The 114464-nt window shown below is 67.7% G+C and carries 107 protein-coding genes, 2 tRNA genes and 1 pseudogene (1 of these 110 only partly in view); 34 read left to right on the top strand and 76 right to left on the bottom strand.

Annotated features, from left to right (window positions below; all coding sequences use genetic code 11):
• The first annotated feature begins 405 nt into the window (after positions 1-405).
• Complete coding sequence (locus QN239_RS14700) at positions 406-864, top strand: nuclear transport factor 2 family protein (RefSeq protein ID WP_499011379.1); 459 nt, start codon at positions 406-408, stop codon at positions 862-864.
• A gap of 39 nt (positions 865-903) precedes the next feature.
• Complete coding sequence (locus tag QN239_RS14695; protein WP_499011378.1) at positions 904-2097, top strand: aminoglycoside phosphotransferase family protein; 1194 nt, start codon at positions 904-906, stop codon at positions 2095-2097.
• A 29-nt stretch (positions 2098-2126) separates the two neighbouring features.
• Here QN239_RS14695 and QN239_RS14690 read toward each other — a convergent pair whose 3' ends face one another.
• The 3 genes from QN239_RS14690 to QN239_RS14680 form a co-directional block, all read right to left on the bottom strand.
• Complete coding sequence (locus tag QN239_RS14690) at positions 2127-3134, bottom strand: MaoC family dehydratase (protein ID WP_499011376.1); 1008 nt, start codon at positions 3132-3134, stop codon at positions 2127-2129.
• Between the two features lie 82 nt (positions 3135-3216).
• Entirely contained in the window at positions 3217-4413 is a 1197-nt protein-coding gene (locus QN239_RS14685) for an acyl-CoA dehydrogenase family protein (RefSeq protein ID WP_499016792.1), read from the bottom strand.
• Positions 4414-4484: 71 nt separating this feature from the next.
• Positions 4485-5108, bottom strand: a complete 624-nt coding sequence (locus tag QN239_RS14680; protein WP_499011375.1) for a TetR/AcrR family transcriptional regulator — start codon at positions 5106-5108, stop codon at positions 4485-4487.
• Positions 5109-5311: 203 nt separating this feature from the next.
• Between QN239_RS14680 and QN239_RS14675 the strand changes: the two genes are divergently transcribed.
• Both QN239_RS14675 and QN239_RS14670 read left to right on the top strand, forming a co-directional pair.
• Positions 5312-5893, top strand: coding sequence for a hypothetical protein (locus tag QN239_RS14675; protein WP_499011372.1), 582 nt, complete (start codon positions 5312-5314; stop codon positions 5891-5893).
• Positions 5894-6000: 107 nt separating this feature from the next.
• A complete protein-coding gene (locus tag QN239_RS14670) occupies positions 6001-6990 on the top strand; it encodes an IS481 family transposase (RefSeq protein ID WP_499016788.1) in 990 nt (329 codons plus the stop codon).
• 66 nt (positions 6991-7056) lie between these two features.
• Here the strand turns inward: QN239_RS14670 and QN239_RS14665 are convergent, their stop codons facing one another.
• The 6 genes from QN239_RS14665 to QN239_RS14640 form a co-directional block, all read right to left on the bottom strand.
• A complete protein-coding gene (locus QN239_RS14665; protein ID WP_499011369.1) occupies positions 7057-7269 on the bottom strand; it encodes a CsbD family protein in 213 nt (70 codons plus the stop codon).
• A 104-nt stretch (positions 7270-7373) separates the two neighbouring features.
• A complete protein-coding gene (locus tag QN239_RS14660) occupies positions 7374-7928 on the bottom strand; it encodes a hypothetical protein (RefSeq protein ID WP_499011368.1) in 555 nt (184 codons plus the stop codon).
• Entirely contained in the window at positions 7925-8689 is a 765-nt protein-coding gene (locus QN239_RS14655; protein ID WP_499011365.1) for a hypothetical protein, read from the bottom strand. The genes QN239_RS14660 and QN239_RS14655 overlap by 4 nt, the downstream gene beginning before the upstream one ends.
• 2 nt (positions 8690-8691) lie before the next feature.
• Entirely contained in the window at positions 8692-8874 is a 183-nt protein-coding gene (locus QN239_RS14650) for a DUF2273 domain-containing protein (protein ID WP_499011364.1), read from the bottom strand.
• A complete protein-coding gene (locus tag QN239_RS14645) occupies positions 8874-9179 on the bottom strand; it encodes a hypothetical protein (RefSeq protein ID WP_499011362.1) in 306 nt (101 codons plus the stop codon). Before QN239_RS14645 ends, QN239_RS14650 begins: the two co-directional genes overlap by 1 nt.
• Positions 9176-9643 carry an Asp23/Gls24 family envelope stress response protein gene (locus QN239_RS14640; RefSeq protein WP_499011361.1) on the bottom strand — a complete coding sequence of 156 codons (468 nt, stop codon included), beginning with the start codon at positions 9641-9643 and terminating at the stop codon, positions 9176-9178. Before QN239_RS14640 ends, QN239_RS14645 begins: the two co-directional genes overlap by 4 nt.
• Positions 9644-9777: 134 nt before the next feature.
• Between QN239_RS14640 and QN239_RS14635 the strand changes: the two genes are divergently transcribed.
• Both QN239_RS14635 and QN239_RS14630 read left to right on the top strand, forming a co-directional pair.
• Positions 9778-10338: an RNA polymerase sigma factor gene (locus QN239_RS14635; protein ID WP_499011359.1), complete on the top strand. Its 561-nt coding sequence runs from the start codon at positions 9778-9780 to the stop codon at positions 10336-10338.
• Between the two features lie 89 nt (positions 10339-10427).
• Positions 10428-10940: a hypothetical protein gene (locus QN239_RS14630; protein WP_499011358.1), complete on the top strand. Its 513-nt coding sequence runs from the start codon at positions 10428-10430 to the stop codon at positions 10938-10940.
• Positions 10941-10949: 9 nt separating this feature from the next.
• On the opposite strand, the gene QN239_RS14625 is transcribed toward QN239_RS14630, so the two are convergent.
• Both QN239_RS14625 and QN239_RS14620 read right to left on the bottom strand, forming a co-directional pair.
• Positions 10950-11023 (bottom strand) — tRNA-Cys (locus QN239_RS14625).
• 60 nt (positions 11024-11083) lie between these two features.
• Positions 11084-11836, bottom strand: coding sequence for a DUF899 domain-containing protein (locus tag QN239_RS14620; protein WP_499011355.1), 753 nt, complete (start codon positions 11834-11836; stop codon positions 11084-11086).
• Positions 11837-11928: 92 nt separating this feature from the next.
• Between QN239_RS14620 and QN239_RS14615 the strand changes: the two genes are divergently transcribed.
• Entirely contained in the window at positions 11929-12663 is a 735-nt protein-coding gene (locus QN239_RS14615; RefSeq protein WP_499011353.1) for an MgtC/SapB family protein, read from the top strand.
• Here QN239_RS14615 and QN239_RS14610 read toward each other — a convergent pair.
• Together QN239_RS14610 and uvrB are read right to left on the bottom strand one after the other, a co-directional pair.
• A complete protein-coding gene (locus QN239_RS14610; protein WP_499011350.1) occupies positions 12639-14081 on the bottom strand; it encodes an MFS transporter in 1443 nt (480 codons plus the stop codon). The genes QN239_RS14615 and QN239_RS14610 overlap by 25 nt on opposite strands.
• A 45-nt stretch (positions 14082-14126) precedes the next feature.
• Positions 14127-16298, bottom strand: coding sequence for an excinuclease ABC subunit UvrB (gene uvrB, locus QN239_RS14605; RefSeq protein WP_499011348.1), 2172 nt, complete (start codon positions 16296-16298; stop codon positions 14127-14129).
• A gap of 80 nt (positions 16299-16378) precedes the next feature.
• Here uvrB and QN239_RS14600 point away from each other — a divergent pair, with 80 nt between their 5' ends.
• Complete coding sequence (locus QN239_RS14600) at positions 16379-16882, top strand: ribonuclease FAU-1 family protein (RefSeq protein ID WP_235683700.1); 504 nt, start codon at positions 16379-16381, stop codon at positions 16880-16882.
• Between the two features lie 11 nt (positions 16883-16893).
• Positions 16894-17439 carry a hypothetical protein gene (locus QN239_RS14595; RefSeq protein ID WP_499011345.1) on the top strand — a complete coding sequence of 182 codons (546 nt, stop codon included), beginning with the start codon at positions 16894-16896 and terminating at the stop codon, positions 17437-17439.
• Between the two features lie 7 nt (positions 17440-17446).
• Here QN239_RS14595 and coaE read toward each other — a convergent pair whose 3' ends face one another.
• The 3 genes from coaE to rpsA form a co-directional block, all read right to left on the bottom strand.
• Complete coding sequence (coaE, locus tag QN239_RS14590; RefSeq protein ID WP_499011343.1) at positions 17447-18610, bottom strand: dephospho-CoA kinase; 1164 nt, start codon at positions 18608-18610, stop codon at positions 17447-17449.
• A 30-nt stretch (positions 18611-18640) separates the two neighbouring features.
• The gene (aztD, locus tag QN239_RS14585; protein WP_499011341.1) at positions 18641-19873 is read right to left on the bottom strand and encodes a zinc metallochaperone AztD; all 1233 of its coding nucleotides are present in this window, start codon (positions 19871-19873) and stop codon (positions 18641-18643) included.
• 114 nt (positions 19874-19987) lie between these two features.
• Complete coding sequence (rpsA, locus tag QN239_RS14580; protein ID WP_090364112.1) at positions 19988-21430, bottom strand: 30S ribosomal protein S1; 1443 nt, start codon at positions 21428-21430, stop codon at positions 19988-19990.
• 151 nt (positions 21431-21581) lie between these two features.
• Here rpsA and QN239_RS14575 point away from each other — a divergent pair, with 151 nt between their 5' ends.
• The gene (locus QN239_RS14575) at positions 21582-22736 is read left to right on the top strand and encodes a PrsW family intramembrane metalloprotease (protein ID WP_499011339.1); all 1155 of its coding nucleotides are present in this window, start codon (positions 21582-21584) and stop codon (positions 22734-22736) included.
• Between the two features lie 40 nt (positions 22737-22776).
• Here QN239_RS14575 and polA read toward each other — a convergent pair whose 3' ends face one another.
• The gene (polA, locus tag QN239_RS14570) at positions 22777-25437 is read right to left on the bottom strand and encodes a DNA polymerase I (RefSeq protein ID WP_499016784.1); all 2661 of its coding nucleotides are present in this window, start codon (positions 25435-25437) and stop codon (positions 22777-22779) included.
• Positions 25438-25483: 46 nt separating this feature from the next.
• Positions 25484-26374, bottom strand: a pseudogene (locus tag QN239_RS14565) (LysR family transcriptional regulator).
• A gap of 71 nt (positions 26375-26445) precedes the next feature.
• On the opposite strand from QN239_RS14565, the gene QN239_RS14560 reads away from it, so the two are divergent.
• Positions 26446-27567, top strand: coding sequence for an FAD-dependent monooxygenase (locus tag QN239_RS14560; RefSeq protein ID WP_499011337.1), 1122 nt, complete (start codon positions 26446-26448; stop codon positions 27565-27567).
• Positions 27564-28235 (top strand): alpha/beta fold hydrolase, encoded by a 672-nt coding sequence (locus tag QN239_RS14555; RefSeq protein ID WP_499011334.1) that lies wholly within the window; start codon positions 27564-27566, stop codon positions 28233-28235. Before QN239_RS14560 ends, QN239_RS14555 begins: the two co-directional genes overlap by 4 nt.
• Before the next feature lie 6 nt (positions 28236-28241).
• Here QN239_RS14555 and QN239_RS14550 read toward each other — a convergent pair whose 3' ends face one another.
• Positions 28242-28628, bottom strand: a complete 387-nt coding sequence (locus QN239_RS14550) for a hypothetical protein (protein WP_499011332.1) — start codon at positions 28626-28628, stop codon at positions 28242-28244.
• Positions 28629-28810: 182 nt separating this feature from the next.
• Here QN239_RS14550 and QN239_RS14545 point away from each other — a divergent pair, with 182 nt between their 5' ends.
• Genes QN239_RS14545 through QN239_RS14535 form a run of 3 tightly spaced genes read left to right on the top strand, consistent with a single transcriptional unit; the run spans position 28811 to position 30669 of the window.
• Positions 28811-29248, top strand: a complete 438-nt coding sequence (locus QN239_RS14545; RefSeq protein ID WP_090364103.1) for a Zn-ribbon domain-containing OB-fold protein — start codon at positions 28811-28813, stop codon at positions 29246-29248.
• Entirely contained in the window at positions 29245-30444 is a 1200-nt protein-coding gene (locus tag QN239_RS14540; protein WP_499011328.1) for a lipid-transfer protein, read from the top strand. The genes QN239_RS14545 and QN239_RS14540 overlap by 4 nt, the downstream gene beginning before the upstream one ends.
• A gap of 3 nt (positions 30445-30447) precedes the next feature.
• Entirely contained in the window at positions 30448-30669 is a 222-nt protein-coding gene (locus tag QN239_RS14535) for a DUF167 domain-containing protein (RefSeq protein ID WP_090364100.1), read from the top strand.
• On the opposite strand, the gene QN239_RS14530 is transcribed toward QN239_RS14535, so the two are convergent.
• The 11 genes from QN239_RS14530 to QN239_RS14480 form a co-directional block, all read right to left on the bottom strand.
• Positions 30659-32254 carry an ATP-binding protein gene (locus QN239_RS14530; RefSeq protein WP_499011325.1) on the bottom strand — a complete coding sequence of 532 codons (1596 nt, stop codon included), beginning with the start codon at positions 32252-32254 and terminating at the stop codon, positions 30659-30661. The two genes, QN239_RS14535 and QN239_RS14530, sit on opposite strands and share 11 nt — an antisense overlap.
• Before the next feature lie 126 nt (positions 32255-32380).
• Positions 32381-33700: a sensor histidine kinase gene (locus QN239_RS14525; RefSeq protein WP_499011322.1), complete on the bottom strand. Its 1320-nt coding sequence runs from the start codon at positions 33698-33700 to the stop codon at positions 32381-32383.
• A complete protein-coding gene (locus tag QN239_RS14520; RefSeq protein WP_499011319.1) occupies positions 33682-34101 on the bottom strand; it encodes a response regulator in 420 nt (139 codons plus the stop codon). Before QN239_RS14520 ends, QN239_RS14525 begins: the two co-directional genes overlap by 19 nt.
• A 32-nt stretch (positions 34102-34133) precedes the next feature.
• Positions 34134-34808 carry a LuxR C-terminal-related transcriptional regulator gene (locus tag QN239_RS14515; protein ID WP_499011317.1) on the bottom strand — a complete coding sequence of 225 codons (675 nt, stop codon included), beginning with the start codon at positions 34806-34808 and terminating at the stop codon, positions 34134-34136.
• Between the two features lie 96 nt (positions 34809-34904).
• Positions 34905-35498: a hypothetical protein gene (locus QN239_RS14510; RefSeq protein ID WP_499011315.1), complete on the bottom strand. Its 594-nt coding sequence runs from the start codon at positions 35496-35498 to the stop codon at positions 34905-34907.
• Positions 35499-35638: 140 nt separating this feature from the next.
• Complete coding sequence (locus tag QN239_RS14505; protein WP_499011312.1) at positions 35639-36388, bottom strand: ABC transporter ATP-binding protein; 750 nt, start codon at positions 36386-36388, stop codon at positions 35639-35641.
• Positions 36375-37211 (bottom strand): ABC transporter ATP-binding protein, encoded by an 837-nt coding sequence (locus tag QN239_RS14500; RefSeq protein ID WP_090364091.1) that lies wholly within the window; start codon positions 37209-37211, stop codon positions 36375-36377. The genes QN239_RS14505 and QN239_RS14500 overlap by 14 nt, the downstream gene beginning before the upstream one ends.
• Positions 37208-38398, bottom strand: a complete 1191-nt coding sequence (locus QN239_RS14495) for a branched-chain amino acid ABC transporter permease (RefSeq protein WP_499011309.1) — start codon at positions 38396-38398, stop codon at positions 37208-37210. The genes QN239_RS14500 and QN239_RS14495 overlap by 4 nt, the downstream gene beginning before the upstream one ends.
• Positions 38395-39432 carry a branched-chain amino acid ABC transporter permease gene (locus QN239_RS14490; RefSeq protein WP_499011306.1) on the bottom strand — a complete coding sequence of 346 codons (1038 nt, stop codon included), beginning with the start codon at positions 39430-39432 and terminating at the stop codon, positions 38395-38397. Before QN239_RS14490 ends, QN239_RS14495 begins: the two co-directional genes overlap by 4 nt.
• Before the next feature lie 95 nt (positions 39433-39527).
• Positions 39528-40739 carry a branched-chain amino acid ABC transporter substrate-binding protein gene (locus QN239_RS14485; protein ID WP_090364086.1) on the bottom strand — a complete coding sequence of 404 codons (1212 nt, stop codon included), beginning with the start codon at positions 40737-40739 and terminating at the stop codon, positions 39528-39530.
• Between the two features lie 199 nt (positions 40740-40938).
• Positions 40939-41550, bottom strand: a complete 612-nt coding sequence (locus tag QN239_RS14480; protein WP_090364085.1) for a two-component system response regulator PdtaR — start codon at positions 41548-41550, stop codon at positions 40939-40941.
• 117 nt (positions 41551-41667) lie between these two features.
• Here QN239_RS14480 and QN239_RS14475 point away from each other — a divergent pair.
• Positions 41668-41744: transfer RNA gene (locus QN239_RS14475), tRNA-Leu, on the top strand.
• A 61-nt stretch (positions 41745-41805) separates the two neighbouring features.
• Here the strand turns inward: QN239_RS14475 and QN239_RS14470 are convergent.
• The 9 genes from QN239_RS14470 to QN239_RS14430 form a co-directional block, all read right to left on the bottom strand.
• Complete coding sequence (locus QN239_RS14470; protein WP_499011301.1) at positions 41806-43908, bottom strand: cellulase family glycosylhydrolase; 2103 nt, start codon at positions 43906-43908, stop codon at positions 41806-41808.
• 633 nt (positions 43909-44541) lie between these two features.
• Positions 44542-46524: a glycosyl hydrolase 53 family protein gene (locus QN239_RS14465; RefSeq protein ID WP_499011299.1), complete on the bottom strand. Its 1983-nt coding sequence runs from the start codon at positions 46522-46524 to the stop codon at positions 44542-44544.
• 981 nt (positions 46525-47505) lie between these two features.
• A complete protein-coding gene (locus QN239_RS14460; RefSeq protein ID WP_499011296.1) occupies positions 47506-47997 on the bottom strand; it encodes a Dps family protein in 492 nt (163 codons plus the stop codon).
• Between the two features lie 47 nt (positions 47998-48044).
• Complete coding sequence (locus QN239_RS14455) at positions 48045-49760, bottom strand: DUF2339 domain-containing protein (protein ID WP_499011294.1); 1716 nt, start codon at positions 49758-49760, stop codon at positions 48045-48047.
• Positions 49761-49804: 44 nt separating this feature from the next.
• Positions 49805-50497, bottom strand: a complete 693-nt coding sequence (locus QN239_RS14450) for a response regulator (RefSeq protein ID WP_499011291.1) — start codon at positions 50495-50497, stop codon at positions 49805-49807.
• Positions 50458-51588 (bottom strand): MacS family sensor histidine kinase, encoded by a 1131-nt coding sequence (gene macS, locus QN239_RS14445; protein ID WP_499011288.1) that lies wholly within the window; start codon positions 51586-51588, stop codon positions 50458-50460. Before macS ends, QN239_RS14450 begins: the two co-directional genes overlap by 40 nt.
• 14 nt (positions 51589-51602) lie before the next feature.
• A complete protein-coding gene (locus QN239_RS14440; protein WP_090353881.1) occupies positions 51603-52355 on the bottom strand; it encodes an amino acid ABC transporter ATP-binding protein in 753 nt (250 codons plus the stop codon).
• 29 nt (positions 52356-52384) lie between these two features.
• Entirely contained in the window at positions 52385-53269 is an 885-nt protein-coding gene (locus QN239_RS14435; protein ID WP_235632691.1) for an amino acid ABC transporter permease, read from the bottom strand.
• Positions 53270-53301: 32 nt separating this feature from the next.
• Positions 53302-54204 (bottom strand): ABC transporter substrate-binding protein, encoded by a 903-nt coding sequence (locus QN239_RS14430; RefSeq protein WP_499011286.1) that lies wholly within the window; start codon positions 54202-54204, stop codon positions 53302-53304.
• A 181-nt stretch (positions 54205-54385) separates the two neighbouring features.
• Here QN239_RS14430 and QN239_RS14425 point away from each other — a divergent pair, with 181 nt between their 5' ends.
• The 6 genes from QN239_RS14425 (at position 54386) to QN239_RS14400 (ending at position 61233) form a co-directional block, all read left to right on the top strand.
• A complete protein-coding gene (locus QN239_RS14425) occupies positions 54386-55009 on the top strand; it encodes an HdeD family acid-resistance protein (protein ID WP_499016782.1) in 624 nt (207 codons plus the stop codon).
• 104 nt (positions 55010-55113) lie between these two features.
• Entirely contained in the window at positions 55114-56562 is a 1449-nt protein-coding gene (locus tag QN239_RS14420) for a cytochrome ubiquinol oxidase subunit I (RefSeq protein ID WP_499011283.1), read from the top strand.
• Positions 56563-56572: 10 nt separating this feature from the next.
• On the top strand, positions 56573-57613 hold the full coding sequence (gene cydB / locus QN239_RS14415) for a cytochrome d ubiquinol oxidase subunit II (protein WP_187096038.1): 1041 nt from the start codon (positions 56573-56575) through the stop codon (positions 57611-57613).
• Positions 57614-57633: 20 nt separating this feature from the next.
• Positions 57634-59232: a thiol reductant ABC exporter subunit CydD gene (cydD, locus tag QN239_RS14410; RefSeq protein ID WP_499016781.1), complete on the top strand. Its 1599-nt coding sequence runs from the start codon at positions 57634-57636 to the stop codon at positions 59230-59232.
• Positions 59210-60727, top strand: coding sequence for an ATP-binding cassette domain-containing protein (locus tag QN239_RS14405; RefSeq protein ID WP_499011280.1), 1518 nt, complete (start codon positions 59210-59212; stop codon positions 60725-60727). The genes cydD and QN239_RS14405 overlap by 23 nt, the downstream gene beginning before the upstream one ends.
• A 14-nt stretch (positions 60728-60741) precedes the next feature.
• A complete protein-coding gene (locus QN239_RS14400; RefSeq protein ID WP_499011277.1) occupies positions 60742-61233 on the top strand; it encodes a DUF4190 domain-containing protein in 492 nt (163 codons plus the stop codon).
• On the opposite strand, the gene QN239_RS14395 is transcribed toward QN239_RS14400, so the two are convergent.
• From QN239_RS14395 to QN239_RS14370, 6 genes are all read right to left on the bottom strand, one after another.
• On the bottom strand, positions 61230-62093 hold the full coding sequence (locus tag QN239_RS14395) for an acyl-CoA thioesterase II (protein ID WP_499011275.1): 864 nt from the start codon (positions 62091-62093) through the stop codon (positions 61230-61232). The two genes, QN239_RS14400 and QN239_RS14395, sit on opposite strands and share 4 nt — an antisense overlap.
• 24 nt (positions 62094-62117) lie before the next feature.
• Positions 62118-63539: a pyruvate kinase gene (gene pyk, locus QN239_RS14390; RefSeq protein WP_499011272.1), complete on the bottom strand. Its 1422-nt coding sequence runs from the start codon at positions 63537-63539 to the stop codon at positions 62118-62120.
• 63 nt (positions 63540-63602) lie between these two features.
• Positions 63603-65117, bottom strand: coding sequence for a glutamate synthase subunit beta (locus QN239_RS14385; RefSeq protein ID WP_267293075.1), 1515 nt, complete (start codon positions 65115-65117; stop codon positions 63603-63605).
• Positions 65110-69666: a glutamate synthase large subunit gene (gltB, locus tag QN239_RS14380; RefSeq protein WP_499011269.1), complete on the bottom strand. Its 4557-nt coding sequence runs from the start codon at positions 69664-69666 to the stop codon at positions 65110-65112. Before gltB ends, QN239_RS14385 begins: the two co-directional genes overlap by 8 nt.
• Before the next feature lie 80 nt (positions 69667-69746).
• Entirely contained in the window at positions 69747-70142 is a 396-nt protein-coding gene (locus tag QN239_RS14375; protein WP_499011266.1) for a DUF2752 domain-containing protein, read from the bottom strand.
• Positions 70132-70524 carry an NINE protein gene (locus QN239_RS14370; RefSeq protein ID WP_090353859.1) on the bottom strand — a complete coding sequence of 131 codons (393 nt, stop codon included), beginning with the start codon at positions 70522-70524 and terminating at the stop codon, positions 70132-70134. Before QN239_RS14370 ends, QN239_RS14375 begins: the two co-directional genes overlap by 11 nt.
• Before the next feature lie 199 nt (positions 70525-70723).
• Between QN239_RS14370 and QN239_RS14365 the strand changes: the two genes are divergently transcribed.
• Positions 70724-72070, top strand: a complete 1347-nt coding sequence (locus tag QN239_RS14365; protein WP_499011263.1) for an HNH endonuclease signature motif containing protein — start codon at positions 70724-70726, stop codon at positions 72068-72070.
• 1 nt (position 72071) lies between these two features.
• Here the strand turns inward: QN239_RS14365 and QN239_RS14360 are convergent, their stop codons facing one another.
• Genes QN239_RS14360 through QN239_RS14345 form a run of 4 tightly spaced genes read right to left on the bottom strand, consistent with a single transcriptional unit; the run spans position 72072 to position 75502 of the window.
• A complete protein-coding gene (locus tag QN239_RS14360) occupies positions 72072-72464 on the bottom strand; it encodes a universal stress protein (RefSeq protein WP_499011260.1) in 393 nt (130 codons plus the stop codon).
• Positions 72461-74014 carry a tripartite tricarboxylate transporter permease gene (locus tag QN239_RS14355; protein ID WP_267293083.1) on the bottom strand — a complete coding sequence of 518 codons (1554 nt, stop codon included), beginning with the start codon at positions 74012-74014 and terminating at the stop codon, positions 72461-72463. The genes QN239_RS14360 and QN239_RS14355 overlap by 4 nt, the downstream gene beginning before the upstream one ends.
• Before the next feature lies 1 nt (position 74015).
• Positions 74016-74525 carry a tripartite tricarboxylate transporter TctB family protein gene (locus tag QN239_RS14350; RefSeq protein ID WP_090353853.1) on the bottom strand — a complete coding sequence of 170 codons (510 nt, stop codon included), beginning with the start codon at positions 74523-74525 and terminating at the stop codon, positions 74016-74018.
• Entirely contained in the window at positions 74522-75502 is a 981-nt protein-coding gene (locus QN239_RS14345) for a Bug family tripartite tricarboxylate transporter substrate binding protein (RefSeq protein ID WP_499011257.1), read from the bottom strand. Before QN239_RS14345 ends, QN239_RS14350 begins: the two co-directional genes overlap by 4 nt.
• A 110-nt stretch (positions 75503-75612) precedes the next feature.
• Between QN239_RS14345 and QN239_RS14340 the strand changes: the two genes are divergently transcribed.
• The 4 genes from QN239_RS14340 to QN239_RS14325 are packed head-to-tail and all read left to right on the top strand — an operon-like array spanning position 75613 to position 79810.
• Positions 75613-77196: a sensor histidine kinase gene (locus QN239_RS14340; protein ID WP_499016780.1), complete on the top strand. Its 1584-nt coding sequence runs from the start codon at positions 75613-75615 to the stop codon at positions 77194-77196.
• Positions 77189-77854, top strand: a complete 666-nt coding sequence (locus QN239_RS14335) for a response regulator (RefSeq protein WP_499011254.1) — start codon at positions 77189-77191, stop codon at positions 77852-77854. Before QN239_RS14340 ends, QN239_RS14335 begins: the two co-directional genes overlap by 8 nt.
• A 43-nt stretch (positions 77855-77897) precedes the next feature.
• A complete protein-coding gene (locus QN239_RS14330) occupies positions 77898-79076 on the top strand; it encodes a serine hydrolase domain-containing protein (protein WP_499016779.1) in 1179 nt (392 codons plus the stop codon).
• On the top strand, positions 79076-79810 hold the full coding sequence (locus tag QN239_RS14325; RefSeq protein WP_499011251.1) for a type 1 glutamine amidotransferase: 735 nt from the start codon (positions 79076-79078) through the stop codon (positions 79808-79810). The genes QN239_RS14330 and QN239_RS14325 overlap by 1 nt, the downstream gene beginning before the upstream one ends.
• Here QN239_RS14325 and QN239_RS14320 read toward each other — a convergent pair.
• Positions 79789-81138, bottom strand: a complete 1350-nt coding sequence (locus tag QN239_RS14320; protein WP_499016778.1) for a TIGR01777 family oxidoreductase — start codon at positions 81136-81138, stop codon at positions 79789-79791. The genes QN239_RS14325 and QN239_RS14320 overlap by 22 nt on opposite strands.
• Before the next feature lie 97 nt (positions 81139-81235).
• Here QN239_RS14320 and QN239_RS14315 point away from each other — a divergent pair, with 97 nt between their 5' ends.
• Positions 81236-81904, top strand: coding sequence for a phosphoribosyltransferase (locus tag QN239_RS14315; RefSeq protein WP_499011248.1), 669 nt, complete (start codon positions 81236-81238; stop codon positions 81902-81904).
• On the opposite strand, the gene QN239_RS14310 is transcribed toward QN239_RS14315, so the two are convergent.
• From QN239_RS14310 to QN239_RS14220, 19 genes are all read right to left on the bottom strand, one after another.
• Entirely contained in the window at positions 81901-82209 is a 309-nt protein-coding gene (locus QN239_RS14310; RefSeq protein WP_499011246.1) for a DUF308 domain-containing protein, read from the bottom strand. The two genes, QN239_RS14315 and QN239_RS14310, sit on opposite strands and share 4 nt — an antisense overlap.
• A gap of 28 nt (positions 82210-82237) precedes the next feature.
• Positions 82238-83053 (bottom strand): DivIVA-like cell division protein Wag31, encoded by an 816-nt coding sequence (gene wag31, locus QN239_RS14305; RefSeq protein ID WP_499011243.1) that lies wholly within the window; start codon positions 83051-83053, stop codon positions 82238-82240.
• A gap of 190 nt (positions 83054-83243) precedes the next feature.
• Positions 83244-83546: a YggT family protein gene (locus QN239_RS14300; protein ID WP_090353839.1), complete on the bottom strand. Its 303-nt coding sequence runs from the start codon at positions 83544-83546 to the stop codon at positions 83244-83246.
• 132 nt (positions 83547-83678) lie between these two features.
• The gene (locus tag QN239_RS14295) at positions 83679-84341 is read right to left on the bottom strand and encodes a cell division protein SepF (RefSeq protein ID WP_499011240.1); all 663 of its coding nucleotides are present in this window, start codon (positions 84339-84341) and stop codon (positions 83679-83681) included.
• Between the two features lie 64 nt (positions 84342-84405).
• Entirely contained in the window at positions 84406-85161 is a 756-nt protein-coding gene (locus tag QN239_RS14290; protein WP_267293094.1) for a YggS family pyridoxal phosphate-dependent enzyme, read from the bottom strand.
• Between the two features lie 13 nt (positions 85162-85174).
• Positions 85175-85876, bottom strand: a complete 702-nt coding sequence (gene pgeF, locus QN239_RS14285) for a peptidoglycan editing factor PgeF (RefSeq protein WP_499011238.1) — start codon at positions 85874-85876, stop codon at positions 85175-85177.
• Positions 85877-85881: 5 nt separating this feature from the next.
• Entirely contained in the window at positions 85882-87033 is a 1152-nt protein-coding gene (gene ftsZ, locus QN239_RS14280; RefSeq protein WP_090353833.1) for a cell division protein FtsZ, read from the bottom strand.
• 206 nt (positions 87034-87239) lie between these two features.
• The gene (locus tag QN239_RS14275; RefSeq protein WP_499011236.1) at positions 87240-88175 is read right to left on the bottom strand and encodes a cell division protein FtsQ/DivIB; all 936 of its coding nucleotides are present in this window, start codon (positions 88173-88175) and stop codon (positions 87240-87242) included.
• Positions 88175-89560: a UDP-N-acetylmuramate--L-alanine ligase gene (gene murC / locus QN239_RS14270; protein ID WP_499016777.1), complete on the bottom strand. Its 1386-nt coding sequence runs from the start codon at positions 89558-89560 to the stop codon at positions 88175-88177. The genes QN239_RS14275 and murC overlap by 1 nt, the downstream gene beginning before the upstream one ends.
• Positions 89561-89592: 32 nt before the next feature.
• Complete coding sequence (gene murG, locus QN239_RS14265) at positions 89593-90732, bottom strand: undecaprenyldiphospho-muramoylpentapeptide beta-N-acetylglucosaminyltransferase (RefSeq protein WP_499016776.1); 1140 nt, start codon at positions 90730-90732, stop codon at positions 89593-89595.
• Positions 90708-92294: a putative lipid II flippase FtsW gene (ftsW, locus tag QN239_RS14260; RefSeq protein WP_499016775.1), complete on the bottom strand. Its 1587-nt coding sequence runs from the start codon at positions 92292-92294 to the stop codon at positions 90708-90710. Before ftsW ends, murG begins: the two co-directional genes overlap by 25 nt.
• Positions 92295-92445: 151 nt before the next feature.
• Entirely contained in the window at positions 92446-93525 is a 1080-nt protein-coding gene (gene mraY / locus QN239_RS14255) for a phospho-N-acetylmuramoyl-pentapeptide-transferase (RefSeq protein ID WP_090353826.1), read from the bottom strand.
• Positions 93522-95096 (bottom strand): UDP-N-acetylmuramoyl-tripeptide--D-alanyl-D-alanine ligase, encoded by a 1575-nt coding sequence (locus QN239_RS14250; protein WP_499011234.1) that lies wholly within the window; start codon positions 95094-95096, stop codon positions 93522-93524. Before QN239_RS14250 ends, mraY begins: the two co-directional genes overlap by 4 nt.
• A complete protein-coding gene (locus QN239_RS14245) occupies positions 95093-96610 on the bottom strand; it encodes a UDP-N-acetylmuramoyl-L-alanyl-D-glutamate--2,6-diaminopimelate ligase (protein ID WP_499011232.1) in 1518 nt (505 codons plus the stop codon). The genes QN239_RS14250 and QN239_RS14245 overlap by 4 nt, the downstream gene beginning before the upstream one ends.
• 52 nt (positions 96611-96662) lie before the next feature.
• A complete protein-coding gene (locus QN239_RS14240) occupies positions 96663-98612 on the bottom strand; it encodes a peptidoglycan D,D-transpeptidase FtsI family protein (RefSeq protein ID WP_499011228.1) in 1950 nt (649 codons plus the stop codon).
• Positions 98609-99634 carry a cell division protein FtsL gene (gene ftsL, locus QN239_RS14235; RefSeq protein WP_499011225.1) on the bottom strand — a complete coding sequence of 342 codons (1026 nt, stop codon included), beginning with the start codon at positions 99632-99634 and terminating at the stop codon, positions 98609-98611. The genes QN239_RS14240 and ftsL overlap by 4 nt, the downstream gene beginning before the upstream one ends.
• Positions 99631-100776: a 16S rRNA (cytosine(1402)-N(4))-methyltransferase RsmH gene (gene rsmH / locus QN239_RS14230; protein WP_499011223.1), complete on the bottom strand. Its 1146-nt coding sequence runs from the start codon at positions 100774-100776 to the stop codon at positions 99631-99633. Before rsmH ends, ftsL begins: the two co-directional genes overlap by 4 nt.
• A complete protein-coding gene (locus tag QN239_RS14225) occupies positions 100751-101185 on the bottom strand; it encodes a division/cell wall cluster transcriptional repressor MraZ (protein WP_090354020.1) in 435 nt (144 codons plus the stop codon). Before QN239_RS14225 ends, rsmH begins: the two co-directional genes overlap by 26 nt.
• Positions 101186-101532: 347 nt before the next feature.
• On the bottom strand, positions 101533-101937 hold the full coding sequence (locus tag QN239_RS14220; RefSeq protein WP_090353819.1) for an SCO2097 family morphological protein: 405 nt from the start codon (positions 101935-101937) through the stop codon (positions 101533-101535).
• A gap of 258 nt (positions 101938-102195) precedes the next feature.
• On the opposite strand from QN239_RS14220, the gene QN239_RS14215 reads away from it, so the two are divergent.
• The 4 genes from QN239_RS14215 to QN239_RS14200 all read left to right on the top strand — a co-directional run bounded on the left by QN239_RS14215 (position 102196) and on the right by QN239_RS14200 (position 106295).
• Entirely contained in the window at positions 102196-102819 is a 624-nt protein-coding gene (locus QN239_RS14215) for a GNAT family N-acetyltransferase (protein ID WP_170847078.1), read from the top strand.
• Positions 102820-102853: 34 nt separating this feature from the next.
• Complete coding sequence (locus QN239_RS14210) at positions 102854-103525, top strand: LppM family (lipo)protein (RefSeq protein ID WP_499011221.1); 672 nt, start codon at positions 102854-102856, stop codon at positions 103523-103525.
• Positions 103526-103645: 120 nt separating this feature from the next.
• A complete protein-coding gene (idsA2, locus tag QN239_RS14205; protein WP_090353817.1) occupies positions 103646-104740 on the top strand; it encodes a bifunctional (2E,6E)-farnesyl/geranyl diphosphate synthase in 1095 nt (364 codons plus the stop codon).
• Positions 104741-104744: 4 nt separating this feature from the next.
• On the top strand, positions 104745-106295 hold the full coding sequence (locus QN239_RS14200) for an alpha-(1->6)-mannopyranosyltransferase A (protein WP_499011218.1): 1551 nt from the start codon (positions 104745-104747) through the stop codon (positions 106293-106295).
• On the opposite strand, the gene QN239_RS14195 is transcribed toward QN239_RS14200, so the two are convergent.
• Positions 106264-106668 (bottom strand): Rv2175c family DNA-binding protein, encoded by a 405-nt coding sequence (locus QN239_RS14195; RefSeq protein WP_499011216.1) that lies wholly within the window; start codon positions 106666-106668, stop codon positions 106264-106266. The genes QN239_RS14200 and QN239_RS14195 overlap by 32 nt on opposite strands.
• Before the next feature lie 45 nt (positions 106669-106713).
• Between QN239_RS14195 and QN239_RS14190 the strand changes: the two genes are divergently transcribed.
• Complete coding sequence (locus tag QN239_RS14190; RefSeq protein ID WP_499011214.1) at positions 106714-107940, top strand: protein kinase domain-containing protein; 1227 nt, start codon at positions 106714-106716, stop codon at positions 107938-107940.
• An 8-nt stretch (positions 107941-107948) separates the two neighbouring features.
• On the opposite strand, the gene QN239_RS14185 is transcribed toward QN239_RS14190, so the two are convergent.
• From QN239_RS14185 to QN239_RS14175, 3 genes are read right to left on the bottom strand one after another with little or no spacing between them, the layout of a single operon-like run.
• Complete coding sequence (locus QN239_RS14185) at positions 107949-109334, bottom strand: class II 3-deoxy-7-phosphoheptulonate synthase (RefSeq protein ID WP_090353811.1); 1386 nt, start codon at positions 109332-109334, stop codon at positions 107949-107951.
• 52 nt (positions 109335-109386) lie between these two features.
• Positions 109387-109887, bottom strand: a complete 501-nt coding sequence (locus QN239_RS14180; RefSeq protein WP_499011212.1) for a polyadenylate-specific 3'-exoribonuclease AS — start codon at positions 109885-109887, stop codon at positions 109387-109389.
• A 1-nt stretch (position 109888) separates the two neighbouring features.
• Complete coding sequence (locus QN239_RS14175; protein ID WP_499011209.1) at positions 109889-110773, bottom strand: hypothetical protein; 885 nt, start codon at positions 110771-110773, stop codon at positions 109889-109891.
• Positions 110774-110856: 83 nt separating this feature from the next.
• Here QN239_RS14175 and QN239_RS14170 point away from each other — a divergent pair, with 83 nt between their 5' ends.
• Entirely contained in the window at positions 110857-112098 is a 1242-nt protein-coding gene (locus QN239_RS14170) for a glycosyltransferase 87 family protein (protein ID WP_499011208.1), read from the top strand.
• 9 nt (positions 112099-112107) lie between these two features.
• On the opposite strand, the gene QN239_RS14165 is transcribed toward QN239_RS14170, so the two are convergent.
• From QN239_RS14165 to QN239_RS14155, 3 genes are all read right to left on the bottom strand, one after another.
• A complete protein-coding gene (locus tag QN239_RS14165; protein ID WP_499011206.1) occupies positions 112108-112809 on the bottom strand; it encodes a lysophospholipid acyltransferase family protein in 702 nt (233 codons plus the stop codon).
• Between the two features lie 100 nt (positions 112810-112909).
• A complete protein-coding gene (locus tag QN239_RS14160) occupies positions 112910-113296 on the bottom strand; it encodes a hypothetical protein (protein WP_499011204.1) in 387 nt (128 codons plus the stop codon).
• Positions 113293-114464 carry the 3' portion of an ArsA family ATPase gene (locus tag QN239_RS14155; RefSeq protein ID WP_499011203.1) on the bottom strand. It continues 82 nt past the right edge of the window, so 1172 of the gene's 1254 nt are visible here — the last part of the coding sequence; its start codon lies off the right edge, out of view; the stop codon is at positions 113293-113295. The genes QN239_RS14160 and QN239_RS14155 overlap by 4 nt, the downstream gene beginning before the upstream one ends.

The raw sequence follows: 114464 nt of genomic DNA, 5'->3' as shown, positions 1-114464 counted from the left end.
GGTCACGGGTACGCCGCGCCCGCTCGACCCCGGCCGGCAGTTCGCTGAAGCAAGCACAGCGCGCATCTCCTTCGCCCTCCGGCCATGGGTCACATCGATAGCCATCGAGTGACGCGGCTCACGGATCGAATCAAACTTAGACTAAAAACGTCAAGTCTGAACGAGGGCCGAACGCAGTCCGATTTCCACGGCCGGGTCATCCGCGCAGGCTGACCCACTTTTGACGCAATCGTCAGAGATTGAGCTGCGCAGCCCTGGCGGTATCACTGGTTAACAGCACTAAATTGATTCCCGAGCCGCCACGGCGCCATCGCCATCCACAGGGCGACGCCGGCCCCGTGCGCGCCCGAGCGGAAAGTCGCCAAACGACTGACATCATTTTCGAATCAGTGATAAATTTTTCCGATGGCCAGTACCACTCCCCACCCCGCCGCCGACGATTTCGCCGAGGCCTACGGTCGAGCGTGGACCGACGATCCCGATTTGCTTTGCACGTACTTCGCCGAGCGCGGCACGTACGCGGACGTGGCAATGGGCGGAACCTATGTGGGCCGGGAGGAGATTCGGCGCTTTCACCGGTGGATGCTGAGATTCTCGCCCGATTCGCTGATCGTGTTCTCTCATCCCGCCGTGCAGGACGACCGTGCCTACTACGAGTGGACGTGGAGCGGCTCGATCAACGGCCCCCTCCTCCTCCCCAGCGGCGACCGCGTCGACGCGGTCGGCCGCCACTTCTCGGTCACCGGTATCGCCACCTGCCGGTTCGACCCGGACGGAAAGTTGACCAGCCATCACGACTACTGGGACGTCGGGCTCCTCGTCGAGCAGCTGGGACAGTCGCTGGTGGCGAGCTCCCGCCCCTGAGGCTCACCTCCAGCCGACACTCACGAAAGGAAGCGACACATGACCGCGCGCAATGCCGTGGCGACGATCGCCATCGCTGGGCGAATCGCCACCTCGGTCGCCAGGGACAGGTTGCTTCCTCAGCCAGCACTGCTCGACCCGGCGGTGGTGCCCCCGTCGGCGGAAGCCCTCACCCCCGAGTGGCTGACCGCGGTGCTGTGCTCAAGAGTCGCCGGTGCGCGAGTCGTCGACGTCACGGTGTCGCGGGGTGACAACGGCACAAGTGCACGACGAGCACTTGTGGTGGACTACAACGACATCGGCAGACAGGCCGGCCTGCCGGCAACGCTGTTCACCAAGTCCACGGCGACCATCGGTTCACGCATACTGCTCGGGGTGACGGGCATTGCCGAAGGCGAATCGGTCTTCTACAACAACGTCCGGCCCGGGCTCACGCTACGCAGTCCGCGCGCGTACTACTCGGGATACGATCCGAAGTCGCACCGCTCGTTGGTGATCCTTGAGGATCTCAACGACCGCGGGTGGACGTTCCCGGACCCTATGGCCAACGTCCTCCAGCGCAGCGATGCGGAGGATATGGTGTCCGAACTGGCGGTCTACCACGGCGCGTTCTGGGACAGCCCCCGCTTCGGCGGCGACCTGTCCCGGCTACGCCCGGCATATGACTGGCAGGAGAATCTGAACCGGAAGGTGGGATTCGAGAAGCGAACGCTGACCGGCTTGGACCGCGCCAAAGATGTTGTCGACGGTGAACTCTACGGCCGGCGCGAGAAGCTGTATCCCGCGTTCATGAGGTCACTACTGCTGCATCACAGCACCGCGTCAACCCTGTTGCACCAGGACCTTCACCTGGGGAACTGGTTACGCGACGAGAACGGCCGGATGGGGCTGTATGACTGGCAGTGTGTGGCGAAAGGCAACTGGGCGCTGGACTATTCGTACGCCCTGGGCGCCACGCTACCCACCGAAGACCGCCGAGACTGGCAGGAAGGTCTCCTCCGGCTGTACTTGGCGCGCCTCAAAGAGGCCGGCGTAGCCACCCCGCCGACCTTCGACGAAGCGTGGCTGGCCTACCGCCAACAGCCGATGCATGCACTCGCTTTCGGTCTGTTCACCCTCGGGGGCAGTCGTTTCGAGCCGGAGCTGCAGCCCAGGGACTACACCTTGGCGTCGATCGCACGCCTCGCCCGGCACGTCTGTGATCTCGGCTCGATCGACGCGCTGGCCGGCTGAGCGTGCGCCCGATTTGCACAAAGGACCGGTCAGAACATCAGTACGGTGAAGCGCCAGTCGAGCACCTGACGATCGGCTTCCCCCTCGGCACCGACGGCATAGACCTGCGACCGGAGATTCAGTCGTCCCCCGCGGCCGTCCGGCAGCGGGACGGCGTCCTCGACGTGGAGGTCACTGTACAAAGTGTCCCCTTCGTGGACCGGCCCGGTGTGATCGCACGACGCCCAACTCAAGATGCTCGCCACATTGGGCAGCAGTCGCGTCGCCTGCGCCATCGCGATGCCGATGGTGTGGCCGCCGTATACCAGCCGCTGACCACCACTTCGCCAATCGTGGTGAGTGGCAGCAATGTTCAGACTCAACCGGGCCAGTTCCGGCGCACTACTCACCACGTCACCGGTGCTGCGCATTCGCACGCCCGCCAGGTCGACGGTGAAGTGCGGCCCGGGAACTCGTGATCGGAACGCCTCTGCGTCCCAGTCGCGCGCCGGGTCTGTGACCACCCCATCCACGCCGATCGACGACAAGTCGTCGGCCCGGCCCGTCTCGACGACACCCGGCGACAGGGGCAGCATCGCGCACCGGTGGAAATCGAGTACGAGGCGGTCGTGCTGGTCGACTGTCGTCATCCGCAGCGCCACCAGGCCGGTCGGCGTGCGTCCCTCCCGTACCGAGTTCTGCTTCATCCCGACGACTTCCGTGCGGGTGAACAGCGAATCCCCCAGCTCGACAAAGCGATGAAATGCCAGGCCACGATAGAAGAGGTTGGCTTTCACACGCTGGGTCGCCAACGTGCTCTGTCCGATCGCGATATCGGTGACCAGGCACGGATGCGCAAGCGGCCGTGCACTTCCCGTCACCGCGGCGGACAGCGTCGCATCGAGCGACAGCCGCATCCGGTCACCCAGGACAGCCTGGTGCAGCGCGGCCGCCCCTTCGGTCAGCGTCATCAGCGGGGCACTGTCGAAAACCTGTCCCACCCGCAGATCATCGAAGAACGGCCCACCCGACACCTGGGCTTGTACGTCGTTGTTCATCGGCTACCTTCTCTCCGGCCGCGGCACAAAATTTTAATATAGATTAATGCGCTGCGCGAGAGAGGGTGCCCCCACCGCCGAGCTATCCCGTCACATCGCGACCGATGAGACGTCGTGCGATGATCCACTGCTGCAGTTCGTTGGCGCCTTCGAAGATCTCCAGGATCTTGGCGTCGCGATACATCTCCTCCAGCCGCACGGATTCACCCGTCTCCCCGACCTGGCGAGCGAAGCCCAGCGCCCCGTAGATCTGGATCGCCTCGCGGACAAGATCATTGGCCAGCCTGGTGCCGTAAGCCTTGGCCATCGCCGCCTCCGGTTCGGCGGTGCGGTCACCGCGATCCACCAGAGTGGCCGCCTTCTGATAGAGCGTGCGTGCACACTCGATCTCGGTGGCGCGCTGCGCCATGACGAACTGCCAATGTTGCATCGCTCCCAGCGGGGCGCCGAACACCTCGCGCGTTCGCAACCGCTCGACCGCCAGATCCAGCGCCGCCTGCGCGACACCGACTCCGGCGGCGCCGATGCCGATGCGCCCGCGCACCAGTGCCGAGAGCGCCACGTTCATCCCGCCATCGTGCGCACCCAGCAGGTTCTCCCGGGGCACCAGCACGTCGGTGAACTCGATATCCGCGGTGATCTGTCCGCGATGACCCATTTTCAGATCGGGAGTTCCGATCCGTACGCCCGGCGACGCGAGGTCGACCAGAAGCATGGTTGCCCGGTCACCGTGGGCACCGGCGCGCACCAGCACCGATACCCAGCCGGCCGCCACGCTGTTGGTGATCCAGCGCTTTCGGCCGTTCACCACGAACCCGTCCGCCGTTTCCTCGGCGACCGTCTGCAGCCGCACCGCGGTGAGGTCGGAACTGGTGTCCGGTTCCGTGGTGGCGAAGGCGAAGGCCACCCGGCCGCTCACCAGCTCCGGAATGAGACGGGCCCGCAGTTCATCCGTGGCGAAGGTCAGGGTCTGGGGAACCAGAATGCACTGCCCGTCGTATACACCGGCCAGCGAGGACGAATGGTAGGCGATCTCCTCGGCGACCGTGCAGGTGCCGAGCATCGGATGGTTCAAGCCCCTGCCGAACTCGGCCCCGAACGGGACCGCGAACATGCCCTCGTCGGCGAGGCCGCGGAACGCCACCCACGGGAAGCTGTCTGCGGATTCCTCGCGCTGCCCGATCTCGCGCGCGTAAGGGGCGACGCTGCGTTGCACCGCGTCCCGCGCCTCGGCGCGCAACGCGATGATCTCGTCGGGCAACCAGAGATCGTGGGTCATCCGGTCCTGAGTACGGGGAGGCGAAACGGTCACGAGGTCACATTAGCAGTCAGGTTTGACTGTTAATGCAGTTAGGCCAGCGCCGCTCGGGCCAGCTTCTGCCACAGCGCGAGATGCACGTCCGCATCGGCGTCGCGGTCGTCGATCGCGTACGTGAGCGCCACCCCACGCATGCTGGTGAACAGCAGCTCGCGGAGTTCGGCGAACCCCGCATGACTACTGTGCACCGGACCGAACATCGTCGCGATGACGTGCTCGATCGCGCGGCCCAGTCGCCGCTCGGATGCGGCCAGCTCCGCCCGCAGTGTGGGGTCCGTGCGCGCCGCCAGCCAGAGTTCCATCGCCGCCCAGAAATAGGGTTGCTGAAATGTCCTCCACAAGGACACCACTGCGTAGTCGATCCGCTGCGAACTCGCGACCGAGTGCTCGGGCGCGGCGTCGAACCACCGTTCCATCTCCGAGATGCGCTCGACGGCCAGATGCTGCGCGGCCGCAACCAGTAGCTCCTCCCGCGAAGGGAAATAGTGCAACAGCCGTCCCCGCGAGACACCCGCAAGCCGCTGGATGACCACGGTCGTCGCTCCGCCGTATCCGTACTCGACCAAGGCCCGCACTGCCGCATCGAGGATGACGGCCCGGCTGTCGGCACGCCGCACGACATGAGGCCTGCGTTCCGCTCGAGGCACTACATCCACGATAGCAGCCTACTCATTGCGGTCATACTTGACTGTTAGATGCCGATAGCCGGCCGACTGGTTGCTGCGCGCTCCCCACCGAGGGCCGAGTTCGCCACGCCGGGCGTCTGACCTGGCGTTCCAGCGAGAGCGCGGTAAAGGGTCAGTAGCTCGGCTACACTTTGACTAAATCGTTAGCTGGATCAGATATTGAGGGGCACGTCGTGCAGAAGTCGAAGCGCCGCTACGCTGCGGCGACGCTGGCCGCCTTCACCCCGTTGGCCGCTGTTTCCGTGATCACTGCCGCCCCGAGTTCTGCCGCGTGCGGTGAGGGCAAGATCGACTTCAACGGCAACTGCGTCGCCGAGACCTGCAACAAGGGTTCCGTCCGCACCGACAGCGGCCTCTGCAGCAGCGCGCTCTCCGAGGCGCTGCGCAAGGCGCAGCCGCCCGCCATCTCGAAGGTGACGCCCGATCAGTGGGCCAACTCCTACGCCACCCTGGACTCGGTACGTCGGTTGCCGGGAACGCTCAATGACGTCAACAGCGTGGTCAACCTGGCGATCGACATCCCCACCAGCATCACGGGCGGTGTGAGCGATATCGGCAGCACGTTCTACCTCCTGAGCCAGATCGGTGGCGGCGGAACCTCCTTGTCCAAGAGCGCGCTCTCGACGGCCGCCAACGTGGCCCAGGCGGTCCCGTCGGTGGGCATGCCCAAGGTTGGTCTTCCGAAGCTCAGCATGCCCAAGCTCTTTCAGAACTGCCTGCCCGTCAAGCTCGTGTTCTTCCGCCCCTGCATCTAGATGTACTGACCACGGACGTTAAGTACGGCGTGGCGTGGTGACATGAAGAAGACCTCCGAGTGAAGTGCGAGCTGTCTAGGAACGCACCAACCATCTCGGAGGTCTTCGTGTCCCACCGTAATGCCCCCTTGTCAGAAACCGGTCGTCTGCGCCTGGCTCGTTGCGTGGTCGAGGATGGCTGGCCGTTGCGTCGAGCGGCTGAACGCTTTCAAGTCGCAGTGAGTACGGCTGCACGCTGGGCCGGCCGCTACCGCGAACTGGGTGAAGCCGGCATGGCCGATCGCAGCTCACGACCACATCGAAGCCCTAACCAGACACCGACCCGCACCGAACGCCGCATCATCAAGGTCCGGGTCATCCGCCGCTGGGGCCCAGCTCAAATCGGGTACTTGTTGGGCATCCAGCCCTCGACCGTTCACCGGGTGCTGACCCGCTACGGCGTGGCTCGGCTGCGCTGGCTGGACCGCCCTACCGGCCGAATCATTCGCCGCATCGAGACCTCCACCGTGGGCGAGCTGGTCCATGTGGATGTCAAAAAGCTTGGCAAGATCCCCGCCGGCGGCGGCTGGCGGATGCTGGGTCGCGCGAAGGGCAACCGCAACGCACAAGCCGACAGAAGCTCCGGGCAGCGCAGCAAGTACGCCCATCCGCTACGCGGGCATCACTTTCTGCACACCGCTATCGACGCACACTCACGACTGGCCTACAGCGAGCTGCTTGCCGATGAACGCAAGGAGACCGCGGCCGCGTTCTGGGCCCGCGCCCAGGCCTGGTTCACCGAATGTGGCATCACCGTACAGAAAGTATTGACCGACAACGGATCCTGCTACAGGTCACACGCCTTTCGGGACGCACTCGGTGATATCGAGCATCGCCGCACCCGCCCCTACCGGCCCCAGACCAACGGCAAGGTCGAACGCTTTCACCGCACCCTCGCCGATGAATGGGCCTACGCACGGCTCTACACCAGCGACGCCGAACGCTGCACCGAATACCCCCGCTGGCTCCACACCTACAATCACCACCGCGGCCACACCGCACTCGGCGGTCAACCACCTGCCAGCCGCGTACCTAACCTCTCAGGTCAGTACATCTAGATAGACCAGACGAAGACGGGCGGTGTCGGGTTCGTAGCCCGGCACCGCCCGTCTTCTGTCAGGTGATCAGGAATTGCCGGTCAGCTTGTCCTTGACCGCCTCGACGCCGTCCTTGACCTTGTCCGCCACATCGGCGATGTGGTCCTTCACCGCTGCGACGCCCTGGTCGACCTGACCTTCGGCCTGAAGATCGGAATTGTCGGTGGCCGAACCGACCGCTTCCTTGGCCTGTCCCTTGAGGTCTTGGGCCTTGTTCTTCGCGCTGTCGGCGATTCCCATGTCGGGTGTTTCCTTTCGTTGTGGGCAGCTCATCAAAGATGTTCTGCCCGTTGTTATTTCGACCCGACGCAGACCCCTCGTACCATCTGCGCCGGACGTTCGTGTCAGGTCAGCGCGGGCCGCACCTTGTCGGCGGATACCCGTTTGACCAGGAGTTGAAACTCCACATCGTCACCAGCGGCGCGGCGCACCTCCGCCCCGCACCTGCGCGCCAGACGACGGATCTGCTCGCTGGACGTCAGCGGTGCGACGCCGACCGTGATCCGCACGATGGACTTGCCCCCTGCGGTACGGGTGACCGCCTTGGCCGATTGCACGGCTGGGTGCCGGCCCAGATCTGCGGCGGCCGTGTCGGCAAGCCTGTCCAGGTCGACCGACCCGATCCCGGTGGTGACGGCTCGAACCGCCCGGGGCCGGAAGTGCAGCAACACCCACCAGGCACCGACGAGAACCACGACCACACCGACCGCCGCCGAGACGGTGGTCCACCACGGCCACTCGGGGAGCCGGGCGATGAAGTCCGCGTCGATCCTGGCTGCCGCATTCCGCGCAAGGCGGTTGTCGGCGCCGTAGCCGATGGTCCACGCTGCCCCGCCGAGCAGCAGCACTGCCACCACGCCGGTCAGCAGCCTGTCGAAGATCCGCACAGCCCGTGTCATGAGCCTTCTCCCATCAAACCCGTTGTCGTCGAGACCGAATCGTCGACTCGCCATTCGTTGACGAGCCCACGGGGAACCCACACCCCGTCCCCCACCGGGACATGAGTGCGGCGACGTGGTTTCACCGCGGCCACCAGCAGCACCAGGCCCACGAGCGCTGCGACGACCGCCGCCGGCCACACCCACCACTGCCAATGGGTATCCCCCAGCCAGCCCAGTGCCGTGCCGATCCACTCGGTATCGGAGGTCACCGCATCACGGATCGCCACCGCACCGACCGCCGTCAGCGCGAGGGCGATCAGTACCCCGGTGACGGTGGAGGCCGCGATACTGCGCGGAGCCAGACGGCGGGAAGCGCTGTCCGGCCCCGCAGGCATATCGTCCGGCGCGGCGTAGGCGTCGGCCACTTGGGCCGGGCTACGGTCGGCTTCCAGTCGAGTGATCCGCACGTCGATGTCGGCTGGGTGCTCACCGAGTGCGCTCGCCAGCTCGGCTCCGACCGCGGTGCGCACCCCGTCGATGACCTCGCCGCTGACGACCGGCCACCTGGCGGCGATCTCGATGTTCACCCGGGGCTCATGGCGTTGTCCGCCGATGACGACGGCGGGCAGGGTCCGGCCGGGAACCATGGTGCGGCGCGGCACCACGCCCGGCACGGACAGCACCGCCCGTTCGACCAGACGCTGGCGCACCCGGTCGTTGATCACCGTGCGACCACGGCCCGTCATCACCGGTGCCGGCACGACCGCTGGGGTTGTCACGGTCAACTCCTGGGCCGGCGGCCGAGCGCGGTCAGGTCGATGGTTCCGTCCAGGTGCGCGCCGATCGCCGCCCCCGCGCCACCCAGTACGAGCGCCAGCAGAATCCCGACCAGGCCGCCGCCGATCGCGGCGAGGGCCAGCAGCAGGCCCACAAAAAGGCCTGGCAGCAGATACTTTCCGTTCATCATTGCCTCCTACTGAATCTCGACACGGGTGCGGCGACGTCGCCGACCACCACATCGACGGGTATGCCGGCGGCGGCGCTGGCGGCTGCTCTGACCTTTTCGGCCGTGGCGAGCAGCGGGCCGCGCAGCTCCAGGACCACGTGGACCTTGCCGTTCTGATGCCCCAGGCGCACCCCAGCCACGGTCCGTCCGGGCAGATGGGTTGCGGGCACGCCGGGGCCGGAGTGCAGGCCGACCACGCCGTCCACGGCGGTGACCGCCGCGACGACCCGGTCGACCCGCTCCGCGGCGCTCGCCTCGGTCACTGGACGCGGGGTTGGCTGTCGCCGGCCGATTCGGCGCGGTCGTCTTCGTCGGCAAAGTGGACGTCATGGACGGTGATGTTGACCTCGGTCACCTCCAGGCCCGTCATGTTCTCCACCGCCGAGATGACATTGCTGCGGATCCCGTCGGCGAGGTCGTGGATGGCGACGCCGTACTCGGCCACGATGCCGATGTCGACGGCGGTTTGCCGCTCCCCCACCTCGACGCTGACGCCCTGGGTCAGATCGCGCGCACCCGGGAGCGTCTCACGCAGCTTCCCGACCACTCGCGCGGCCTGACCGCCGAGGTCGTACACCCCGTCCACCTCGCGGGTGGCGATTCCGGCAATCTTGGACACCACGACATCGGCGATGGTGGTGACGCCGTGATCGGTCGCCAGCGTCTCCAACTCCTTACCGGCCTGAGCAACTGAACCGGTCTCGCGTGTCTGCGTCGGTGCGGTCATCGATGTCTCCTTCGTTGTTGGCAAACTCGGCCGTGTGTCCGGCACAATCGTTTAGTCGCGCACCGGCACGCCGCGCGCACGCACAAGAGACGTAGAACACACTTTGTTTCGAACGTGGCGGGAGGGATGGCGGCGTGCAGGTCGACGATGTGCTGAGTTCGCTGCCCGACGAAACCCTGGCCCGCCGCGCCCAGCGCGGCGACGCGGGGGCCTTCGACGCGCTGGTCGTGCGGCATGCACCGGCACTGCACCGTTTCGTCACACACACCTACAGCGAGTCCGGCGATGGCGACGACATCGTTCAGGAAACCTTCATCGCCGCGTGGAAGGCGTTGCCCACGTTCAGCTTCCAGTCACAGTTCCGCACCTGGCTCTACGCGCTCGCATCCCGAAAGACGGTGGACGCGCTGCGGCGTCGCCGCCCGCAGAGCGATCTGGATGCGGTGGCCGAGACCGCAGATCTGCGGCCGGGGCCCGGACAGCAAGCCGAGCACAGCGCGTTCATGGCGGCGCTGCACCGCGAGCTGGCGCGATTGCCGTATCCGGCCCGCGCAGCATGGTGGCTGCGTGAGGTCTACGACCTGCCGCTGGCCGAGATCGCCACCGTCCTGCACACCACCGAAGGCTCGGTGCGGGGCCTGTTGCAGCGCACCCGAAAACGCCTGGCTGTCGCGCTGGAAGGGTTCAAACCATGAGACCACCACGTGAGGCGGCGGTATCGGGCCGGCTGTACAGCCGCGGCCACGTACGCAACACTGGAGAACGACGCCACCCTGGAGAAGTGATGAGCACGGCAGCCGAGGACGACTACGAATCCACCGCGTTAGCGACGGCGTGGATCGCCGATGCCACGCGCCAATTCGCCGGTCTCGGCGCGACGGACCCCGTCGAGGACGATCGATGGTCACAGACCGGTTCCGCCCTGAGCCAGCTGCGCGCCGGTATCGCACAACGGATTTCGGTTCTCCCGCGACAGGGCAAGCAGATCCGGACCTCGCAGCCGGGTATCACCGTCAGCCATTTCGCGCTCGCCAAACTGCTCACCTGGGCGCTGGCCGAACCCGCGGCCGCTGTCACGGCGGCCATCGCCGATGTCGAGGTGCACGTGGAAGGACAGCAGGTGACGGCGGTCCACATCCACCTGATCGGCATCGGCACCGAGGAACGAGACCGAACCTATCTGCAAGACGGTGATGCCCTGCGGCGGGAAGCAGCCCGGGTGTTACGCGCAGCCCTCGGCGAGGACTCCGCCGAGATCACCGCCAGCTGGGATGACGTGGTGGTGGAACGCCGGTAGCGGCGACGCTGGAGCGAGTGACGGGATTCGAACCCGTGTAAACGGCTTTGCAGGCCGGTGCCTAGCCACTCAGCCACACCCGCAGCGCTACGAACATTGCCACGGGCACCGACCTGCGCCAACCGTTGCGCTCACCATGATCACTATTCGTGGGGCATACCCGCGGCCAGTCCGCTCTGCGGCCAGCCCGGCGGGGAATCCTCCCAGGGCTCCTGCCGGCCGAACGGGGTGAGATCCAGGAACGGGTACCCGACCGCGGCGTGGTCCAGCCCGCGGGCATACGTCGAATACGTGTGGAACACCTCGTCACCCCGGCGCAGGAAGACGCTCGCCCCGGGCCAGTCGCCGCGCAGGTCACGGTCGGTCCAGCCGTCGGCGCGCAGTTCGTCGAGCGATTTGTAGTTGTACTGCACCACAGCACGTTCCGGGTCGAGCGTGACACCGAAGTCGTAGGTGAAATCCCCGTCGCGCGAGGAGTACCAGGGGAACGTCCACCCGTGTGCGTCGCGGTTGCGGGCGATGCTGGCGTACGGCGCCCGCGACACGCAGACGAACGTCACCCCTTTCGCGTTCAGCAGGGCCTGATCCGATTCGGTGAAGGTCAGGTCGGCGGCGGCGGTGCAACTGGGGCAGCCCTGGTCGATGTCGTCGAGCCACATGAAGTGATGGATGTAGAGCTGCTGCCGTCCCTCGAACAAGTCAAGGAGCCGGACCTCGCCGTGCGGGCCGTCGAAGCGGTACTCCTTGTCGACCAACACCATCGGCAGCCTGCGCCGCTCGGCGTTCACCGCATCACGCAGGTGGGTGGCCTCGCGTTCGCGTGCCAGCAGTTTCTTTCGCGCCGCGAGCCACTGCTCGCGGGACACCACGTCGGGATAGACGGTGCTCAATGACATCGGTTCGACCTCCTGTGAGTCGTGTCCCAGTACCGACCCGCCCGGGCACCGAAACTCATCACGGCAGGCCACACACGGTTTAGGTTGTTCGCATGATTGAGTGGCTGGCTGATCCCCCACTGTTCGGCGGTCCCGGCCAGGGCACCCGCCAGATCGTCGAATTGTTCGCCGCATTCGGCTTGACCGCGCTGATCGGCTTGGAACGCGAGATCCAGGGCAAGGCCGCCGGCCTGCGCACCCAGACCATCGTCGGCACCGCCGCGGCGTTGATCATGCTGATCAGTAAGTACGGCTTCACCGATGTGCTGGTCGCCGGGACCGTGATGGTCGACCCGTCCCGGGTTGCGGCCCAGATCGTCTCTGGCATCGGCTTTCTCGGCGCCGGCATCATCATCACCCGGCGCGGGGCGGTGCACGGTCTGACCACGGCCGCGGCGGTCTGGGAGTCCGCCGCCATCGGTATGGCCGCGGGCGCGGGGCTGCTACTGCTGGCCGTCACGGTGACCGTCATCCACTTCCTGATCATCGTCGGGTTCATGCCACTGGCGCGCCGGCTGGCCGCCCGACTGGCGGGGACGGTCCGCATGCACATCACCTACGAGGAGGATCGCGGGGTGATGACCCAACTGCTGGCGGCCTGCGACCGGCGCCAGTGGCAACTCACGGAGTTGGCCGCCGACCCCGGCGGGAAGCCGCTGGACGCACCCGCCCACTTGGCCGGCGCGATGCTCACGCTGGCCGGTAACGGTGTCACCCAGGCGCCCCTGCTGTTGGCCGGCATTCCCGGGGTGACGGCAATCCGTCAGCTCGACGAAGACCCAGACTGAACACCGGCTCTGGTGGCCCGGTATGACGCCACCGCGGTGAGCGCCGCCAGCGCGGCGAACACCGCGAACATCCACCGCGCCGCCACGGCGTCGTCGTTCGGGTTGGCGTTGACGATGACACCGGCCAGCCCCGCGCCGAAGGCCCCGCAGATCAGCTGAACCGTGTTGATCGCCGCGGCCGCCGTTGCTCCTTCGGCCGCGTCGTCCACCGAGCCCATCGCCCACGCCGACAGATGCGGCCAGGCCATCCCGATCCCCGTGCCGGTGACGACCAGCGCTGCCGCCCAACCGATCGTGACCGCGGCGGACGCCTCGGCCCGCACACTCAGCGCGACGGATCCGAGGCCGATCGCCATCACCAGCGGCGCGACGGCCACGATGCGGGTCACCGCCTGCCTGCGCTCCACGGACGCGCTGGCGATCTCCCCCGTCGTCCATCCGACGGCCAGGGTGACCCCGAGGAACCCCGCCACCAACGGTTCGAGGTGAGCCAGCCGCTGCCCGAACAACGGCACGTACATGTCGACCATGGTCGCCGCCATCAACAGCCCCAGGGTCAGGTAGATCCATTTCAGCGGCCCGGGCCGGAATGCCGTGGGCGGCAACACCGACGCTCGTGCCGTCCCGGCGAACCGTCTGTCCACCACCAGGAACGCCGCGACCAGACCCAGCCCAGCGACCAGCAGCACCGAGGTGAGCACAAGATCCCGCGGGATACCGGCCACGCTGATCGCCAGGGCGGCCGTGCCGAGCAGCAGCAGCGACCAGACCGGGATCCGGAGTGCACCCGCCTCGGCCGGCTTGTCCGCCGGCGCGCGGCCGGGCAGCGCCAGGGGCACCAGCGCGGCCATCGCCACGGTCAGAATCACCAGCACACCGAATGCCCAACGCCACGAACCGAACTGGGCGAACAGTCCACCGCCGGCCGGACCGAGCAGCGTACCCACGCCCCACATCGCCGACACGAGCGCCGACGCGCGCACCCACAACGACTGCGGCAGAGCCGCATTGATGACGGCGTAGCCCAGGCCGGCCAGCAGGCCACCCGCCGCGCCCTGCACGAGGCGGCCCACCAGCAGCAGTTCCATGGTCGGCGCGGTGGCGCACACCAGGCTGCCGGTGCCGAACACCGCCAGCCCGGACAGATACGACCAACGGGGCCCAAGGCGGCCGAGCACCGCGCCGACGGTCGTCGCCGCCACGACCGAGGCCACCAGGTAGACCGTCGTCACCCACGCATAGAACCGGTGCCCACCGATCTCGGCGACGGCACTCGGCAGCAGGCTGATGGTGAGGAACTCGTTGGTCGCATACAGTGCGACACCGCCGGCCAGAACCGTCGACGCACCAAGGTTTTTCGGGCCGAGGAGCTCCCGCCAGCTGCCTGCGGTCACAGATTCGGCGCGAGTCTCGGTCACCGGGAAGACGCTAGATGCTCAACCACGGTTGAGGTCAAGGGAAGCTCATTTCAGCCCGGCCGCGTCCATCCCGCGCAACTCCTTCTTCAGATCCTGAATCTCGTCGCGGATACGCGCGGCCAACTCGAACTGCAGATCCCGGGCCGCCGTCATCATCTGCTCGGTGAGGTCCTTGATCAGGTCGGCCAGCTCGGCCCGAGGCATATTCGCGGTGTCGCGGCCCTCGATGATGCCCGCGCTGACGGCCCGCCCGGGTTCGCCCTGCGCGCGGCGCCCACGGGAAGCGTTCCGGCCCGATCCGCCGACCTGCACCGACTCGGTGTCATCCGCTTCGCGGTACACCTGGTCGAGGATGTCGGCGATCTTCTTGCGCAGTGGCTGCGGATCGATCCCGTGCGCCTCGTTGTAGGCGATCTGTTTGGCCCGGCGCCGCTCGGTCTCCTCGATCGCCTGCTTCATCGAGTCGGTGATCTTGTCGGCGTACATGTGCACCTCGCCGGACACGTTGCGCGCCGCCCGGCCGATGGTCTGGATGAGGCTGCGCGGGGACCGCAGGAACCCTTCCTTGTCGGCGTCGAGGATGGCCACCAGCGACACCTCGGGCAGGTCCAGACCCTCGCGGAGCAGGTTGATACCCACCAACACGTCGTACTCGCCGAGACGCAGTTGTCGCAACAGTTCGACCCGGCGCAACGTGTCCACCTCGGAGTGCAGGTACCGCACCCGGATACCCATCTCCAGCAGATAGTCGGTGAGATCCTCGGCCATCTTCTTGGTCAGCGTGGTGACCAGCACCCGCTCATCGCGTTCGGTGCGCAGCCGAATCTCGCCGATCAGATCGTCGATCTGGCCCTTGGTGGGCTTGACGTGCACCTGCGGATCGACCAGCCCGGTCGGGCGGATCACCTGCTCGACGAACTCACCACCGGCCTGCGCCATCTCGTAGTTGCCCGGCGTCGCCGACAGATAGACCGTCTGACCGATGCGTTCGGCGAACTCCTCCCACGTCAGCGGACGGTTGTCGACGGCCGAGGGCAGCCGGAACCCGAAGTCCACCAGATTGCGCTTACGCGACATATCGCCCTCGTACATGCCGCCGATCTGCGGCACCGTGACGTGCGATTCGTCGATGACCAGCAGGAAGTCCTCCGGGAAATAGTCGATCAGCGTGGCCGGCGCCGTTCCCGCGCCGCGGCCGTCGATGTGGCGGGAGTAGTTCTCGATGCCGGAACAGAACCCGACCTGCTTCATCATCTCCAGGTCGTAGTTGGTGCGCATGCGCAGCCGCTGGGCCTCCAGCAGCTTGCCCTGGCCCTCCAGTTCGGCCAGCCGGTCCTCGAGTTCGGCCTCGATGCTGGAGATCGCGGTGGCCATCCGATCCGGGCCCGCCACGTAGTGGGTGGCCGGGAAGATACGCACCGAGTCGACCTGGCGCACCACGTCACCGGTCAGCGGGTGCAGGTAGTACAGCGCTTCGACCTCGTCGCCGAAGAACTCGATGCGGATCGCGAGTTCCTCGTAAGCCGGGATGATCTCAACCGTGTCACCCCGCACCCTGAAGGAGCCGCGGGTGAACGCGATGTCGTTGCGGTCGTACTGGACGTCCACCAGTAGCCGCAGCAGGCCGTCGCGGGGCACGTCGTCGCCGACCTTGAGCTCCACCGAGCGGTCCAGATAGGACTGCGGGGTACCCAGGCCGTAGATGCAGGACACCGAGGCGACCACGACCACGTCGCGGCGCGAGAGCAGGCTCGACGTCGCCGAGTGCCGCAGCCGCTCGACATCGTCGTTGATCGAGCTGTCCTTCTCGATGTAGGTGTCCGTCTGCGCGATATACGCTTCGGGCTGGTAGTAGTCGTAGTACGACACGAAGTACTCGACAGCGTTGTGCGGCAACATCTCCCGCAGTTCATTGGCCAGCTGCGCGGCCAGGGTCTTGTTCGGCGCCATCACCAGGGTGGGCCGCTGCAGCCGTTCGATGAGCCACGCCGTGGTCGCCGATTTGCCGGTACCGGTGGCGCCGAGCAGCACGACGTCACGCTCCCCCGCCCTGACTCTGCGCTCCAGGTCATCGATGGCAGCCGGCTGGTCACCGGCCGGCTGATACTCGCTGACCACCTCGAACGCACCGCCGGCGCGCACGATGCCATCCACGGCGTCGGCGGCAGGCCGGTACTGCGAATGCGCCAGTACGGGATGTTCGGTAGCGAAAGCCATGGTCACCAGGTTAAGCGCGAACACCGACAACTTCATTCCCCACCTGAGCCGCGCTGGGTTACCGTGACGCGGTGCAGGCCATCCACCCGCCCAAACGCGAGATCTTCGACCTACTCGCCCGCACCAACACCGATCCCAAGGGAATCGTCCGGGCGGTGGACGTCTACACGGTGCAGCCGTGGGGTCTCTACATGGCCCGGCCCACGCCCGGCCGGGCCCAGTTCCACTATCTGGAGTCCTGGCTGCTGCCGGCCCTCGGGCTGCGGGCGACGATCTTCCATTTCAACCCGGGCTTCGAGCGCGACCAGGACTTCTACCTCGACGTCGGCCGGTATACCGCCGGCGCGGATGTCTGGGAGGCGGAGGACCACTACCTGGATGTCGTGGTGCGCACCGGCAAGGACGCCGCCGTGGCGGATATCGACGAGTTGGTGGCCGCCGTGGCGCATGGGCTGCTGGACGCGCACGCCGCCGAGCAGGCCATCCGGACCGCGCTGACGGCGGTGGACGCGCTGGCCCGCCACGATTACGACCTGGAGCGCTGGCTGACCGGTCGGGATATGCCGCTGACCTGGCGGGCGTAATGTCTGGCGTTATGAGTGTTACCAGGCGCGCAGGACTGGCGGCGGCCCTCTCGGCCGCATTGCTGTGTGCAGGGCAGCTGATACCGGCCGTCGCGGCCGCCGACCCGGAGCCCGCACCGCAGCCCCCGATTCCCACGCAGGCGACGGACCCGGCCTCGGCCCCCGGGCTGCTGCACAACATCACCTACAAGGCCAGGGCCGACGGCACGTCACGCGGCGCGACCGTGGCCTACAAGGCCGACGACCACAACATCAACAGTGAGCAACCGACGCTGCTGCCCGGGCAGACGTTCGAGATCAACACCGTGATGTCGGATCCGAAGCTGGCCGGGATGGAGCTGACCATCCAGTGGCCGTACGGGTCCAATCTGCACTGCGAGATCCTGGTCGACGACCAGACCGTCGCGCAGGCCGATCAGTTCATCGCGCCGCGGGTGTTCCGCGTCAAAGACGATCCGCTGTACGGCACGCTGCAGTGCGGTGCGCCGCTGGACGTCCCGGCCGCCGGTCAGCTCCCGGCGCCGGCACCCACGACGGTCCCGGCTCCGCCCGAATAGGCCCGGGTCAGGACCGCCAGCCGATGCTGTCGGCCCACAGCCGGGCCCGCCGGTAGTTGTCCAGGAACCACGGCTCCTTGGCGTGTGCGTAGTCGGCGGTGGCCTGCGCGGCACGCTTGGCCGCCAGGTAGTCGGCCTGCACCCCGGGGTTGGCCTTGAGCCAGTCCACGAACAGCAGCGCGAACTGCTGGTTGGGACGGCCCTGCACCCGGATGTGCACATTGGTGGGTCGCCCGGGGTCCGCTGAGGCGTGAAACCGCTTGTGCCACAACGCGGGATCACCGGAATGCGCGGTGTCCGCGGTGGCCGACGCGACCCGCGGATAACCGGCTGCCAGTAGTGGTTCGATCAGTTCGTCGGCCACTTCCGGCGCGGCGATGGTGATCTGGATGTCGATCACGTCCTTGCCGTCCATCCCCGGTACCGCGGTGGAGCCGATGTGATCGATCCGCACCGCCCGGTGTCCGCACGCCGTGCGAAGCCGGGCCGTGATCCGCTGCGCCTGCTCCGGCCACGTGGGGTCATAGGGCACGACGGCGTGGTCGCGGGCTGCGGGTGAGCCGGCCTTCAGGTTGTGCGCGAACGGCAGGATGCGCTCATGCCAAAGCCCCCTTGCCTTTTCGACCAACTCGCCCGACGACCCGGAGTTGTCCAGCCACACATCGGCGACGGCCCGGCGCTGCTCCTCGGTGGCCTGGGCGGCGATCCTGGCCCGTGCATCGGCCTCGGTGAAACCGCGGTACTCGATGAGCCGTGCGACGCGGAGTTCAGGGTCGGCGTTCACCACGATCACCAGTGGAAACATCGGCGCCATCTGGGACTCCACCAACAGCGGGATGTCCTCGACGATCACGGCGTCTTCGGAGGCCGCGGCGATCAGTTCGGAGCGGCGGTGCGCCACCAGCGGATGCACGATGCCATTCAGGGTTTGGCGCTTCTCGTCGTCACTGAACGCCACCGCCGCCAGGGCGGGCCGGTTCAGCGCGCCGTCCGGCTGCAGGATGTCCGCGCCGAACGCCTCGACCAGCCGCGCCAGTCCGTCGGTGCCCGGTTCGACGACCTCCCGGGCGATGACGTCGCCGTCCACGACGATCCCGCCGAGTTCACTGAATGTCGAGGACACCGTCGACTTGCCGGCACCGATTCCCCCGGTCAATCCAATCCTTAGCACCGCCCCAGTCTGTCAGGGTGTGATCGGGGCTCAGCCGCCGACGCCGGTCAACTCCACCGTCGGATGCGCCACCTGCGTCTGCGCCACCGTCGCACCGTCGGACAGGTCGATCGCCACCAGACGCTGGGCTGCCGGGTCGCTGACGTAGGCGACACCGTCCTGGATGTGCAGATTGGGCATGGGCGACTGCCACTCGTCGGGCTCGGTCCAGGCGTCGATGGCGGCGATGTGCGCGGTGCGCTGGGCCGTCACCGGATCGAAGACGTGCAGGTGCCCGTCGGTGCCCAGAATGACGGCCTCGCCCTTGGGTCCGCGGTCCAGGGACCGGAAGCTGTAGCTGGCGTCGATGGGCACCACCCGCAGGGCCCCGGTCGCGGTGTCGGTGAGGGTGAACCGGCGTGGCCGCTCGAGGTCGGCGTCCGGGTCGGTCTTGTAGTCGCCGAGCACCACCGGTGACAGGTCGCTGCCGGCCTGGTTGCCGATGCGGCCGTAAGGGTCGGGGCTGGCCACCTTGCGGATATCGTTGCCGCGCACGATGAGGATGCCGTCCTGGCAGCCGAAGGTCAGCGTCCCGCCGGCGGCGGCCGCCTCACCGTGTAGCCCCGGGCAGGTCTCATTGGTGGCGACGGGGACACCGGTGCCGTCGAGAATGACAGCGCCGGAACGGGTTTCACTGTCTCCGACACTGACCACGATGGTGCCGTCGGCGCGTGCCACGGCGACACCGTGATGAGGTGCGGTCACGGTGGCGCTGCGCGCGGTGGTGTCCCCCTTGAGCAGTTTCGCCGGGTCCACCACGTCGACGGCCCCGGTGCCGTCGCTGAACAGGGTGAGCATGCCGTCATGTGCGACCACATGCCCAGGCTCGGCACCGCCGAAGCGGATATCCGTCAGCGCGGGAGGTGCCGTGTAGTGATGCAGGTGGTCGCCGTGGCGGGCGGTCCAGGTGCCCATGTCCAGAACGGCGAAACCGTCGGACTGCGAGACCAGGACGTGGCGGCCGTTGGCGGCGGAGTTCAACCGGACGAAGCCGTCGACCGGGATATCGGCGATCTGCTGCAGCGATTCGGCGTCCAGCACCAGCAGGCCGCCGTCATAGCTCAACGCCAGACGCGGTGTGGGTGAGGCTTGTTCGGTCGGCTTGACCGCCGTGCGTGTGGTGGTCGCCGCCTCGGTGGATACCGCTTCGGTGCCGGACTCGCCGCAGCCGGCGGTCAGCACGGACACGGACAGCACGGCAAGAACTCGCTTCGTCGTCGACATGCCGGCGAGTCAAACAGTTGTTGAAAATGATTGTCAAGAAGCGATACGTGCATGTGCCGCAACGAAAAACTCCCCGGCTCGAGGTGAGCCGGGGAGTTCTTCTCAGACGATCTGTTACGCGTTGCCCGCGAGCTTCTCGCGAAGCGCGGCGAGCTGAGCGTCGCTGGCCAGCGAGCCACCGGTGGATTCCTCCGAACGCGACGAGCTGCTCGAGGTGGACGGGCGTGCCGCCTCCTCGGCCTCGGCGGCCGCGAACTTCTCCATCTGCGCGGTGTGCATCTTGTGCCGGCGCTCGGCCTCGGCGTACCGGGCTTCCCACTCGGTGCGCTGCTTGTCGAAGCCGTCGAGCCACTCGTTGGTGTCGGCGTCGAAGCCCTCGGGGAAGATGTAGTTCCCCTGCTCGTCGTAGCTGTCGGCCATACCGTACTTCGAGGGGTCGAACTCCTCGGTGTAGTCCTCGTTGGCCTGCTTGAGGCTCAGCGAGATCCGGCGACGCTCCAGGTCGATGTCGATGACCTTGACCATCGCGTCGTCGCCGACCTGGACCACCTGGTCCGGGACCTCGACGTGGCGCTCGGACAGCTCCGAGATGTGCACCAGACCCTCGATGCCCTCTTCGACGCGGACGAACGCACCGAACGGCACCAGCTTGGTGACCTTGCCCGGCACGATCTGGCCGATGGCGTGCGTACGGGCGAAGTGGCGCCACGGATCTTCCTGAGTCGCCTTGAGCGACAGCGAAACCCGCTCGCGATCCATGTCGACGTCGAGGACCTCGACGGTGACCTCGTCACCCACGGTGACGACCTCGGACGGGTGATCGATGTGCTTCCAGGACAGCTCGGAGACGTGCACCAGGCCGTCGACGCCGCCGAGATCGACGAACGCGCCGAAGTTGACGATCGAGGACACGACACCCTTGCGGATGGCGCCCTTGGTGAGCTGGTTGAGGAACTCGCTGCGCACCTCGGACTGGGTCTGCTCCAGCCAGGCGCGGCGGCTCAGCACCACATTGTTGCGGTTCTTGTCCAGCTCGATGATCTTGGCCTCGATCTCCTTGCCGATGTACGGCTGCAGATCGCGGACACGACGCATCTCGACCAGGGAGGCGGGCAGGAAGCCACGCAGGCCGATGTCGAGGATCAGGCCGCCCTTGACGACCTCGATGACGGTGCCCTTGACGGCCTCGTCCTTCTCCTTGAGCTCCTCGATGGTGCCCCAAGCGCGCTCGTACTGAGCCCGCTTCTTGGACAGGATCAGGCGGCCTTCCTTGTCCTCCTTGGTGAGAACGAGGGCTTCGACCTCATCGCCCACGGAAACGACCTCATTGGGGTCGACGTCGTGCTTGATGGAAAGTTCGCGAGAAGGAATGACACCTTCGGTCTTGTAGCCGATGTCGAGCAGAACCTCATCGCGGTCCACCTTGACGATGGTCCCTTCGACGATGTCGCCATCGTTGAAGTACTTGATGGTCTTGTCGATCGCGGCGAGAAAGTCCTCGGCCGAGCCAATGTCGTTGATGGCTACTTGCGGCGAGGTGATGGAGGGACTTGGCATGTGGTGGGTTGCTCCGGACAGGTTTACTAGAAGGGACAGAACGATTGATTTTTGCGTACCCGCCGCATCCGCCGAACCCACAGGACACACAGGTACGTTCAAAGGGTACTCGACCGGGTGCACGCAGGCCAAACCCGGTTAACCTGCTGTCGTGCATCCCGCAGCGCAACCGCCGCATCCACACATCCCGCCGTGGCCCCGCCGAGTCCGCAAAGTCGGTGCGCCGCTGGCCGTGCTGATCGGCCTGGGTGCCGTGACCGGGCTGTTGATCATCCTGCTCACACTGACCAATCCAGTCGGCGCCGCGATCGGATTCGTGCTGTCCACGCTGGCCATCGCCGTCGTGGTGCTGAGTTACCTGTGGCTGGACCGCTGGGAACCGGAGCCACCGCGACTGCTGCACCTGGCCTTCATCTGGGGCGCGTCGCTGGCGATCGTGGTGTCGCTGATCGTCGAGCTGTGGTTCGACTCGGCATTCGCCCCCGTCGCGGGCCTGCCGGAGGGCTTCGAATCCACCGCGATCCGTGCGCCGCTCATCGAAGAGGCGGCCAAAGGTTTGTTCCTGCTGGTCATGATGACCGGGCGGCGCCGCAACGAGCTGAACTCGCTGACGGACTGCCTGGTGTACGCCGGGCTGGTGGGCGCGGGTTTCGCGTGGCTGGAAGACATCCTCTACATCGCCAACGGCGAATCGGTCGCGGGATCGCTGCTGACCGCCGCGTTACGCCTGGTGATGGCCCCGTTCGCGCATTCGCTGTTCACCACGTTCACCGGTATCGGTGTGTACTTCGCCCTCACACAGCGCTCCGCGATCGCCAAAGCGGCGTGCATCGGCCTCGGCTACGTCGCCGCCGTCCTCATGCACATGTTGTGGAACGGCTCGTCCCTGCTGGGTATCGGGACGTACTTCGCGGTGTACGCACTGTGGATGGTGCCGATCTTCACGCTGGCGATCGCGCTGGGCGTGTACAGCCGCAAGCGGGAGCAGCGCATCGTCGCCGAGAAGTTGCCCGGAATGGTGTCCGCAGGGCTGATCACCGCGAACGAGGCGAGCTGGCTGGACTCGATCCGCACCCGCAAGCAGGCCATCGCCGAAGTCACCCGGCACAGCGGCAAGCAGGACGGCAAGGCGGTACGGGACTTCGCGGCCCAGGTGGTCGAGCTGGCCTTCGTCCGGGATCGGATCGACCGCGGGTTCGGTGACGCCAGGGTGCAGGCTCTGCTCCACGAGGAGGCCTACTGGGTGCACGCGGCCCGGGCTTCCGCGCCGGCGCTGGGTTGGCTGACGCACTACCGGGTGCACTGACCAATGCGTCGCTAGTGCGCCGCTGGGCCGACGCGCGGCGCTAGTGCGCCGCGGTGTCCCAACTACGCCCGTACCCGACCGACACCTCCAGCGGCACATCGAGCGGGTAGGCATTGCCCATGTGTTCGCGCACCAGCGCTTCGAGAGTGCCGCGCTCCCCCTCGGCCACCTCGAACAGCAACTCGTCGTGCACCTGCAGCAGCATCCGGGAGCGCAGGCCGGCGGATTTGATCGCCTCGTCGACGTTGATCATCGCCACCTTGATGATGTCGGCGGCGCTGCCCTGGATCGGGGCGTTGAGCGCGGCCCGTTCGGCGGCCTCGCGGACGTTGCGGTTGCTGCTGTCCAGTTCGGGCAGATACCGACGGCGGCCGAGAACCGTTGAGGTGTAACCGTCTTTGCGGGCCTGGTCGACGACGTCGCGCAGGTAGTCCCGGATCCCGCCGAAGCGGTCGAAGTACTGCTCCATCTGATTCTTGGCCTCTTCGGTGCTGATCTTCAGCTGGGCCGACAGACCGTAGGCGCTCAGCCCGTAGGCCAAGCCGTAAGACATCGCCTTCACCCGGCGCCGCAGCTCGGGGTTGACCTCGCCGATCGGCACGTCGAACGCTCGGGACGCCACGAACGAGTGCAGATCCTCGCCGGTGTTGAACGCCTCGATGAGGCCCTCGTCGCGGGACAGGTGCGCCATGATGCGCATCTCGATCTGGCTGTAGTCGGCCGTCATCAGCTCGGCATAGCCTGCGCCCACGACGAAACCGTCGCGGATGCGCCGGCCGGCCTCGGTGCGGATCGGGATGTTCTGCAGGTTGGGTTCGGTCGAGGAGAGCCGGCCCGTCGCCGCGATGGTCTGGTTGAACGTGGTGTGAATCCGGCCGTCCGCGGCCGTCGCTGCCAGCAGGCCGTCGACGGTGACCTTCAACCGGGTGGCGTCCCGGTGGGCCAACAGGTGCTGCAGGAAAGGGTGACCGGTCTTGTCGAAGAGCGTCTGCAGCGCGTCGGCGTCGGTGGTGTAGCCGGTCTTGGTCTTCTTGGTCTTCGGCATCTCCAGCTCGTCGAACAGGACGACCTGCAGCTGCTTGGGCGAGCCGAGATTGATCTGCTTGCCGATGACGCCGTAAGCGGCCTCGGCGGCGTTGCGGATCTGGTCGCCGAACTCACTCTGCAGCTCCTGCAGATGGGCGGTGTCGACGGCGATGCCGGTGGACTCCAACTCCGCCAGCACGCGCTGCACCGGTAATTCCATCCGGTCCAGCAGCGACGACGAGTCGATGCGGGCCAGCTCCTCATCGAGCGCGTCGGCGAGGTCCATCACCGCGCCGGCCCGCAGCAGCACGGCCTGGACCGCCTGTTCGTCGACACCGTCATTGTCGTCGAGCAGCGAAAGTTGCTGCTGTCCAGTGTCTTCCGCGCGCAACTCGCGCTTCAGATACCGCAACGACAGATCATCGAGTGAGAAGCTGCGCTGGCCGGGCCGCACCAGATAGGCCGCCAGCGCGGTGTCGGAGGTGACGCCGGCAAGCTTCCAGCCGCGCCCCGCCAGGTCGTGCATGGCCAGTTTGGCCTCGTGGAGCGCCTTGGGCGGGCCGGGGTCGGCGAGCCACGAAGCCAGGGCAGCCTCGTCGTCGGGGTGCAGGGTGGTGGTGTCGATATAGCGCCCGTCGCCGTCGTTGGCCACGATGGCCAGTGCGGTCGCGTCCGAGTCGAAGGCCTTATGCGTACCGACCACCGCCAGGCCGAACCGATCGCCGAGACTGTGCTCGGACAGCCAGGCCGCGAGTTCACCCGGCACCAGCGCACCCCCGCGGACATCGAAGCCCTGATCGACCTCGGGATCGGCCGATGCGAGGGTGTCGAACAACCGGTCGCGCAGCACCCGGAATTCCAGGTCGTCGAACAGGCGGTGGATGTGGTCGCGGTCCCACGGCAGCATCCGCAAGGTGTCGGGCGTGTGCGGCAGCGGCACATTCTTGACCAGTTCGGTCAGTTCACGGTTGAGGATGACGTGGGACAGATTGGCCCGCAACGCATCACCGACTTTGCCCTTGACCTGGTCGACATTGTCCACCAGCGTCTGCAGGGAGCCGTGCTCGACGATCCACTTGGTGGCGGTCTTCTCGCCCACCCCGGGGATGCCGGGCAGGTTATCGCTCGGGTCGCCCCGCAACGCGGCGAAGTCCGGGTACTGGGCGGGCGTGAGACCGTACTTGGTCTGGACGGCGTCCGGGGTGAACCGGGTCAGCTCGCTCACACCCTTGACGGGGTAGAGCACCGTGACGTCCTCGCTGACCAACTGCAGCGAGTCGCGGTCCCCAGTGACCACCAGCACCCGGTAGCCGGCATCCTGGGCCTGGGTGGCCAGGGTGGCGATGATGTCGTCGGCCTCGAAACCTTCCTCGGCCAGCACTGTGATGCCGAGTGCGTTCAGCACCTCTTTGGTGATGTCGATCTGCCCCCGGAACTCGTCGGGGGTCGCCGAGCGGCCCTCCTTGTACTCCGGGTATTTCTCCTTACGGAAGGTCTGGCGCGACACATCGAACGCGGCGGCCACGTGGCTGGGCTGCTCATCTCGCAGCAGGTTGATCAGCATGGCAGTGAACCCGTACACGGCGTTGGTGGTGAGCCCGCCCTGGGTCTTGAAGTTCTCGGCAGGTAGCGCATAGAACGCGCGGAACGCCAGTGAGTTGCCGTCCAGCAGCATCAGGGTGGGTTTGGTGTCCGTCGCGGTTGAGCTCACGGCGTTCACTCTATTCACCGCCACCGACGCGCAACTGTTCCCGGGCCATCTGCACGAGGGCCCGGGCCGCCGGGCTGACCGGACCCTCGGCCCGCCAGGTCAACACCAGGCGCCCGCGGAGCTGCGGCACGATCGCCATGGCGTGCACATCGCCGCGGGCCCGCGCCAGCGAGTGGGGCACGATCGCCACACCCAGCCCGCGGGCGGCCAGATCGGCCAGCGCCTCGGGGGTGGCCGCCTCGAATGCCACCCGGGGCGTCACCCCCGCCGCCACGCAGGCGCGGTCGAACTGGCGCCGGATGCCCGCACCCATCGGCAGCGAGATCAGGGGTCGGTCCGCCAGGGCCGCCAAGCCGATCTCGCGGCGGCGGGCCCACGGGTCGTCGGCGCCCACCAGGGCGACGAGAGCTTCCTCGGTGGTAGGCAGGACCGCCAGCCCGTCGGGTGTCTCGTCCGCACCGACCGACGCGATCGCCACATCCAGGCGACCGGTACGCACGCCGTCGATCACCGCATCCGACGTGTCGGTGGACAGCAGGATCTCCACACCGGGATGGGCCCGGTGATAGTCGGCGAGCAGTCGCGGCATGTCGACATTGTGCTAGGTGACAGTGCCGATCGTGACGACGCCGTGGACCAGCTGGGTCAGCTCGTCCACGGCGGTGCGCGCCTCGCGGACCGCGCGCAGGGCGGCGCGGGCGAAGGGCAGCACCGCGGCCCCCGCAGCGGTCGGTCGGACCTCCCGGCGGGACCGATCCAGCAGCGTCTGCCCGAGCTCGCGTTCCAGCCGGGCGATCTGGACGCTGACGGCCGGCTGCGCGACCAGCATCCGCTGCGCGGCCCTGGTGAAGTTGGCCTCCTCGACGACCGCGACGAAATACTCCAGCTGCCGAAGTTCCATAAGCAATGATTATAGTTTCTGTAGCGAGATGGTATTGGACGAATAGCACCAGGTCCGCGCACTCTTGAGAGATGGATATCCTCATCGCCGGCGCAGGAATCGGCGGGCTCAGCACGGCACTGGCCCTGCACTCGCACGGCATCCACTCGACCCTCCTCGAGTCGGCCGCCGAGCTGCGCGCCCTCGGCGTCGGCATCAATCTGCTCCCCCACGCGGTGCGCGAGCTTCACGAACTCGGACTCGGCGACGAACTGCGTGCCATCGCGGCCACCCCCGCCGCCATCGACTTCTATACCCACGACGGCACGCTGCTCTTCCGGGAACCCCGCGGCATCGAGGGCGGCTACGGCTACCCGCAGTGCTCGGTGCACCGCGGGCGGTTGCAGATGCTGCTGCTGGCCGCGGTCGTCGACCGGCTGGGCCCGGAAGCGGTGCGCACCGGCGCGGCCGTGGCCGGCTTCACCGAATCTGCCGACGGTGTCACGGTGTACACGGAAGCCGGCGAACTCGGCGCGGACATCCTGATCGGCGCCGACGGGATCCATTCGGCGGTGCGCTCCACGTTGCATCCCGGTCCGGATCCGATGCGGTGGTCGGGAGCGCGGATGTTCCGCGGGGCGGCGCGCATGCCGGCGTTCCTGGACGCGCGCACCATGGCGATCGTCAAAGGCCCCGACGGGGTCGAGCTGATCACCTATCCGATCGGCAGCGGACTGGTGAACTGGGTGCTGCAAGTCGCCGAATCGGGCCCCGCGACACTGCCCGGGGAAACCGGCTGGAACAGCCTTGCCGACCCCACCGAAGTGGCGTCCCTGATGAGCGGCTGGCGGCTGGACTGGCTGGACACCGAGAAGCTGGTGACCGCCTCCGATGCCGTGTTCCACTATCCGATGGTGGATCGTGATCCGTTGCCGCACTGGGGCACCCGCCGGGTGACCTTGCTCGGTGACGCCGCGCACCCGATGTATCCGGTGGGCGCCAACGGGGGCTCACAGGCAATCCTCGATGCCCGTGCGCTGGCCGATGCGCTCGCCCTCGGACATGGCCTCACCGGCTATGAGGCGCGTCGGCTCCCGGAGACCGCCGCCGTGGTACACGCCAACCGCGAGATGTACCGCAGCTCACCGGATGATCTGGCCCGGGTGACGGCGGACTATCGGCGAAAGACTTTCGCAGACAGGAGTTCCCGATGACCACCTTCGTACTGATCCCCGGCGCTTGTCATGGTGGCTGGTGCTTCGACGACCTGGCGGGAGCCCTGCGCGAGCAGGGCCACCGGGTGCTGGCACCCACACTGACCGGTATCGCAGAACGGGCGCACCTCCTGCACGCCGGCGTGAACCTGGACACCCATATCAGCGACGTGCTGGCCGAACTCACCGCGCATCGGGTGTCCGATGCGGTCCTGGTCGGGCACAGCTACGGCGGCATGGTGATCACCGCGGTCGCGGATCGCGCTGCCGCACAGATCGATTCACTGGTGTTCCTCGACGCGTTCGTACCGCGAGACGGCGAATCCTGCTGGACGCTGACGAATGACGAACAGCGCCAGTGGTACAGCGCCGTGGATGCCAGTGGATACGGTGTGCCCCCGCTGCCGTTCTTCGACGAGCGCGCCACCGCGCATCCCCTGGCCTCCCTGCTGCAGCCGATACGTCTGGAGGGTGACTTGTCGGGCTTGCGCAGGCGCGAATTCGTCTACGCGCAGCGGTGGCCGACGGAGTCGCCGTTCGCACCGACCTTCGAGCGCTTACGTGTAGATCCGGCGTGGCGGACGCATTCTCTGGACGGCGCGCACAACCTGATGCGGGACAACCACGACGATCTGGTGCGGATCCTGCTGGAGGTGGCGCGCAACTAGCCCAGGTCAGTAGCCGAGCAACGTGCGGAACTGCTGACCGACGGCCATCGACTGCCCCATCCGCTGCGCCCAGCCGTCGAGCGCGGCCTTGGTGTCGGCCGGATCCCAGCCGCGTTCCCCGGACAGGGCGATCATGCCCGCTTCGTCTTTGATCCCACGCGCCTGCGCGTCCCGCGCAAGGTCGGCGTAATCCTGAAGCGAGATCCCGTTGATGGGGGCCCAGATCGGATCGTCGGCTGCGACCGACTTGGTGGACGGCCCACCGAAGATGGCCGGGTCGACCGGTCCGGCGTTCTTCACGTGCACCCTGCCGTCTTGCTGCTGAGCCCAGCCCTGCTGCGCGGCGGCGGCAGCTTCCTTCGCCTTTTCCTTGGCTTTGTCGAAAAATCCCATCGTGATGCTCCCCTTCGTCCGGGCCCCGGGCGTTCTCGCCGCGAAACGCTGTTCCCGGTCAGTACACGCCGCCGCGATCGCTACCGATCCCAATTCGACGAAGCGGGCCCTGCGTGCATCGAACCCCGAGCAGAACTGCAACACGTTTCAGTTTTGCGCCCGAACTGGGTAGTCTGACGCTCGTGCCAGCAGCATCCTCGGAGCCCGCCGTCGAAGGGTGGTTCGCCACCGACGACTCCGGTGCCACACACCTGATCGGGGCCACGTGCCCGCAGTGCGCCACCTACGTCTTCCCGCCGCGGGCCAACAACTGCCCCAACCCGGCGTGCGACAGCGACGTGCTCGAGCAGGTCCCGCTGTCGCGGCGCGGCAAGGTCTGGAGCTACACCGAGAACCGCTACGCACCGCCGGCGCCGTACCCGGCCACCGATCCGTTCGAGCCGTTCGCGATCGCCGCGGTGGAACTCGCCGATGAGGGCCTCATCGTGCTGGGCAAAGTGGTCGAAGGCACCCTGGCCGCCGACCTGAAGGTCGGTATGGAGATGGAATTGACCACCATGGTCCTGTTCACCGACGCCGAGGGCGTCGAGCGGATCACCCACGCCTGGAGAATCGCATGACCCCGGAACCCGTGTACATCCTCGGCGCCGGTATGCACCCGTGGGGCAAATGGGGCCACGACTTCACGGAGTACGGCGTCGTCGCCGCCCGCGCCGCGCTGGCCGAAGCCGGCCTGGACTGGCGCCAGATCCAGATGGTCGCCGGCGCGGACACCATCCGCAACGGCTACCCCGGCTTCATCGCCGGCTCGACGTTCGCGCAGAAGTTGGGCTGGAACGGAGTGCCCGTCTCCTCCAGCTACGCCGCCTGCGCCAGCGGCTCCCAAGCCCTGCAGAGCGCCCGCGCCCACATCCTGGCCGGATTCTGCGATGTCGCGCTCGTGATCGGCGCCGACACCACCCCCAAGGGTGCGTTCGCTCCGGTCGGCGGTGAGCGCAAGAACGACCCCGACTGGCAGCGGTTCCACCTGATCGGCGCCTCCAACCCGGTGTACTTCGCGCTGCTGGCCCGGCGCCGGATGGACCTCTACGGCGCCACTTTGGAGGACTTCGCCCAGGTCAAGGTGAAGAACGCCAAACACGGCCTGAGCAACCCGAATGCCCGGTTCCGTAAGGAAGCCACCGTCGAGGATGTACTCGCCAGCCCGGTCGTAGCCGACCCGCTGCGCCTGCTCGACATCTGCGCCACCTCCGACGGCGCGGCCGCCCTGATCGTGGCCAGCAAGAGCTTCGCCGAGAAACACCTCGGCTCGGTCGCCGGTGTCCCGTCGGTCCGCGCGATCAGCACCGTCACCCCGCGCTACCCCCAGCACCTGCCCGAACTGCCCGATATCGCCACCGACTCGACCGCCGTGGTCGCCGCACCGGAACGCGTGTTCAAGGACCAGATCCTCGATGCCGCCTACGCCGAAGCCGGGATAGGCCCCAGCGACGTGGACCTGGCCGAGGTGTACGACCTGTCCACCGCACTGGAACTGGACTGGTACGAACACCTGGGCCTGTGCGCCAGGGGCGAAGCCGAAGCACTGCTGCGCAGCGGTGCCACCACCCTCGGCGGCCGGGTCCCGGTCAACGCCTCCGGCGGTCTGGCCTCCTTCGGTGAGGCCATCCCCGCTCAGGCCATCGCGCAGGTATGCGAGCTGACCTGGCAGCTCAAGGGCCAAGCCACCGGCAGGCAGGTCGAAGGGGCCAAGGTCGGAGTGACCGCCAACCAAGGGCTGTTCGGACACGGCTCCTCGGTAATCGTCGCGCGGTAACCAGTGATCACCGTCCTGGTCAAGCCAGGAAGCCGCAAGGGCCCGCTCGTCGAGGTCGGCGCCGAGGGTGAGTTGACCATCTACGTCGCCGAACGCGCGGTGGACGGTAAAGCCAATGCGGCGGTGACCAAGCTGCTCGCGGCACATCTGGGCGTGCCGCGCAGCAGCCTTGAGTTGGTGTCGGGCGCGACGGCGCGGGTCAAGCGGTTCCGCGTCAACACCTGAGCGGCGACACCCCGAGCAGGTCCGGCTCCCCCGTCTCGGCATGCCGGTCACGGGCGTACTGGCGCATCGTCTCGGAGAGGCGGTAGCGCGTTCGCCCGCAACGGGTTTCGGCCGACAGCAGCGATTTGTCGACCAGCGACATGAGCAGGTCGACCACCTGGAAGGCACACACGTCCCCACCGACGGCGACCGTGCGGGCGGTGTGCATATCGAATCCGCCCGGAACCACCGAAACCCGCCGCAGAACAGCCTTCTCGTGTTCGTTGAGCAGCGTGTAGGACCAGTCGATACAGGCCTTCAGGGTCTGCTGGCGGCGTGCCACCGTGCGGCAGCCGCCGGTCAGCAGGCGGAACCGGTCGTGCAGGCTGCCGATGATCTCATCCAGCGTGAGCGCGCGGACCCGCGACGCCGCGAGTTCGATGGCCAAGGGCATGCCATAGAGGCGGCGACAGATCTCCCGCACCACCTCGGTGGTGTGGGTATCGAGGACGAACTCGGCGCGGGCGCGCTGCGCGCGTTCGGTGAACAGCGCGATCGCGTCGTCATCGAGCGACATCGACGGCACCCGCCACACCTGCTCGCCGCCGACCGCCAGCGGCTCCCTGCTGGTGGCCAGCACGGTGACGTTCGGGCAGGACCGCAGGATCTCCCCGATCAGCGCCGCGCCGGCGTCCAGCAGGTGTTCACAGTTGTCCACGACCATGAGCAGGCGCCGGTCACCGATGGTGCGCGTCAACATATCCGGGGTGGCGCAGCGGCCGCGCGGATCGGACAACCCGAGTGCCTGTGCCACGGCTTGCGGCACCATGTCCGGGTCCGTCACCGCGGCAAGCTCCACGCACCGGACCCCGTCCTCGAACAGCTCCGCCGCGTGGTCGGCGGCCTCCACGGCGAGCCGCGTCTTGCCGACGCCACCGGCGCCGGTGAGGGTGAGCAGCCGGCACTCCGCCAAGAGCTTCGCGATCTCCACGAGTTCGCACGATCTGCCCACGAAGGAGGTCAATTGGACTGGGCGCCAGTGGAGTACGTCGTCTCGGTCGGTGCGCAGTGGCGGGACGTTGATGCTCAGGCTGGGGTGGCACAGTTGCGATACCCGCTCCGGGCGGGCGATGTCGCGCAGCGGATGGCGGCCCAGGTCTATCAGCCAGGCGTCGTCGGGCAACGACTCACACGCGAGGTCGGACGTCGTTCCGGACATCAGCGTTTGCCCACCCACCGCGATATCGCGCAGCCGGGCGGCGCGGTTGATCGTCTGTCCCATGTAATTGCTTTGGTCGCGCAGCTGGATCTCCCCGCTGTGCAGACCTATCCGCAAGCGGATGGGCGCCAGCACGGCCTGCTGCAGCGCGAGCGCGCATGCCACCGCGTCGCTGGCGCGGGTGAAGGCGATGACGAAGCTGTCACCCTCGCCCTGCGCCGTCGGGCACACTCCGCGATGGGCGTCGACGAGTTCGGACAGTGAACGGTCCAGTCCCGACATGGCGGCCGCCATCGCTTCTGGCTGCACCTCCCAGGACCGGGTGGACCCCTCGATATCGGCCATCAGCAGCGTCACCGTGCCGGTCGGCAGAACGGTAGTCGACATGCGAAACCCCCGTGGCTAGAACATTTTGCGAGCCAATTGCTTTCGATGCTGATTCCCCATCCTGCTGGACTCACGCCATGGTGGCTACCGTGCACGCAACACGATCGGCGGTGGTGTGTGCACCACTCACGTGGCGGGCACGGCAGAGGGGCCGGGAATGTCGACCGTGGCGACGATCCGGGTGCCACACCCCGGTGCCGTATCGATGACGAGCTGACCGCCGATCGCCGAGAGCCGGTCGGCCATGTTGGTCAGACCGATCCCGGCAGTCGCGTGATCGAATCCCGGTCCGGTGTCGGCGATCACCAGCTGCAGGGTGCGCCCGTCCGCGCCACCGCTGATGGACACGGAGGTGCCGGGGCCGCCGTGTTTGGCCGCGTTCTGCAGCGCCTCGCTGCAGCAGTAATACAGCGCGGCCTCGGTGGCCGACGGATAGCGCCCGATGCCCTGCAGATCCAGCCGGACGGGTATGGCAGCGTGCGCGCCCAGCGTGGGCAGCGCCTCGGTGAGCCCGCCACTGAGCAGCAGCGGTGGATAGATACCGTGGGCGAGTCTGCGTATCTCGGCGATGGCCGTGTCCACCAGATCGGCGGCCTCGGTCAGCAACGGCTGATAGCCATCGCGATCGGCGTTGCGCGCCAACTGAATCAGCACCGACAACGCGACCAGATGTTGCTGGGCACCGTCGTGCAGGTCACGTTCGATACGACGGCGTTCTTGGTCGGCCGCGGTGCTCAGCCGGGTGCGCGATGCCGCGAGTTCGACGGCGCGCTCGGCCAGGTGCACCTGGGAGGTGCGCAGCGCCGCCGCGTTGTGCCACACGATCGCCATCAGATTCAGGCCGGTGATGCCCAGCCCGACCACGACGAAGGAGGTCTCCACCCACTGCGTGGCGTGCCGGACCGCGTCGTTGGGCGGGATGAAGCGGGCCAGTGCACCGGCGAGCATCAGACAGACTCCGGTCATTCCCGCGTAGACCAGCCCGCGTTGCCATCGCAGGTACGGCTCGGCGAAAGAGGCCGGCAGCAAGGCCATGATGGCCATCACCGAAAGCGTCGGCGGTGAGACATAGACGACGACCAGGACACCGATCCAGTTGCCGATGCACACCAGGGCGATCGACTGCTGGTACTTCTGCTGTGCCGCCAGCCGGATCGCGACGACGATCGCCACGGAGTGCAGGGCCGAAATCCCGCCCAGGACCAGGAACCAGAACGACCGCTGCAGCCAGATGTACTGAAACATCGGGAGCAGGACGCCGGCGCCGAACCACATGGCGAAGTGGCCGACGAGAAAGACCTGAAAGCGTTCGTCCTGGAACCGCAGGATCAGGTCACGATCAAGGGGTGAGGCGGACCGCGTGATGCCGTGGATGAGGGTCCTCGGCGCCTCCCACCGGGGCACCGACAGGGTGGCAGGTCCGAGGGTCAGCCGCCGGCTCGCCATATGCGCCTCAACAGGTCCGGACTCAGCCGCTCCTTGTGCAGATAGGAGGCGGCGCCGCAGTCCGCGGCCGCGGCGGGAAGGTCTTCGATGTCATAGGTCGACATCAGGACGACGATCAAATCTGTTCGCACCGAACAGATTTGCCGGGCGGCCTCGATACCTCCCATGCCGGGCATGTGGATGTCCATCAGCACGATATCGCCGTCGCCGCTGCGCATCTGTTCGACGGCGGTTTCGCCCGTCTCGCATTCCCCGGCCATGACGAAGTCGTCCATCGCCGCCAGTGTCGCCGCGGTGGCACGACGGAAGCTGGCTTGATCGTCGACGACCCAGACACGTATCTGTTCTCCAGCCACCACGTCATCGTGCCCGAGAGATTTGCTCGGCACGATGGTGTACACACCACTGCTTCCGCGATTCGCGGGCGGCACGATCAGCCGGTCCCATGGTGGTCGAGGAACATCAGCACGGCCTTCACCCGCCGGTCAACGCCATCATCGACGGTCAGTTCGAGCTTGGCGAAGATCGAGTTGATGTGCTTTTCCACCGCCCGCTGCGAGAGCACCAGGCGCTGCGCGACGATACGGTTGCTGAAGCCCGTCGCCAGTTCACCGAGCACCTCGCGCTCGCGGGGCGTGAGCCTGCTCAGTGCGGGCGCGGACCGCGGTTGGGCCAGCAGCGCCTCGACCACCAGTGGGTCGAGCACCGTGCCGCCGGAAGCCACTTGCCGCACGGCCTCCCCGAGTTCGTCGAAATGCGATACCCGGTCTTTGAGCAGGTAACCCCGGCCCGCGGTGCCGCCTTCCAGCAGGCCCGCCGCGTAACCGGGGTCCGCATAGTTCGACAACACGATCACCCCGACGTCCGGATGCGCCGTGCGCAGCCACCGCGCCAGCCGGATCCCCTCATCCGTCGAGGTCGGCGGCATGCGGACATCCGTCATCAGGATCGTCGGACGGTGTGAGGCGACGAGTTCTGCCGCGGAGTCATAGTCCTCGCCGACGCCGACGACATCGACCTCGGGCACGGTGGACAGCGATCGCGTGACACTGTCACGGACCAGCAGGGAATCCTCCGCGATCACGACCGAGATTCGATCACTCACCATCGGGAGTGTAACCGCGCTTTCGCGCGCAGACCTGCGCTCGCGTATCAGCTTATTTGCGAATTCACGTACACGAGCGCATGTTCCGCGGCCGGTCGACTAGGCGGGGAACCAGAAGGGACCCCACCAGAACCCCCATGAGTTGCGCACGTCGGACCAGAAGACGCGTGCGAACGGCGCCCACCACGGGGGTCCCGGCCGGTGCGACGCCCAGCCCGGGACGTTCCCCTGGCCCGGTCCCCAGTTCCAGTCGGGAGCCCAGTCCGGTGGCGCGGGCCGGTCGAACTGGCCGGGCGGAAGCGCCGGCGGCCGATCGGGATGCCAGCCGGGTGATCCGTCCTGCGGGGGCCCGCCTGGTCCGCCAGGACCGCCAGGACCGCCAGGACCGCCAGGACCGCCAGGACCGCCAGGACCGCCAGGACCGCCAGGACCATTGTCGTGCCAGCCGGGGCCACCGGGACCGTTGTCACGCCCACCCGGACCACCCGGTCCGTTATTGCCCGGACCACCAGGGCCGTTGTCACGCCCACCGGGACCACCGGGGCCACCGGGTCCACCGGGTCCACCGCCCTGGCAGTTCTGCGCCCCTGGCGGGCACTGCGGCGCCGCGGTGGCAACTCCGGTGCCGAGCGCTCCGGCGGCCAGACCAGCCAATACGGCCGAGCTCGCCACCACTTTGATGCACCTGTTCATCGGTCTCGCGCTCCATTCACTAAGCCCCAACCGAAATCGATTCTGCCGATTGGAATTCAGCGCAAGCCATGAGGAACCTGTGCGTCGTTATGAGATAACTGTGCGCAGACTGCGGACAGGCCGACGACAGGCAGGAAGCGTCAGGCCACCCCGAGATACGCCGCCCGGATGCTGTCGTCCTTCAACAGTTCGGGGGCATTGCCGCTGCGGGTCACGGCCCCGGTCTCCAGGATGTACGCGCGGTCGGACCTGCTGAGCGCCTGCTGTGCGTTCTGCTCGACCAACAGCACCGTGGTGCCCTGCTTGTTGATCTCGGTGATGATCCGGAAGATCTGCGAGATGATCATGGGCGCCAGACCCATCGACGGCTCGTCGAGCAGCAGCACCTTCGGCCGGGCCATCAACGCACGGCCGATGGCCAGCATCTGCTGTTCGCCGCCGGACAGGGTGCCACCCACCTGGGCGCGCCGCTCCGCCAGCCGGGGGAAAGTCGTCATCACCCAGTCGAGACGCTCGTCATGGTCGCGCTTGGAGTCGAATTTCCTTCCGTAACAGCCCATTTCCAGGTTCTCGACCACCGTCATCCCGGGAAACACGCCGCGGCCTTCGGGCGCCTGGATGAGCCCCTGTATCACCCGTTGATGCGCTTTGACCTTGGAGATGTCCGTGCCGTCGAACCACACCGATCCCGACGTCAGCGGCCGCAGTCCGGAGATCGCCCGCATCATGGTGGTCTTGCCCGCTCCGTTGGAGCCCAGCAGCGTGACCAGCTCGCCTTCCCGCACTTCCAGCGAAACACCGTGCAGCGCTTGAATTCTGCCGTAGTGAACGACGGCGTCGCGCACCTCGAGCAGGACGGGGCGCGGGTCCGCCGGATCAGAGCTCGTCATCGGGCACTCCCAGGTAGGCGGCAATCACTTTCGGATCCTCCCGGATCTCCGCGGGCAGCCCGTCGGCGATCTTGCGCCCGAACTCCAGCACCACGATGCGGTCGGTCACGCCCATGACCAGCCGCATATCGTGCTCGATCAACAGCACGGTGTAGCCGTCGTCCCGGATTGCGCGGATCAGGTCGATCAGCGCGGCCTTCTCGCTCGGGTTGAACCCCGCGGCCGGCTCGTCCAGGCACAGCAGCTTGGGTTCGGTGGCCAGAGCGCGTGCGATCTCCAGGCGACGCTGGTCGCCGTAGGGCAGGTTCTTGGCCTTCTCCTCACCACGGTGCGCGATTCCGACGAACTGAAGCAGCGCCGCGGCCCGCTCGATGGCGTCCTTCTCCTCGCGCCGGTGCCGCGGCGTGCGCACGAGCGCGCCGGGCACCGAGGTCTTGTGCCGGGCGTCGGTGCCGACCACCACGTTCTCCAGAGCGGTCATCTCGCCCCAGAGCCGGATGTTCTGGAAGGTGCGGGCGATGCCGCGGCGGGTGATCTGATGGCGTTTGATCTTGCCCAGCGGTGCGCCGTCGAAGGTGACGCTGCCGGCACTGGGCCGGTACACCCCGGTGATCGCGTTGAAGCAGGTGGTCTTGCCCGCCCCGTTGGGACCGATCAGACCCAGGATCTCGCCGCGCTTGATGTCGAAGGACACCGAGTCAAGCGCGGTGAGTCCGCCGAACTTGACGGTGAGATCCTTTGTCTCCAACAGCTTCTCACCCTCGGCGGCGTTCACGTCGCGGTGCAGGGCAGCCAGTTCCTCGTCGATGGCCGGTTCGGTCATGCTGCCGCCTTCGAGTCGTCGGCCCTGCGAAGCAGAGTGCGCGCGGATTTGCCGTAGCTCAGCAGTTGCTGGCGCACCGGGAACAGGCCCTGCGGCCGGAAGATCATCAGCACCACCAGCGCCAGGCCGAAGAACAGATATTTCAGATCGCCCAGGTTGATCCCGAGGAAGTGCACGCCGAGCAGCCGGTTGGGCAGGTAGACGATGATGAACGCCCCGAAGACCACCCCCAGCTTGTTGCCCTGGCCACCCAGGACCACGGCGCACAGGAACAGCATGGAGTTGATGATGTTGAACGTCGGCGGCGCCACGTACTGGACCTGGCCGGCGTACAGGGCACCGGAGAGCCCACCGATGGCCGCACCGATGACGAACGCCCACAGCTTGAACTTGAAGGTGTTGACGCCCATGACCTCCGCGGCGTCCTCGTCCTCGCGGATGGCCACCCAGGCCCGGCCGACCCGGCTGCGTTCCAGGTTTCCGACCAGAAGCAGCACGATGACGATGAACACCAGACCCAACCAGAACCACCAGGTGCCGTAGTTGGCCTCACCCGCCGAATTGCCGCTGGAGAAAACACCATTGGGCAGATGCTCGTTCTCCCCCAGCCTCGGATACGCGATCTCGTTGAGCCCGCGCGGGCCGTTGGTGACGTCGGTGAGGTTGTCTGCGAGCAGCCGGATGATCTCGCCGAACCCGAGGGTGACGATCGCCAGATAGTCGCCGCGCAACCGCAGCGTCGGCGTACCCAGGATCAGCCCGGCCAACGCCGTCACCGCCATGGCGATCGGGACACAGGACAACCAGGCCCAGTCCTTGCTGAAGAACCCGTCCGGACCGACCTTGTTCCACGGACTGTCCGGGCTGGTGAGCAACGCGACCGTATAGGCGCCGACGGCATAGAAACCGACGTAGCCGAGATCGAGCAGGCCCGCCTGTCCCACGACGACGTTGAGGCCGATCGCGATGATCGCGATCATCGCGAACTGCGCCATGGTGCCACCGAAGCTGATTCCCGGGGTGTCCAGGAAGCCCGGGGTGTACAGCGGAAGCAGCCCGAGGAGCAGGAACAGCGCGGCCCCGAAGATCCACTTGCCCGGACGGCTGAGCTCAGACCACCACTGGCGCAGGCCGTCTCCCGGCGCGAGCACGGTGCGCCGCCAGCCGCTCGTCTGCTGATGAGTCATGCGCGTGCCTTCCCCAGGCTCTCACCGAGAATGCCCGTCGGCCGGATCAACAGCACCAGCACCAGCAGCACGAACGCCACCACATCCCGCCATTGGGTGCCGAACAGCGCCTGGCCGTAGTTCTCCATGACCCCGAGGATCAGACCACCGAGCAGGGCGCCACGCAGGTTACCGATACCGCCGAGCACCGCGGCCGAGAACGCCTTGATACCCAACAGGAATCCACCCGAGTAGATGATCCCCTGCGGGAGTTTCAGGGTGTAGAGCAGGGCGGCCGCACCGGCGAGCAGACCGCCGATCAGGAACGTCGTCATGATGACCCGCTCCCGCGACACTCCCATCAGGGTGGCCGTCGTCGGGTCTTGGGCGACGGCGCGGATACCGCGGCCGAACTTGGTGCGGTTGATGGCGATATCGGTCAGCAGCGCCAACACGAGCGCGGCCACCACGATCACGATGGTCACGTTGGACACCGTCGCCCCGAAGATCGTGAACTGAGTCTTGGGTTGCACCAAGATGATCGGTTGTTGGGCGTTACTGCCGCCGTAGCCCTTGATCAACTTCGGCAAGACGAAGTGCACGAACTCCTGCAGCACGAACGACATGCCGATGGCGGTGATCAGGAAGGTCAGCGGCCGGGCGTTGCGCTTGCGCAACGGGCGGTACGCCACCATCTCCAGCCCGACCGCGGCCGACCCCGACACCGCCATGGCGACCAGCATCGCGATCGCCAGATACAACACCGTCAACACGATGCCCTTGTTGTACGGCGTGCCGCTCGGGGTGAAACCGAGGATGATGTCGAGCGCGAAATAGGCGCCGAACATGCCGAGCATGAAGATCTCGGAATGGGCGAAGTTGATCAACCGCAGCACGCCGAACACCAGGGTGTAACCGACCGCGACGAGTGCGTAGATCGCTCCCCACGACAGACCGTCAATCGTCAACTGGCCGAACCCGTTCACCAGGTTGTCGACGTTGAAGTTGATATTGGCTGCGGTGCAGACGTACTGACCGATGCAATCGGGGGTCATCCGGTGGCGCGCTCCTGGTCGATAAGTGCGGCTGTCTGGAACGAGAACGCGTCCGGAACCGGGGTCCCGGACGCGTTCTGGCGTCAGCGAGTTACCTACTGGACCTTGAAGATCCAGATCAGGTTGGTGGTGAGCTCACCCTTGTCGGTCCACTGGTAGTTACGGGCCACACCCTGGCCGTTGTACTTCTTCACGAAGTCCAGCAGCGCCGGCCGGGTGATGGCACCCGAGTCGATGCCCTTGAGCAGGATGGTGCCGAGGTCATAGCCCTCCGCACTGTAGGTACCCGCCTCGGTGTTGAACTTCTTTTTGTAGTCCTCGGCGAACGTGCCGGTGGCCGGGCCGCACGGGCAGGCCAGGATGGCGTCCTTGGAGGCCTCGCCGGCCTGCTTGACGAACTCGGGATCCTTGGTGCCGTCGGCCGAGGAGAAGACACCGGTGTAGCCACCGTCGCGGAGCTGTTGCACCAGCGGGGCCGCTTCGGAGTAGTAGCCGCCGTAGAAGATGGCGTCCGGGCTGATCCCCTTGACCTGGGTGACCGCGGCGGAGAAGTCCTTGTCGCCCTTCTTCACCGAGATGTTGCAGCCGGAGTCGGCGACCGGGCCCAGGGTGTCGCGCACCGCGGTGGCCAGGCCCAGCCCGTAGTCGGTGCTGTCGTCGATCACGCAGATCTTCTTGTAGCCCAACGTGTTCTTCAGGTAGTTGGCCACCGACGGGCCCTGCACGGCGTCATTGGCGAGGCCACGGAAGAAGGTCTTCCAGCCGTTCTGGCTCAGCGTCGGGTTGGTGGCCGATGCCGTGGTAGCGACGAGTCCGGCCTGGTCGAACACCGTACCGGTGGCCTTGGTCTCGCCGGAGAAGGCCGGGCCGACCAGACCGATCGTGTACTGGTCGTCCACGATCTGGGGGGCGATGGCCGTCGCCTTCTGCGGGTCACCCTCGGTGTCGAACGGCTTGAGCTGCACCTGGCAGCCGGGGTTGGCGGCGTTGTGCTTGTCGATCGCGAGCTGCACACCGTTCTTGATGTTGATGCCCAGCGCGGCGTCTGGGCCGTTGAGTGCACCGGCCATCGCAATGGACACGGGCGGGCAGGTGGCCTTGCCGTCGCCGGCGGGATCGGCCGGAGTGGCACCCGCGGATGCCTTGACCTCCGCGCCGTTCTCGTCGATCTGGACCTGCTCGACGATCTTCAGGTCCGCCTTCGACGTGCTCTGCTCGGGCGAGGACTGGTTGCACCCGGCAATGCCGAGTACCAGCAGACCAGCACCGCCGAGCGCAAATGCATTCCGTGCCACGCGACTGCGCACGCTTCACCTCCGGGTCATGGATTCCAACGGCATCGACGATGAGCCGCAGGTCGGCCGTTCGCTGATGCAACGGGGTAGACACTAGCCAACCGGTCGCCGGGTTGCGCGATGTTGAACGATTGCCCGCGGCGCGTCGGTACCGCGAGCTGGTGTAGCGCAGGACCGGAAACGCAGTGTTAACCCAGGCCGTCCACAGGGATCAGGCAGAAGATGATTCGCCGCTGGGCGGGTCGAGTGTTTCCAGGACGACCTCGGCCACCCGTTTCATGGTGGTGCGTCGATCCATCGCTGCGCGCTGGATCCATTTGAACGCTTCGGGTTCGGTCATGCCTTGATTGGCCTGCAGCAAACCCTTGGCCCGCTCGACGAGCTTGCGCGTCTCGAGCCGGTCGGACAGGCTCGCCACCTCGTTCTCCAGCGCCGCGATCTCACTGAACCGACTCACCGCGACCTCGATGGCCGGGATCAGATCGGTGATGGAGAACGGCTTGACCAGGTAGGCCATCGCCCCGGCGTCACGGGCCCGTTCGACGAGCTCGCGCTGCGAGAAGGCGGTCAGGATGACGATGGGCGCGATGCGCTTGGCGGCGATCTCGGAGGCCGCGTCGATACCGTCGCGGCGCGGCATCTTCACGTCCATGATCACCAAGTCGGGTTTGAGGCTCTCGGCCAGGTCGACAGCCTCCTGGCCATCACCGGCCTGCCCCACGACCTCATAACCCTCCTCGCGCAGCATCTCTGCCAGGTCGAGTCGGATCAGTGCTTCGTCCTCGGCTATGAGGACACGGCGCGGCGTAGGAGCGTCGGTCATTCCGCCATTGTCTCGTGAAGGACGGCGATGAGCGACCTCGGGGTTAAATGGGCGCGTCGGCCCGGGATCTGGGACCGGTCCGGCCATCCTCTATGGTGGTAACCCGCACCAGTGCAGGCCCTCGTATCCCAACTGGCAGAGGAAACGGATTCAAAACCCGTGCAGTGTGAGTTCGAATCTCACCGAGGGCACCAGGACAGACACGAAGAATGAGGGGCCGCGCCGCCGCGGCCCCTCATTTCCTCCCTTGTTTCCCTACTCGGAGCCGCCCGAACCCGAAGATGCGGACGCCCCGGCCTTCGTGCCCCCGTCGTCGGACTTGGACGCGGTAGCGGACGTTGCAGCCGCACCGTGGCGAGCCGGCTTGACCGACTTGACCCCGTCGTTGTCCTTGCCCCCACCCTTGGGCTTCGTACCGCGCTCGGGGTGACCGGCCTTCGATCCCTCGCGGGTGGCCTTTGCGCCCTCGCCGTTCTTGTCGGCGCCGGCACTGCCGGATGCGGCAGCCGGCTTGGGCGTATCGCCGGCCTTGCCATCTGTCGTGCTGTCGGGCTTGGTATCGCCCTTGGCGTCATCCTTCGACGTGTCCGGCTTGGTGGTCCCCGACTCGGTGGTGTCGGGCTTGGTCGTCGTGTCGGGCTTGGTCGTCGTGTCGGGCTTGGTCGTCGTGTCGGTACCGGTTGAGGGAGCTTCTGCTTCCTTCGTGGTGTCGACCTTCGTGGTGTCGACGGGTTCGACAGCGGTCCCGACCGGTTCGGCCGCCGGTGCCGTGGTCGTCGACTCCTCGACCGTGTCGACCTTCGCAGCCTCGGTGGTGGTCGCCTCGGTGGTGGTCGCCTCGGTGGTGGTCGCCTCGGTGGTGGTCGCCTCGGTGGTGGTCGCCTCGGTTGCCGCCTCCGCATCGGTTGAGGTCGCTCCCGCGGCCCCGGTTTCGCCGGACTTGGCCTCCTCACCAGCCGTCGAGATCTTGTCCACGGCGGGAGCCGCCGACTCCACCGTCTCCGCGGAAACCCCCTCGACCGTGGCCGTGCGGGCAGCGCTCAGAGCCGTCGCGGTGGCCGTCTGCCCGCCGAATCCCTTGAAAATCTGGGTGATAGCGGTGACCACGGATGTCACTATCGCGCTGATCAGGTTCGGCACGAAGCTCAGCACATTGGTGATCAGCTGTCCGAGCAGCTGCAGCACCGATGTCACCGGGTTCGACGGGTTGGTAGGTGTGGTCGGCTGCAGCGACTTGATCAGCTCTTTGAGGACGAGGGCGATGGGTTTCGGTGTCCCGTCCTCGTAGAACAGCCCGAAGTGTGCCTCATTGTTGTTGAGATCCTCACCGGGCCCCGCGGTGTCCCGTGTGGTGTACAGAAAGATGGGTCCCGCTCCCGCGACGGTCTGCCAGAAGTTGATGAAGTCGGTGATAAAGTCCTTCTGCGCTGTTTCGGAAACCAGATTCGTCGGAAGCCCGTACTCACTGATCCACAACTTCAGTTGCTCTTGGCCCGGCGCGAGATAGGAATCCATCAGTTCTCGCAGCTGCTGAGCCTGCGACAATGCAACGTTGCCGTCAGAGAATTTCACGTAGTAGTCGTAAGGGTGAAATGACAGCGCGTCGAAGTAGCCATTTGCCCCTGCGTTATACATCGCCGTGACGAAGTCGACGGGGTTCATCGTCAAATTGCCCCACGTCGAACCGGCACCCACCACCGCTCCGATCACGGAGATGTCGATGTTGAGCTGGCTGGCGGCTTGTTTGAGTGCGGTGTACGTGGCCTTCAACATCGTGGTGTAGTCGACCGGGTCCACCGGATTCCAGAAGATGAAGGCGTTCGGTTCGTTCCAGACCTCGTAGGCGCTGATCTTGTCGCCGTAGCGCAGAGCCACCTGCTTGGCGAAATCGGCGAAGTCGTTGACGTCCGTCGGCTGACCGTTGATCGGCGTCGACTCCGTAGCCCACACCGGCGTCGAGTTGAGCACGCCCAGAATGCCCATACCCTTGGCATTCGCGGCATTGACGATCATGTCGAGCGCGTTCCAGTTCCGGGTGCTCTGCGGAAGACTGGGGTCCCTCTGTTCGATGTTGGCCCACGGCACCAGCACACGAACGTTCGTGACACCGATATCCAACATCGACTGGAGTCGCTGGTCGACATCCGCCCGGATTGCCTCGATCTCAGCTGCCGTGATGCCCGGTTTGGAGAGGGCGTCGTTCACCGCGTAATACCAGTCCGAGCCCTCGGAAATGCCGACCGTCGACGGGGAGTCGTCAATCGCGGCGACGTTGAGGATGTCGTACGACGCGACATGCTTCACGTCGGGCATGACGAAATGACTTCCGGTCGCCGCGATCATTGCTGTGGCGGTCAACCCTATTACTGCACGCACCATCACACCGCGTACTGGTCGAGGAGCACGTCTCCACATTTCGACCACCTCGTTTCTTCTGCAGATCGGGACACCTGTGCCTTGCCTGCACATTGCTCGCAAATTAACTGAACCGACGGGTAATTGCACAACTTACCCAGCGGTAATAAATGCGCCAAAGCACCTAGTCGAAACGGAGCAATTTAGGCAAACAATTGACCCGTATGGAAATATCCATATTCGTTCCCATAATCCGAGTTATGGCAAAGGGGTACGTCTGTTCACTCGCCGTCCCCGACAGCGAACACAGCCCGCAGCGCGGAGTAACACCGCAGGTTCAGGCTTTGCGCTCGCCACTTCGGGCCGAATGGCACCGACTTCGAACGCTCCAGCCGACCCATCCGAGGACCGGCTTGGCAAAGTTGAACGGAAGTTCGCTCCACCTCCGTGCCCACCGCCGCGGCGATCAAAGGCAACATTTGCCAGTAGGAGCGCAGAACCGGCCATGCGAGGCACCGGTCTTGACATGTGGGAGTGGATCGAACCGGTTACTGGCCCGCACATCCCCAGACGTTCTGTCGGTGGCAAAACGAAGGGCCGCGAGTATGTCGCGGCCCTTCGTTCCTCCCCTGCTTCTCAAGCGGCGGATCCGCCGCTTGCGCTGCCCGAGGTCGAGCTCGCCGTCTGGGACGACTCCGAGGAATCTGACCCACCGGACGCCCCGGTGGTGGTCGTCGCCCGCGGCTTCGGCTTGGGCCAGTGGAGACCCGGGCGGGACTTGACACCCGTGGAGCCGGCCTCGGAACCGTCGGCCGCCGCAGCGGTATCGCTCTTTGCGACATGTCGCGGGCCGAACCGCCACGGCTTACGCGGTCGATCGGCGCCGGACTTGGCGTCGGTCGCCGACTTGACGTCGGTAGCCGTCTGGGTGGTGGTGGCGGACTGGTCGTCAGCACCGGCCGTATCCGCCGACGCCGCCGGGGTGGTTGCCGGTTCGGTGGCGGTGGCCGGTTCCGCTACGGTTGCCGGTTCCGCCACGGTGACGGGTTCCGTCACGACCGGCTCCGTCACGGTGACGGGTTCGGTCACGACCGGCTCCGTCACGGTGACAGGTTCGGTCACGGCGACTGGTTCGGTCACGGCGACTGGTTCGGTCACGACCTCGGGCTGGGACCCCACCTCCGCCGCCGTGGTGGCCGACTCTTTCGCGGGCACCTCGCCGGTCGCTGCCTCCACCGTCGCGGCCTTGGTGACCTGCGACGTCCCCGCGTTCGTCACAGCCTCGGCCGTCGTCGCATCGACGGGTGCGGCCGCGACACTGAGCGCCGACACGGTCGCACCGGCTTTGGCAGCGGCGGTGGTCGGCGTCTTCGTGAGCGCCAGCTTCAGTTTCGCAATTGCATTGGCGATCGAACTCGCGACGTTGAGGGCCATCTTCACCGGGGACATGACGACGCCGGCGACGGCGTTGACGACCTGGTTGACCGCCGCGGCGACCTGCTGCGCCAGTGCACTGAGCGTCCCCGTCACCGTTCCCGGGAGCGTGCCCGGGAAATCGATGACCGCCGACGGATTGGCGATCAACTGCTTGACGATCCCCGCCGCGTACTTGGCCACCCAGTTGTAGGTGAACAGCCCGAAGTTGTACTCGGCGTTGGAACTGTTCGGGTACGTGTCATGCGCGGTGTAGAGGAAGATGGGTCCGCCGCCGTCGAACGTCTGCCAATAGTTGACGAGGTCCGCAATGAACTTGGCCTGCTTCAACTGCTCGGCTTCGGAACCACCCACGGTCGAATAGCCGTACTCGCTGATCCAGATCTTCAGGTCATCGTCGCCGTTGGCGGCCATCAGTGCGCGGATCGCCTTCACCTGCTGAACGGCAGACAATCCACCGGGCAGGGTGGCGTTGACACCGGAACTGAACGGCAAGCTCTGGCTGTAGGGATGAAACGACAACGCGTCGAAGAAGTCCTTGGCGCCCGCCGCGTACATGGCCGCCACGAAGCCCACCGGGTCAACCGACAGGCCGGGGACTCCCCACCCCGCTCCCACCACTCCACCGATGACCTTGATATCGGTGTTGACGGCCTTGATGGCGGTGTAGGCGGCCTTCAGGATGGCGGTATACGCCGCGGGATCCGACGGATTCCACTCGAGGGCACCATTGGGCTCATTCCAGATCTCATAGGACGAGATCGCACCGGCGAAAGCTCCCGTGGAGTAGCGATTGGCCACAACCGAGGTGAAATCCGCGAACTGCGAAGCGAATTGGGAGAGCGCCGCCGCCTGATCGGTACTCGGATGGGCACTGCCGATACCGCCACCCGCCCAGGACGGCGCATGACTGATAGACGCGAGGATGCCCATTCCGCGCTTCTGCGCCTCCGACACGATCATGTCGGTGACGGACCAGTTGTACTTGCCGTCCGCAGTCTCGACCGCGTTCCACGGAATGCCGATCCGGACGTCACTGGCGCCCACCGACTGCAGGGCGTCCAACGCCTTGTTGATCAGGGACTGCCGTTCCGCCGTCGTGGTGGCATTGGCCACCTCGTAATAAAGGTAGGACTCGGCAATTCCGACCGTGGCAGCCTGCTCGTCAACGGCGGCTGTGTTCACGATGTCATAGGACGCATGCCGGATCGCTGGCAAGGACACTGGCGACGCGAATTGACCGGGCGACCCTGCTATTAGTGCCGTTGCTGTCACCGCAATAGCGCAGCGCGTGGCGACCTTTTTGACTGGCTTACGCACAGGCTCCCCCATGGTGACTCCTGTTCCGATGCAGAGCGTTTCGATGTCAGGACACGGATATTGCACGCCTATTGGCGGTTCCGCCAGTTTTTTCGCGAGATTACTCAGACGTAATTTTTCGCGCCATTAAGACATTCCGATTTCACCAAGTTAGGCAAATTTCCCAGGGTATTAGGGACAAACTTATTCGATACGCATTAGTCGACTTATGGCAAAGACTGAGCCCCAGAGCGGCCACGCCTGACCCGAAACTGGAGTGATCCGGATCACAGCAGAATCACAGGCGCGCAACGGTTTCCACACAGTTCGACACAGCGACCTTCCTGGCGGCTCTCATCAACGTCCAAGCATGCCGACCTGGCAAACCCGCATTCCCCGTCGTATGTTCGACGGACATCCACCCCGACACCGTCTTGGACAACATTTGCCCGCACCCCTTGGCGATCAGCCTCGGGGGGCCCGATCCTGGCATGTGAGAGACATCGCACGGCGGACGCACGGCCTGGGGCAGGTCGCCCCCTCACGCGACCGGCCCGACGGCCGCCCCCACGGCCCACCGGGCCGTCATCGGCGTCCTCGCCAGGGGAGATCGTTGCCGGCGCAGCAGCCGTGCGGATCCTTCCTGCACCGACCGTCGACCCTCGGCTACCGATACGGTCGACAGTCCAGACCGCGCGGTCACGACGGCCGCCGGCACCACGACCGGCGCCGGATCGGGCTCCGTCGTCGGTTGGCTGACGCGGCGGACGAAGCCCCCGGCCCGGCCAACGCCATTTCGGGGTCACCACGGTCCAGCAAGCACAAATGGCGACGTGTCACTGCGATCCGGCGCGTCGCCCATTCTGCTCACACCTTGCGATTCTCCGACTTGATGAGCCAGGCCAGTTTCTCCAGGCCGTCGATCAACTGGTGCAGGATGTCCGCGGTGGTCGGATCCTCGTCGTCCACCGCATCGTGCACATCGCGCAGCGTCTGCACTGCGGCATAGATACGTGTGGTGATCAGGTCCACCACCTCTGCCGTGCCGCGCTCGTAAGGAGGGAACTCCGGCAGCGTGGTGGTGGCGGCCACGGTGTCGGAACGGCCGTCCGCGACCGCATCGAGTGCCCGCAAGCGCTCGGCGACGGTATCGCTGCCCGCACGTGCGAAGTCGACGAGCTCGTCCAATTGCAGATGGAGATCCCGGAAGTTCGTGCCGACGACGTTCCAGTGCGCCTGCTTGCCCTGCAGATGCAGTTCGATCATGTCGACCAGGACCTGCTGTAGGTGGGCGCTCAGCGCGGCGGAAGCCTGGAATCCCTTGACATCGGTTTCGGTGCGGCGAGTTGACGTGGTCATACACAATGCAACCCGGCATTTTCTGGAATGATTCCAGAAAACACCGATCAGTTCCGGTGCTGCTGGCTCAACAGTCGGGCATAACCGGCACCCATACCCAGTAACACCAGGCCGACCACGATGAACACGGCCACCCGGAACATGCCGTCGAGCGTGCCCAGGTCGAACACGAAGAGCTTGGCCACGGCGGCGGCGACCAGCGCCATCCCCGCACCGATGGGTAATGACCGGTCCTCACGGGCCCGCCGGGCCGCGTAGCCGAACAGCGCTGCCGCCAGGGCGATCCAGCAGATGGTCGCAGCCATCTGCCCGGCCAGGAAGCCGCCTTCGGGGCCCGCGATCAGAACGCCGGCCGTCACGGTGAACACGGTGACGGTATAGACCAGGATGGCTGCCGCCCCGGCCAGCAGCAGTCGCGCGCGGTCACCGTCGAGGCGCGATCTGGCCGCCCAGCACTGCGCACCCGCGTAGCCGCCCAGCAGCACGCTAGAGATCAGCACCGACACCGCGTCCGGTGCCGTGAGCACCGTTGCCGACGTCAAGGTGGCCGGTCCGGCCATCGACAGGAGATATAGCCCCCCGAAACCACCGAACAGCACCGCGGACCACTGCGCGGCGACGCTGTGCCGGCCCGCCACCGCGGCGAGTATCGCCATGGCCAGCAGCAGCGGCCCGGCCACCGGCGCGGCGAAACCCACGCCGACGGCCACCAGTGCACAGACGGCCGATAACGCGGTCCACACCTGGCGCACCGGCGCCGTCACCCCGGGGATCCGGTGCCCCGACAGCACGAGCGCCAGCACCGCAGCCGACAACGCGGCGGCCATCAGGGCCGCGACCACCTCGTGCACCGCCGCCCCGACCACCAGCACCGGAAAGGCCCCCGCGGCCGCCAGCAGCGCCACCGCCCCACGATGGGTGCTGTGCGGCAACACCACCAACGCCGATCCCAAGGCGAGCATCGCCGCGAGCGCGCACGCCCCGGCCAGCCACGCATCGCGGCCCGAGCCGAACGCCACGCCCACCAGCGCGAGCGTCACCGGTGCGCTACCGGCCGCCGTGCGCGCCGCGAAGGTCCACACCCAGTCCCGGCCGATCTGCACCGGCAGCGTCGCCGCCGACAGCGCAAGCATGAAACCGACCAGCAGCAGCGTGATACCACCCGCCACGACCGGCGCCAGCACGATCAATGGCACCAACACCAGCAGCGCCAGCTGTTCGGTGTCCCAACGCCGCGCCAGCAGCAGACCGCCGCCGCCCACCATTGCCGAGACTGCCAGCCCGGCCGGCGCGGGCAGCCAGTCGTACATGGTCGTGACCGCAAGAACATCGATGTAGGCGGCCGCAATTCCGGTGGCGGCCAGCGCGATGGCGCCCACCGCCCCACCGGGGCGCGACCGCTGCCACAAGGCACACGCCACCAGGGCGGCCGCCAGCGCCACGCCACCGGCCACCCGCACGGGCGGGGCGAGCAGGCCGGCCTGGGCGGCGAGCACCACCAGCAGCACCACGCCGACCAACGTCACCGCGACCCCGGCCGCGGCGAGCGCCTTGCCGATCCAATTCGTCGGCTCCCGAGGCACCGGCGCCGGCTGCGGCTGCGGCTGCGGCGGGTAGGGCCAATACACCGGCGCGGGCACGGCGGATTGGCCGTTGAGCCGGACACCGAGGTCGTACAACTCGGCGGAGGCACGGGTCAACTGACCGGCGATGGCGGCGAACTCGGCCGACAGCCGGACGAGAGCCTGCTTGGGTTCGGTCATACCCGCCATCGTGGCGCGGGTGCGGACCCAGCGGATGAGTAGGACTACTCGACTTCGGGTTCGCGATCCAGGCCGTGTTCGATCGCATAGCGGGCCAGCTCGACCCGGTTGGCCACCTGCAACTTGCGGAAGGTGGCCTGCACGTGGTTCTCCACAGTGCGGTGGCTGAGCGACAGACGCTCGCCGATCTGCTTGGCGGTCAACCCCTTTGCCACGTATCGCAGGATCTCGGTCTCCCGGTCGGTGAGGCTGGGGCCGGCCGGGCCGGGTTGTGGGTTCTGCGCGATTCGCCGGTACTCCCCCAGCACCAACCCGGCCAACCCCGGTGTGAACACCGCCCGGCCCTGGGCGGTGGCGCGGACCGCGTCACCCAGCTCCGCCTTGGAGGCGCTCTTGACCAGATAGCCGGTGGCGCCGGCCTTCACCGCCTGCAGCACGTCGTCGCGCTCATCTGAGGCGGACAGCACCAAGACCCGTGATGCCGGCGAGACAGCCAGCACCTCGAGGGTGGCCTGCGCACCGGTGCCGTCGGACAGTCGCATGTCCATCACCACCACATCGGGCTTGACCGCCCCGGCCCGCCGCCGCGCCGACCCGACACCGTCCGCGGTGGCCACCACCTCGAACCCGGCCTCGGCCAGATCGCGTGCCACCGCGTCCCGCCAGATGGGGTGGTCGTCGACCACCATGATGCTCGTCATCGCGTTGTCGATTCCCGTGGCACCGTCAGTTCCCATTCCGTCCCACCACCCTCCGACGTCGTCAGGACGGCCTCGCCGCCCAACGCCTGCATCCGTCCCCGAATGGATTTCGACACCCCGACCCGCCCTTCGTTCTCGGCCTCGGCCAGCCGGCCGGCCGGGATACCGCGGCCGTCATCGCGGATGCTCACGACCACCGATCCACCGAGATCCTCCAGGAGCACGTAAGCCTTCGCGCCCGGACCGGCGTGCCGCTCGACGTTGGTCAGCACATTGACGGTGGCGGCCAGCACCTCGTCGGCCACCCGGGCGTCGAGGTATACCGCGGCGGCGGGCAAGCTCACCGCGACCCGGTCGGATGCATATCCGCGCAGTAGCGCACCGAGATCGGTCACCGATATGCCCCCGTCCTGCGCGGTATCGGCGACACTGACCAGCCGCCGCAGCGCCCGCTCCTGCTCACCGGCCACCTCGGCCAGTTGCGCTGCCTCACCGCCGATCTCGCGACCCCGCCTTGACACCAGGGCAAGCACCTGCATGACACCGTCATGCACCTGCCGGGACAGGCGTTCGCGTTCGGCCAGCGCCGCGGCCAGGCGGGTGGCCCGCTCCAGTTCGGCGTGCGCGCGCCGGGCTGTGCTGGCCGCCATACCGACGGCCAGCCCCACTGCCAGCTCGATGAGGATGGTCGGGGTGCGCACCAGATCGACGGCAATGGTGCCCTTCAGCGCCGCCGCGGTGCCCATCACGATCAGACCCGTGACCATACCCGGCACCGGCCCGGCCAGAATCGCCGACGACACAACGGCATTGGTGGCCCACAACGTGGTCGGCCAGGCTTGGTTGGCCGACGTCCACTGTGCGGAGGCGACCACCGGCGTGGAGGCCATCAGCACCACGACCACCGCCACCTCGGCGAGCACCCAGACGCGGTTGCGGCCGAACCCGCGCAGATACGCCACCGCGCACGCCACGCTCCACACCGTCAGCACGCCGAACAGCACCATGCCCAGCACCGGACGGTCCAGCTCGGAGTTCTTCGACACGAAGAACACGCCCGCGTACACCCAGCTGAACAGCCTGAACACCTGCGCGGCCCGCCACAGCGGGGCCGCCGGGTCGGACATGCTCCGCACCGCGGCTACATCACCTTGGACAGAAAGGCTTTCGTGCGTTCGTGCTGAGGGTTGGTCAGCACCTCACGTGGAGCACCGCTTTCCACCACGACACCGCCGTCCATGAACACCACCTTATCGGCGACCTCACGGGCGAAACCCATCTCATGGGTGACGACGACCATGGTCATACCCTCGCTGGCGAGGTTCTTCATCACCCCGAGCACCTCCCCGACCAGCTCGGGATCCAGCGCGGACGTGGGTTCGTCGAACAACATCAACTTGGGGCTCATCGCCAGTGCCCGCGCGATCGCCACCCGCTGCTGCTGACCGCCGGACAACTGGGCCGGGTAAGCATCGGCCTTCTCACCGAGCCCGACCTGCGCAAGCAGATCCTTGCCCCGCGCCAACGCGGCGTCGCGCTTCATACCCTTGACGTGGACGGGCGCCTCGATGATGTTCTCCAGCGCCGTCCGATGCGGGAAGAGATTGAAATGCTGGAACACCATGCCGATCTCGCGACGCTGCTTGGCCGCGTCCTTCGGGCTCATCTCCAGCAGCTTGCTGCCCCGTTCGCGATACCCGACGAGCTCACCGTCGACGTACAGCCGTCCCGCGTTGACCTGTTCCAAGTGGTTGATGCAGCGCAGGAAGGTCGACTTGCCCGAACCGGATGGCCCGACCAACACCAGCACCTCACCCCTGCCGATCTCCAGGGTGATGCCCTTCAACACCTGCAGGGCGCCGAAGCTCTTGCAAACCTGTTCGGCCTTGACCATGGGCTGCGCGGGAGCCGAGTTTTCCACTGTCACATTCCACCTGTCCCGGCTTGTGCTTTGGCCAGTGCCTCAAGCTGTTTGGTGGTCAGCTTGCGCGAGGCGCCCCGGGAGAAGTACCGCTCCAGGTAGTACTGACCGACCATCAGCACGCTGGTGACCGCCAGGTACCAGGTCGCGGCGACCATCAGCATCGGCACGGGTTCGAAGATCCGGCCACCGATATCGCGCACCGCGATGCCGTACAGGTCATACGAGTACGGCACGGCCGTCACCAGCGAGGTGGTCTTGAGCATGCTGATGATCTCGTTGCCGGTCGGCGGGATGATCACCCGCATCGCCTGCGGTAACACCGTGCGGCGCATGGTCATGCCCCAGGACATGCCCAGTGCCGTCGAGGCTTCGGACTGGCCCTCCGGCACCGAGGAGATTCCGGCACGGATGATCTCGGCCATGTACGCGCCCTCGTTGAGACCGAGGCCGATGACCGCGAGCAGGAACGGAATCGAGAGCGACTGCAGGTTGAACGTGAAGAACGTCGGGCCGAACGGGATACCCAGCTGGAGGTTCTTGTAGATGGTCGGGAACAGGCCCCAGAACACCAGCTGCACGTACACCGGGGTACCGCGGAAGATCCAGAGGAACACCCAGGACACCCACCGGAACACCGGATTGGGCGAGAGCCGCATCACCGCCAGGATGATGCCGAGCAGGATCGCCAGCACCATCGAATAGATGGTGAGCTGCAAGGTGTTCCACGCACCCTCGAGCAATCGCTGGTCGAACAGGTACTTGCGGTACACCGACCAGCGGTAGGCGTCGTTGGTGGCCGCGCCGTAGAGGAACAGCGCGGTCAACGCAACGATCACCGCGGCCCCCACCCACCGCCACGGATGGCGCAGGGGCACCGCGTGTATTACCGGTGGAGCCTCCGGAGCATCGGTTGTGGTCAGTTGATCGCTCCGTTGATCACCGGTTTGTCGATCATGCCCGGCTCGACACCCCAGTTGGCGGCGATCTGCTTGTAGGTGCCGTTGTCGATCAGATGCTGCAGCGCCTGCACCAGGGACTGCGCCAGCGGCGAGCCCTTCTTCACCGGCCAGCCGTAGGGCGCGGATTCAAAGGTCTCCCCGGCGGTCACCAGCTTGCCGTTGCTCTGCTTGATGGCGTACAGCGTGACCGGGGAGTCCGCCGACATGGCGTCGGCCTGGCCCAGCACCACCGCGTTGGTCGCGGCATCCTGGCTGTCGAACTTGAGGATGTCGATGGCCGGTTTGCCGGCATCGGTGCACGCCTTGCTCTTGGCGGGCAGTTCGTCGGTCTCCTCGGTGGTGGTGGCCTGCACCGCCACCTTCTTGCCGCAGGCGTTGTTCGGGTCGATCGAGCCGCCCTTCGGCTGGGCCCACTGGATACCGGCCGAGAAGTAGGTGACGAAATCGACCGCCTGCTCCCGCTCCTTGGTATCGGTGAACGAGGACATCCCGATGTTGAAGGTGTCACCCTGCACCGCGGGGATGATCTTGGCGAAATCGGACTCGCGGAACTCCGCCTGCAGCCCCAGCGTGGCCGCGATCGCGTTGACAAGGTCGACGTCGAAGCCGACGATCTTGCCGGTCTCATCCTTGAACTCGTTGGGGGCGTACGGAATGTTCACGCCCACCACGAGTTTGCCGGACGACTTGATCGCCTCGGGAACGGTGTTGGCGATGGATTCGACCTTCTCCGCCGACGCGGCCTTGGTCGTGGAGGACGGTGCGGCGGAGTCCTCGTTCTTGGCGCAACCCGACAGGGCCAGCGCACCCGTGGCGACGAATACCGCCGCAACGCGCCACACCCTGGTCCGGCGACTCATACATCCAACTGACACGTTTCCTCTTTCCTCGTCGGTGGTCATCCACCTGCGTCGACTTCCGACATCTTTGTGCCCCAAGGCGAAGACGTTAACCACAGTGGCCCCAGCTCGCAGCGCCGGTAACCGAAGGTTAACGATCTTCTGATCATGGTGTGCCGTAATCGTCCAGCGGTGTTTGACGCTGTGGGAGACTGCGCCTATGACAACCGTCGCTCCCCCAAGCCTGCTGCCTCACCTGTGGAAATCCACCCTTGTCTCGGGCGTTCTCGCGGTGGCACTCGGCGCCGCAGTGCTCGCCTGGCCGAAGATCTCGATCGTCGTCGCAGCCAGCTTCTTCGGCGCCTATCTGCTGATCACCGGTATCGCGCAGGTGATCTTCGCATTCAGCCTGCACGTGTCGGCCGGCGGCCGGGTACTGCTGTTCATCAGCGGCGCGGCATCGGTGATCCTGGCCGTGTTGTCTTTCCGCCACCTTTACGACGCCGTACTGCTGCTGGCGATCTGGATCGGCATCGGGTTCGTGTTCCGGGGTGTGGCCACCGCGGTCTCGGCGATCAGCGACCCCACCCTGCCCGGCCGGGGCTGGAACATCTTCGTCGGCGTCATCAGCCTGATCGCCGGCATCGTCGTGCTGGCCTCGCCGTTCGATTCGATCGCCACGCTGGCCCTGGTGACCGGCATCTGGCTGGTGGTCATCGGTCTGATGGAGGTCGTCACCGCCTTCGGCATCCGGTCGACCTCCAAGAAACTGACCGAGGCGCTGGGCGGAGGTCTGAGCCAGGACCCGGCTCAGACGTCGTCATGAGTTGTCTGCACCACGTTTTCCACGCATGCGGACCCTCAGCTACTACAGTGTGTCGTAGTTCTACAGAGCCGTAGAGAGACCCGCAGCCCGGGGAGTTGGTGCACATGGACGCGTTGGACGTGTCGCGATGGCAGTTCGGGATCACCACCGTCTACCACTTCATCTTCGTCCCGCTCACGATCGGGCTTGCCCCGCTCATCGCGGTGATGCAGACGGTGTGGGTCATCACCGGCAATACCGCGTGGTACCGCCTCACCAGGTTCTTCGGGAAGCTGTTCCTGATCAACTTCGCCCTGGGCGTGGCCACCGGCATCGTCCAGGAGTTCCAGTTCGGGATGAACTGGAGCGAATACTCCCGATTCGTCGGCGACGTGTTCGGGGCGCCGCTGGCCTTGGAGGGCCTGGTCGCCTTCTTCTTCGAATCGACCTTCCTCGGGCTGTGGATCTTCGGCTGGACCAGGCTGCCCCGCCTGGTGCACCTGGCTTGTATCTGGATCGTCGCCATCGCCGTGAACGCCTCGGCGTTCTTCATCATCGCGGCCAACTCGTTCATGCAGCACCCGGTCGGCGCGCATTACAACCCCGAGACCGGCCGCGCCGAATTGACCAGCATCAGTGCCCTGTTCACCAACAACACGGCGTGGGCGGCGTTCCCGCACGCCGTCGCCGGCGCGTTCCTGGTGGCCGGAACCTTCGTGGCCGGGGTGTGCGCATGGTGGATGGTGCGCACCCCCGACTCGGATGAAGCACGCACGATGTACCGTCCGGCGACCATCGTGGGCTGTCTGATCGCCTTCGTCTCCGCGGCCGGCCTGTTCTTCACCGGTGACGCCCAGGGCAAGCTGATGTTCCAACAACAGCCGATGAAGATGGCGTCGGCGGAATCGTTGTGCCACAGCGAAGTCGACCCGAAGTTCTCCGTTCTCACCGTCGGCACGCACAACAACTGCGACAGCGTCACGCACCTCATCGAGGTGCCCTATGTGCTGCCGTTCCTGGCCGAAGGCAAGTTCACCGGCGTCAAGCTGGACGGCGTCAAGGATCTTCAGGACAGCTACCAGGAGAAGTTCGGTCCCGGTGACTACCGGCCGAACCTGTTCGTCACCTACTGGTCTTTCCGCGCGATGATCGGATTCATGGCGGTGCCGATGCTCTTCGCACTCACCGCGCTGTGGCTCACCAGGGGTGGACGAATACCGCGGCAACGCTGGTTCGCGTGGTTCGCACTGCTCACCCTGCCCACCCCGTTCCTGGCCAACAGCGCCGGCTGGGTGTTCACCGAGATGGGCCGGCAGCCCTGGGTGGTGGCACCCAACCCCACCGGCGACCAGCTGGTGCGGCTCACCGTGCAACAAGGGGTGTCCCACAACTCCGCGGCCACGGTCTGGCTGTCGCTGATCCTGTTCACCGCGCTCTACGCGGCGCTCGCGGTGATCTGGTTCTTCCTGATCCGGCGTTACGTCGTCGAAGGGCCACTCGAGCACGACAGCGAACCCGTCCCACCCACACCACCCGGCGAGGACGACGTCGCGCCGCTGTCGTTCGCCTACTAGGAGGTGCACCATGGACCTGCAGACGTTCTGGTTCATCATCCTGGCCGTGCTGTTCATCGGCTTCCTGGTGCTGGAAGGTTTCGACTTCGGCGTCGGGATGCTGATGGCGGTGTTCGGGCGAGTTTCTTCAGGTGACCCCGAAAAGCACCGCCGCGCAGTCCTCAACACCATCGGCCCCGTCTGGGATGGCAACGAGGTATGGCTGATCACCGCGGGCGGGGCGATGTTCGCGGCCTTCCCCGGTATGTACGCCACCATGTTCTCCGGCCTGTACCTGCCGCTGCTGGCCATCCTGCTGTCGATGATCATGCGTATCTGCGCCATCGAATGGCGCGGGAAGATCAACGACCCGAATTGGCGGCGCTGGGCCGACATCGGCATCGCCGTCGGATCATGGGTGCCCGCGCTGCTCTGGGGCGTCGCCTTCGCCATCCTGCTGCGGGGCCTGCCGGTGGATGCCGACCATCAGATCCACCTCTCCGTCAGCGACGCCCTGAACCCGTACACCCTGCTCGGCGGGCTGGCGACATGCGGCCTCTTCCTGTTCCACGGGGCCGTGTTCCTGGCGCTGAAAACCGAAGGCGCCGTGCGTGATGACGCGACCAAGTTCACCATCCGGCTCGCTCTGCCCGTCACGGTGATCGTCGCCGGCTTCGGCCTGTGGACTCAGCTGGCGTACGGCAAGGACTGGACCTGGCTGGTGCTCGGTGTCGCCGTGGTGGCACAGCTGGGCGCGGTCATGCTGGTGTGGAGCCGCGGTGGGGACGGCTGGGCATTCGCGGCCACGGCTACGGTGATCGCCTCGGTGGTGGTGCTCATATTCGGCTGCCTGTACCCGAATCTCATTCCCTCCACCCTGGATCCGGCGTGGAGCCTGACCATCCACAACGCCTCGTCGACGCCCTACACCCTGACCATCATGAGCTGGGCCGCGGTGTTGGTCACCCCCCTGGTCATCGCCTACCAGGCCTGGACCTATTGGGTGTTCCGGCAGCGTATCTCGGCCGACCGCATCCCCGACCCCGCGGGACTGTCACCGCGCCTGCCGTGACACTGCGATCCTCCCCCGCCATGCGGCGCTACCTCGTCGCATCCGCGGCGTGCGGGGTGCTGATCGGCGGTGCCACCGTGGCGTCGGCTTGGGTGCTCGCCCATCTGGTGGCCGGGGTGATCACCGACCCGGCGTCGCGCACCGTCGCGCACTGGTCGTGGCCACTCCTGATCCTGGCCGGGCTGTGGGCCGTGCGCACCGCCGGATCATGGCTGCAGGCCCGGCTCAGCCAGCGGGCCGCAACGGCGGTGATCGGCGAACTCAGCGCCGAGGTGTTGCGCTCGGTGACCGCCCGAGCCCCGCACGAGCTGGCCTCGGTCCGCGACGAGGCCGCGGTGATCCTCACCCGCGGGCTGGATGGGTTGCGCCCGTACTTCACCGGGTATCTGCCCGCGGCGGTCCTGGCCGGGATACTCACGCCGCTCACGGTGATCGTGATCGCCGTCGCCGATCTGCAGGCCGCCGTCATCGTCGCGATCGCGCTGCCACTCATCCCGCTGTTCATGATCCTCATCGGCCGGCTCACCGCGGATCGCTCCGCGGCCGCGCTGGCGGCGATGACGACGCTGCAGTCCCGGCTGCTCGACCTGGTCGCCGGGATCCCCACCCTGCGGGCCCTGGGCCGAGCCGGCGGGCCGACCCATCGGATCGCCGAACTGGCTGCCGCGCATCGCCGTTCGGCGATGGCCACCCTGCGAATCGCCTTCCTGTCGGCCGCCGTCCTGGAGCTGCTCGCGACCCTGGGCGTCGCACTGGTCGCCGTCAGCGTCGGGTTGCGGTTGGTGTTCGGCGAGGTGACGCTGGCCGCCGGGCTGACCGCACTGCTGCTGGCCCCCGAGGTGTTCTGGCCGTTGCGCCGGGTGGGTGTCCAGTTCCACGCCGCGCAGGACGGTAGGACCGCCGCCGACGCGGCGCTGCGCCTGCAGGTTGCCGCTCCCGAACGCAGCCCCGGGCACCTCACCCCGCACGCCGGCACCATCCGGCTGGACGAGCTGACCGTCGTCAGGCGCGACGGCCCGGCACCGGACCGGCTGAGCGCCACCGCGATTCCCGGTGAGGTGACCGTGCTCACCGGGCCCAACGGCAGCGGCAAGTCCACCACCTTCGAGGTGATCCTGGGTCTGTCCCCGGCCTCGTCGGGCCGGGTGCTCATCGGCGACACCGATATCGCCGACGCCGATCTGCCGACGTGGTGGCCGCAGGTCTGTTGGCTGCCACAGCGACCGGTCCTGCTGCCCGGCACGGTGCGGAGCAACCTGGAACTGTTCGGGCCGCTGGCCGATATCGACAAGGCCTGCCGCGCAGCGGGTTTCGACGATGTGCTCGCCGTCCTGCCCGACGGCCTGGACACGGTGATCGGACGCGGCGGGGTGGGGTTGTCGCTGGGCCAGCGGCAGCGGCTGGGCCTGGCGCGCGCGCTGGGGTCGACCGCACCCGTGCTGCTACTCGACGAACCGACCGCGCACCTGGACGCCGGAACCGAAAGCCGGGTACTGGAGGCGATAACGGAGCGCGCCCGACAGGGCGCCACCGTGCTGGTGATCGCCCATCGGACGCCGGTGCTGGCCGTGGCCGACCGGGTGGTCACCGTGGGAGGTGCCCTCAGTGTCCCCTCGTGAGGTGCTGAGCCTGCTGCGGCCACGATTGCCGCGGCTGGCCCTGGCCGTGCTGTTCGGCACCCTCGCCCTGGGCAGCGCACTGGCCCTGGCGACGGTGTCGGCCTGGCTGATCACCCGGGCCTGGCAGATGCCGCCGGTGCTGGACCTCAGCGTCGCGGTGGTCGCCGTGCGCGCACTGGGCATTTCGCGGGGCGTGTTCAGCTACTGCGAACGGCTGACCATCCACGACGTCGCGCTGCGCTCGGCCGGCCATGCCCGGGCCGGACTGTACCGCCGGCTGACCCAATTGCCACAGGACACCGCCCTGCGATTGCACAGCGGCGAATTGGTGGCGCGCCTGGGCAGCTCGGTCGACGAACTCGCCGATGTGCTGGCGCGGGCGGTGCTGCCGATCTGCGTCGCGGTACTGCTGTCGGCAGCCGGGATCACCATCATCGGACTGATCTCGCCCGCTGCCGCAGCGGTGCTGGCCGGCTGCTTGCTGGTGGCCGGGGTGCTGGCGCCGTGGCTGGCGGCCCGCGCGTCGAACGCCGCCGAACAGCTCGCCGCCGACCAACACAGCGCTCGCGACACCGCCGCCGTCCTAGCCCTGGAACACGCCGCCGAACTGCGGGTGTGCGGCCGGCTCCCCGAGGTGATCGCCGAATCCGATCGGCGGCAACGTGATTGGGGGCGCGAACTGGACCGCTCGGCGGCGCCCGCCGCGCTGGCCGCCGCCGCGACCACCGCCGCCGTCGGCGCGGCGGTCCTGGCCGCGGCCTTCATCGGCATCACCATGGCCCCCGTCACCGCACCGACCACGCTGGCCATCCTCATGCTGGTGCCGTTGTCGGCGTTCGAGGCGACCACCGCACTTCCGGCCGCAGCCGTGGCCGTGGTACGCGCCCGGCTGGCAGCCGGCCGGATCGGCGATATCGTCGCGCCGGTTCCCGACGGCCGGCAGCGGCCCGCCACCCCGGAGGTGGAGCTCGAACCCGGCGACCGGCTGGCCGTGGTGGGACCGAGCGGATGCGGAAAAACCACCATGCTCATGAGAATTGCCGACGAATATCCCGAGAGTCCCCTGACTGCAGCATTTTTCGCCGAAGACGCGCACCTGTTCGACACCACCGTGCGGGACAACCTGCTGGTGGCTCGCGGGGATGCGACCGACGGGGAACTGCTGGCGGCACTGGACCGGGTGGGACTTCGGGAGTGGCTCGACCGGCTGCCCGACGGGCTGAGCACCATCCTGACCGGCGGCGCAGCGGCCGTCTCCGCCGGACAGCGCCGGCGCCTGCTGTTGGCCCGCGCGTTGATCTCGGACTTCCCCGTCGTGCTGCTCGATGAGCCGACCGAGCACCTGGACGAGACCGACAGCGACCGGCTGCTGCGCGGATTGCTCACCCCCGGTGAACTCTTCGCCCGCGAACGCACCGTCGTCGTCGCCACGCACCACCTGCCCGCGGACATCGGCGCTCCGACGGTGAAGTTACGCGGCACACCAGATCAGTGAGTACCCTCCCATCCATGAGCTCCTATGGGCCGTACGGCGGACAGTACGGCGAGCAGTATCCGGGTCAGGGCCCCTATCCCCCGCCTCCCCCGCAGCCCTACGCCGGCTACAGCCCACCACCGATCGGTCCGCGTAACGGACTCGGTATCGCCGCACTGGTCCTGGCCGTCATGGGACTGCTGTTCTCCTGGACCATCGCCGGTGGCATCATCCTCGGGCTGGTCGCCCTGATCATCGGGTTCGCGGCACGGGGTCGCGTCAAACGCGGCGAGGCCACCAACGGTGGGCTGGCGCTCTCCGGAATCGTGCTGGGCGCCTTGGCGATCGTGCTCGGGCTGGTGTTCATCCCGGTCTGGATCGGCTTCTTCTCCCAGCTGGGCGTCGGTGACTACGTGGACTGCATGCAGAAGGCCGGCAACGACCGGGCCGCCCAGTTGCAGTGCGAGAACAACATGCGCGACAAGATCGAGACGGACTACGGGGTGACGATCACGCCCACGCCCTAACGAGGCGGGAAGTACTTGATGATGCCCTCCTGCATCACCGTCGCCACGATCTGACCGTCGCCGCGGAAGAAGTGACCGTTGCTCAGGCCGCGCGAGTCGGCCGCCACCGGCGACGACGTGGCGTACAGCATCCACTCGTCGAACCGCACCGGCTGGTGGAACCACACCGTGTGGTTCATCGTCACCGCGAAGATCCGATCGAAACCCCAGGACAGGCCGTGCCGGGTGATGATCGGGTCCAGCACCGTGGTGTCCGACGAATACACCAGCGCCGCGGCATGCAGCACCGGATCGTCGGGCATCGGGCCGTCGGCGGTCAGCCAGACCCGGTTGTGCTCCAACCGCTCGCCCTTGTCGCGCATCACCCACGCCGGGTCGTTCGTGTACCGCCACTGGATGGGTTTCAGCGCGGCGACGAACAGCGGCACCGTCTCCTCGTAGCCGATCAGCAAGTCGTCGATGGTGGGCAGGGTCGCCGGATGCGGCACGTCGGGCAGCGCAACGTTGTGCTCGAGTCCGCTGCCACCGGCCAGGTGTGACACCAGGGCGGTGCCCAGCAGCACCCCGTCCTGGGTGACATCCACGCGGCGATTGGCGAACCGTCGTTCGTCGCGCAACCGAACCACCTGGAATTCCAGATCTTTGGCCGGATCGCCACCCGCGATGAAGTGCATCGACAACGTGGTCGGCGGCAGGTGTTCGGGCACCGTGCGGCTGGCCGCGACGAACGCCTGCGCCATCATCTGGCCGCCGAACGTGCGAACGGGGTTCAGGCTCGGATGCGTTCCGGTGAACGCATCCTCGCCCACCCGGGTGAGATCAAGGACCGTCAGCAGTTCCTGAAGGTGCTCCGCCGACAAAAGTCCCCCCGGTTTCTCTACACCCTAAGCGTGGTCGTCCTCGCCGATCCGGTGCACATGGATCAGGTTGGTCGAGCCTACTGTGCCCGGCGGGGCACCTGCGACGATGACCACCAGGTCGCCGCGCTTGTAGCGGCCCAGCCCCAGCAGCGACTCGTCGACCTGCTTGATCATGTCGTCGGTGGTCTGCATGTGCGGGACGATGAACGTCTCGGTGCCCCAGGTCAGGGCGAGCTGGCTGCGCACCTCGGGCAGCGGGGTGAACGCCAGCAGCGGCAGCGGGGTGTGCAGCCGGGCCAGCCGGCGCACGGTGTCACCGGACTGGGTGAACGCGACCAGCGCCTTGGCGTCGAGGCGTTCCCCGATATCGCGTGCGGCGTAGGAGATGACGCCCCGCTTGGTACGCGGCGTGTGGGTGAGCTGCGGCACCGCCGTGGAGTTGTCCTCGACCGCGGCCACGATGCGGGCCATGGTGCGCACCGTTTCCAGCGGGTATTTGCCCACCGAGGTCTCACCCGAGAGCATGACGGCGTCCGCACCGTCCAGCACGGCGTTGGCGACATCGGATGCCTCCGCGCGGGTGGGTCGCGAGTGGTCGATCATCGACTCCAGCATCTGGGTCGCGACGATGACGGGTTTGGCGTTCTCGCGGGCCATCTGGATGGCGCGCTTCTGTACCAGCGGCACCTCTTCCAGCGGGAGCTCGACACCCAGGTCGCCGCGGGCCACCATGATCGCGTCGAAGGCCAGCACGATGGCCTCCAAGTTGTCGACGGCCTCGGGCTTCTCCAGCTTGGCGATGACCGGGACGCGGCGCCCGACCCGGTCCATCACCTCGTGCACCAGCTCGATATCGGCCGGGGACCGCACGAAGGACAGCGCGATCAGGTCGACGCCGAGGTTGAGCGCGAACTCAAGATCGGCGATGTCCTTCTCGGACAGCGCGGGCACCGAGACGTTCATCCCGGGCAGGGAGAGGCCCTTGTTGTTGCTGACGCGGCCACCCTCGGTGACGGTGCAGACCACGTCGTTGCCGTCGACATGCTCGACCACGAGTCCGACGTTGCCGTCGTCGACCAGCAGCCGGTCGCCGGGAGAGGCGTCATTGGCGAGCTGCTTGTACGTGGTGGACACCCGGTCATGGGTGCCCATGAAGTCCTCGACGGTGATCCGGATGGTCTCACCGGCCTGCCACAACGTGGCGCCGGTGGCGAACCGGCCCAGCCGGATCTTGGGTCCCTGCAGGTCGGCGAGGATGCCGACCGCTCGACCGGCGGCGTCCGAGGCAGCCCGGACCCGCTTGTAGTTGCCTTCGTGATCGGAGTGCTCGCCGTGGCTGAAGTTCAGCCGCGCGACGTCCATTCCGGCTTCGACCAGGGCCTTCACCATTTCCTCGGTGCCCGTCGCCGGGCCGAGGGTACAGACGATCTTTCCGCGTCTATTCACGTCACGTGAGCATAGTCATGATCGATTCAGATGACCATTCAGACGGAGTCTCACACAGGGGTCTCACACGACGGCCAGCGGCAGGGTTCCCGGTCGCACCGGCGCGGGCAGATCCGACTCCCCCATCAGGAACGCGTCGACCGCATGCGCGGCGCTGCGGCCCTCGGCGATGGCCCACACGATCAGCGAGGCCCCGCGGTGGGCGTCCCCGCAGACGAACACCCCGGGCGCGTCCGTCTGCCAGTCCGAACCGCACGACACGGTGCCGCGTCTGGTCAGCGACAGGTCCAGGCCGTCCAGCAGGGCCATGTGTTCGACACCCTCGAATCCGATCGCCAGCAGCGCCAGATCGCACGGGATCTCCATCGGCTCGCCGACCGGTGTGATGATCCGGCGGCCATTCTCGTCGCGTTCGACCTTGACCTCGGCGATCTCCATGGCGCGCAGATTGCCGGTGGTGCCGTCGGCCCCGTCACCGATGAAGCGCTGCACGGCGACCTCGAACCGCCGCGCCCCGCCCTCGGCGTGCGCGGGCGAGGTCCGCAGCACCAGTGGCCAGGTCGGCCACGGGCTCACGGATTCGTCACGGAGTTCCGGTGGTTCCGGGTTGTAGTCGAGTTGGGTCACCGAGATCGCGCCCTGCCGGTGGGCGGTGCCCAGGCAGTCCGCACCGGTGTCCCCGCCGCCGATGATCACCACGTGCTTACCCGCCGCGGACAGACCCGAGGCGCCGTCGCCCTCGCACTCCTTGTTGGCCGGCACCAGGTGTTCCATCGCGAGGTGCACCCCGTCCAGATGACGGCCCTCGACCTGGTTGTCGCGCGCGCGTAACGCACCCACCGCCAGCACCACGGCGTCGTACTCCGCGCGCAGGCGGTCCACCGTGAGATCGACACCCACCTCGCAGTCGGTGACGAAACGCGTTCCCTCGGCCCGCATCTGGGTCAGGCGCTGGTTGAGCGTCGACTTCTCGAGTTTGTACTCCGGGATGCCGTAGCGCATGAGTCCGCCGATCCGATCATCGCGTTCGTACACGGTGACGTGATGGCCGGCCCGGGTGAGCTGTTGCGCCGCAGCGAGACCCGCAGGTCCCGACCCGACGACCGCGACGCTCTTACCGGTCGAGATGGCCGAGGGCTGCGGTTCCACGGTGCCGGCCAGCCAGGCCTGGTCGACGATCGTCTGCTCGATCCGCTTGATGGTGACGCTGCCACCGGTCTGCTCGTCGGAGATGGACAGCACGCACGCCGCCTCACAGGGCGCCGGACACAACCGCCCGGTGAACTCCGGGAAGTTGTTGGTGGCGTGCAGCCGATCACTGGCGGCATCCCACCTGCCGCGGCGCACCAGGTCGTTCCATTCCGGGATGAGATTGCCCAGCGGGCATCCCGCGGTGCCGGAGTGGCAGAACGGGATACCGCAATCCATGCAGCGCCGCGCCTGCTGGGACACCTCGGCGGCCCGCTTGCGTGGTTCCTGCGACTCATAGACCTCGCGCCAGTCGCCGACGCGCTCGTCGACGGAGCGTTTGGCCGCTTCGCGTTTGGTGACTTTCAGGAATCCAGTGGGATCAGCCACGGCTAGCCTCCATGATCGCGGTATCCACGTCGCGCCCTTCGGCTTTCGCCATCCGGGTGGCCTGCAGGACACGCTGGTAGTCGGTCGGCATGACCTTGGTGAACTCGGCACTGCGCCGGGGCCAGTCCGAGAGCAGTGACCGCGCCACCGTGCTGTCGGTGAACTGGGCGTGCCGGGCGACCACGTCGTGCAACCAGGTCAGGTCTTCGGGTTCGAGATGCTGCAATTCGACCATTTCGGGGTTCACCTTCGCCGGATCCAGACCCAGGACGAACGCGATCCCGCCGGACATCCCGGCCGCCATGTTGCGGCCGGTGTCACCGAGCACCACCACGCGGCCGCCGGTCATGTACTCGCAGGCGTGATCACCCACGCCCTCCACGACCGCCAGCGCACCGGAGTTGCGGGCGCAGAACCGCTCCCCTGCCCGTCCACGCAGGAACACCTCACCCGAGGTGGCGCCGAACACCAGCGTGTTGCCGGCGATCACGTTGTCCTCGGGCAGGAACAGCACGTCATCCGGTGGCCGGACGATCACCCGTCCACCGGAAAGGCCTTTGCCCACATAGTCGTTGGCATCACCGACGAGTTCGAGGGTGACCCCGGGCGGCAGGAACGCGCCGATCGACTGCCCCGCCGACCCCGTGAGGGTGACATGGATGGTGTCATCGGGCAGACCGGTGGCACCGTAGCGCCGCGTCACCTCTGCGCCGAGCAGTGTGCCCACGGTGCGGTTGACGTTGCGCACCGGCAGTTCCAGCCGGACCGGGTGGGCGTCCTCCAACGCGCCTTCGGCGAGCTGGATCAGCGTCTGGTCGAGCGCCTGATCCAGACCGTGATCCTGATCCCGCAGCCGCCGGCGCTGGGGCAGCTTGGCGCCGTGGGCATCGGTCGGCTGCACGAAGATCGGACTCAGATCCAGGCCGCGGCTCTTCCAGTGCGCCACACCCTGCGCGGTGTCGAGCATCTCCACCCGGCCGATCGCCTCGTCGAGGCTGCGGAACCCGAGCTCGGCGAGATAGACACGGATGTCCTGGGCGATGAACCGGAAGAAGTTCTCCACGAACTCGGGTTTGCCGTTGAACCGGGCCCGCAGTTCAGGGTTCTGGGTGGCCACGCCCACCGGACAGGTGTCGAGGTGACAGACGCGCATCATGATGCAGCCCGCGACGACCAGGGGTGCGGTCGCGAAACCGTACTCCTCGGCCCCGAGCAGCGCCGCGACCATGACATCGCGGGCAGTGCGCATCCCACCGTCGCACTGCACCGTGATGCGATCACGTAAACCGTTGAGCACCAACGTCTGCTGAGTGTCGGCCAAGCCGATCTCCCAGGGCGCGCCCGCGTGCTTGAGGCTGGTCAGTGGCGCCGCACCGGTGCCGCCGTCATAACCGGAGATCAGCACCACATCGGCATGCGCCTTGGACACCCCGGCGGCGACGGTGCCGACACCGACCGAGCTGACCAGCTTGACGTGGATCCGGGCCTGGTCGTTGGCGTTCTTCAGATCGTGGATGAGCTGCGCCAGATCCTCGATCGAGTAGATGTCGTGGTGCGGCGGCGGCGAGATGAGACCCACTCCCGGTGTGGAATGCCGGGTCTTGGCGACATTGGGATACACCTTGTAGCCCGGAAGCTGGCCGCCTTCACCGGGCTTGGCGCCCTGGGCCATCTTGATCTGGATGTCGGTGGCGTTCACCAGGTAATCGCTGGTGACCCCGAACCGGCCCGAGGCCACCTGTTTGACCGCACTGCGCCGCTTCGGGTCGTACAGCCGGTCGACATCTTCGCCGCCCTCACCGGAGTTGGACCGGCCACCGATGTTGTTCATCGCGATGGCCATGGTCTCGTGCGCCTCCGCCGAGATCGACCCGTAGCTCATCGCCCCGGTGTTGAACCGGGCCACGATCGAGTCGACGGGTTCGACCTCCTCCAGCGCCACCGGCGGCCGCACGCCCTTCTTGAACTCGAACAGCCCGCGCAGCGCGCCGCCCTCGCGGTTGAGCCGGTTCACTTCCTCCGAGTACTGGGCGAAGACGTCGCTGCGGCCGGTACGGGTCGAATGCTGCAGCAGGAAAACCACTTCCGGGGTGAAGAGGTGCAGTTCGCCGTCCCGGCGGAACTGGTACTCACCGCCCACCGACAACCGCCGGTGGGCACGCTCGGTGGGGTTCTCCGGGTAGGCACGACGGTGCCGGAATCGGACCTCTTCGGCGAGCACGTCCAGTCCCACACCGCCGAGTTGCATCGGCGTCCCGGTGAAATACTCATCGATGACCTCACGGTCGATGCCGATGGCCTCGAACGCCTGGGCGCCGGTGTACGACGCCACCGTCGAGATGCCCATCTTGCTCATCACCTTCATGACGCCCTTGCCGAGCGCCTTGAGGTAGTTGCGCACCGCGGTGGCTGGCTCGATTCCGGTCAGTTCACCCTCGCGGATCAGGTCCTCGATGGATTCGAAGGCCAGGTACGGGTTGACCGCGGCGGCACCGAAACCGATGAGCATGGCGATGTGGTGAACCTCGCGGGCGTCACCGCTTTCCACCACCAGCCCTACCCCGGTGCGTTCCTTGGTACGGACCAGGTGGTGATGCACCGCCGAGACGGCCAACAGCGACGGGATGGGCGCCCTGGTGTGGTCGGAGTCGCGGTCCGATATCACCAGTGTGCGAGCACCTTTCGCGATCGCTTCGCAGGCGCGGGCGCGCAGGTCCTCCAGCGCCTCGGCCAGGCCCTCGCCACCGCGTTCGACGTCGTAGAGTGCGCGCAGCACCGCAGTCCGCAGGCCCGGATGTTCACCGTCGTCGTTGATGTGCACGATCTTGTTGAGCTCGTCGTTGTCGAGCACCGGCCAGCCCAGCATGATCTGGCGCACCGAGGCGGCGCTCGGCTCCAACAGGTTCTGCTCGGGACCCATCACCCGTCCCATGGACGTGACGACCGCCTCCCGAATGGCATCCAGCGGCGGGTTGGTGACCTGCGCGAACAGTTCCACGAAGTAGTCGTAGAGCAGCCGGGACCGCTGTGAGAGCACCGCGGTCGGGGTATCGGTGCCCATCGAGCCGAGTGGTTCGCCGCCGGAGGCGGCCATCGGGGTGAGCAGGATGCGCAACTCTTCCTCGGTGTACCCGAAGGACACCTGACGGCGCACCACGGACTCGTGATTCGGTTGCACCCGAACCCGATCCGGCAGGGTGCTCAGATCGAGCAGGCCGGAATGCAACCACTCGCCGTACGCCTCGGCCGAGGCCATCTGATCCTTGATCTCGTCATCGGACACGATGCGGCCGGCCGCCGTGTCGATCAGGAACATCTTGCCGGGCTCGAGGCGTCCCTTGGCCACCACTTCGCCGCTGGGGATGTCGAGCACACCGCTCTCACTGGCCAGGATGATGCGGTCGTCCATGGTGCGCCACCAGCGCCCGGGCCGTAATCCGTTGCGATCCAGTACCGCACCGACGACGGTGCCGTCGGTGAACGTGACACAGGCCGGACCGTCCCACGGCTCCATCAGCGACGCGTGGAACTGCCAGAAGGCCCGGCGCTGCGGGCTCATCGTGGTGTTGTTCTCCCACGCCTCGGGGATCATCATCAGCACCGCGTGCGGCAGGCTGCGCCCGCCCAGGTGCAGCAGCTCGAGCACCTGGTCGAATGAGGCGGAGTCCGAACCGTCACGGGAGCAGATGGGCGAAAGCCGGCTCAGGTCACCGGGAATGAGGGCGCTGGCGAGTTTGGCCTCGCGGGCGTGCATGCGGTTCCGGTTGCCGCGGACGGTGTTGATCTCGCCGTTGTGGGCGACGAATCGGAACGGGTGCGCCAGGGGCCAGGACGGGAACGTGTTGGTGGAGAAGCGGCTGTGCACGATGGCGATGGCACTGGTACACCGTTCGTCGCGCAGGTCCGGAAAGAACTGCGGCAGCTGCATGGTGGTGAGCATGCCCTTGTAGGCCATGGTGCGGCTGGACAGCGACGGGAAGTAGACATCCCCCGCCTCGGCGCGCTTGCGCAGCGGGTAGACCCGCCGGTCCAGGTCCAGGCCGCCGAGCCGGGTGCCGGCACGCTCGGGTGCCGCGACGAACAACTGCGACATGTACGGCATACAGCTGACCGCTGTGGTGCCGACATCGGCACCGGCCGGATCGACCGGAACCTCGCGCCAGCCGAGCACTTCCAGGCCTTCCTCGGCGGCGAGGGTCTCGATGCGTTCGCGGGCGGCCGTGCGCTCGACCGGATCCTGCGGCAGAAAGCAGATACCGGCGGCGAAGGTGTTCTCACCGTTCGCGTTCGGTGCGGGTAACGCGAAATCGACCACCGCGCGGAGCAGTTCCACCGGCAGCTGCAGCAGGATGCCGGCACCGTCACCGCTGTTGGGCTCGGCCCCGGCCGCACCGCGGTGTTCGAGATGTTCCAAAGCTGTCAGGCCATCGGAGACGATGCCGTGGGTACGACGTCCGCGAATGTCGGCGATCATGGCGACGCCACACGAATCGGACTCGTTGTCCGGGTCGTAGAGACCCTGTGCTTTGGGAAGTGCCGAGAACAGCAACTGACTACCTCGCAGTCTTCGAGATGGTGTCGAGGGACTGCGTCGGCCCGAAACGTCAGTGTATCAGCGCAGACACCTGTCTACACACCGATAAACGTGGGGACCAGCGGGAACCCCGGCCAGTTACGCACGACCGTCCAGAGTGCGGCCGCGGCGATGACCGTGACCGTGGCCGCGGTGGGCATCAGCTTCTGACCGCGGCGCCACCGCACCACCAGCCAAGTGAGCAAGATCGGTAGCCCGACGAGCAAGAAGACGTTGTCCACGACCGCAGCGCCGACGTTGCCGGTCAGCAGGTCGTGGGTCATCCGCAGCCCCCCACAGGCCGGGCAGTTGAGGCCGGTCAGCATCTTGAACGGGCAGCCGGGAAACAGGAACCCCGGCCGGTGCGGGTCGGCCAGACCGATGTAGAGCAGACTTCCGGCCAGCACCGCGCCGGTGCCGATCGCGCCGTACTGGGCGGTCTTAAGTGCCATCGCGCAGGGGGCGGCCCTGCGGGTCGCGGACCTTGTCGGTGAGCAGGAGGATGGCGTCGATGATGCCCCAGATCACCGCGCCCAAACCGCAGGTGACGAGCCCGACCAGCAGCTGGGCGATGCCCAGGCCCGTGTAGCCCAGGTACATGCGGCCGATACCGACCAGGCCGAACAGCCCGAGGAGCTGCAGCAGGCCGGCCACCACCTTTGATTTGTCCGAGAAGGGCTCGCCGGTGAGCGGGTGCCGGCCGTACGGCGCGGCCGGGTCGTAGTACGCACCCGGGTAGGCCGGGGGCGGATACGGCGGTGGGTAGGGGTGCGCTCCGGGCGGGGGCGGCGGGATGCTGCCCGGGTCGACACCATAGGGCGGCTGATCGGTCATGGATTCAGGATGCCAGAGATCGGGGTCACTTCGAGGCCGCACGGCAGATCAACATGGGAGACCCCCACGGTAGGCGCGCGGCGCGTGGACGAGAGACGCGAATTCGGTTCTGTCAAGGGGCATTTCGTGATCTGTGGATGGTTTCTGGGGCTGTGGATAACGTCTGATCTTGTCGGTGGTTCGTACTAGTGTTCGAGTCATGGAGGGTGTGGTCGATCTGGAGGCGGTGCTCGACAAGTTGTCGGGCGCGGTGTTCGACGATGCCTCGGTGGCCGAGTTGCTGGATGTTCAGACCGTGTTGGAGCGGGTGTATCGGCGGGTTCCGGCGATTCAGCATCGGGTGATGGCGGCGGTGAAGGCCCAAGCCAGTCCGGCTGATCTGGGTGCGCGGAGTTGGCGCGATGCGTTGGGGATCCGGTTGCGGCTCTCCCCGCAGGAGGCTGGGCGCCGCCTGGCCGAGGGGGAACTGCTGGCCCCACGGCGGTCGGTGACCGGGCAGCCGTTGGCGCCGGTGTATCCGGGCACCTCGGCCGCGCAGGCGCGCGGGGAGATCACCGCCGAGCATGTCCGCATCATCACCACGACCATGAAAAAGATTCCGTTCGCCGTGGATGAGCCGACCCGCGCCGATGCCGAGGCCCGGCTGGCCGGGTATGCGAGCGCCCATGATCCAGACACCCTGCGCGCGCTGGCCAAGCATCTGCTCGCCGTGCTGGACCCGGACGGGCCTGAACCGAATGAGGATGAGGATGCTGAGCGGGGTGAGGAGCGCCGGACGTTTGTGCTGGGTCCGCAGGACGAGGACGGCAACAGTGAATTCCATGGCACGGTAACTGCGCAGGGGCGGGCGTATCTGGAACCGGTGCTGGGCAAGCTCGCCGGACCCGGCATGTGCAATCCCGCCGATGAGTCCCCGTGTACCAAGGGTGCCCCGTCGCAGGAGGCGATCGACGCCGATACCCGCACCCGCGGGCAGCGTCAGCACGACGCGTTGATCACCGTCGCCCGCCACGCGTTGGCTTCGGGCGAGTGGGGTGAGCACAACGGGTTGCCGGTCACGGTGGTGCTGGGTGCGACCGTCGCCGATTTCGACGCCGCGACCGGGCACGCGGTCACCGCGGCCGGCAGCCGGATGCCGATGCGTGAGGTCATCCGCCTGGCCTCGCATTCGCTGTTGTGCCTGGCGGTGTTCGATGACGTGACCGGGCGGCCGCTGCATTTCGGGCGGACCCGTCGTTGCGCCAGTGCTGATCAGCGTCTGGTGCTCACCTACCGCGACCGCGGCTGCACCTTCCCCGGGTGCCGGGTCCCGGCCTACGGCTGCCAAACCCACCACGCGGTGCAGGATTTCGCCCGCGGCGGCAGCACCGATATCGACCAACTCGTGCTGGCCTGCGGCCCGCACAACCGCCTCGTCAAAGACGGCAGCTGGACCACCGTCCTCACCACCACCGGCCACGTCGAATGGATCCCACCACCACTACTGGACACCGGCCAAGCCCGCACCAACCTCTACCACCACCCCGAACACATCCTGGACGGGTAGCTCAGAGATCCTCGGGTTTCACGGCCAACACCGGCTTGCGGCATTCCAGAAGCAGTTGCTGGGACACGCTGCCCAGCAACAGCTTTCCGACCGGGTTGCGGTGCCGGATGCCGATCACCAACAGGTCGGCATCCGGGCTGTCCATCGCGTCGAGCAGCTCCTCGGCCGGGTCGACGCCCACCGGTTGGGACACCTCGAAGGGCACACCGGACGCCTCGAGCTGGTCCCGAAGGGTCTGCAACGCACCGGACTGCGCGAACTGGGGGTCGGCGAGCGCTTCGCCCTTGGTCGCGTTGATCACCCGCAGGGTGGTGCTGCGCAACCGGGCCTCGACGACCGCGTGTTTCACTGCGGCACTACCGAACTGGTCCGCGGTGTATCCGACGACGATCATGACGCCGAGCCTTCCTTGAGAGCCTTCTGCTGCTGGTCGGCGTCATCCTCGACGATCAACAGGGTTTCCTCGCTGCGGTGCATCAACCGCAGGATCAGCGGCATCAGCAGCAGGACCGCCATGAGCACATAAGTGGCGATCGCGACCGGCTCGGTGAACAGACTGCCCCAGTCGCCGCTGCCCAACTGCAGACTCTGGCGCAGCTGACGCTCGATGCGCGGACCGAGGATCACGCCGATGATCAAGGGCAGCACCGGCAGACCGAACCGGCGCATCATCAATCCCAGCAGACCGAACACCAGCAGCAGCGCCAGATCCAGCGGCTGCACGTTCACCGCGAACGCACCGAGCGTGGCGAAGAACAGGATGCCGGCATACAGATACGGCCGCGGGGTCCGCAGCAGTTTCGCCCACAGCGGCGCCAACGGCAGGTTCAGCACCAGCAGCAGGAAGTTGCCGATGAACAGGCTCGCCACCAGCGTCCAGATCAGCAGGGGTTCCTTGTCGAACAGCGTCGGTCCGGGCTGGATACCGTAGGACACGAACGCCGTCAGCATGACCGCGGCGGTCGCGTTGGTGGGCAGGCCCAGCGACAGCATCGGCACCAGAGTGCCTGCGGCCGAGGCGTTGTTGGCCGCTTCCGGACCGGCGACACCCTCGATCGCGCCCTTCCCGAATTCCTCGGGATGCTTCGACAGTTTCTTCTCGGTGATATAGCTCAGGAACGTCGGCAGCTCGGCACCACCGGCCGGCAGCGCACCGAACGGGAAGCCGTATGCGGTACCGCGCAGCCACGGTTTCCAGGACCGCTTCCAATCCGATTTGCTCATCCACGGCCGACCGACCGGGATCACGTCGGCGGGCCGACGCCGCAGATGCGCGGCCACCCACAGCGCCTCGCCGAGGGCGAAGATCGCCACCGCGATCACCACGATGTCGATACCGTCGGACAGCAACGGCAGCCCGAACGTCGCGCGCGGTTGGCCCGTCAGGAAATCGATGCCCACGATGCCGATCGCCAATCCCAGGAACAGTGAGATCGCACCGCGCAATTTGGAAGATCCGAGCACGGCGGTCACCGCCACCAGCGCGAACAGCATGATCGCCAGATAAGAAGGCGCACCGAGGGTCACCGCGAACCGCGATACCGCCGGCGCGAACAGCACCAGCAGCATCGTGCCGATGGTGCCGGCGACGAAGGATCCGATCGCCGCGGTGGCCAACGCCTGCGCGGCGCGACCGGCCTTGGCCATCCGGTTGCCCTCGATCGCGGTGATCACCGACGAGGATTCACCGGGTGTGTTCAGCAGGATCGAGGTGGTGGATCCGCCGTACATCCCGCCGTAGAAGATGCCGGCGAACATGATGAAGGCCGCGCTCGGACTGACGTTGTAGGTGATGGGCAGCAGCAGCGCCACCGTCATCGCCGGGCCGATACCCGGCAACACCCCGACCGCGGTACCCAGCAGCACGCCGATCACGGCGTAGAGCAGATTCATCGGGGTGGCCGCCTCGGCAAACCCCTGCATGAGCCAGTTCAGGTTGTCCATATCAGAGGATCCCGTCCAGAATGCCTGCGGGCAGCGGGATTCCGAGCCCGGAGTAGAACGCGTAGAAGCTGCCCACCGACAGCACGCCGCCGATCACCAGATTGCGGATGTAGTGCTTGCTGCCCAGCACGGTGGCCGCACCGGCGAACATCAGACCGGCCGTGATCGCCCAGCCCAGCGGTTTGACCAGGACGATGGTGGCCACGAACAGCGCGACCAGCAGCCCGACGGTGCGCCAGTCGCTGGGCATATCGGGGTCGATGTCCTCCCCCGCATCCGCTTCACCGACCGACCCGCGCGGGATCGCGACCGCCAGGATCACCGCCAGCACCAGCAGCACGATGCCGATGAACATCGGAAAGAACTTGGGCCCCACGGGATCGACCTGCGCATAGCCACCGGGCAGGGTGAGCGCGTTGTAGATCAGGAACCCGCCGACCGCGACGAGAACGACCACCACCAGGTATTGGGCCTTGTCCACCCGGCGGGTGCCGGGATCCGGGGCGCTCACAGCAGCCCCAGTTCGGTCAGGGTCGTGGACACCCGCTGGTCCTGATCCTTGAGGAACTGTTCGAACTTCTCCCCGGTCATGAACGCGTCACTCCATCCGTTGCGCACCAGGGCCTCCTTCCATGCGTCGGTGGCGTGCAGGTCTTCGAGCACCTTGACCAGCGCCTGCCTGGCGTCATCGGAGATACCCGGTGGCGCCAGGACACCGCGCCAGTTGGTGAAGGTCAGATTGATTCCCGCCTCGGTCAGCGTGGGGGCGTCGACGCCCTCGACACGTTCGGTCCCGGACACGGCCAGCACCCGGACCTGGCCCGCCTCGATCTGATCCACGTACTCACCGAGTCCGGAGGTGCCCACGGCGACCTTCTTGCCGAGCAGCGCGGTCAGCAGATCGCCGCCCCCGTCGTAGGTGATGAAGTTGACCTTGCGGGGATCGACACCGACCGCGCGGGCAGTCTCCATCGGGAACAGGTGATCGGGTCCGCCGGGCGAGGAACCACCACCGATGGTCACTTTCGCGGGATCGGCCTTCCAGGCCGCGACCATGTCCTGCACCGTCTTGAACGGTGAATCCGCCGGAACCAGAATGCCTTCCTGCTCCTCGACCATCTTGGCCAGTGCGGTGGCATTCGAGGCCCGCGCCGAGGATCCGTTGGTGTACACCGCACCGACCACCCCGAGCCCCATCATCATCATGAGGTCGCCGTTGCCCCGTTCGTTCATCAATCGGGCCATCGCCACGGTGCCGCCGGCGCCGATGACGTTGAAAACCTCGACACGCCCGGTGATATCGCGATCCTCCATGATCTTCACCGCGGTGCGGGCGGTCAGGTCATACCCGCCACCGGGGCTGTTGGGCACCATCATCCGCAGTCGATGCAGGCCCCCGGCCTGTTCGCCGCGGGTCACCCCACACGCGGTCAACAGCAGTGCCACTGCCAGCAGCACGGCCAGTCCCGTCTTGGAACGCACGGTCATCCCCCATCGTCTCCTGTGATGTTCGGCAATACTGGACCCACACAGTGATGCGGGTCACGCATGAGTTCGCAAAGGAAGTTGTGGTCGTTAAGTTCACGAAGCGGGTGCTGATGCTGCCGGGGCGCAGCCTGGCCGGCCAGTTCCTGCTGTTCCAGCTGGTGGTGGTGGCGGTGGTGCTGATCGCGGTGGCCGCGGTGTCGGTCGCGCAGTCCACCCGCGAGTTCCGCGATGTCCGCGGCCAGCGGATGATCGCCGTCGCCGAGAACGTGGCGTCCACCCCGATCGTCCGGGACCGTTACGCAGACCCCTTCGCCGCCCGGATCCTCGCCCCCGAGGTGGACCGCGCGGTGGCCCTGTCCGGGGCCGGCCTGGCCGAGATCCTCGATCCCGACGGCCGGGTGCGGGTGTCCACCGACCCCGCCCGGGTCGGTACCCGAATGGACCTGTCCGCCAGCCGCGCCGACGAAGGCCGGGCCTGGTTCGGCGACGGCGATATCGACGGGGTACGCAGCCTGATCGGTCAGGTCCCGATCCTGGCCGCCAGTGGCGCGGTGCTGGCCGTCGTCTCGGTGAGCGAACGCTACCCGACGGTGTGGGAGCTGATCGGCGGCGCGGGCGAACGACTGCTGCTGTATCTGAGCCTGGGCGCGGTGCTCGGTTTGGCGGCGTCGTGGCTGCTGTCACGGCGGATCAAACGCCACACCCGCGGGCTCGAGGTGGCCGAGATCGCCGGCCTGGCCGATCACCGGGAAGCGTTGCTGCACAGCATCCGTGAGGGCGTGGTGGCGGTCAACCCCGACGGTGTGGTCACCGTGCTCAACGACAGCGCGCAGGAACTGCTCGGCCTCGGCGCCGAGGCCGTCGGGCGCCGCGTCGACGAACTCGGCCTGGAACGCGCCGTGGTGGATTTCCTGATGTCGGGTGAGGAAGGCCGCGACGTCATCATCGCCACCGGCAGCCACGTCCTGGCCCTCAACCGGCGTGCGGCCCGCAGCCAGGGCCGGCACATCGGTACCGTCACCACGATGCGCGACAGCACCGAAGTGGCCGCGCTGCAGGCGCAGTTGTCCTCACACCGCAGCGTCACCGACACCCTGCGTGCCCAGACCCACGAGTTCGCCAATCAGCTGCACACCATCTCCGGGTTGGTGCAGCTCGGCGAGTTCGACGCCGTCCACGACTTGGTCGGCACCCTGACCCGGCGCCGGGCGCAGATCAATGATGCTGTCACCCAACGTATCTCCGATCCAGCGGTGGCCGCGCTGCTGATCGCCAAGACCTCGCTGGCCGCCGAGAGCGGAGTCATCCTGACACTCGATCCGGACAGCCGGCTGCGGGCCCTGTCGCCGGCGCTGGCCACCGATGTGATCACCCTGCTGGGCAACCTGATCGACAACGCGGTGGACGCCTCGGTGGGCGCCACCCGGGCCGAGGTGAACGTCACGGTGTGCGACGCCGACGGCCTCACCCTCACCGTCACCGACTCGGGACCCGGTGTGCCACCGCATCTGCGGGAGTCGCTGTTCGCCCGCGGGGTGACCTCCAAACCGGCTGGCGCCGGCGGTCTGGAGAAACAGCGCGGTATCGGGCTGGCCCTGGTCCGGCTGGTCACCACGCAACACGGCGGACACGTCGAGATCACCGACGGTCCCGATGGCGGTGCCTCGTTCGTGGTGCGGTTGGCCCATGCGTGACGTGCTGATCGTCGATGACGATTTCATGGTGGCCGAGATCCACCGTCGCTTCGTCGACCGGATCGACGGTTTCCAGGCGGTCGGCGTGGCCCGCACCGGGGCGGAAGCGCTGAGCGCCGCCGAAGAGCTGAGTCCCGATCTGATCCTGCTGGACGTGTACCTGCCCGATATGTCCGGGCTCACCGTGCTGCAACGGCTGCGTGCCTGCGGCAACCACGTCGGCGTCATCATGATCACCGCGGCGCGGGAACTGGACACCGTCCGCGGGGCCCTGGACGGCGGCGCCGCCGACTACCTGATCAAACCGTTCGAGTTCGACCAGCTGCACGCCAAGCTCGGCACGTTCGCGGCACGCGCCGACGCGCTGGCCGCCGACGGCGGCGCCGACCAGACGATGATCGACGCACTGTTCAGCGGCACCACCCCCACCGCCGCACCGGTGCTGCCGAAGGGGCTGGGCGCCGAAACCGGCCAGCTGGTGCTCGACGCCGTCCGCACGGCCGAAGAGGTGTCCGCCGCGGAATGCGCCGACCTGGTCGGTATCTCCCGGGTGAGTGCGCGCCGCTACCTGGAGCACTACCTCGGCACCGGTCTGCTGGAACTGCGCCTGCAATACGGTGCGGGCCGCCCCGAACGCCGCTACCGGATCGCCGAATAGCGTGTCTGTGCCGCGGCGGTGCCTGGCGCTGATACTGGCGACGATGATCGCCGGCTGCGCGCCGGCCACCCCACCGGTCACACCCGGCACCGATTCCGCCCAGGCCGAGGCGGTCATGCGGATCGTCCGCGACACGGTGACCCAGGCACACCTGAGATCGGTGATCGTGCGCGTCACGATCGGTGGCAGAGAGGTGGTCACCCGGGCCGTCGGAGAGTCGATGACCGGGGTCCCCGCCACCCCGGCCATGCTTTTCCGCAATGGCGCCGTGGCCATCTCGTATGTGTCGACGCTGCTGCTCATCCTGGTGGACGAGAAGAAGGTCAGCCTCGACGACAAGCTGTCGACATGGTTGCCCGACATCCCGCACGCCGACCGCGTGACACTCGGCCAGCTCGCCCAGATGACCTCGGGCTACGTCGACTACGTCATCGGCAACACCGCGATGAACGACGCGCTCTACGCAAACCCATTCCGGCACTGGACAACCCACGAACTACTGGACTTCGCGGTGCATGAGCCACTGCTCTACGAGCCCGGCACCAACTGGAACTACGCCCACACCAACTACGTGCTGCTCGGGCTGGCCCTGGAGAAGGCCACCGGCACGGATATGCCGACATTGTTGTCCGAGAAGGTACTTCACCCGCTGGGGTTGACGAACACCGCCGATGCCGAGACCGCGGCGATCCCGCCACCGGTACTGCACGCGTTCAGCTCCGAACGCCGGGCGGCACTCAAGATCCCGGCCGGCACCCCGTTCTACGAGGAGACGACGTTCTGGGATCCGTCCTGGACCATCACCCACGGCGCGATCCAGACCTCGAACATCTACGACCTGGAGGCTACCGCGGTCGGGATCGGATCGGGCCGGCTGCTGTCCACGGAGTCCTACCGCAGGATGGTCTCCACCGAGCTGCGCGGCAAGACCCACGCGCAGCCGGGCTGCACCACCTGCGCCGAGATGACCGACGGCTACACCTACGGGCTGGGCGTCGTCATCTCCGGGAACTGGCTGCTGCAGAACCCGATGTTCGCCGGGTACGCCGCCCTGGAGGCCTACTTACCGGCGCGCAAGATCGCCATCGCGGTCGCCGTCACGTTCGCCCCGGATGCGTTCGACGACCAGGGCGGTTACCGCAACGAGGCCGAGGCGCTGTTCCGCAAGATCGGCGCCGAACTCGCCCCCGAGGATGCGCCGCCAGTGCCCCCGGCGAAATAATGGCGCTCGTGGCGCCCAAGGTTCTCTTCCTCTACAACGAACACCTCGCTTCCGAAGCCCTGCTGGGCGAGGCGTTCACCGAACAAGGCTTCGATGTGCACACGTTCGAGGTGGTACCGGCGGAGCGGGTCGACGACCCCGCCGGTGACGTGGTCTTCCCCGCTGCCGCCGACTACGACGTGCTCGTCCCGCTGGGGGCGCGGTGGCCGGTGTACGACGAAGCCCTGCGACGCACCTGGGTGGGCGCGCAGACCCAGCTGCTCCACGACGCCGCCGACGCCGGCGTGGCGATGCTCGGGGTGTGCTTCGGCGGCCAGCTGATCGCCCAGGCCTTCGGCGGCACCGTCAGTCGGGCCCCGGTCGCCGAAATCGGCTGGACCGATATCAGCACCGACCAGCCCGACCTGGTGCCCGGCGGTGCGTGGTTCGAATGGCATTTCGACCGCTGGACGCTGCCGCCCGGTGCCGTGGAGGTGGCCCGCACCGCCAACGCCTCGCAGGCGTTCGTCCTCGGGCGGGCCCTGGCGCTGCAGTTCCACCCCGAGATCGACCACCAGCTGCTGTCGCTCTGGCTTGCCGAGGACCGTGACGGCGAGGTCATCGGGCACGGTCTCGACCACGACGAAATACTCTCCAGGACAAACGAATTGAAGGACGACACCGCCGAACGGGTGCGCGGCCTGGTGGACGGCTTCCTCAGGCACGTGGCACGTCAGCCGTGCCCCAGCTCGTGAGCCAGCGCGGCCTCGATACCCGGGCGGCGGAACCGGTGCCCGAGACGCTGCAGCGCGACGGGCAGCACCCGCTGGTCGGCCTCCGCGAGTTCCCGCACGCCCTGCTCCCCCAGCAGTAGCTTCGGCCCGAACGACGGCACGGGCAGCAGCGTCGGCCGGTGCAGCACCTGCCCGAGCGCGGCGGTGTAGTCGGCATTGGTCACCGGCTCGGGTGCCACCGCGTTGACCGGTCCGGCGAGCCGGTCGTCGTAGAGCGCGCGGTAATAGATGTCCAGCAGATCGTCCAGACCGATCCACGACAACCATTGCGCGCCACTGCCCAGCCTGCCGCCCAGCCCCGCCGCGAACAGCGGCCGCAGCAGTCGCAGCGTGCCACCCGCGCTGGATTGCACCACGCCGGTGCGGACGTTGACCACCCGCAGCCCTGCCGCGGCGGCGGGGCCGGTCGCGGCCTCCCAGTCGGCGACGACATCGGCCAGGAACCCCTCACCGCGATCGCTGGTCTCGTCCAGCAGCTCGTCGCCGCGGTCGTATCCGTAGAAACCGATCGCCGAAGCGCTGACGAAAGCCCGCACCCCGGATGTCCGGGCAGCCAGTTCGGCCAGGGCACGGGTGGGGCCGATCCTGCTGTCGCGGATGGCCGTGCGATGTCCTTCGGTGAACCGGCCCGCGATAGACGCACCGGCCAGATGTACCACCGCGTCCACCCCGGCCAGCAAACCGGCGTCGGGCTGGGACGGATTCCATTGGCGCTCATGGGATCCGGTGGGCTGATGACGCACCAGCCGGATCACCCGGTGACCACCGGAGGTCAGGAAGGCCGCCAGCGCCGAACCGACCAGGCCACTGGCGCCGGTGAGGGCGATGACCAGTGCTCCCGTGCCCGATGCCGCGGCGTCGCGGTGTGCGGCCAGGTCGTCGGCGAGCTGAGCGTGCCGGTAGACGAACATCGGCCGCAGCGCAGCCGCCGGCACCACCGTCTGCACCGTGTCGGACACCCGTGTCGAATCCGGCCCGGTCGCGGCGAACTCGTGGATGTGCCGCCACTGCCCGATCGCCCGCGCCGGCCACGATCGCGGACCGTCGGAGTCGAGGGTGTCGACGAAACGGTGCGGTGGGTCATATCCGGCGGGATCGTGGCGGGCCACCCAGCGCAGGCCACCCGGAAGCCCCAGTATCGCCCGACCGTCAGCGAGTGACGGCGTCTCGGCGACCACCGTCATCGGCTGCCACGGCGGTACCAGCCGTCGCATCGCACCGGGGCGGGCGTGCCAGGCGAACACCGTGTCCAGCGGATGGTCGACGACGCTGTCGTATTCAATGCCCATCTCAATTCCCATCGCTGATTTGCCACCTGCAGGGCCGGGGTACCCCACCCGGATCCGCCGTACGCTCGAAGTGTCCCCCATCACGAAGCCGAGTCCGATGAGAAAGACCCTCCGGCGCACCGCCGCGCCGGGCAGGTTCGCCGACCGCCGGGATGCCGGCCGTGTCCTGGCCGGCTATCTGTCGCCCTATCGCGGCCGGACCGATCTGCAGGTCCTCGGCCTGGCCCGTGGTGGGGTGCCGGTCGGGTGGGAAGTCGCCGCCCACCTGAACGCCCCGTTCGACGCGTTCCTGGTGCGCAAACTCGGTGTGCCGGATTGGACCGAGCTGGCCATGGGCGCCCTCGCGAGCGGCGGCGGGCTGGTGCTCAACCGAGACCTGATGGACAAGCTGAGGGTCACCGAGGAACAACTCCAGGAGACGATCCGGGCCGAGACCGCCGAGTTGCACCGGCGGGAGTGGGCATATCGCGGCAACCGGCCGCCACCGGATATCGAGGGCCGCACGGTGATCCTGGTCGACGACGGATTGGCCACCGGGGCCAGCATGTTCGCCGCGGTGCGCGCGGTGCGGGCCGGCGGCCCCGCTGAGGTGGTGGTGGCGGTCCCGGTCGGCTCCGATTCGACGTGCCGGGCGTTGCGCGCCGAAGCCGATGCGGTGATCTGCGCATGCTCGCCGCCGGACTTCAGCGCAGTCGGGCAGGTGTACGACGACTTCCGTCAGACCAGCGACGACGAGGTCCGGCGACTGCTGGCGACCCGGCCTTAGCCTTTGTGCTCGGCCTCGGCGTCGGTTTCGGCATCTGGCGCCTCATCGGCGGTATCCGCCGGGACGGGCTCTGCCGCGACAGCCTCTTCGTCGGGGTAGTCCTGGACCGCCTCGGGCTCGTCAGCCGCGGTGTCCTCGTCGGCATTGTGCCGGGACCGGTCACGCAGCGCATCGACGATGAGCAGCACCACACCGATGACGCTGGCGCCTATGCACACCCAGGCGATGACCTCATTGCTGGTGACCACCGCGGCCACCAGCGAAGCCAGGCCGACAACGGCGAGGACGAGCGCAATGATCAGCATTGATCGACGTTAACCGACGAGGGGCCGGTCAGTTGTTTCCGCGGTTGAACTGGTTGAAGCCACCCGAATCGTTGGTCGCACCGGAGTCCACGGGGGCGGCCGAACCGCGCTGCCCGAGCTCTTCGAGCTGCGATTCGAGGTAGGTCTTCAGGCGGGTGCGGTACTCGCGCTCGAAGGTGCGCAGCTGCTCGAGTCGTCCTTCGAGCACCGTGCGCTGCTGGTTGATGGTGCCCATGATCTCGGAATGCTTGCGCTCGGCGTCGGCCTGCAGTGCGTCGGCCTTCTCCTGTGCCTGGCGCAGCTGGGTCTCCGACCGGGTCTGCGCGTCGGACAGCAGCGCGTCGGCGCGCTGACGGGCATCGGCAAGCGTGGTCTCCGCGGTGTGCCGGGCCTCGCTGACCAGGGCATCGGCCTGGGCGCGGGCATCGGAGAGCAGCTTCTCGGACTCCGCCTTGGCGGATCCGGTGAGCCGGTCGGCGGTGTCCTGCGCCAGGCTGAGCACTTTGGCGGCCCGGACGTGGTGGTCCTCGGATACCGGTGCTGCCGGCTGGGCCACCGGCGCCGGGGCCTCGTACACCGGCTGCGCCACGGGCTCCGGCTCGGGCTCGGGCTGGTAGGCCGGGATCGTCTGGGTGGGCTGTGCACCACCGGCACGCGCTCCGGCCAACTCCTGATCGAGTTCGGAAACCCGCTGGCGGAGGTCGGCGTTCTCCTCGATCAACCTGGTGAGTTCGTTCTCCACCAGGTCGAGGAAGGCATCGACCTCATCCTCGTTGTAGCCGCGTTTACCGATGGGCGGCTTACTGAAAGCGACGTTGTGAACGTCGGCTGGTGTGAGCGGCATCGCCTGCCCCCTTGAAGTCTGGACCGTCAACCGGTTTCAAAGTGTAGAGCGTCGGTACGAGTAACTGGCGTCCATCCTGTCACAGCAGACCCGGCGGTTGCAGAGGAGGCTCATAATTAAGAGCGAATTTCAATCTTCGACGCTGGTCGGAAGCTGATCCAGCGCCGGAGTCGGCGCGGCCGGACGACGGTCAGCCGGCCGAGCCCGCGGCCGCCCCGAAGGCCAGTTGCATCCCGATGAACGCGACCAGAAGCAGCACCATGATCGACAGGTCGAAGCGCACCGCGCCGATGGTCAACTGCGGGATCAGACGCCGCAGCAGCTTCACCGGAGGGTCGGTGACGGACAGGATCAACTCGAGGATCACCACCGTCACACCCTTGGGGTGCCAGTCCCGACTGAACGACCGGATGAACTCCACGACCACTCGCGCGATCAACAGGAGCCAGAACACGAACAGCGCGAAACCCAGGATTTCGAAGAACAGCGCCAACGGAAGCCGACCTCACTACGGCGGGAAAACGTGATTGCAAACCGGTGGGACCAGCCAGTCCCTCGGGATTCAGCCTACTCGGCATCTCCGGTGCGCCCCCTGCCAGGAACTACCGACAGGGGGTCGACCCGGCTACTGGTAGGAGTAGAAACCCGCTTCGGCGATCCGGCGGCGCTCCTCGGCGCTGACATCCACATCCGCCGGGGAGAGCAGGAAGACCTTGGTGGCCACCTTGTCGAAGGAACCGCGCAGCGCGAAGGCCAGGCCGGCGGCGAAGTCGACGAGTCGCTTGGCGTCGGCGTTGTCCATCGACACCAGGTCCATGATGACCGGCGTGCCGTCGCGGAACCGCTCACCGATAGTGCGGGCTTCGCTGTAGTCCTTGGGGCGCAGCGTGGTGATCTTGGCCAGCGGGCTGCCGGCCTCGAACAGTTCGGCCATCCGGCGGGGCTCCATGGCCAGCGCGCCCCGGGTCGGGGCGGCGGGGAAACGCGGGGCGGGACGGTCGAACTCGCGCGGGGCCCGCAGGCGGCCTTCGAATCGCGGTGAGTCGTATCCACCGCGGTATGCGCCCGGGGCCATCTCCATCTCGCGCTCGTACTCACGGGGGCCGCGGTCCTCGAAGCCCCGGCTATCGCGGGCGTCGCGCACTCCGTAGCCGTCCTCCTCGAAACGATCCTCCGCGCCGCGGCGCGGGTACGACCGTGACGGGCGGTCGTCGTCGTAGTAGTCGTCCTCGTACTCGTCCAGCGGCGCCATACCGAAGTAGGCCTTGACCTTGTGCAGTGTGCTCATCGCCTGCCCCTTCTGCTGCTGATAACTATGTGGTTTGTGATGAAGATGTGACTGGAGTGACTACTCAGGGTGACGTTAGCGGGCGTTGACCCATCAACGCGGTACCGACACGCACACACGTGGATCCGTGTCGCACAGCTACTTCGAGATCGCCGGACATCCCGGCCGAAAGTCCCAGCCGGTGAGTGAAACCCCGCTGCACCCGGTCCCGTTCGGCGGCCAGCTGGGCGAAAGCCTCGTCGGTGTCCCAGCCGAGCGGCGGAATCCCCATCAGGCCAACGAATTCCAGGGCGTCGATGGCGTGGGCCGCCGCGCACAGTTCCAGAATCAGATCCGGCCGGCTGACCGGCACCCCGCCGCGGGCGGGATCGCCGTCCAGACTCACCTGCAGGTAGATCCGCAACGGCTCGGTACGCCGGCCCGCGGCGATCTCCTCCTCGGCGGCCCCGCCGAGCGCGGAGATCAGCCGCGCGCTGTCCACCGAGTGGGCGGCGTACGCCCACCGGGCCACCGCGCGCGCCTTGTTGCGCTGGATGCTGCCGACCATGTGCCAGCGCACCGCACCGGGCGGTTCGCCGGGAAAAGCCGCGGCGACGGTGGCCGCCTTCTCGGATGCCTCCTGTTCACGCGATTCACCGAACTCGGTGCAGCCCAGGCGGCGCAGGATGATCACATCGGAAGCCGGAAAGAACTTGGTGATGGGCAGCAGGTCGATATCGCGGACATCGCGTCCGGCCGCCTCGGCGGCGGCGGCCAGTCGAGCCCGGACCGCGGCCAGCGATCCGGCCAACTCCGCGTCCCGGTGCGGGGCCCCCGTCATGTCGCGAGCACCGTCATTCCATCCACACCAACGACGCCAGGCGTCCGGTGGGCGCATCGCGCCGGTGACTGAACAGCGCACGGTCCTCGACGGTGCAGCGCGGGTCGATATCGATGGTGGTGATCCCCAATGCCGTCAATTGGCGGGCGATTCCGGCCCGGATGTCCAGCCCGGGGGTGCCCTTCTCGGTGGTGGTGCGACTGCCGGGCAGCGCGGCTTCGACCTCGTCGGCCATGATCGCGGGCACTTCGTAGTGGCGGCCACTGACGGCGGGGCCGAGCAGCACCGAGATGTCGTCCGGGGAAGCGCCCAGCGCCACCATATTTTCGACGGTACGCGCCACGATGCCCAGCTGCGCCCCGACCCGGCCGGCATGCGCGGCGCCGATCACTCCGGCCCGCGCGTCGGCCAACAGCACCGGAACGCAGTCGGCCGACAGCACCGCGAGCGCCAGCCGCGGCGTCGTGGTCACCAGCGCGTCGGTGTCATCGACGGTGGCACCCGGGTCACCGTCGACCACCACGACACGGTCGGAATGGACCTGATTCATCCAGACCACGCCGTCGGCATCGATGGTGTCGGCCAGGCGTTTCCGGTTGGCCGCAACGGCGGCCGGGACATCGCCGACGTGATCGCCGAGATTGAAGGTGTCATAGGGCGGCCGCGAGACACCGCCCTGGCGGGTGGTCGTCACGCGCCGAACCCGGACGGGCACGGCGTCTAGTGGCGCATGAAGGGCGGCACGTCGACATCGTCGTCGGAGATGCCGCCGTCATCAGGTCCGCCGATGCGCACCGTGGCCCCATTGGTGTGCCCGGCCGGGACGCTGACCGCGTCGGCCGGTTCGAACACCGTGGAGCGCACGTTGCCCGAGGCCGCGGGCGCGATGGTCTGGGCACCCCCGGTGACGGGTTTGCGGCTCGGGGTCACGCTGTCGAAGCCGGCCGCGATGACGGTGACCCGGACCTCGTCGCCCAGCGAATCGTCGATGACGGTGCCGAAGATGATGTTGGCGTCCGCGTGCGCGGCCTCCTGCACCAGCGAGGCGGCCTCGTTGATCTCGAACAGGCCGAGGTCACTGCCACCGGCCACCGAGAGCAGCACGCCCTGCGCACCTTCCATGGACGCTTCCAGCAGCGGCGAGTTGATCGCGATCTCGGCGGCCTTGAGAGCGCGACCGTCCCCGCGCGCGGAGCCGATGCCCATCAGCGCGGTGCCCGCGCCGCTCATCACACCCTTCACGTCGGCGAAGTCGACGTTGATCAGTCCCGGCGTGGTGATCAGGTCGGTGATGCCCTGGACACCGTTGAGCAGCACCTCGTCGGCGCTGCGGAACGCGTCCATCAGCGAGACGGCGGCATCGCCCATCTGCAGCAGCCGGTCGTTCGGGATGACGATCAGGGTGTCGCAGCTCTCGCGCAGCGACTGGATGCCGTTCTCGGCCTGATTGGACCGGCGCTTGCCCTCGAAGGAGAACGGCCGGGTGACCACACCGACGGTCAGCGCACCGAGCTTGCGTGCGATGGACGCCACCACGGGCGCGCCACCGGTGCCGGTGCCACCGCCCTCGCCTGCGGTGACGAACACCATGTCGGCGCCGCGCAGCAGTTCTTCGATATCGTCCTTGGCGTCCTCGGCGGCCTTGCGGCCCACCTCGGGGTCGGCACCTGCGCCCAGACCACGGGTGGAGTCCCGGCCGACGTCGAGCTTGACGTCGGCATCGCTCATCAACAGCGCTTGCGCGTCGGTGTTGATGGCGATGAACTCCACGCCCTTGAGACCGTGTTCGATCATCCGGTTGACGGCATTCACGCCGCCGCCGCCGATGCCGACCACCTTGATGACCGCGAGGTAGTTGTGCGGGGGGGTCATGGGTGCCTTCCTCCCAGAATGTTCGAGTCCAGTGCGAAACCTTCAACGAAACCCTCAACCTCAACCATAGGTTTAAAGTTATGTCAAGTAGTTCCGCGCAAACAGAACGGTAGGGCCGCCTGCCCGCGACGCCGGGCAGGCGCGCCGAAGCAACACGACAAAAATTCGATCTGTGAATCGGTACGGAGCCGGGACTATTCGCAGGACTATTTGACCGTCGGCAGGTCCGGGCTCGACACGTCATAGGTACGGCCCGGCTGGGTCAGCAGCGCCGCGAGTTTGGCCGCCTTCTCCTCGGTGCGATCGTTGGTGCCCCACACCACCACCCGGCCGTCGACGAGGGTCAGCGTGATCGCCGCGACCGACGGCGCCGCGATCCGGCTGACCTGCCCGGCCACCTCCGGCGGCAACGAGGTGAGCACCTGCAGCGCCGCCTTGGTGGCGGGGTCCTTGGGACCGGGGGTATCGGCGTCCAGGTACGGCAGCCCCGGCGGCGGTGGCCCGGTGACGAAATCGACACCGTCCTTGTCGTAGAGGTGGGGGCCGTCCGGAAAGTCCTTCACCACCAGCGGTATCCGCTCCACCACGGTGATGCGCAGGGTGGAGGGGTACTCGCGCTGCACCCGCGCGCTGGCCACCCGGCGCAGCGTGGCCACCCGTTCGGCCACCGAATCGGTGTCGACCTGCAGCAGCGGCGTGCCCGTCGGGACAGCCGCAGCAACGGCGACCTCCTGTTCGGTGAGCACGCTCAACCCGGTGATGACGGTCTCGCGCACCGACATGACCGGTGTGAAGTACAGCACCAGGCCCAGCGCCACGGCCACCACCGACGCCAGCGCCGACCACATCAGCAGTTTCAGGCCGCGGATGACCCGGCGGGCCGGCACGGCCTGCTGGGGCTCCGGCCGGCCGGACACCTTGCGTTTGGCCGCCCGGCGCGCCTCCTCGATCGCCATGGCGCGCGCCTGCGCGGCGCGGCGCTCCTCGCGTTCACGTCGCGCACGCCGACGCGGTCCTTCGAAATCCTCTGCCGCCTCGGCGGTTTCGGGCTCCAGCGGAGACGCGGCGGGCTCGGCGGGCTCCACCTCAGGCTCGATCGCGGGCTCCCCCGGCTCGACGGGTTCCGGTCCGGGTTCGGTCATCACCGCACCGGCCGACGCGCCAGCGCGTCGAGGATCTCGCGGCCCAGCAGGGTGACGTCACCGGCACCCATGGTCACCACCACGTCCCCCGGTCGGGCGACCGCCGCCACCCGCTCGGCCACCGCCGAGAAATCCGGTACGTAGTGCACCGCAGAGGTGACGTGCTCGACGATGCTGCGCCCGCTCACCCCCGGGATCGGCTGTTCGCGTGCCGCGTACACATCGAGCACGAACACCTCATCGGCGGCGCTCAGCGCCGTGCCGAACTCGCGCGCGAAAGTCTCGGTCCGCGAATACAGATGGGGCTGGAACACCACGATGGCCCGGCCCTTGGACTCCGCCGCCAGCGTGCACACCGCCGACAGCGCGGCCGTCACCTTCGTCGGGTGATGGGCATAGTCGTCGAAGACCCGGACCTCGGCCGCGGTGCCCACCAACTCGAAGCGCCGGCGGACGCCCTCGAATCCGGCCAGCGCCTCAAGCACGACATCCGGGTCCGCGCCGGCCTGTACCGCCGCCAACAGCGCGGCGAGCGCATTGAGTGCCATATGCCTGCCGGGCACCGACAACCGCATGGTGCGCGGGTGCGTCTCCCCCGCCAGTTGCACCGTGGCGATCGCGCTGGTGCCCCGCTGCTCCCAATCCAGCAGTGCACCCGCCAGATCGGGGTGCCCGGCACTGCCGTAGCGCAACACCCGGATCCCGAGTGCCGCAGTGCGTTCGGCCAGCGCCGCCGCCCCCGGGTCGTCGACGCAGACCACGAGGGCACCGCCCGGCGTCAGACGTTCCATGAACGCGTCGAACACAGCGACGTAGGCCTGCTCGCTGCCGAAGAAATCCAGATGGTCGGCCTCGACGTTGGTCACCACCGCGATGTCCGGCCGGTACTGCACCAACGACCCATCGCTCTCGTCGGCCTCGGCCACGAAGAAGGGACCGCTGCCGTGATGCGCGTTGGTACCGGCCGCGCCGAGGTCACCGCCCACGGCGAACGACGGGTCGAAGCCGCTGTGCTGCAACGCGACGATCAGCATGGACGTGGTCGTGGTCTTGCCGGCCGTCCCCGTCACCATGAGCGTCGTGTCACCGGCCATCAACTTGGCCAGCACGACCGGACGCAGGATCACCGGGATACCGCGGCGGCGGGCTTCGACGAGTTCGGGATTGGTCTTGGGGATCGCGGCATGGGTGGTGACCACCGCGGTGGGACCGCCCTCGAAGATATCCAGCGCCGCGGCGTCGTGGCCGATCCGGATATCCGCACCCCGGGCCCGTAACGCCGCCACACCGCGTGACTCCTTGGCATCGGAGCCCGACACCAGCCCACCGCGGTCCAGCAGGATTCGTGCGATACCCGACATACCGGCGCCGCCGATACCCACCATGTGCACCCGCGCCAGTTCGGGCGGCAATCCCTTCACGACTTCGGCTTCCGGTTCGCGCGGCCCTGCCGGGCCACCTCCAGTGCCACCTCGGCCACGGCGCGGGCGGCGTCGCGGTGCCCGGCCAGCGCGGCCGCGGCCGTCATCCGGCGCAGACTCTCGGCATCGGTGAGCAGCGGCAGTACCCGTTCGGCGATGAAGCCGGCGGACAGTTCGGCGTCGTCGACGAGCAGACCGCCGCCGGCCGACACCACCGGCAGCGCGTTGAGCCGCTGCTCCCCGTTGCCGATCGGCAACGGGACATAGACGGCGGGCAACCCGACCGCGGTGACCTCGGCCACCGTCATCGCACCGGACCGGCAGATGGCCAGGTCGGCGGCGGCGTAGGCGAGGTCCATCCGGTCCAGATACGGCACCGCGACGTACTTGCCGGCCCCGGTCAGTTCGGGAAGATCCAGGGTGTTCTTCGGGCCGTGCGCGTGCAGTACCGAAACCCCTTTACCGACAAGATCTTTGGCCGCCGCCGCGACAGCCCGGTTGATCGACTGGGCACCTTGGGAACCACCGAACACCAGCAGCACCACGGCGTCCTCGTCGAATCCGAAGGCCGCGCGGGCCTGCGCCCGCAGCGCGGTGCGATCCAACGCGGTGATGCTGGCCCGCACGGGCACCCCGACCACCTCGACGTGACGCAGACCGGGATCGGGTACCGCGGCGAGCACCCGCCGGGCCGATCGGGCGCCGACCCGATTGGCCAATCCGGCGCGGGCGTTGGCCTCGTGGATCACCACCGGAACCCGGCCCCGGGCGGCCAGATACGCCGGCAACGCCACGTACCCGCCGAACCCGATGACCACATCGGCGGCCGTGTCGTCGAAGATCGCGCGGGTCTCGCGGATCGCGTTGCGCACCCGCCACGGCAGCCGCACCAGGTCACCCGACGGTTTGCGGGGCAGCGGCACCGGAGTGATGAGCCGCAGGTCGTAACCGCGCTCGGGTACCAGCCGGGTCTCCAACCCACGGGCGGTGCCCAGTGCGGTGATACGCACCTCGGGGTCCAGCTCGGTCAGGGCATCGGCCACGGCCATCGCGGGTTCCACATGTCCCGCCGTCCCGCCACCGGCGAGAACGACCGATATCCCCGTACTGCTCACCCGTAACGCTGACCTTCCAATGCGCGGGCCCGCCGGCCCTGCTGACGCGGTTCGCCGGTCGCTCCGCGGCCGGCCCGGGCCGGCTGGCCGGAGCGCTGGCCGCCTCCATGATGCCCTGCGCGCCGTCCCGACCGATCAGCCGGATGGTCGGTTTTGCGGCCGGCCCCGGTCTTGGCTTTGACGGGCGCTTTGACGGGGGCTTTCGCGATGGCCTTCTGCGGCTTGCGGCCGGGCTTGTCACCCTTGGTTCGCATCCGGTCCCGCGCCAGGTCGATCCGCGGCGGCACGTACGGCTCGGGCAGCGGCAGTCGCAGCAGTCGGTTCACCCGATCGTCGCGGCCGGCCCGCAGCGCGGCCACCGCCTCCGGTTCGTGCCGCGCCGCGTTGGTGATCACACCGAGAATGAAAAGCGTTGTGGCCGTCGATGTTCCGCCGGCCGAAATGAGTGGCAACTGCAGGCCGGTGACGGGCAGCAGGCCGATGACATAGCCCACATTGATGAACGCCTGGCCCAGCACCCACAGTGTCACCGTGGCGGTGAGCAGCCTAAGGAACGGGTCCGCCGAGCGGCGCGCGATGCGCATCCCGGTGTAGGCGAACAAGCCGAACAGGCAGAGCAGGCCCGCCGCGCCGATGTAGCCCAGTTCCTCACCGATGATGGCGAAGATGAAGTCGTTGTGCGCGTTGGGCAGATAGTTCCACTTGGCCGTGCCCTGGCCCAGGCCGTCGCCGAACACCCCGCCGTTGGCCAGCGCGTACCGGGCCTGGCGGGACTGATAGCCCGAACCCATGGCGTCCGCGCCCGGATTGAGCCAGGACTGCACCCGGTCGGACCGGTAACCGCGGGACATCGCCAAGATCGCCGCGGCGACCACCGCGGCGCCCAGCGAGCTCACGAACACCCGCAGCGGCAAGCCGGCGAACCAGAGCAGACCGAGCAGGATGATGGCCAGCGAGACGGTCTGGCCGAGGTCGGGCTGCAGCACGATGAGGGTGGCGGCCAGCAGCGCCGCCGGCACCAGCGGGACCAGCATCTCGCGCAGCGAGGCCTGTTCCATGCGGCGCGCGGCCAGCAGGTGCGCCCCCCAGATGGCGAAGGCGATCTTGCACAACTCCGACGGCTGCATGGACAACCCGGCGACGACGAACCAGCCGCGCGAGCCGTTGGAATACGTGCCGATACCGGGGACGAGCACGAGGGCGATCAGCACGACCGTCACGGCGAAGGCGGGCAGGGCCAGCCGGCGCATGAGCGAGATACGGGTGCGCAGCGCGATGTAGAACGCCACCAGGCCGACGCACGTCCACAGCACCTGCTTGCCGAAGATGGTCCACGGCGAACCACCCTCGTCGTAGGAATGCACACCCGAAGCGGACAGCACCATGATCAGTCCGAGCGTGATGAGCAGCCCGGTGACGGCGATGATCAGATGAAACGACGTCATCGGCCGACTCAGCCAGACGCCGAACCTGGTGCGGGGCTCGCCCTTCGGCTGCACCGCTTTGACAGTCTCGACCGGCTCCTGCTTCGCGCTGTCGTCGGCTTTGCTGGAACGTCGCAGCCTGGAGCGCAACGCGGTCAGCAAGCCGTCCTCCGGCGATTCACAAGAGTCACAGGTGTAACACCCGCCCCACTAGTCCCTTGCACCCGAGAATCCTCCCCCGGCCCGCGGCCGAGTGCCGGGACATCCGAGGCGTGTCGCGATAACGATCAGGCAGCAAACAGCTACGCGCCTACGCGCCGACGGCCGAGAGCCATTCGCCGTAGAACAGCGCCACACCCAGCCCGCACGCGATGGCGGTCAGTAGCCAGAACCGGATGATCACCGTGGTTTCCGCCCAGCCCACCAACTCGAAATGGTGATGGAACGGCGCCATCCTGAACACCCGGCGGCCCGTCGTGCGGAAGGCCAGGATCTGCACCACCACCGAGGTCACCTCGGCGACGAAGAGCGCCCCCAGCACCACCGCCAGCATCTCGGTGCGGCTGGTCACCGACAGCCCGGCGATGATGCCACCCAGCGCCAGCGAACCGGTGTCCCCCATGAAGATCTTCGCCGGGGCGGCATTCCACCACAGGAACCCCACACAGGCACCCGCGGTGGCCGCGGCGACCAGCGCCAGATCCAGCGGGTCGCGCACGTTGTAGCAGCCCAACCCGGGGCTGCTCGCGCAGGCGTTGCGATACTGCCAGAAGGTGATCAGCACATAGGCCGCACTGACCATCGCCATGGCCCCGGCCGCCAGCCCGTCCAGTCCGTCGGTGAAGTTCACCGCATTCGACCAGGCGCTGACGACCACCACCACGAACACCACGAACACCAGCGGCGCCAGCGTCACGGTGGCGATCTCACGCACGTAGGACAACCCGGCGCTGCCCGGGGTCAACCCGTCACCATTGCGGAACTGCAGCACCAGCGCACCGAAAAGGATGGCGGCGCCCAACTGGCCCACAGTCTTTGCGGTCTTGTTCAGCCCGAGATTGCGCGAGCGCCGGATCTTGATCATGTCGTCGACGAAACCCACCACACCAAGCGCGGTGGCCAGCCCCAGCACCAGCAGACCCGATGCGGACGGGCCCTCGCCGTCGAACGCCAGCCCGACCAGATGGGTGCCCAGATACCCGGCCCAGATGCCGGCGACGATGGCCACCCCGCCCATCGACGGCGTGCCGCGCTTCTTCTGGTGACTGGCCGGGCCGTCCTCGCGGATCTCGTGGCCGAAGCCCCGCCGGGTGAACAGCCGGATCAGTGCCGGGGTCAGCACGATCGACACCGCCAGCGCGATGGCGACGGCGATCAAGATCTGCTTCATGCGTCGGACTCGATCGCACCGGACTCGATCCCCGTGTCGCTGCGCTCCTGCCCACCGGACTCGATCCCCGTGTCGCTGCGCTCCTGCCCACCGGACGCCACCGCGTCGGCGAGCACACCGAGCCCGGCCGAGTTGGACGCCTTCACCAGCACCACGTCGCCCGGGGCCAGTTCGGCGCGCAGCAACGCCAGCGCGGTGTCGGCGTCGGGGACGAGCACGGACTCACTGCCCCACGACCCCTCCATCACCGCCCCCTGGTGCATTGCGCTCATCGCTCTCCCGGCTCCGACAACAATCAGTCGAGACACATCTAAGCGCACCACCAGGCGTCCGATGCGATCGTGTTCGGTTATCGCGTCCTCGCCCAGCTCGGCCATCTCGCCCAGCACCGCCCAGCTCCGCCGGCGTTCACCGCCGGAACGCGCCATCCAGGCCAGCGCCTTGAGCCCGGCCGCCATCGAATCGGGATTGGCGTTGTAGGCGTCGTTGATCACGGTGACCCCGTCTGCGCGGGTACTCACCTGCATCCGGCGCGCCGAGACCGGCGCGGCCGTCGCCAGTGCCTCCGCGACCTGGGGCAGGCTCGCTCCGCACTCGAGCGCCACCGCGGCCGCGGCCAGCGCGTTGGAGACCTGGTGCTCGCCGTGCACCGCGAGCGCGACATCCACCTCATCGCCGCCCGCGTGCAGGGTGAACCGCGGCCGGGCCAGCTCGTCGAGGCTGACCGGACCGGCCCAGACATCGCCGCCGGACGTCCGCGACACCCGGACCACCCGCGCGGCGGTCTTGTCCGCCATGGCGGCCACCGCCGGGTCGTCGGCGTTGAGGATCACCACGCCGGATGACGGAACCGCTTGTGGCAGTTCAGACTTCGTCGCCGCGATGATCTCGCGTGAGCCGAACTCGCCCAGGTGCGCCGTGCCCACGTTGAGCACCACCCCGATCGACGGGGGCGCGATCGCCGCGAGCGCCGCGATATTGCCCGGATGGCGGGCGGACATCTCCAGGATGAGGAAGTCGGTGTCGGTGGTGGCGCGCAACACCGTCCACGGATGCCCGAGCTCGTTGTTGAACGAACCGGGTGGGGCGATCACCTCGCCCAGCGGTGCCAGCACGGCGGCGAGCAGATCCTTCGTCGACGTCTTGCCCGACGATCCGGTCACCCCGATGATCCGCAGGCCGTCGGCCGTGAGCTCGGCGGCGACCGCCTGCGCGAGCCGTGCCAGCGCGGCCAGCACTGCCGCACCCGAACCGTCGGTGTCGTATTCCAGCGCACCCGAGGATGTGTCCGTGACATCGGTGACGGCCAGGGGCGGCACCACGATGGCGGGCACCCCGACGGGCCGGGCCGCCAGCACCGCGACCGCCCCGGCCGAGACCGCGGTCTCGGCGAAGTCGTGGCCATCAGTCTTGGCGCCGGGTAACGCCAGGAACAGGCCGCCAGGCGTGATCTTGCGGGAGTCGAACTCCACGGTGCCGGTGACGACGGCGGCCTCGGCGTCGGCCCGAGTGATATCGGCCAACTCGCCGCCGACGATATCCGCGATCTGCGCGACGGTCAGGGTGATCATGCGCGTGACCTCAACATCTCCAGCGCGGCCGCCAGCTCCTCGCGGTCGTCGAAGGGCCGGGTGCGGCCCTTGGCGGTCTGCCCGGACTCGTGGCCCTTACCCGCGATCAGGACGGTGTCCCCCGGACCTGCCCAGGCCACCGCGTAATCGATGGCCGCCCGCCGGTCCCCGATCTCGACGACCTCGGCCCGCAGGCCGGTCGCGCCGGCCAGGATGGCGGCCCGCACCGTGGCGGGGTCCTCATCGCGCGGATTGTCGTCGGTGACGACCACCAGGTCGGCCAGCTCGGCGGCCACCCGGCCCATCGGTTCGCGCTTGCCCGCGTCCCGGTTGCCGCCCGCACCGAACACCACCGCCAGCCGGCCGGTTCCGCGCAGGGTCTGTAGCACCGCCTCAAGGGCACCCGGCTTGTGCGCGTAGTCCACCAGGGCCAGAAAGTCCTGGCCCCGGTCGATGGCCTGCAGTCGGCCCGGCACCGCGGCCTCGCGCAGCCCGGGGCCACTCTGCTCCGGCGAGACGCCGACGACATCGAGCAGGGCGAGCGCCAGCAGCGCGTTCGCCACGTTGTAACGGCCGGGCAGACCGATGCGCAACCGGTGATGCACCCCGGCGGGATCGACGGCGACGAACTCCTGCGCGCCCCGCCCGACGGCGTGCACCTGTTCGATGCGCCAGTCGGCGTCGGATCCGGTCGTGCTCACCCGCACCGGATCCACCGACCGCGCGGCGATCTGGCGGCCCCACTCGTCGTCGACGCAGACCACCGCGTGTGCGGCGTGGGTGGGTGACTCCGGTTCGAACAACTTGGCCTTGGCGTCCAGGTAATCGGCCATCGTCGGGTGGAAATCCAGGTGATCGCGCGACAGGTTGGTGAAACCGCCCGCCTCGAAGGCCAGGCCGTCCACCCGCCCCTGTGCCAGCGCGTGACTGGACACCTCCATCACGACGGTGTCCACCCCCTGCTCGACCATCACGGCGAACAGGGCCTGCAGATCGGGTGCCTCCGGCGTGGTGAGCGAGCTCGGCTGATCGCGTCCGTCGATCCGGATGCCGACGGTGCCGATCAGGCCGGCCACCCGTCCGGCCGCCCGCAGCCCGGCCTCCACCAGAAACGTGGTGGTGGTCTTACCGGAGGTCCCGGTGACACCGATGACGCGGAGTCGCCGGGACGGGTCGCCGTAGACGGCGGCCGAGAGCTCACCGAGCACCGTCCGGGGCTCGGGATGGACGAGCACCTCGACGTCGTGGCCCGGTGGCAGCAGCGCCAGCCCCGCCGGATCGGTGAAGACCGCCACGGCACCGGCGGCGATCGCGTCGGCGGCGAACCGGGCGCCGTGCACCGCCGAGCCCGGCAGCGCGGCGAACAGATCACCTGGAACGACGTCCTGGCTACGCAGCGTGACCCCGGTGACACGGGTGTCTTGAGCGTTCGCGGCGTGCACGCGGCCGGCTCCGATACGCGCGGCCAACGGGCGTAAGAATTCGCCGGCGGGATGCGAGGGACGCAGTTTCATGGCCCTGCCACAGTACCGGTCAGGCCATGGCCCACCGCACGTGTGGATCTGGTCAGTCGGCCTGCAGGACCAGCGGCGGTCCCGGGTCCGGGGACAGCGGCACGTTCTCCCGCTGCAGCAGCCACGCGGCGATGTGGTGGAACAGCGGCGCCATCGTGGTACCCGGCTGGCCGTCGGCCGTCCGGTGCGGATTGTCGGCCATGATGCCGACGACGTAGCGCGGATTGTCCGATGGCGCCATCCCGGCGAAGGTGATCCAGTAGTGGTCGTCGTAGTAGCACCCGCACGCCGGGTTGATCTGCTGGGCGGTGCCGGTCTTGCCGGCGATCTGGTAGCCCTCCACCGCAGCACCGGAGCCGGTGCCCTGCTGGATGCCGCGTGGGTCCTTCTGCACGACGGCGCGCAGCATGTTGCGCACGGTCTGGGCGGTCTGCGGCGAAACCACCCGGATACCCTCGGGCTGCGGCTCGTCGGCCCGACTGCCGTCGGCACCGATGACGGACTTGATGATCCGCGGCGGAATGCGCACCCCGTCGTTGGCTATCGCCTGATACATGCCGGTCATCTGCAACAGGGTCATCGAAAGACCCTGTCCGATGGGCAGGTTCGCGAACGAGCTGCCGGACCACTGGTCGATCGGCGGTACCAGACCGGAGCTCTCACCGGGCAGCCCGACATTGGTGCGCTGACCCAGGCCGAATTTCTCCAGCATGTCGTAGAAGCGTTCCGGTCCCACCCGCTGAGCGAGCATCAGGGTGCCGACGTTCGAGGACTTACCGAACACACCCGTCGTCGTGTAGGGCATCACGCCGTGCGGCCATGCATCGCGCACGGTGACGCCACCCATATCGATCGAGCCCGGAACCTGAAGTACCTCATCGGGATTGGTCAGACCCAGCTCGATCGCGGTGGACGCGGTGACGATCTTGTTCACCGATCCGGGTTCGAACGGCGAGGACACCGACGGGTTGCCCATCTGGCGCTCACCCTGCCGGCCGATGTCCTGGCTGGGGTCGAACGTGTTGTCGTTCGACATGGCCAGCACTTCACCGGTTTTCGCGTCCAGGACCAGCGCGGAGACGTTGTTGGCGCCCGAGGCGTCCTTGGCCGCCTGCACCTGCTGCTGCACGTAGTACTGGATGTCGTCGTCCAACGTCAGCTGCACCGACGAGCCGTTGACCGCGTCATGCTTGTTGCGCATGCTGCCCGGGATCATCACGCCGTCGGAGCCACGGTCGTAGGTGACCGAGCCGTCGGTGCCCGACAGCTTGGCGTCGTAGGAGTCCTCCAGGCCGAGCAGACCGTGTCCGTCCCAGTCGATGCCGCCGACGATGTTCGCGGCCAACGATCCACCCGGGTACTGCCGGATGTCCTGGCGTTCGGTGCCGACCTCGCGGAACTTGGTGGTGATGGCGTCGGCGACGGCCGGGTCCACCGAGCGGGCCAGGTAGACGAAAGAGTCTTTGCCACTGAGCTTCTTGAGCAGGGTGGCCTCATCCGGCTTGTCGTTCAGCCGGGCGGCGATCTCCTTGGCGATCGCCCGCAGACGCTGCGCTGGATCCGGCGCATCGGGATCGGCGGCCTTGGCGTCGGCCAGTTGTTTCTGCACCTTGGCGGGCTGGAAGGTCAGCGCGCGCGCCTCGATGGTGAACGCCAGCTTGTCGAAATTGCGGTCGACGATGCTGCCGCGCACGGCCTTCTGCACATCGGTGACCTTCAGCTGGCCGAGCGCCTCGGCGCGCAGGCCCGCCGCGTTGGAGATCTGCAGGTTGAACAGCTGGGCCGCGGCGACCACCAGGACCAGGAAGATCACGACATTGCCGACGCGGTGCCGGAAGACGAACGACGAACTGCGCGAACTGGTCTCGCCGCCGGGCTTGAAGGGCTGACGGATACGCCGCTCGGTGGCCGAATGCTCCTGGGTGGGAGCTGGACGGGTGGCCGGGGCACGCCGCTTGGCAGGCTGGGCGGGCTGGGCCGGCTTCTTCTTGCGGCCGATCATGCCGGTGCGCCCAACGGCGCGGCGGGGCCGGGCTGCGCCGGGAGCTGCGGGGTGGCCAGGTGCGGCGCGCCGTCAACAGGCACCGCGGGCGGCACAGCCTCCGGTGCGACGGGGGCCAAGACTTCGGGTGCGGGCGCGGCGGGCACCACCGGGACGGTGACCGGCGGGACGGCCGCGAGCGGGACCGCCGTTGCGGCCGTAGGGGTCTCGGGGAGCCGGACGACGACCTCACGGGGATCCACGACTCGCGGTCCGGGCGGGACCGGGGCCTGGGTCGGGGCGGCCGGTACAGCGGACGCGGCGGGCCGGGCGGGTGCTGCCGTCGCCGGATTGTCGTCAGGCAGCGGGGTGTTCAGTGGCGGTGGTGGAACGCCCTCGGCCGGCTTGGGTGTACCGACCACCATCCAGTTCCCGGTCGGGTCCTGCACCAGATGGGCGGTGTCACGGGACGGGATCATGCCGAGGTTGCGGGCCGCCTCGGCCAGTGCGGGGGCGGCCTGCGCCTCCAGCACATCGCGTTCGAGGCCCTCCTTCTGCTGCAGCAAGGCCTGGTTGAGCTGCCGTGCATGGCCGAGCTGGTAGGACCGCTCCGCGGCGTCGGTGGACAACCACAACGTCATCCCCAGGCCGATGCCCAGTGCGCCGATCACGAGCACCACGAACGGCACCCGCGCCACCATGGCGCGCGGGTTCAACTCGATCGAGGCCAGCCGGGTGATCAGCCGTTCCCGCAGCGGGATCCGGACAACCTTGGGAGCCTTGGCTTTCCGTGCCTTCGCCCGGGCCTTGGCCTGCTTGGCGCTCTTGGCCATGGTCGGCGCGGGCGCAGACCGCGGGATCGGGCTGGTCTGCGGCGCCGACCGCTGCGGCCGGTGCGTGCGCTGTTCGGGCGCCGGGCGGCGGGCGTTTCGCCGCCGGGGCTGCTGCTCCGGCTGCTTCTTGCCGTCCTGCGCCTTCTTCTTGGGGTTGCTGCGCCGGCGCTCATCGGTGCCGCGCACCGGTGCGGTTCGCTTGACCTTCATGAGTCATCCTTTCCAGCAACCTTTTCCAGCGCGCGCAGGCGCACCGATGCGCTGCGCGGGTTACGTGCGATCTCGTCGGCATCGGCCTGCTCGGCGCCGCGGGTCAACGCGACGAACTCGGCTTCGTAGCCCGGGAGTTCGACGGGCAGGCCGGCCGGGGTGCGGGACGCGGTCGCGGTGGCGAACAGCCGCTTGACGATCCGGTCCTCCAGCGACTGATAGGCCATCACCGCGATCCGGCCGCCGCCGGTCAGCGCATCCAGGGCCGCGGGTATGGCGGCACTGAGCGACTCGAGCTCGGCGTTGACGGCGACCCGCAGTGCCTGGAAGGTGCGCTTGGCGGGGTGACCTCCGGTGCGCCGGGTGGCGGCCGGAATCGCCTCGTACAGCAATTCGACGAGTTCGCCTGTGGTGCGCAACGGTTCGCGATCCCGTCGGCGCACGATGCGACCGGCGATACGGCCGGCGAACTTCTCCTCGCCGTACTCGCGCAGGATCCGGGCCAGCGCCTTCTCGTCGTAGGTGTTGAGAATCTCGGCCGCGGTCAACGGCGCGTCGGGGTCCATCCGCATGTCCAGCGGAGCGTCCTGTGCGTAGGAGAACCCGCGCTCGGCGCGATCCAGCTGCATGGACGACACCCCGAGATCGAAGAGCACCGCGTCGACCTCGGCTTCGTCCCGATCGTCCCAGTACCCGTCGTAGCGGGTCCGGACGAACTTCATCCGGTCGCCGAACGGTGCGAGCCGGGCGGTGGCGATCGCCAGGGCGTTGGGGTCCCGATCCAGGCCCACCACCCGCAATCCCGGGAAGTCGGTGAGGAAACGGTGCGAGTGCCCGCCCGCGCCGAGGGTCGCGTCCACCAGCACGGCGCCGGTGCCATCGGCATGGCGGCGGGTCAGTGCGGGGGCGAGCAGTTCGACGCAGCAGTCGATCAGGACCGGAACGTGGCCGTGAGCGGCGTTGTCCTCAGGCGTGCGGTTGTCGGACACCTGGACCCCCCGGCGCTGGAGATGGTGAGCCCGTGGGGCGAGGTCTCTGTCCGAAGTGATGGACCTGGCGTCGGGGAAGTACGCCAGGGCCGGTTCGGGCAGAGGCCACGCTGCACGGGCATCGTGATCAGAGAATGTCGCGAAGAGTGTCATCGCTGGCCGCGGAGAAAGTCTCTTCGTGGGTGTCCTGGTATTCCTGCCACGCTTGCGCGTCCCAGATCTCCAGGAAGCGAATCGAACCGGTCACCACGCACTCCCGGGAGAGATTCGCGTAGCGGCGGTGTTCGGCGGACAGGGTGATCCGGCCCTGTGCGTCGGGGTGTTGTTCGTCGGTTCCGGCTGCCAGGTTGCGGACGTAGGCACGTTCCTGCGGGCTGCCCCGCCGCGCCTTCTCGTCGAGCTCGATGATCATCGATTCGAACGCCGCACGTGGATACACGGCAAGGCTGCGGTCCTGACTCTTGGTGACCATCAACCCTCCTGCCAGTGCGTCGCGGAACTTGGCGGGCAACGTCAGTCGCCCCTTGTCGTCGAGCTTGGGCGTGTAGGTGCCGAGAAACATCTCGCCACCTCCCAGCACCCCTCCGGAGCCCCGGCCGCTCCGTTGACTGCCACTTTACCCCACTTTCCCCCACTAAGCGCCATTTGCTGCCACGAACTTGGTCGCACACCCCACCTCGGCCCACTCAGACACCGACTCGACGCCACCGACCACCACCCACAGGGGCCACCCGGACCAAAAAGGCACAGGTCAGCCCAGATCAGAGCGTCCGACGCCCGGGTGGGGGAAAGTGGGGAGAACGGTCGGCACCCGCCCTGGCCGACAGCCCTCCCAGCCGACACGCCGGGCGTTCCCGGGCACAAAAAAAGGGGCAGTCCCTTACGGAACTGCCCCGGAACCGGAACCGGTCACTCGTCGAAACGACGCCGGAAGCGATCCTCCATCCGACTGGTGAACGACCCACCGCCGCTCTTGCCTCGCTTACCGCGGGCCGAACCGCCGGCCGGAGCCGACTTGTCCCGCGGGCCGGCCACGCGCGGACCGGTGACCGCGTACACCACGCCACCGAACATCAGCACGAAGCCGATCACCGACAGGACCGGGAAGCTGCCGATCATGGTGGCCTTGAACGCCACACCCGACACCAGCAGGGCCAGCCCGATCACGAACAGCGCCGCGCCCTGCAGCCGGCGGCGGGTCGACGGGGCACGCAGCGTGCCACCCCGGACGCTCGAGGCGAATTTGGGGTCCTCGGCGTACAACGCGCTCTCGATCTGGTCGAGCATGCGCTGCTCATGATCGGAGAGTGGCATCCGTCCCTCCTCAGGATCGATGCAGCGTCGTTGCAGCCGCGGCCATGTCGTCAAGTCGATTACGTCCGCGCGTACGGACGCTTAATAACCATGATACGAGGTCGATCTGACCCGTACCACCTACTTGACCGACGATTCTATGACGTCGAACACGGAAAGCTGTTCAGCACCCATGCCACACCCCCGGAACGCCGCCGCGCGGGACCGGCATCCGATAATGGAGAGGTCCGAACACACCCAGACCGCGAAGGGCACCCGTTGGCGACGTATCTGGTGGATCTGTCGCCTGCGACGATGCAGCGGCGACTCGACGAGGCCCTCTCGGTCTACGTCGATGCCATGCGCTATCCCCGCGGCACCGAGAATCAGCGCGCCTCGATGTGGCTGGAGCACAGCCGGCGCCCGGGCTGGAAAGGGGTGGCGGCCATCGATATCGATACAGCCGCGCCGGCCGGTCCCGACGGCACCCCCGACCCGAACTCCGGCGACCTGGTCGGCATCGCCTACGGCTATTGCGGCGCACCCGATCAGTGGTGGCAGCAGCAGGTGGTGCAGGGGCTACGACGCGTCGGCGTCGACCAAGCCCACGTCAATGCCCTGATGTCGAGTTATTTCGAGCTCACCGAACTGCACATCCACCCCCGCGTCCAGGGCCGTGGACTGGGCGAAGCCCTGGCGCGCCGACTGCTGGCCGGCCGCGACGAGACCCATGTCCTGCTGTCCACACCGGAGATCAACGGTGAGGCCAACAGGGCCTGGCGGCTGTACCGCAGGCTCGGTTTCACCGATGTGATCCGTGGCTACCACTTCGCCGGCGATCCGCGGGCCTTCGCCATCCTGGGCCGGTCGCTGCCCCTCGACGGTGCCGGTCTGGCACGATGACCGGGTGCCGCACCAGCTCGCCGCAACGAACCCGATGAGATCGAGGCACCCCCACCGACGGGTGCGGGCCCTGGTCCTGCTGTTGCTGATCCTGACGCCGCTGGCCGTCGGGTGCGTCCGGGTGCGGACCTCGATCACCGTGTCCCCCGACGACCGGGTGTCCGGCCAGATCGTGGCCGCGGCCAAAGCGCGCAACGCCGACGACAAAGGCCCGCAGCTGCTCAACACCCTGCCGTTCAGCAACAAGGTGGCCATCTCGCAATACGACCGCGGCGACTATGTGGGCTCGCAGGCGGTGTTCTCCGACCTCACGTTCGCGGAGCTCCCGCAGCTGGCCAATATGAACCGGGACGCCGCGGGGGTGGACATCTCGCTGCGGCGCGCAGGTGAGTTGGTGATCCTTGAGGGCCGGGTCGATCTGACGACGCTCAACGATCCCGACGCGGACGTGTCGATGAGCGTGTCGTTCCCCGGCGAGGTGACCTCGACCAACGGCGACCAGGTGTCCAGCGATGTCGTCGAGTGGAAGCTCAAACCCGGCATCGTGACCACGATGAACGCGCAGGCGCGCTACACCGACCCGAGCGCGCGCTCGTTCACCGGCGCCGCGATCTGGCTCACCGTCGGCTCGTTCGTGGTGGCCGGGATCATCGGCGCCGTCGCATGGATGGCGCGTGACCAGTCGCCGAAGGTCGGCCAGGACTGACCCGAGCCGGCTGATCGGTGCCGGACGCGGCACCGCTGGCTACTACAAACTCGTATCGAAGCTCTAGGCTGGGAGCCGTCGGGGCCGATTCGGGGCAGCAGAAAGGGGCATCCGCTGACCGTGGATACAGCGGCACCATCAGCAGTGCAACTGGCCGGCGCCGTCGTCGACCAGTTACGGCGCTACCTGTCCGATCGCCGCCGCGACAGTGCCTATATCGGTCCCGAGTACGCCGAGCTCACCGCCGCACTCGAAGAATTCGTGCTGCGCGGCGGGAAGCGGATCAGACCCGCGTTCGCCTATTGGGGCTGGCGTGCGGTCGTGGGCGCGGACCGCGACCCCGCCACCGACGACGCCCGCGTGCTGCGCCTGTTCTCGGCACTGGAACTTCTGCACGCCTGCGCGCTGGTGCACGACGACGTCATCGACGCGTCCGCGACGCGACGCGGCCTGCCCACGGTGCACCGGTTCTTCACCGACCTGCACCGTACCCGCAGCTGGCACGGGTCCAGCGAACAGTTCGGTCTCTCGGCGGCCATCCTGGCCGGCGACCTGTCCCTGGTGTGGGCCGACGATATCGTCGCCACCGCCGAACTGCCCGCGGAAGCGCATATCCGCGTGCACAAGGTGTGGGCCGATATCCGCACCGAGGTGCTGGGTGGGCAGTTCCTGGACATCGTCGCCGAATCCAGCGGCGCCGATTCGGTGGCCTCGGCGATGACCGTCAACACCTACAAGACCGCGTCGTACACGGTGTCCCGCCCGCTGCAGCTCGGCGCGGCCGCCGCGGGTGACCGGCCCGATGTGCAGGCCCTTTTCCACCAGGTCGGCACCGATCTGGGCGTGGCCTTCCAGCTGCGCGACGACGTGCTCGGCGTGTTCGGCGACCCGGCGGTCACCGGCAAGCCCTCCGGCGACGATCTGCGCTCGGGTAAACGCACCGTGCTGCTGGCCGAAGCCGTCGAGCTGGCCGAGCGATCCGACCCGGTGGCGGCCAAACTGCTGCGCACCTCGGTCGGCAGCGAGCTGTCCGATGCACAGGTGCGTGAACTGTGCCAGGTCATCGAGTCCGTGGGCGCGCTGGCCGCCGTCGAGGACCGCATCGACACCCTCAACCGCCGCGCGCTGGATGCACTGCGCTCCGCCCCCATCGACGAGCACGCCAAGATCGGCCTCGCCGAGATGGCCGGCCTGGCCTCCAACCGGTCCGCCTAGGAGCATGACCACCCCGACGACGATCGGCCACGAACCGGACGGGCCCGCGGGCGCACTGCGCCGACACCTGGCCCGCCTGTTGTTGTTCGCGGCCTCGCCCGAGGCCGGTCCGGCGCGGTTGGGCTTCCTGGGTGCGGTCCTGATCACCGCGGGTGGACTGGGTGCGGGCAGCACCCGGCTGCACGATCCTCTTCTGGAGTCCCTGCATCTGTCCTGGCTGCGGTTCGGGCACGGGCTGGTGCTGTCGTCGGTGCTGCTGTGGGGCGGTGTGGCGCTGATGCTCATCGCGTGGCTGGGTCTGGGCCGGCGGGTGGTCGATCGCACCGCGACCGAATACACGATGCTGGCGACCACCGGATTCTGGTTGCTTCCGCTGCTGTTGAGCGTTCCGGTGTTCAGCCGCGACACCTATTCGTATCTGGCCCAGGGCGCGCTGCTGCGCGACGGATTGGACCCGTACCTGGTCGGCCCCATCGACAATCCGAACTCCTTGCTGGACAACGTCTCCCCCATCTGGACCACCACCACCGCGCCCTACGGGCCGGCCTTCATCCTGGTGGCGAAATTCGTCACGATGGTCGTCGGCAATCACGTCGTCGAGGGCACGATGTTGCTGCGGCTGTGCATGCTGCCCGGACTCGCCCTGCTGATCTGGGCCGCCCCGCGGGTGGCGCGCCACGTCGGCGCCAACGGTGCGGTCGCGCTGTGGATCTGCGTGCTCAACCCACTGGTGATCATCCATCTGATGGGTGGTGTGCACAACGAGATGCTGATGGTGGGCCTGATGATGGCCGCCATCGCCCTGACCTTCGGCGGCCGCCCGGTGTGGGGGGTGAGTCTGATCGCGATCGCCGTGGCGGTGAAGGCCACCGCGGGAATCGCGTTGCCCTTCATGGTCTGGGTGTGGACCCGGCAGCTGCGCAGCCGGCACGGGTACGGCCCGGTCAAGGCGTTCATGGTGGCGACGGCGGCCTCGGGGGCGATCTTCGTGGCCGTGTTCGCCGTGCTGTCCTGGCTCGCCGGTGTCGGCCTGGGCTGGCTCACCGCGCTGGCCGGGTCGGTGAAGATCATCAACTGGCTGACCATTCCAACGGCCACCGCCAACATCGTGAACACCGTTGGCGGGCTGTTCATCCCGATCAACTTCTACGCGGTGCTGGACATCACACGAATCGCCGGCGTCGCCGTCATCGCGATCGCGCTGCCCCTGCTGTGGTGGCGATTCCGCCATGACGACCGCGAGGCGTTGACCGGTATCGCGCTGGCGATGCTGGTCGTGGTGCTGTTCGTACCGGCCGCGCTGCCCTGGTACTACACCTGGCCGCTGGCGGTGGTGTCGGCGCTCGCCCAGTCCCGGGCGGCGATCGCGCTGATCGCCGGCTTCTCGACGTGGATCATGGTGATCTTCAAACCCGATGGGTCCCACGGCATGTACTCGTGGATCCACGTCGCGCTGGCCACCGCGTGCGCGGTCGGCGCGTGGCGACTGCTGGCCACCACGCCGGAGGACCGGGAACCCGAGATCAGTACGCCATCGCCTGAGCCCGCCGGATGACCTCGCGGGCCTGATGCGAGTGCAGGGCATCCACCGGTCGGGCGTTGGGCTGCCGTTCGGTGCTGCCGTCCCGGCTGATGGTCAAGGACGGGTCCGGGGTGAACAGCCACCGCACGATCTCCGTCTGGTGGTAGCCACCGTCCTGCAACACCACCAGTAACCCCTGCAGCGCCTTCACGACGTGACCGGTGTCATCGAAGAAGATCTTGGGCACCACCACCGCACCCTTGCGCCGCACACCGACCAGATGGCCGTCGCGCAACTGCTGGTGCACCTTGGTCACCGAGATACCCAGGAGGGCCGACACCGCGGCCAGGTCATAGACGGATTCGTCGGGGTCCAGAACGTCGTCGGCCGCCGGAATACTGCTCACCGCACAGAGTCTAGGGGTCAGACCGACTCTCGTACCATGTGTTCGATGGACACCTACCAGCGCGCCGACCCACTCGTGGGCACCTTGCTGGACGGGCGCTACCGCGTGGACGGGCCGATCGCGTCCGGCGGGATGTCCACGGTGTACCGCGGGCTGGACGTCCGGCTGGACCGGCCGGTCGCGCTGAAGGTGATGGATTCCCGGTATTCCGGCGACCAGCAGTTCCTGACCCGGTTCCAGCGCGAGGCCAAAGCCGTGGCGCGGCTCAAGGATCCCGCCCTGGTCGCCGTCTACGACCAGGGCGGCGGCGGGGCCAGCGGACAGGCCCCTTTTCTGGTGATGGAGCTGGTCGAGGGCGGCACGCTGCGCGAGCTGCTCAGTGAACGCGGGCCGATGCCACCCCACGCGGTGGCCGCCGTGCTGACCCCGTTGTGCCGTGGGCTGGCGGTGGCCCACGCCGCCGGGTTGGTCCACCGCGACATCAAACCGGAGAACGTCCTCATCTCCGACGACGGAGAGGTCAAGATCGCCGATTTCGGATTGGTCCGTGCGGTCGCCGAGGCCGGAATCACCTCGACGAGTGTGATTCTCGGCACCGCCGCCTACCTGTCCCCCGAACAGGTCGGCACCGGGGAGTCCACGCCGCGCAGCGATGTGTACGCCGTCGGGGTGCTGGCCTACGAATTGCTCACCGGTGTCACCCCGTTCACCGGTGACACCGCACTGACGGTGGCCTACCAGCGGATGGATCATGATGTGCCGCCGCCGAGCGCCGCGATCGCCGGGGTGCCCAGACAGTTCGACGAGCTGGTCGGGCGTGCGACCGACCGCGACCCGGCCGCGCGCTACGCCGACGCCGGCGATATGGCCGACGCGCTGGCCGAGGTGATCGATGAGTTGGGCCTGCCCCCGTTCCGGGTGCCGGCTCCGCAGCAGTCGGCACAGCACCGGGCCGCCACCATGTTCGGCTCCCGCACCACCCACCAGGTCGACAGCCGGGCGCGCACCGTGCACGTGCCGAACCCGACGCGTGAGTACGGCGCCGATTTCGCCGACGAGCTGGGCAGTGCGCTGGCCGAACCGGAAACCGAGCCCGAATACACGCCGGTGCCAACACAATTCGCCGGTATCGCGCTCGACGATTTCGAATGGGCGCGCCAGCGGGCCAGGCGCGCCGCAATGATCTGGCTGCTGGTGCTGGTCACCCTGACCGGGATGGTCGCCGCCGGCGCGTGGACGCTCGGCAGCAACCTGCCCGGACTGCTGAACTAGCGCGGGCGCTAGCCCCGCAGCATCTCCGCGACCAGGAACGCCAGCTCCAGGGATTGCTGGGTGTTCAGCCGCGGATCGCAGGCCGTCTCGTAGCGGCCGGCCAGGTCGTCGTCCGAGATGTCCTGCGCACCACCGAGACATTCGGTCACGTTCTCACCGGTGATCTCGACGTGGATACCGCCCGGGTGGGTGCCCAGCGCGTGGTGCACCTCGAAGAAGCCCTGTACCTCGTCGACGATGCGGTCGAAGTGCCGCGTCTTGTATCCGGTGGAGGATTCGTGGGTGTTGCCGTGCATCGGGTCGCACTGCCAGATGACCTGATGCCCGGACGCCTGCACCTTCTCGATGATCGGCGGCAGCGCGTCGCGCACCTTCTGGTTGCCCATCCGGCTGACCAGGGTGAGCCTGCCGGCCTCGTTGCGCGGGTCCAGCTTCTCGACGTACTCGACGGCCAGTTCCGGCGACGTGGTGGGACCGATCTTGATGCCGATCGGGTTGGCGATGGTCTCCACGAACGCGATATGGGCGCCGTCGAGCTGGCGGGTGCGCTCGCCGATCCACACGTAGTGCGCGGACAGGTCGTACAGCCGCGGCTCGTCGAACTCGGTGGACAGCCGCAGCAGGGCGCGCTCGTAGTCGAGCACCAGGGCCTCGTGGCTGGCGAAGATCTCGGCGGTCTGCAGGTTGCGGTCGTCCACGCCGCAGGCGCTCATGAAGCGCAGCCCGCGGTCGATCTCACCGGCCAGCGCCTCGTAACGGGCCCCCGCCGGCGAGGTGCGGACGAATTCGCGGTTCCAGTCGTGCACCTTCTGCAGCGATGCCATACCCGAGGTGGTCAGCGTCCGCACCAGGTTCATCGCGGCACTGGCATTCGCGTACGCCCGTACCAGGCGCGACGGGTCGTGATCGCGCACGGCGGCATCGGGGGCGAATCCGTTGACCATGTCGCCGCGGTAGGACTTCAACCCCAGCGCGTCGGTGTCCGAGGACCGCGGTTTGGCGTACTGGCCCGCGATCCGGGCCACCTTCACCACCGGCATGCTGGCGCCGTAGGTCAGCACCACCGCCATCTGCAGCAGGGTGCGGATGTTGGCCCGGATATGGGGCTCGGTGTTGTCGACGAACGTCTCGGCGCAATCCCCGCCCTGCAGCAGAAACGCCTCGCCACGGGCGACGGCGGCCAGCTGCACCTTCAGGTTCTCGATCTCGGTGGGCACCGTGATGGGCGGCACGCTCTCCAGCACCGTGCGCATAGCCTTGGCCTGGTCGGCATCCCAGCTGGGCTGCTGCAGCGCAGGCTTGGCCAGGGCGGCGTCCAGGCGGTGGCGCAGATCCTCGGGCAGGGCCGGCAGCTCCGGCAGCTGGTCGATGGGTACGTCGACGGTCCAGTTCACCGCTCTATGGTAACCGCGCCGACGCAACGATTTTACCGGCCATACGCGCAGCTCAGGCTCGTGCGGCCCAGCCTCCATCGTCACTCATCAGCTGGAACCGACGCAGATTGTGACGTGCGTCAACCAGCGCGTCATGGGAGTCGGTGGGCCGCGGCGGCATCCGCGGGCTGCCCCTCTCCTCCCAGAATTGGCGCAACTCCCGGGTGAACCGGGGCATCGCCGGTGGCAGATCGGTCATCGGACCCCACAGCTGACACAGCACGACGTGGTCATAGGCGCCGACCCAGGCCCACAATTCGATGGTCTCGTCGCCATCGATATTGAAGAAATCCTCCAGCTCGGCCCGGATCTGTCTGCGCGAGCGCCACAGCTTCGACGACGGCGACGGCAACTTGGGCAGCACGTTCTTGCGGACCCAGCTGCCGGCCCGGTCCGGATCGAACTCGGTGGATATCGCGTAGTACTCGCGGCCGTCTTCGGCCACCACCCCGATCGAGATGAGCTCGATGGTGCGGCCGTTGTCGATGAACTCGGTGTCGTAGAAATAGCGCATCTCAGCGGGCTTCCTTGGTTGCGAGGGGCGCCGCGGGCGCCGGGGCTGCGTGGATCTCCCGGTCCAGTTCCTGATCGACCAACGCATCGTCGGGGAATTGTGGTTCACCCGCCACGATGTGCTGGAGCCACAACTTGGCCTGCACCACCGGCCGGCGCAGATGACGCTCGCGTTCGAGCGCCTTGTGCATCTTCCTCGGCCGGGTGGTGTATCGCCACCGCGCCCACGGCGCGTGCGGCCGCGACAGCCGGATCGCCCCGACGATCAGCAGCGGGGTGATGAACATGCCGACCAGTCCCGTCCACACCTTGCCCTTGAGCAGCACCACCACGGCCAGGGCCAGGGTCAGCAACGCGACGGCGATCACCACGGCCCGCGCCTGCCAGGTGTCGTCGGCCCGCCAGATGCCGATATCGAAGAAGGACAACGGGTTGAACCCGAGCACCAGCAGGCCGGCGACGGCGATCGCGACGAACACGGCGTCCACCGAGGTGCGGCCGTCCTCGGCCCAGTACACATCCTGCAGGTGCAGGATCAGGGCGAACTCGTCGAGCACCAGTGCCGCGCCGATCCCGAAGAACACCGCCGCGACCGTGAATTCGGGCACACCACCGTTTACCGCGAGGGTCACCATGGACACTCCGGAGACCATCACCAGAATGACGCCGATCACCACATGGTGCAGGTGCACGCCGCCGCCGACCGACAGGTTGCGCGGTTGCCACCACTTGCGCGGCGCGTCGCCCGCGGGATGGCTGCGGATGTAACGGACGATGAGGCGGGTCAGGAAGAACGTGAGGATGAATGCGATCAGGCAGCACAACAGCGGCAGACGATCGCCGGTGATGAAGTCGAGCTGGATCCGCAGATGCACGGTCGAGAACATACGCCGACCTGCAACCGAAACGCGGCACCAGTCGTCCTGCGCCGTCCGGCGTGCCGGGCCCTCCCGATAGGCTGGGCGGTGAGATGAGCACTCAGGCGGGTTTACGGACGACTGTGGCGTGGCGGTTGGTCCAGCTGCTGATCCTGGCCGCCCTGGCCTGGGCCGGATGGCGCCTGCTCGGACATGAGCCCTACCGCATCGACATCGACGTGTACCGGATGGGCGGGCGGGCCTGGCTGAATGGCACCCCGCTGTACGCCGACAGCACCAAGTTCCAGACGCAGGCCGGCCTCGACCTGCCGTTCACCTATCCCCCGCTGGCGGCGATCGTCTTCGCCCCGTTCGCCTGGCTCTCGTTGCCCGCGGCCAGTGTGTCCATCACCGTGACCACGCTGGTCCTGCTGATCGTGTCCATGACCATCGTGCTGACCCGCCTGGAGGTGGCCGCGACATGGCAGCACCGGGTCTGGCTGGCCGCGGCGATGGTGGCCCCGGCGGTGGTCTTCCTGGAGCCGATTCGGTCCAACTTCGCCTTCGGCCAGATCAACGTGGTGCTGATGGCGCTGGTGATCGCCGACTGTGTCCCGCGCAAGACCCCGTGGCCGCGCGGGCTGCTGCTCGGTGTGGCCATCGCCGTCAAACTGACCCCGGCGGTGTTCCTGCTCTACTTCGTGATGCGGCGCGATACGCGCGCGGTGCTGGTGACGGTGGCATCGGCCTGCGCGGCCACCGTCGTCGGATTCGTCCTGGCGTGGCGGGATTCGTGGACGTATTGGACCGAGACGCTGCATGACACCGACCGCATCGGCAACGCGACGCTGAACACCAACCAGAACATCTCGGGCACGCTGGCCCGGCTGGGGATCGGCGAGGACGAGCGCTTCGTGCTGTGGGCCGCGGCGTGTGTCGCGGTGCTCGGCCTGACGGTGTGGGCCGTGCACCGGGTGCTGCGGGCCGGCCAGCCGGTGCTCGCCCTGATGTGCGTGGCCCTGTTCGGGCTCGCGGTGTCACCGGTGTCGTGGTCGCACCACTGGGTGTGGGTGTTACCGGCGACGCTGACGGTCTCGGTGCTCGGGTTCCGCCGGCGTTCGGCGCCGCTGCTGCTGGTGGGTGCCGTCGGGATCGCGCTGATGGTGTGGACACCGATCGTCTTGATGCCCGAGCACCACGAGACGGCGGCCTCGCTGTGGCGTCGCCTGCTCGGCGCGTCCTACCTGTGGTGGGGCCTGGCCACGATCGCGGTGGCCGGAACCGTGGCGCCGCGCCTCGCGGCGCGCCCAGTCGCACCGGTCGGCGCCGACCCGCAGATCACCGCGGCGACGTAGGTCGGCCGGTCAGCCCGCCTTGGCGGCGGGTTGCGGGCACTTGCCCTCTTTGACGTCGGCGGCGTACAGGTCGACGTATTCCTGGCCGGACAGCCGCATGAGCTCGTACATCACCTCGTCGATGACCGCGCGTTCGATGAACCGGTTACCGGCCAGCCCCTCGAAACGGCTGAAATCCATCGGCTTGCCGAACCGGACCTCGACGCGGCCGAAGTGCCACATCTTGCTGCCGGGCGGGTTGACGGAATCGGTGCCGATCATCGCGACCGGAATCACCGGGATCCCGCTTTCCAGCGCCACCCGCGCCAGCCCGGTCTTGCCCTTGTAGAGCCGGCCGTCCGGTGACCGGGTGCCTTCGGGATACATCCCGAGCAGCTTGCCCTCGGCGAGGATGCGCTGGGCGGTGGTCAGGGCGGCGGCGGCGGAATCGGCGTCGGTGCGGTCGATCGGCACCTGCCCCGTCGACGAGTAGAAGAACTTGGTCAGCTTGCCCTTGAGGCCGGTGCCGGTGAAGTACTCGGACTTGGCCAGGAAGGTGATGCGGCGCCGGAGCACCAGCGGCAGGTAGAAACTGTCCGCGACGGCGAGGTGGTTGCTGGCCAGGATGACCGCTCCGGAGTCCGGAACATATTCCAGCCCCTGCACTTTCGGCCTGCCCAGCAGGCGCAGCAGGGGGCCCATCAGGATGTGCTTGTAGAACCAGAAAAACATGGACCCTCCTGCGCCGACGCCCCGACGAGCGTTCCGCGACAACTTTACCCACGCAATGTTGCGACGACCACACAGCAGCCTGAGAGTTCGTCGGCCCGCGTCACTCCTGGAAGCTCACCGGGATGTGCTCGTAGCGACCCGACGGGGCCGGGTCCGGGTCTGGGTCACCGCCGTGCCGCGGCGGGCCCGACGGGTCGTCCGGTGGCGGCGGGGTGGGTTCGGCACCGGGCTCGGCGACCATGGCCCACACGATGGTGAGCAGGGCGACGCTGTGCTCGGCGATGACCGACAGCAATGGATGTTGTTCGCCGGCCACCAGCGCGGCCAGCGCACAGACCGGACACCACACCTGCTGGCACTGTCCCTGGCCGGCACCGGCGGCCGCGGCGCGCGCAGCCGCCACCCGCACCGCCGGGTCCAGGCGGTCCAGGATGGCCTGCGCCAGCTGCCGCAGTTCGGGAGGGAGATCGTGGTGCACCCCAGTCACGCCGGCCACACCTTTCGATCGGGGCGGAATCGCACCGTGAGTTCGGTGCCGCGCAGCTGCGCATCGATGACGAGGCAACGCCGCAGGACCGATGCCAACCGCACCCGGCGGCGCATACCGCCTGAACCGATGATCAGATCGTCATCGACTCGGCCGAGCGTCAACGAGCCCAGATCCACTTGCGGCAACTCTAGCCGCATCCGGTACACCGCTTCGAGCCCCGTTCCGGATTCCCGGTCCACCACCGGCCGCAACGGGCCCGGCGGTGGCGCACCGTCGCGCCGCCGGGCACCGTCGAGCAGTTCACCGAGCGCTTTGGGCCCGATCGGTTCACCGGCCAGATGCGGCACCAGCACCAGCTGCACGTCGCCGATGGCGGCATCCAGCTCGTCCAGGACGGTGCGCTGCTCGGCGATCCGCTCGGTGTACCAGTCGAACGCGGGATGTTCGGGCAGGTTCCGGTACTCGAATGAATCGTCCTGCACCAAAATCTGATTGACCAGCAGTTCGGCCACCCGCACGCCCATCAGGGCCAGCGACCCGATGGTGCGGATCGCCTCGGCGGCCACCACCCGCTCCGGGGTGAGCACCAGGTGGGCACTCACCCGCTCGACGTCCGAGAGCAGCGCCGACAGCGACTCGGTGCCCGCGGCGACCCGCTCGACCAGCATGACCACACCCGCCGATACCGGGTCGGTGCTCGACGGGGACAGGCGCCGGTGCCGAGGCCACATCCGCTCCAGATACAGGCCGAACGTCGCGGGCAGGGTGAGCATCCGCAGTGCGTCGGCGGTGGAGGCACAGTCCACGATCACGTGATCCCAGCGACCTGAGTCCGCCAGCTCCCCCACTTCGTACAGGCCGAGCACTTCCTGGACTCCGGGCAGCGCCGAAAGTTCTTCGGGGGCAACATTTCCCAGATCGGATTCGGGAAAGCGGTCGGCGAGCAGGCCGGCGATGTCACGCCAGCGGTTCTCCAGCAGGGCCAGCGTGTCCAGGGCCAGCGCATCGAGGTGACCTCCGGAGGAATCGGCGACCCCGGCGTCCAGGTCGGCCAGCACCCGGGTGGGCGCACGTTCGCCGGTGGGGATCACCGCTACGCCGAGCACGTCACCGGTGGAGTGCGCCTGGTCGGTCGACACGATCAGCACCCGCTGCCCGCTGCGCG

Source organism: Mycolicibacterium sp. Y3, assembly GCF_051188035.1.
Taxonomy (GTDB): Bacteria; Actinomycetota; Actinomycetes; order Mycobacteriales; family Mycobacteriaceae; genus Mycobacterium; species Mycobacterium fluoranthenivorans.
Note: the sequence above shows the minus strand (reverse complement) of the source record. Positions and strands in the feature narration are given on the sequence as shown.

Bases quoted from the DNA above. Each gene is read 5' to 3' on its own strand.
- QN239_RS14175 (WP_499011209.1), bottom strand. From the start codon at position 110,773: ATGTTCTCGACCGTGCATCTGCGGATCCAGCTCGACTTCATCACCGGC.
- QN239_RS14355 (WP_267293083.1), bottom strand. From the start codon at position 74,014: ATGGACAACCTGAACTGGCTCATGCAGGGGTTTGCCGAGGCGGCCACC.
- rpsA (WP_090364112.1), bottom strand. From the start codon at position 21,430: ATGCCAAGTCCCTCCATCACCTCGCCGCAAGTAGCCATCAACGACATT.
- QN239_RS14665 (WP_499011369.1), bottom strand. From the start codon at position 7,269: ATGGGAATCGCCGACAGCGCGAAGAACAAGGCCCAAGACCTCAAGGGA.
- QN239_RS14325 (WP_499011251.1), top strand. From the start codon at position 79,076: ATGGCGCTCGTGGCGCCCAAGGTTCTCTTCCTCTACAACGAACACCTC.
- QN239_RS14320 (WP_499016778.1), bottom strand. From the start codon at position 81,138: ATGGGCATTGAATACGACAGCGTCGTCGACCATCCGCTGGACACGGTG.
- QN239_RS14560 (WP_499011337.1), top strand. From the start codon at position 26,446: ATGGATATCCTCATCGCCGGCGCAGGAATCGGCGGGCTCAGCACGGCA.
- QN239_RS14480 (WP_090364085.1), bottom strand. From the start codon at position 41,550: ATGACCGACGCTCCTACGCCGCGCCGTGTCCTCATAGCCGAGGACGAA.
- QN239_RS14420 (WP_499011283.1), top strand. From the start codon at position 55,114: ATGGACGCGTTGGACGTGTCGCGATGGCAGTTCGGGATCACCACCGTC.
- QN239_RS14290 (WP_267293094.1), bottom strand. From the start codon at position 85,161: ATGACGGGGGCCCCGCACCGGGACGCGGAGTTGGCCGGATCGCTGGCC.
- QN239_RS14275 (WP_499011236.1), bottom strand. From the start codon at position 88,175: ATGACCGAACCCGGACCGGAACCCGTCGAGCCGGGGGAGCCCGCGATC.
- QN239_RS14250 (WP_499011234.1), bottom strand. From the start codon at position 95,096: ATGATCACCCTGACCGTCGCGCAGATCGCGGATATCGTCGGCGGCGAG.
- QN239_RS14660 (WP_499011368.1), bottom strand. From the start codon at position 7,928: ATGACACGGGCTGTGCGGATCTTCGACAGGCTGCTGACCGGCGTGGTG.
- QN239_RS14240 (WP_499011228.1), bottom strand. From the start codon at position 98,612: ATGATCGGCCGCAAGAAGAAGCCGGCCCAGCCCGCCCAGCCTGCCAAG.
- QN239_RS14500 (WP_090364091.1), bottom strand. From the start codon at position 37,211: ATGACCGAACCGGCCATCGACGAGGAACTGGCTGCCCTGCACCGCGAC.
- wag31 (WP_499011243.1), bottom strand. From the start codon at position 83,053: ATGCCGCTCACACCAGCCGACGTTCACAACGTCGCTTTCAGTAAGCCG.
- QN239_RS14495 (WP_499011309.1), bottom strand. From the start codon at position 38,398: ATGACTCATCAGCAGACGAGCGGCTGGCGGCGCACCGTGCTCGCGCCG.
- QN239_RS14685 (WP_499016792.1), bottom strand. From the start codon at position 4,413: ATGACCCACGATCTCTGGTTGCCCGACGAGATCATCGCGTTGCGCGCC.
- aztD (WP_499011341.1), bottom strand. From the start codon at position 19,873: ATGTCGACGACGAAGCGAGTTCTTGCCGTGCTGTCCGTGTCCGTGCTG.
- QN239_RS14620 (WP_499011355.1), bottom strand. From the start codon at position 11,836: ATGTCATTGAGCACCGTCTATCCCGACGTGGTGTCCCGCGAGCAGTGG.
- QN239_RS14315 (WP_499011248.1), top strand. From the start codon at position 81,236: ATGAGAAAGACCCTCCGGCGCACCGCCGCGCCGGGCAGGTTCGCCGAC.
- QN239_RS14515 (WP_499011317.1), bottom strand. From the start codon at position 34,808: ATGGTGAGTGATCGAATCTCGGTCGTGATCGCGGAGGATTCCCTGCTG.
- QN239_RS14550 (WP_499011332.1), bottom strand. From the start codon at position 28,628: ATGGGATTTTTCGACAAAGCCAAGGAAAAGGCGAAGGAAGCTGCCGCC.
- QN239_RS14700 (WP_499011379.1), top strand. From the start codon at position 406: ATGGCCAGTACCACTCCCCACCCCGCCGCCGACGATTTCGCCGAGGCC.
- QN239_RS14225 (WP_090354020.1), bottom strand. From the start codon at position 101,185: ATGTTTCTCGGCACCTACACGCCCAAGCTCGACGACAAGGGGCGACTG.
- QN239_RS14295 (WP_499011240.1), bottom strand. From the start codon at position 84,341: ATGAGCACACTGCACAAGGTCAAGGCCTACTTCGGTATGGCGCCGCTG.
- macS (WP_499011288.1), bottom strand. From the start codon at position 51,588: ATGTCCGACCCGGCGGCCCCGCTGTGGCGGGCCGCGCAGGTGTTCAGG.
- cydD (WP_499016781.1), top strand. From the start codon at position 57,634: ATGCGGCGCTACCTCGTCGCATCCGCGGCGTGCGGGGTGCTGATCGGC.
- QN239_RS14455 (WP_499011294.1), bottom strand. From the start codon at position 49,760: ATGACCGAACCCAAGCAGGCTCTCGTCCGGCTGTCGGCCGAGTTCGCC.
- ftsL (WP_499011225.1), bottom strand. From the start codon at position 99,634: ATGAAGGTCAAGCGAACCGCACCGGTGCGCGGCACCGATGAGCGCCGG.
- QN239_RS14210 (WP_499011221.1), top strand. From the start codon at position 102,854: ATGAGATCGAGGCACCCCCACCGACGGGTGCGGGCCCTGGTCCTGCTG.
- QN239_RS14330 (WP_499016779.1), top strand. From the start codon at position 77,898: ATGATCGCCGGCTGCGCGCCGGCCACCCCACCGGTCACACCCGGCACC.
- QN239_RS14690 (WP_499011376.1), bottom strand. From the start codon at position 3,134: ATGAACAACGACGTACAAGCCCAGGTGTCGGGTGGGCCGTTCTTCGAT.
- QN239_RS14345 (WP_499011257.1), bottom strand. From the start codon at position 75,502: ATGACCGTGCGTTCCAAGACGGGACTGGCCGTGCTGCTGGCAGTGGCA.
- QN239_RS14450 (WP_499011291.1), bottom strand. From the start codon at position 50,497: ATGGGAACTGACGGTGCCACGGGAATCGACAACGCGATGACGAGCATC.
- QN239_RS14220 (WP_090353819.1), bottom strand. From the start codon at position 101,937: ATGCCACTCTCCGATCATGAGCAGCGCATGCTCGACCAGATCGAGAGC.
- QN239_RS14400 (WP_499011277.1), top strand. From the start codon at position 60,742: ATGAGCTCCTATGGGCCGTACGGCGGACAGTACGGCGAGCAGTATCCG.
- uvrB (WP_499011348.1), bottom strand. From the start codon at position 16,298: ATGGCTTTCGCTACCGAACATCCCGTACTGGCGCATTCGCAGTACCGG.
- QN239_RS14170 (WP_499011208.1), top strand. From the start codon at position 110,857: ATGAGCACTCAGGCGGGTTTACGGACGACTGTGGCGTGGCGGTTGGTC.
- polA (WP_499016784.1), bottom strand. From the start codon at position 25,437: ATGCTGCTGGACGGCAACTCACTGGCGTTCCGCGCGTTCTATGCGCTA.
- QN239_RS14370 (WP_090353859.1), bottom strand. From the start codon at position 70,524: ATGACCGATCAGCCGCCCTATGGTGTCGACCCGGGCAGCATCCCGCCG.
- QN239_RS14335 (WP_499011254.1), top strand. From the start codon at position 77,189: ATGCGTGACGTGCTGATCGTCGATGACGATTTCATGGTGGCCGAGATC.
- QN239_RS14595 (WP_499011345.1), top strand. From the start codon at position 16,894: ATGAGTGTTACCAGGCGCGCAGGACTGGCGGCGGCCCTCTCGGCCGCA.
- QN239_RS14490 (WP_499011306.1), bottom strand. From the start codon at position 39,432: ATGACCCCCGATTGCATCGGTCAGTACGTCTGCACCGCAGCCAATATC.
- QN239_RS14460 (WP_499011296.1), bottom strand. From the start codon at position 47,997: ATGACCACGTCAACTCGCCGCACCGAAACCGATGTCAAGGGATTCCAG.
- QN239_RS14165 (WP_499011206.1), bottom strand. From the start codon at position 112,809: ATGTTTTTCTGGTTCTACAAGCACATCCTGATGGGCCCCCTGCTGCGC.
- QN239_RS14430 (WP_499011286.1), bottom strand. From the start codon at position 54,204: ATGAGTCGCCGGACCAGGGTGTGGCGCGTTGCGGCGGTATTCGTCGCC.
- QN239_RS14695 (WP_499011378.1), top strand. From the start codon at position 904: ATGACCGCGCGCAATGCCGTGGCGACGATCGCCATCGCTGGGCGAATC.
- QN239_RS14555 (WP_499011334.1), top strand. From the start codon at position 27,564: ATGACCACCTTCGTACTGATCCCCGGCGCTTGTCATGGTGGCTGGTGC.
- QN239_RS14440 (WP_090353881.1), bottom strand. From the start codon at position 52,355: ATGGTCAAGGCCGAACAGGTTTGCAAGAGCTTCGGCGCCCTGCAGGTG.
- QN239_RS14360 (WP_499011260.1), bottom strand. From the start codon at position 72,464: ATGATCGTCGTCGGATACACCGCGGACCAGTTCGGTAGTGCCGCAGTG.
- rsmH (WP_499011223.1), bottom strand. From the start codon at position 100,776: ATGACACTCTTCGCGACATTCTCTGATCACGATGCCCGTGCAGCGTGG.
- QN239_RS14650 (WP_499011364.1), bottom strand. From the start codon at position 8,874: ATGAACGGAAAGTATCTGCTGCCAGGCCTTTTTGTGGGCCTGCTGCTG.
- QN239_RS14190 (WP_499011214.1), top strand. From the start codon at position 106,714: ATGGACACCTACCAGCGCGCCGACCCACTCGTGGGCACCTTGCTGGAC.
- QN239_RS14180 (WP_499011212.1), bottom strand. From the start codon at position 109,887: ATGCGCTATTTCTACGACACCGAGTTCATCGACAACGGCCGCACCATC.
- QN239_RS14365 (WP_499011263.1), top strand. From the start codon at position 70,724: ATGGAGGGTGTGGTCGATCTGGAGGCGGTGCTCGACAAGTTGTCGGGC.
- QN239_RS14200 (WP_499011218.1), top strand. From the start codon at position 104,745: ATGACCACCCCGACGACGATCGGCCACGAACCGGACGGGCCCGCGGGC.
- QN239_RS14525 (WP_499011322.1), bottom strand. From the start codon at position 33,700: ATGGCGAGCCGGCGGCTGACCCTCGGACCTGCCACCCTGTCGGTGCCC.
- cydB (WP_187096038.1), top strand. From the start codon at position 56,573: ATGGACCTGCAGACGTTCTGGTTCATCATCCTGGCCGTGCTGTTCATC.
- QN239_RS14375 (WP_499011266.1), bottom strand. From the start codon at position 70,142: ATGGCACTTAAGACCGCCCAGTACGGCGCGATCGGCACCGGCGCGGTG.
- QN239_RS14615 (WP_499011353.1), top strand. From the start codon at position 11,929: ATGATTGAGTGGCTGGCTGATCCCCCACTGTTCGGCGGTCCCGGCCAG.
- QN239_RS14630 (WP_499011358.1), top strand. From the start codon at position 10,428: ATGAGCACGGCAGCCGAGGACGACTACGAATCCACCGCGTTAGCGACG.
- murC (WP_499016777.1), bottom strand. From the start codon at position 89,560: ATGGTGGGTATCGGCGGCGCCGGTATGTCGGGTATCGCACGAATCCTG.
- QN239_RS14510 (WP_499011315.1), bottom strand. From the start codon at position 35,498: ATGAACAGGTGCATCAAAGTGGTGGCGAGCTCGGCCGTATTGGCTGGT.
- QN239_RS14245 (WP_499011232.1), bottom strand. From the start codon at position 96,610: ATGAAACTGCGTCCCTCGCATCCCGCCGGCGAATTCTTACGCCCGTTG.
- QN239_RS14505 (WP_499011312.1), bottom strand. From the start codon at position 36,388: ATGACGAGCTCTGATCCGGCGGACCCGCGCCCCGTCCTGCTCGAGGTG.
- QN239_RS14530 (WP_499011325.1), bottom strand. From the start codon at position 32,254: ATGTCGACTACCGTTCTGCCGACCGGCACGGTGACGCTGCTGATGGCC.
- QN239_RS14310 (WP_499011246.1), bottom strand. From the start codon at position 82,209: ATGCTGATCATTGCGCTCGTCCTCGCCGTTGTCGGCCTGGCTTCGCTG.
- QN239_RS14640 (WP_499011361.1), bottom strand. From the start codon at position 9,643: ATGACCGCACCGACGCAGACACGCGAGACCGGTTCAGTTGCTCAGGCC.
- ftsZ (WP_090353833.1), bottom strand. From the start codon at position 87,033: ATGACCCCCCCGCACAACTACCTCGCGGTCATCAAGGTGGTCGGCATC.
- QN239_RS14540 (WP_499011328.1), top strand. From the start codon at position 29,245: ATGACCCCGGAACCCGTGTACATCCTCGGCGCCGGTATGCACCCGTGG.
- mraY (WP_090353826.1), bottom strand. From the start codon at position 93,525: ATGAAGCAGATCTTGATCGCCGTCGCCATCGCGCTGGCGGTGTCGATC.
- QN239_RS14340 (WP_499016780.1), top strand. From the start codon at position 75,613: ATGCTGCCGGGGCGCAGCCTGGCCGGCCAGTTCCTGCTGTTCCAGCTG.